This window comes from Duganella sp. 3397, assembly GCF_031456625.1.
Taxonomy (GTDB): Bacteria; Pseudomonadota; Gammaproteobacteria; order Burkholderiales; family Burkholderiaceae_D; genus Rugamonas; species Rugamonas phyllosphaerae.
This window is the reverse complement of sequence record NZ_JAVDVB010000010.1, coordinates 1-114,312: the sequence shown is the minus strand read 5'-3', so window position 1 is coordinate 114,312 and position 114,312 is coordinate 1. Positions and strand designations below refer to the sequence as shown.

100 protein-coding genes and 1 pseudogene (1 of these 101 only partly in view) are annotated in these 114,312 nt (G+C 64.5%); 42 read left to right on the top strand and 59 right to left on the bottom strand.

The genetic code is table 11. The features are described from left to right. A protein-coding gene (locus tag J2X54_RS24355) for a DUF5695 domain-containing protein (RefSeq protein WP_310184375.1) crosses the window boundary here: on the top strand, window positions 1-2,326 show its 3' portion. 335 nt of this gene lie to the left of the window's left edge; the window shows 2,326 of its 2,661 coding nt (coding positions 336-2,661); the start codon falls outside the window, past its left edge; it ends in the stop codon at window positions 2,324-2,326. A 116-nt stretch (window positions 2,327-2,442) separates the two neighbouring features. Beyond that, window positions 2,443-3,081, top strand: a complete 639-nt coding sequence (gene lexA / locus J2X54_RS24350; protein WP_070247827.1) for a transcriptional repressor LexA — start codon at window positions 2,443-2,445, stop codon at window positions 3,079-3,081. 34 nt (window positions 3,082-3,115) lie between these two features. On the opposite strand, the gene J2X54_RS24345 is transcribed toward lexA, so the two are convergent. From J2X54_RS24345 to J2X54_RS24265, 17 genes are all read right to left on the bottom strand, one after another. Further along, window positions 3,116-4,360, bottom strand: coding sequence for a cystathionine gamma-synthase family protein (locus J2X54_RS24345; RefSeq protein ID WP_310184374.1), 1,245 nt, complete (start codon window positions 4,358-4,360; stop codon window positions 3,116-3,118). Window positions 4,361-4,452: 92 nt separating this feature from the next. Next, window positions 4,453-5,976: an amidophosphoribosyltransferase gene (gene purF, locus J2X54_RS24340; RefSeq protein ID WP_070247831.1), complete on the bottom strand. Its 1,524-nt coding sequence runs from the start codon at window positions 5,974-5,976 to the stop codon at window positions 4,453-4,455. A gap of 57 nt (window positions 5,977-6,033) precedes the next feature. Further along, complete coding sequence (locus J2X54_RS24335; protein WP_070247832.1) at window positions 6,034-6,522, bottom strand: CvpA family protein; 489 nt, start codon at window positions 6,520-6,522, stop codon at window positions 6,034-6,036. Between the two features lie 34 nt (window positions 6,523-6,556). Further along, complete coding sequence (locus J2X54_RS24330) at window positions 6,557-7,678, bottom strand: SPOR domain-containing protein (protein WP_310184373.1); 1,122 nt, start codon at window positions 7,676-7,678, stop codon at window positions 6,557-6,559. A gap of 22 nt (window positions 7,679-7,700) precedes the next feature. Then, window positions 7,701-8,990, bottom strand: coding sequence for a bifunctional tetrahydrofolate synthase/dihydrofolate synthase (folC, locus tag J2X54_RS24325; protein WP_310184372.1), 1,290 nt, complete (start codon window positions 8,988-8,990; stop codon window positions 7,701-7,703). Between the two features lie 178 nt (window positions 8,991-9,168). Then, entirely contained in the window at window positions 9,169-10,041 is an 873-nt protein-coding gene (accD, locus tag J2X54_RS24320; RefSeq protein ID WP_070247838.1) for an acetyl-CoA carboxylase, carboxyltransferase subunit beta, read from the bottom strand. 167 nt (window positions 10,042-10,208) lie between these two features. Continuing rightward, window positions 10,209-11,006 (bottom strand): tryptophan synthase subunit alpha, encoded by a 798-nt coding sequence (gene trpA, locus J2X54_RS24315; protein WP_310184371.1) that lies wholly within the window; start codon window positions 11,004-11,006, stop codon window positions 10,209-10,211. A 46-nt stretch (window positions 11,007-11,052) separates the two neighbouring features. After that, window positions 11,053-12,300: a tryptophan synthase subunit beta gene (gene trpB, locus J2X54_RS24310; protein WP_310184370.1), complete on the bottom strand. Its 1,248-nt coding sequence runs from the start codon at window positions 12,298-12,300 to the stop codon at window positions 11,053-11,055. After that, complete coding sequence (locus J2X54_RS24305) at window positions 12,284-12,988, bottom strand: phosphoribosylanthranilate isomerase (protein ID WP_310184369.1); 705 nt, start codon at window positions 12,986-12,988, stop codon at window positions 12,284-12,286. Before J2X54_RS24305 ends, trpB begins: the two co-directional genes overlap by 17 nt. 10 nt (window positions 12,989-12,998) lie before the next feature. Next, entirely contained in the window at window positions 12,999-13,802 is an 804-nt protein-coding gene (truA, locus tag J2X54_RS24300) for a tRNA pseudouridine(38-40) synthase TruA (RefSeq protein WP_310184368.1), read from the bottom strand. 41 nt (window positions 13,803-13,843) lie between these two features. Next, a complete protein-coding gene (locus J2X54_RS24295) occupies window positions 13,844-16,648 on the bottom strand; it encodes a FimV/HubP family polar landmark protein (RefSeq protein WP_310184367.1) in 2,805 nt (934 codons plus the stop codon). Between the two features lie 237 nt (window positions 16,649-16,885). Next, a complete protein-coding gene (asd, locus tag J2X54_RS24290) occupies window positions 16,886-18,013 on the bottom strand; it encodes an aspartate-semialdehyde dehydrogenase (protein WP_040377917.1) in 1,128 nt (375 codons plus the stop codon). 56 nt (window positions 18,014-18,069) lie between these two features. After that, window positions 18,070-19,143: a 3-isopropylmalate dehydrogenase gene (gene leuB, locus J2X54_RS24285; RefSeq protein ID WP_310184366.1), complete on the bottom strand. Its 1,074-nt coding sequence runs from the start codon at window positions 19,141-19,143 to the stop codon at window positions 18,070-18,072. 23 nt (window positions 19,144-19,166) lie between these two features. Then, complete coding sequence (leuD, locus tag J2X54_RS24280; RefSeq protein ID WP_019922670.1) at window positions 19,167-19,814, bottom strand: 3-isopropylmalate dehydratase small subunit; 648 nt, start codon at window positions 19,812-19,814, stop codon at window positions 19,167-19,169. Window positions 19,815-19,834: 20 nt separating this feature from the next. Beyond that, window positions 19,835-21,238 carry a 3-isopropylmalate dehydratase large subunit gene (leuC, locus tag J2X54_RS24275; protein ID WP_070246003.1) on the bottom strand — a complete coding sequence of 468 codons (1,404 nt, stop codon included), beginning with the start codon at window positions 21,236-21,238 and terminating at the stop codon, window positions 19,835-19,837. Window positions 21,239-21,451: 213 nt separating this feature from the next. After that, window positions 21,452-23,365, bottom strand: coding sequence for a chemotaxis protein CheA (locus J2X54_RS24270; protein ID WP_310184365.1), 1,914 nt, complete (start codon window positions 23,363-23,365; stop codon window positions 21,452-21,454). Further along, window positions 23,365-24,210 carry a protein phosphatase CheZ gene (locus J2X54_RS24265; protein ID WP_310184364.1) on the bottom strand — a complete coding sequence of 282 codons (846 nt, stop codon included), beginning with the start codon at window positions 24,208-24,210 and terminating at the stop codon, window positions 23,365-23,367. The genes J2X54_RS24270 and J2X54_RS24265 overlap by 1 nt, the downstream gene beginning before the upstream one ends. Window positions 24,211-24,562: 352 nt before the next feature. On the opposite strand from J2X54_RS24265, the gene J2X54_RS24260 reads away from it, so the two are divergent. The 6 genes from J2X54_RS24260 to J2X54_RS24235 all read left to right on the top strand — a co-directional run bounded on the left by J2X54_RS24260 (window position 24,563) and on the right by J2X54_RS24235 (window position 29,054). Next, window positions 24,563-25,033, top strand: a complete 471-nt coding sequence (locus J2X54_RS24260; protein ID WP_070248919.1) for a universal stress protein — start codon at window positions 24,563-24,565, stop codon at window positions 25,031-25,033. An 89-nt stretch (window positions 25,034-25,122) separates the two neighbouring features. Continuing rightward, on the top strand, window positions 25,123-25,767 hold the full coding sequence (locus tag J2X54_RS24255) for a response regulator transcription factor (RefSeq protein WP_070248918.1): 645 nt from the start codon (window positions 25,123-25,125) through the stop codon (window positions 25,765-25,767). A 253-nt stretch (window positions 25,768-26,020) separates the two neighbouring features. Beyond that, window positions 26,021-26,815, top strand: coding sequence for a helix-turn-helix domain-containing protein (locus tag J2X54_RS24250; protein ID WP_310184388.1), 795 nt, complete (start codon window positions 26,021-26,023; stop codon window positions 26,813-26,815). Window positions 26,816-27,056: 241 nt separating this feature from the next. Next, window positions 27,057-27,230: a hemin uptake protein HemP gene (gene hemP, locus J2X54_RS24245; RefSeq protein WP_229255361.1), complete on the top strand. Its 174-nt coding sequence runs from the start codon at window positions 27,057-27,059 to the stop codon at window positions 27,228-27,230. Between the two features lie 114 nt (window positions 27,231-27,344). Further along, window positions 27,345-27,683, top strand: coding sequence for a hypothetical protein (locus tag J2X54_RS24240; RefSeq protein ID WP_404990957.1), 339 nt, complete (start codon window positions 27,345-27,347; stop codon window positions 27,681-27,683). A gap of 15 nt (window positions 27,684-27,698) precedes the next feature. Next, complete coding sequence (locus J2X54_RS24235) at window positions 27,699-29,054, top strand: DUF2325 domain-containing protein (RefSeq protein ID WP_310184363.1); 1,356 nt, start codon at window positions 27,699-27,701, stop codon at window positions 29,052-29,054. Between the two features lie 75 nt (window positions 29,055-29,129). On the opposite strand, the gene J2X54_RS24230 is transcribed toward J2X54_RS24235, so the two are convergent. The 5 genes from J2X54_RS24230 to J2X54_RS24210 are packed head-to-tail and all read right to left on the bottom strand — an operon-like array spanning window position 29,130 to window position 33,558. Continuing rightward, on the bottom strand, window positions 29,130-30,494 hold the full coding sequence (locus J2X54_RS24230; RefSeq protein WP_310184362.1) for a sulfite reductase subunit alpha: 1,365 nt from the start codon (window positions 30,492-30,494) through the stop codon (window positions 29,130-29,132). Further along, window positions 30,491-31,519 carry an FAD:protein FMN transferase gene (locus J2X54_RS24225; protein ID WP_310184361.1) on the bottom strand — a complete coding sequence of 343 codons (1,029 nt, stop codon included), beginning with the start codon at window positions 31,517-31,519 and terminating at the stop codon, window positions 30,491-30,493. The genes J2X54_RS24230 and J2X54_RS24225 overlap by 4 nt, the downstream gene beginning before the upstream one ends. Window positions 31,520-31,524: 5 nt before the next feature. After that, window positions 31,525-32,349 (bottom strand): DUF4198 domain-containing protein, encoded by an 825-nt coding sequence (locus J2X54_RS24220; RefSeq protein ID WP_310184360.1) that lies wholly within the window; start codon window positions 32,347-32,349, stop codon window positions 31,525-31,527. 12 nt (window positions 32,350-32,361) lie between these two features. Further along, window positions 32,362-32,877 (bottom strand): DUF2271 domain-containing protein, encoded by a 516-nt coding sequence (locus J2X54_RS24215; protein ID WP_310184359.1) that lies wholly within the window; start codon window positions 32,875-32,877, stop codon window positions 32,362-32,364. A gap of 24 nt (window positions 32,878-32,901) precedes the next feature. Next, window positions 32,902-33,558, bottom strand: coding sequence for a PepSY-associated TM helix domain-containing protein (locus tag J2X54_RS24210; protein WP_310184358.1), 657 nt, complete (start codon window positions 33,556-33,558; stop codon window positions 32,902-32,904). Between the two features lie 186 nt (window positions 33,559-33,744). Here J2X54_RS24210 and J2X54_RS24205 point away from each other — a divergent pair, with 186 nt between their 5' ends. Further along, complete coding sequence (locus J2X54_RS24205; RefSeq protein ID WP_310184357.1) at window positions 33,745-34,242, top strand: pyridoxamine 5'-phosphate oxidase family protein; 498 nt, start codon at window positions 33,745-33,747, stop codon at window positions 34,240-34,242. A 29-nt stretch (window positions 34,243-34,271) separates the two neighbouring features. Here the strand turns inward: J2X54_RS24205 and pdeM are convergent, their stop codons facing one another. The 5 genes from pdeM to J2X54_RS24180 all read right to left on the bottom strand — a co-directional run bounded on the left by pdeM (window position 34,272) and on the right by J2X54_RS24180 (window position 40,896). Further along, entirely contained in the window at window positions 34,272-34,967 is a 696-nt protein-coding gene (gene pdeM / locus J2X54_RS24200; protein WP_310184356.1) for a ligase-associated DNA damage response endonuclease PdeM, read from the bottom strand. After that, a complete protein-coding gene (locus tag J2X54_RS24195) occupies window positions 34,964-37,684 on the bottom strand; it encodes a ligase-associated DNA damage response DEXH box helicase (protein WP_310184355.1) in 2,721 nt (906 codons plus the stop codon). Before J2X54_RS24195 ends, pdeM begins: the two co-directional genes overlap by 4 nt. After that, the gene (locus J2X54_RS24190) at window positions 37,681-39,321 is read right to left on the bottom strand and encodes an ATP-dependent DNA ligase (protein WP_070248898.1); all 1,641 of its coding nucleotides are present in this window, start codon (window positions 39,319-39,321) and stop codon (window positions 37,681-37,683) included. Before J2X54_RS24190 ends, J2X54_RS24195 begins: the two co-directional genes overlap by 4 nt. Then, a complete protein-coding gene (locus J2X54_RS24185) occupies window positions 39,314-40,438 on the bottom strand; it encodes a ligase-associated DNA damage response exonuclease (RefSeq protein ID WP_310184354.1) in 1,125 nt (374 codons plus the stop codon). Before J2X54_RS24185 ends, J2X54_RS24190 begins: the two co-directional genes overlap by 8 nt. A gap of 146 nt (window positions 40,439-40,584) precedes the next feature. After that, window positions 40,585-40,896, bottom strand: a complete 312-nt coding sequence (locus J2X54_RS24180; protein WP_310184353.1) for a hypothetical protein — start codon at window positions 40,894-40,896, stop codon at window positions 40,585-40,587. 162 nt (window positions 40,897-41,058) lie between these two features. On the opposite strand from J2X54_RS24180, the gene J2X54_RS24175 reads away from it, so the two are divergent. Next, window positions 41,059-41,565 carry a GAF domain-containing protein gene (locus J2X54_RS24175; RefSeq protein WP_310184352.1) on the top strand — a complete coding sequence of 169 codons (507 nt, stop codon included), beginning with the start codon at window positions 41,059-41,061 and terminating at the stop codon, window positions 41,563-41,565. A gap of 75 nt (window positions 41,566-41,640) precedes the next feature. Here the strand turns inward: J2X54_RS24175 and J2X54_RS24170 are convergent, their stop codons facing one another. The 5 genes from J2X54_RS24170 to J2X54_RS24150 all read right to left on the bottom strand — a co-directional run bounded on the left by J2X54_RS24170 (window position 41,641) and on the right by J2X54_RS24150 (window position 49,467). Then, window positions 41,641-42,438, bottom strand: a complete 798-nt coding sequence (locus tag J2X54_RS24170; protein WP_310184351.1) for a YciI family protein — start codon at window positions 42,436-42,438, stop codon at window positions 41,641-41,643. Window positions 42,439-42,583: 145 nt separating this feature from the next. Then, a complete protein-coding gene (locus J2X54_RS24165) occupies window positions 42,584-43,087 on the bottom strand; it encodes a VOC family protein (RefSeq protein WP_310184350.1) in 504 nt (167 codons plus the stop codon). A gap of 89 nt (window positions 43,088-43,176) precedes the next feature. Further along, on the bottom strand, window positions 43,177-43,776 hold the full coding sequence (locus tag J2X54_RS24160; protein WP_310184349.1) for a cohesin domain-containing protein: 600 nt from the start codon (window positions 43,774-43,776) through the stop codon (window positions 43,177-43,179). A 46-nt stretch (window positions 43,777-43,822) separates the two neighbouring features. Further along, on the bottom strand, window positions 43,823-46,798 hold the full coding sequence (locus tag J2X54_RS24155) for a M12 family metallo-peptidase (RefSeq protein ID WP_310184348.1): 2,976 nt from the start codon (window positions 46,796-46,798) through the stop codon (window positions 43,823-43,825). A 149-nt stretch (window positions 46,799-46,947) separates the two neighbouring features. After that, window positions 46,948-49,467, bottom strand: a complete 2,520-nt coding sequence (locus J2X54_RS24150) for a TonB-dependent receptor (protein ID WP_310184347.1) — start codon at window positions 49,465-49,467, stop codon at window positions 46,948-46,950. 234 nt (window positions 49,468-49,701) lie between these two features. Between J2X54_RS24150 and J2X54_RS24145 the strand changes: the two genes are divergently transcribed. The 3 genes from J2X54_RS24145 to J2X54_RS24135 are packed head-to-tail and all read left to right on the top strand — an operon-like array spanning window position 49,702 to window position 53,461. Beyond that, a complete protein-coding gene (locus J2X54_RS24145; protein WP_070248885.1) occupies window positions 49,702-50,415 on the top strand; it encodes a gluconate 2-dehydrogenase subunit 3 family protein in 714 nt (237 codons plus the stop codon). Window positions 50,416-50,429: 14 nt separating this feature from the next. Beyond that, window positions 50,430-52,202, top strand: a complete 1,773-nt coding sequence (locus J2X54_RS24140; protein WP_310184346.1) for a GMC family oxidoreductase — start codon at window positions 50,430-50,432, stop codon at window positions 52,200-52,202. After that, window positions 52,199-53,461 carry a cytochrome c gene (locus J2X54_RS24135; protein WP_310184345.1) on the top strand — a complete coding sequence of 421 codons (1,263 nt, stop codon included), beginning with the start codon at window positions 52,199-52,201 and terminating at the stop codon, window positions 53,459-53,461. Before J2X54_RS24140 ends, J2X54_RS24135 begins: the two co-directional genes overlap by 4 nt. A gap of 73 nt (window positions 53,462-53,534) precedes the next feature. Here J2X54_RS24135 and J2X54_RS24130 read toward each other — a convergent pair whose 3' ends face one another. Together J2X54_RS24130 and J2X54_RS24125 are read right to left on the bottom strand one after the other, a co-directional pair. Continuing rightward, window positions 53,535-53,777 (bottom strand): AEC family transporter, encoded by a 243-nt coding sequence (locus tag J2X54_RS24130; protein ID WP_070248879.1) that lies wholly within the window; start codon window positions 53,775-53,777, stop codon window positions 53,535-53,537. Continuing rightward, on the bottom strand, window positions 53,778-54,650 hold the full coding sequence (locus J2X54_RS24125; protein ID WP_310184344.1) for an alpha/beta hydrolase: 873 nt from the start codon (window positions 54,648-54,650) through the stop codon (window positions 53,778-53,780). It lies immediately after the preceding gene. Between the two features lie 206 nt (window positions 54,651-54,856). Here J2X54_RS24125 and J2X54_RS24120 point away from each other — a divergent pair, with 206 nt between their 5' ends. Continuing rightward, on the top strand, window positions 54,857-55,042 hold the full coding sequence (locus J2X54_RS24120; RefSeq protein WP_310184343.1) for a hypothetical protein: 186 nt from the start codon (window positions 54,857-54,859) through the stop codon (window positions 55,040-55,042). 234 nt (window positions 55,043-55,276) lie between these two features. Here J2X54_RS24120 and J2X54_RS24115 read toward each other — a convergent pair whose 3' ends face one another. Then, on the bottom strand, window positions 55,277-56,149 hold the full coding sequence (locus tag J2X54_RS24115) for an oxidoreductase (protein WP_310184342.1): 873 nt from the start codon (window positions 56,147-56,149) through the stop codon (window positions 55,277-55,279). A gap of 269 nt (window positions 56,150-56,418) precedes the next feature. On the opposite strand from J2X54_RS24115, the gene J2X54_RS24110 reads away from it, so the two are divergent. Together J2X54_RS24110 and J2X54_RS24105 are read left to right on the top strand one after the other, a co-directional pair. Then, window positions 56,419-57,324 (top strand): manganese catalase family protein, encoded by a 906-nt coding sequence (locus J2X54_RS24110; protein WP_310184341.1) that lies wholly within the window; start codon window positions 56,419-56,421, stop codon window positions 57,322-57,324. 11 nt (window positions 57,325-57,335) lie between these two features. Next, window positions 57,336-57,848 carry a ferritin-like domain-containing protein gene (locus tag J2X54_RS24105; RefSeq protein ID WP_310184340.1) on the top strand — a complete coding sequence of 171 codons (513 nt, stop codon included), beginning with the start codon at window positions 57,336-57,338 and terminating at the stop codon, window positions 57,846-57,848. Between the two features lie 42 nt (window positions 57,849-57,890). Here J2X54_RS24105 and J2X54_RS24100 read toward each other — a convergent pair whose 3' ends face one another. Together J2X54_RS24100 and J2X54_RS24095 are read right to left on the bottom strand one after the other, a co-directional pair. Then, the gene (locus J2X54_RS24100) at window positions 57,891-58,244 is read right to left on the bottom strand and encodes a hypothetical protein (protein ID WP_070248865.1); all 354 of its coding nucleotides are present in this window, start codon (window positions 58,242-58,244) and stop codon (window positions 57,891-57,893) included. Window positions 58,245-58,519: 275 nt separating this feature from the next. Further along, a pseudogene (locus tag J2X54_RS24095) lies at window positions 58,520-58,849 on the bottom strand (KGG domain-containing protein); the annotation flags it as partial. A gap of 304 nt (window positions 58,850-59,153) precedes the next feature. Between J2X54_RS24095 and J2X54_RS24090 the strand changes: the two are divergent. The 6 genes from J2X54_RS24090 to J2X54_RS24065 all read left to right on the top strand — a co-directional run bounded on the left by J2X54_RS24090 (window position 59,154) and on the right by J2X54_RS24065 (window position 66,698). Further along, window positions 59,154-61,142, top strand: coding sequence for a glycoside hydrolase family 97 protein (locus J2X54_RS24090; protein WP_310184339.1), 1,989 nt, complete (start codon window positions 59,154-59,156; stop codon window positions 61,140-61,142). A 102-nt stretch (window positions 61,143-61,244) separates the two neighbouring features. Continuing rightward, a complete protein-coding gene (locus tag J2X54_RS24085) occupies window positions 61,245-61,730 on the top strand; it encodes a Dps family protein (protein WP_070248859.1) in 486 nt (161 codons plus the stop codon). Window positions 61,731-61,975: 245 nt separating this feature from the next. Beyond that, the gene (locus tag J2X54_RS24080) at window positions 61,976-63,145 is read left to right on the top strand and encodes a sialidase family protein (protein ID WP_310184338.1); all 1,170 of its coding nucleotides are present in this window, start codon (window positions 61,976-61,978) and stop codon (window positions 63,143-63,145) included. Beyond that, window positions 63,142-63,819 (top strand): hypothetical protein, encoded by a 678-nt coding sequence (locus J2X54_RS24075; RefSeq protein ID WP_310184337.1) that lies wholly within the window; start codon window positions 63,142-63,144, stop codon window positions 63,817-63,819. Before J2X54_RS24080 ends, J2X54_RS24075 begins: the two co-directional genes overlap by 4 nt. A 57-nt stretch (window positions 63,820-63,876) precedes the next feature. Next, the gene (locus tag J2X54_RS24070) at window positions 63,877-64,710 is read left to right on the top strand and encodes a hypothetical protein (protein WP_310184336.1); all 834 of its coding nucleotides are present in this window, start codon (window positions 63,877-63,879) and stop codon (window positions 64,708-64,710) included. Then, window positions 64,707-66,698 carry an LTA synthase family protein gene (locus J2X54_RS24065; RefSeq protein ID WP_310184335.1) on the top strand — a complete coding sequence of 664 codons (1,992 nt, stop codon included), beginning with the start codon at window positions 64,707-64,709 and terminating at the stop codon, window positions 66,696-66,698. The genes J2X54_RS24070 and J2X54_RS24065 overlap by 4 nt, the downstream gene beginning before the upstream one ends. Window positions 66,699-66,764: 66 nt before the next feature. Here J2X54_RS24065 and J2X54_RS24060 read toward each other — a convergent pair whose 3' ends face one another. Continuing rightward, window positions 66,765-67,187: a hypothetical protein gene (locus J2X54_RS24060; RefSeq protein WP_310184334.1), complete on the bottom strand. Its 423-nt coding sequence runs from the start codon at window positions 67,185-67,187 to the stop codon at window positions 66,765-66,767. 729 nt (window positions 67,188-67,916) lie between these two features. Between J2X54_RS24060 and mutS the strand changes: the two genes are divergently transcribed. Together mutS and J2X54_RS24050 are read left to right on the top strand one after the other, a co-directional pair. Next, on the top strand, window positions 67,917-70,595 hold the full coding sequence (gene mutS, locus J2X54_RS24055) for a DNA mismatch repair protein MutS (RefSeq protein WP_310184333.1): 2,679 nt from the start codon (window positions 67,917-67,919) through the stop codon (window positions 70,593-70,595). After that, on the top strand, window positions 70,592-71,617 hold the full coding sequence (locus J2X54_RS24050) for a hypothetical protein (protein ID WP_310184332.1): 1,026 nt from the start codon (window positions 70,592-70,594) through the stop codon (window positions 71,615-71,617). The genes mutS and J2X54_RS24050 overlap by 4 nt, the downstream gene beginning before the upstream one ends. A gap of 126 nt (window positions 71,618-71,743) precedes the next feature. Here the strand turns inward: J2X54_RS24050 and J2X54_RS24045 are convergent, their stop codons facing one another. Further along, window positions 71,744-72,286: a peptidylprolyl isomerase gene (locus J2X54_RS24045; RefSeq protein ID WP_070248844.1), complete on the bottom strand. Its 543-nt coding sequence runs from the start codon at window positions 72,284-72,286 to the stop codon at window positions 71,744-71,746. 171 nt (window positions 72,287-72,457) lie between these two features. Here J2X54_RS24045 and J2X54_RS24040 point away from each other — a divergent pair, with 171 nt between their 5' ends. The 9 genes from J2X54_RS24040 (at window position 72,458) to J2X54_RS24000 (ending at window position 80,717) form a co-directional block, all read left to right on the top strand. Beyond that, window positions 72,458-73,381 carry an AraC family transcriptional regulator gene (locus J2X54_RS24040; protein ID WP_310184331.1) on the top strand — a complete coding sequence of 308 codons (924 nt, stop codon included), beginning with the start codon at window positions 72,458-72,460 and terminating at the stop codon, window positions 73,379-73,381. Window positions 73,382-73,456: 75 nt separating this feature from the next. Continuing rightward, window positions 73,457-74,011, top strand: coding sequence for a carboxymuconolactone decarboxylase family protein (locus J2X54_RS24035; protein ID WP_070248842.1), 555 nt, complete (start codon window positions 73,457-73,459; stop codon window positions 74,009-74,011). A gap of 2 nt (window positions 74,012-74,013) precedes the next feature. Beyond that, window positions 74,014-75,081, top strand: a complete 1,068-nt coding sequence (locus J2X54_RS24030; protein WP_310184330.1) for an acyl-CoA dehydrogenase family protein — start codon at window positions 74,014-74,016, stop codon at window positions 75,079-75,081. After that, complete coding sequence (locus J2X54_RS24025; RefSeq protein WP_310184329.1) at window positions 75,078-75,869, top strand: ABC transporter ATP-binding protein; 792 nt, start codon at window positions 75,078-75,080, stop codon at window positions 75,867-75,869. Before J2X54_RS24030 ends, J2X54_RS24025 begins: the two co-directional genes overlap by 4 nt. A 30-nt stretch (window positions 75,870-75,899) precedes the next feature. Next, entirely contained in the window at window positions 75,900-77,138 is a 1,239-nt protein-coding gene (locus J2X54_RS24020) for an ABC transporter substrate-binding protein (RefSeq protein WP_310184328.1), read from the top strand. A gap of 15 nt (window positions 77,139-77,153) precedes the next feature. Then, window positions 77,154-77,921 (top strand): ABC transporter permease, encoded by a 768-nt coding sequence (locus J2X54_RS24015; protein ID WP_310184327.1) that lies wholly within the window; start codon window positions 77,154-77,156, stop codon window positions 77,919-77,921. 54 nt (window positions 77,922-77,975) lie between these two features. After that, window positions 77,976-79,097 carry a cupin domain-containing protein gene (locus tag J2X54_RS24010; protein ID WP_070248834.1) on the top strand — a complete coding sequence of 374 codons (1,122 nt, stop codon included), beginning with the start codon at window positions 77,976-77,978 and terminating at the stop codon, window positions 79,095-79,097. Further along, the gene (locus J2X54_RS24005) at window positions 79,097-80,083 is read left to right on the top strand and encodes a proline dehydrogenase family protein (protein WP_310184326.1); all 987 of its coding nucleotides are present in this window, start codon (window positions 79,097-79,099) and stop codon (window positions 80,081-80,083) included. Before J2X54_RS24010 ends, J2X54_RS24005 begins: the two co-directional genes overlap by 1 nt. Window positions 80,084-80,462: 379 nt before the next feature. Continuing rightward, a complete protein-coding gene (locus J2X54_RS24000) occupies window positions 80,463-80,717 on the top strand; it encodes a hypothetical protein (protein WP_071651632.1) in 255 nt (84 codons plus the stop codon). Window positions 80,718-80,848: 131 nt separating this feature from the next. Here the strand turns inward: J2X54_RS24000 and bamC are convergent, their stop codons facing one another. From bamC to J2X54_RS23960, 8 genes are all read right to left on the bottom strand, one after another. Next, window positions 80,849-82,039 (bottom strand): outer membrane protein assembly factor BamC, encoded by a 1,191-nt coding sequence (gene bamC / locus J2X54_RS23995; protein ID WP_310184325.1) that lies wholly within the window; start codon window positions 82,037-82,039, stop codon window positions 80,849-80,851. Window positions 82,040-82,106: 67 nt separating this feature from the next. Beyond that, window positions 82,107-82,982 (bottom strand): 4-hydroxy-tetrahydrodipicolinate synthase, encoded by an 876-nt coding sequence (dapA, locus tag J2X54_RS23990; protein ID WP_070248828.1) that lies wholly within the window; start codon window positions 82,980-82,982, stop codon window positions 82,107-82,109. A gap of 106 nt (window positions 82,983-83,088) precedes the next feature. Continuing rightward, window positions 83,089-83,637 (bottom strand): bifunctional 2-polyprenyl-6-hydroxyphenol methylase/3-demethylubiquinol 3-O-methyltransferase UbiG, encoded by a 549-nt coding sequence (locus tag J2X54_RS23985; protein WP_070248826.1) that lies wholly within the window; start codon window positions 83,635-83,637, stop codon window positions 83,089-83,091. A gap of 33 nt (window positions 83,638-83,670) precedes the next feature. Then, window positions 83,671-84,345 carry a site-2 protease family protein gene (locus tag J2X54_RS23980; RefSeq protein ID WP_310184324.1) on the bottom strand — a complete coding sequence of 225 codons (675 nt, stop codon included), beginning with the start codon at window positions 84,343-84,345 and terminating at the stop codon, window positions 83,671-83,673. A gap of 90 nt (window positions 84,346-84,435) precedes the next feature. Then, window positions 84,436-85,059 (bottom strand): L-threonylcarbamoyladenylate synthase, encoded by a 624-nt coding sequence (locus J2X54_RS23975; protein ID WP_070248822.1) that lies wholly within the window; start codon window positions 85,057-85,059, stop codon window positions 84,436-84,438. Between the two features lie 14 nt (window positions 85,060-85,073). Beyond that, window positions 85,074-85,952, bottom strand: a complete 879-nt coding sequence (gene htpX, locus J2X54_RS23970; RefSeq protein ID WP_310184323.1) for a protease HtpX — start codon at window positions 85,950-85,952, stop codon at window positions 85,074-85,076. Between the two features lie 87 nt (window positions 85,953-86,039). Then, complete coding sequence (locus J2X54_RS23965; protein WP_310184322.1) at window positions 86,040-86,873, bottom strand: 3',5'-nucleoside bisphosphate phosphatase; 834 nt, start codon at window positions 86,871-86,873, stop codon at window positions 86,040-86,042. A gap of 46 nt (window positions 86,874-86,919) precedes the next feature. Then, on the bottom strand, window positions 86,920-87,804 hold the full coding sequence (locus tag J2X54_RS23960; protein ID WP_310184386.1) for an alpha/beta hydrolase: 885 nt from the start codon (window positions 87,802-87,804) through the stop codon (window positions 86,920-86,922). Between the two features lie 178 nt (window positions 87,805-87,982). Between J2X54_RS23960 and hslO the strand changes: the two genes are divergently transcribed. Further along, a complete protein-coding gene (hslO, locus tag J2X54_RS23955; RefSeq protein ID WP_310184321.1) occupies window positions 87,983-88,936 on the top strand; it encodes an Hsp33 family molecular chaperone HslO in 954 nt (317 codons plus the stop codon). Between the two features lie 3 nt (window positions 88,937-88,939). Here the strand turns inward: hslO and J2X54_RS23950 are convergent, their stop codons facing one another. Continuing rightward, window positions 88,940-89,959: a bile acid:sodium symporter family protein gene (locus J2X54_RS23950; RefSeq protein ID WP_310184320.1), complete on the bottom strand. Its 1,020-nt coding sequence runs from the start codon at window positions 89,957-89,959 to the stop codon at window positions 88,940-88,942. After that, window positions 89,956-90,279: a hypothetical protein gene (locus J2X54_RS23945; RefSeq protein ID WP_310184319.1), complete on the bottom strand. Its 324-nt coding sequence runs from the start codon at window positions 90,277-90,279 to the stop codon at window positions 89,956-89,958. The genes J2X54_RS23950 and J2X54_RS23945 overlap by 4 nt, the downstream gene beginning before the upstream one ends. A 163-nt stretch (window positions 90,280-90,442) precedes the next feature. Between J2X54_RS23945 and J2X54_RS23940 the strand changes: the two genes are divergently transcribed. Together J2X54_RS23940 and J2X54_RS23935 are read left to right on the top strand one after the other, a co-directional pair. Beyond that, on the top strand, window positions 90,443-92,869 hold the full coding sequence (locus J2X54_RS23940) for a TonB-dependent receptor plug domain-containing protein (protein ID WP_310184318.1): 2,427 nt from the start codon (window positions 90,443-90,445) through the stop codon (window positions 92,867-92,869). A 134-nt stretch (window positions 92,870-93,003) separates the two neighbouring features. Then, window positions 93,004-94,224 (top strand): glycerophosphodiester phosphodiesterase, encoded by a 1,221-nt coding sequence (locus J2X54_RS23935; protein ID WP_310184317.1) that lies wholly within the window; start codon window positions 93,004-93,006, stop codon window positions 94,222-94,224. 114 nt (window positions 94,225-94,338) lie between these two features. Here the strand turns inward: J2X54_RS23935 and J2X54_RS23930 are convergent, their stop codons facing one another. The 10 genes from J2X54_RS23930 to J2X54_RS23885 form a co-directional block, all read right to left on the bottom strand. Beyond that, window positions 94,339-95,517, bottom strand: a complete 1,179-nt coding sequence (locus J2X54_RS23930) for a ChuX/HutX family heme-like substrate-binding protein (protein WP_310184316.1) — start codon at window positions 95,515-95,517, stop codon at window positions 94,339-94,341. Between the two features lie 20 nt (window positions 95,518-95,537). After that, window positions 95,538-97,904: a TonB-dependent receptor domain-containing protein gene (locus J2X54_RS23925; RefSeq protein ID WP_310184315.1), complete on the bottom strand. Its 2,367-nt coding sequence runs from the start codon at window positions 97,902-97,904 to the stop codon at window positions 95,538-95,540. Between the two features lie 165 nt (window positions 97,905-98,069). After that, window positions 98,070-98,600, bottom strand: a complete 531-nt coding sequence (locus J2X54_RS23920; RefSeq protein ID WP_310184314.1) for a gamma carbonic anhydrase family protein — start codon at window positions 98,598-98,600, stop codon at window positions 98,070-98,072. Between the two features lie 17 nt (window positions 98,601-98,617). Continuing rightward, window positions 98,618-99,235 (bottom strand): DUF1349 domain-containing protein, encoded by a 618-nt coding sequence (locus J2X54_RS23915; protein ID WP_310184313.1) that lies wholly within the window; start codon window positions 99,233-99,235, stop codon window positions 98,618-98,620. 39 nt (window positions 99,236-99,274) lie between these two features. Next, window positions 99,275-100,195 carry a L,D-transpeptidase gene (locus J2X54_RS23910; protein ID WP_070248800.1) on the bottom strand — a complete coding sequence of 307 codons (921 nt, stop codon included), beginning with the start codon at window positions 100,193-100,195 and terminating at the stop codon, window positions 99,275-99,277. A gap of 81 nt (window positions 100,196-100,276) precedes the next feature. Beyond that, complete coding sequence (locus J2X54_RS23905) at window positions 100,277-101,161, bottom strand: transporter substrate-binding domain-containing protein (RefSeq protein ID WP_310184312.1); 885 nt, start codon at window positions 101,159-101,161, stop codon at window positions 100,277-100,279. A 2-nt stretch (window positions 101,162-101,163) separates the two neighbouring features. Continuing rightward, a complete protein-coding gene (gene ftsB / locus J2X54_RS23900) occupies window positions 101,164-101,508 on the bottom strand; it encodes a cell division protein FtsB (RefSeq protein WP_070248797.1) in 345 nt (114 codons plus the stop codon). 59 nt (window positions 101,509-101,567) lie between these two features. Beyond that, window positions 101,568-102,851: a phosphopyruvate hydratase gene (gene eno, locus J2X54_RS23895; protein ID WP_070248795.1), complete on the bottom strand. Its 1,284-nt coding sequence runs from the start codon at window positions 102,849-102,851 to the stop codon at window positions 101,568-101,570. Window positions 102,852-102,994: 143 nt separating this feature from the next. Further along, the gene (gene kdsA / locus J2X54_RS23890; RefSeq protein ID WP_070248793.1) at window positions 102,995-103,849 is read right to left on the bottom strand and encodes a 3-deoxy-8-phosphooctulonate synthase; all 855 of its coding nucleotides are present in this window, start codon (window positions 103,847-103,849) and stop codon (window positions 102,995-102,997) included. Further along, the gene (locus J2X54_RS23885) at window positions 103,846-105,528 is read right to left on the bottom strand and encodes a CTP synthase (RefSeq protein ID WP_070248791.1); all 1,683 of its coding nucleotides are present in this window, start codon (window positions 105,526-105,528) and stop codon (window positions 103,846-103,848) included. Before J2X54_RS23885 ends, kdsA begins: the two co-directional genes overlap by 4 nt. A 179-nt stretch (window positions 105,529-105,707) precedes the next feature. Here J2X54_RS23885 and J2X54_RS23880 point away from each other — a divergent pair, with 179 nt between their 5' ends. From J2X54_RS23880 to J2X54_RS23855, 6 genes are all read left to right on the top strand, one after another. Continuing rightward, complete coding sequence (locus J2X54_RS23880) at window positions 105,708-106,133, top strand: PRC-barrel domain-containing protein (protein WP_070248789.1); 426 nt, start codon at window positions 105,708-105,710, stop codon at window positions 106,131-106,133. A 225-nt stretch (window positions 106,134-106,358) separates the two neighbouring features. Beyond that, window positions 106,359-108,761 carry a TonB-dependent siderophore receptor gene (locus J2X54_RS23875; protein ID WP_070248787.1) on the top strand — a complete coding sequence of 801 codons (2,403 nt, stop codon included), beginning with the start codon at window positions 106,359-106,361 and terminating at the stop codon, window positions 108,759-108,761. Window positions 108,762-108,924: 163 nt separating this feature from the next. Further along, window positions 108,925-109,392 carry a DUF2844 domain-containing protein gene (locus tag J2X54_RS23870; protein WP_070248785.1) on the top strand — a complete coding sequence of 156 codons (468 nt, stop codon included), beginning with the start codon at window positions 108,925-108,927 and terminating at the stop codon, window positions 109,390-109,392. Window positions 109,393-109,403: 11 nt separating this feature from the next. Beyond that, complete coding sequence (locus tag J2X54_RS23865; protein ID WP_310184311.1) at window positions 109,404-111,191, top strand: DUF3443 family protein; 1,788 nt, start codon at window positions 109,404-109,406, stop codon at window positions 111,189-111,191. Window positions 111,192-111,264: 73 nt separating this feature from the next. Continuing rightward, window positions 111,265-113,361, top strand: a complete 2,097-nt coding sequence (locus tag J2X54_RS23860) for a bifunctional 2',3'-cyclic-nucleotide 2'-phosphodiesterase/3'-nucleotidase (RefSeq protein WP_310184310.1) — start codon at window positions 111,265-111,267, stop codon at window positions 113,359-113,361. 57 nt (window positions 113,362-113,418) lie between these two features. Continuing rightward, entirely contained in the window at window positions 113,419-114,156 is a 738-nt protein-coding gene (locus J2X54_RS23855; RefSeq protein WP_070248780.1) for a tetratricopeptide repeat protein, read from the top strand. The last annotated feature ends 156 nt before the right edge of the window (window positions 114,157-114,312 follow it).

Sequence of the window (114,312 nt, the reverse complement as noted above, 5' to 3'; positions counted from 1 at the left end):
CGACATCACCGCCACCATGGGCGCCGGCCTGCCGCTGCGCATCGAGCGGCGCTGGCGCGACCAGGGCGGCGTGCTGGTGCTGCGTTTTACCCTGGTCAACCCGACTGCTGCGGCGATCGAGATCGGCGGCCTCGGCATGCCGATGGTGTTCGACAATATCATCACCGACCGCACGCTGGAACAAGCCCACGCCAGCGCCAGTTTCGTCGATCCGTACATCGGCCGCGATGCCGGCTACCTGCAGGTAACGCGCCTGAACGGCAAGGGCCCGGCGCTGCTGGTCATGCCTGAGGGCCACACGCCGCTCGAAGCATGGCGTCCGCTCACCGACCGCACGCCCCGCGCGCAAACGGCCGAGGGTTTCTACGACTGGACCGTCGCCAGCCGCGCCTACGCCGAACAGGAATGGAAAAACGCCGGCGAACAGTGGAATACGCCCACCAGCATCACGCTGGCGCCGGGCGAACGGCGCGACATCGGCGTGCGCTTCACCCTGGCGCCGTCGATCTGCGCGATCGAGGCCAGCCTGATCGCGCAGAAGCGGCCAGTGGCGGTCGGCATCCCCGGTTACGTCGTGCCCACCGACCTCGACGCCACGCTGTTTCTCAACAGCCCGCTGCGCGTGACCGGCATCGTTAGCGCGCCGGCCGCAGCGCTGGTGGTGACACCGGCAGCAGCTGGCACTGTGGAAGCCAAGGGCTGGCGCCGCTACACGGTGCAGGGCCGCGCGTGGGGCCCTGCGCGCCTCAGCATCAGCTACGCCGACGGCAGCGTGCAAACCGTCAGCTATTTCGTCACCAAGCCGCTCGACCAGGTGGTCGCCGACCTCGGGCGCTTTACCACCACGCGCCAGTGGTTCGATGACAAGAACGATCCGTTCGGCCGCACGCCTGCCATTCTCACCTACGACCGCGAGGTCAACCGCGTGGTCACCGACGATCCGCGCGTGTGGATCTCGGGCATGAGCGACGAAGGCGGCGCCGGCAGCTGGGTGGCGGCCATGGCCAAGCAGCTCGACAATCCCGATGCAGCCGAGGTCGCCAAGCTCGAGCGCCTGGTCAATGAAACCGTGGTCGGCAAGCTGCAAGTGGCCGACGGCCCGCAAGCGGGCGCCGTGCGCAAGAGCCTGTTCTACTACGACCCCGCTGCTTTCCCCGGCTACTACGCTGCCGCGACCAACTGGAAAACCTGGACCTCGTGGTCGAAAAAGGACGCGGGCGACCTGGGCCGCGCCTACAACTATCCGCACGTGGCCATCGGCCACTGGGTGCTGTACCGGCTGGCGCGCAATCACGTGGGCCTGGTCACGGCGCACGACTGGCGCTGGTATCTGCAGCACGCCTACCAGACCACGGTGGCGATGATGCGCGACGCCCCCGAATACACGCGGTTCGGCCTGATGGAAGGCGACGTCTTCCTCGACATCCTGACCGACCTGCAACACGAGGGCATGACGGTCGAAGCGGCCGACATGCGGCGCATGATGCAGCAACGCGCCGACCACTGGCGTACCCTCGCCTTCCCGTTCGGCAGCGAAATGGCGTGGGACTCCACCGGCCAGGCCGAGGTGTACGCCTGGATGCGCCATTTCGGCTACCAGCGGCAAGCCGACATTACGCGCGAAGTGATACTCGGCTACGATCCGGCCATGCCCAGCTGGGCCTACAACGGCAATGCCCGCCGCTACTGGGACTTCCTGTACGGCGGCAAGACCGCGCGCATCGAGCGCCAGGTGCACCACTACGGCTCGACCTTGAACGCGGTGCCGCTGTTCGACGCCTACCGCGCCAATCCGGCCGACTTGCACTTGCTGCGCGTGGCCTACGGCGGCCTGCTGGGCGGCATCACCAATATCGACCGCGACGGCTTCGGCTCGGCCGCCTTCCACGCCTGGCCCGACATGATGCGCTGGGATGCCTACAGCGGCGACTACGGCATGGGCTTCTACGGCCACGCCATTGCCAGCGCCAGTTACGTGCTCAAGGATCCGACCTTCGGCTGGCTGGCGTTTGGCGCCAACCTCGACGAGCAGGCCGACGGCCTGATTCGCATCGTGCCGCGCGACAGCGCCCGCACCCGCCTGTTCGTGGCGCCGGCGCGCGCCTGGATCACGCTCGAAGCCGGCAAGATCGACAGCGCCACCTACGATCCGCGCAGCGGCGCCATCACACTGGAGCTGGCGGCGGCAAGCGTGCAAACGCCCGCTGCGCGGCTGCGGGTGGAAAGTCCCAGGCAGTTGAAGGCCGGTGAATTGTTAATTGAGCGCGGCAGTTACGTGGTGCCATTGGCCAAAACTGCCCGGCGCGTCGTGCTGGAGCCGCTCTGAGACGGGCCTGTAACAACTTTTTTCACATTATTTCGCCTGATGCAAGAAATTCTCTTGCATTGGCGCGCATACTGTACAAAAATACAGACTGTCTATATACACAGCCTACTGACCCCATGATCAAGCTCACCGCACGCCAGGAACAAATTCTCAATCTGATCAAGGACGCCATCGAAAACACCGGCTTCCCGCCCACGCGCGCCGAGATCGCCAACGAGCTGGGCTTCAAGTCGGCCAACGCCGCCGAAGAGCACTTGCAGGCGCTGGCGCGCAAGGGCGCGATCGAAATCGCGGCCGGCACGTCGCGCGGCATCCGCCTGCTCGGTGTGCATGCGGAGCCGGCCGCCGCCAGGATTCCACCTTCGTTGATGATGTCGCTGCCGCTGATCGGCCGCGTGGCTGCCGGTTCGCCCATCCTGGCGCAGGAAAACCTGGAGGCGAGCTACAGCGTGGATCCGGCCATGTTCTCGGCCAAGCCCGACTACCTGCTCAAGGTGCGCGGCGAATCGATGCGCGACGCCGGCATCATGGACGGCGACCTGCTGGCGGTGAAAAAGATCGACAGCGCCAAGAATGGCCAGATCGTGGTGGCGCGCATCGGCAACGAAGTGACGGTCAAGCGCTACCGCAAGACCGGCTCGCTGGTGGAGCTGCTGCCGGAAAACCCGGAGTTCAAGATCATCAAGGTCGATCCGGAGGCGGACGAGTTTGCGCTCGAAGGCCTGGCAGTAGGCTTGATGCGTACCTGGCACTAAAAAACAAGGACCGCCGCGGCGGTCCTTTTTGTTTTCAGCATCCTTCCAGGGCGCAGCTGAAGTCTTCCAGCAGGTCGTCCTCATCCTCGATGCCGACCGACACCCGTATCAGCGACTCCGCAATCCCCATCGACGCGCGCCGCTCGGCGCCCATCTCGTAGAAGATCGTGTGCGCCACCGGGATGATCAGGGTGCGCGTGTCGCCGAGGTTCGATGCCGGAATCGCCAGTTTCAGGCGATTGAGGAAATCGAAGCAGTCGATGCCGTCCTTCAGTTCAAAACTCAGCAGCGAACCATGCTTGCGGAACAGCTCGGAGCTGATGCCATGCTGCGGATGCGAGGCCAGGCCCGGGTAGTACACCGCCGCCACGCGCTCGTCCGATTCCAGCAGCCTGGCCAGCGCCAGCGCGTTGCTGCTGGTGCGCTCCATGCGCAGCGCCAGGGTTTCGGCGCCCACCGCGATATGGTGCGCGGCCTCTGGCGCCAATGACGCACCGAAGTCGCGCAGCGCCTTGGCGCGGATTTGCGCCAGGCCCCATTGCAGCGGCTGCGCCTTTTTATAGTTCTCGTAGATGTTCGGGAACCGGGTCCAGTCATAGGCGCCGGTATCGGTGATGCTGCCACCCAAAGCGTTGCCGTGGCCGCCGATCGACTTGGTCAGTGCATTGACCACCAGGCCGGCGCCGACCGACTTGGGCCGGAACAAATACGGCGTGGTCATGGTGTTATCGACCACGTACAGGATGCCGCGCGCCTGGCACAGTTCGCCAATACGCTTGAGGTCGGCCACCTGCGTGCGCGGGTTGGCGATGGTTTCCACGAACACCACGCGGGTGTTGTCGGTGATGGCCGCCGCCACGTTGGCGACGTCGGTGGCATCGACGAACGACACGCCCACGCCCTGCGCCATGGTGGTTTGCCACAGGCTGTTGGTATTACCGAACAAGAACGACGACGACACCACGTGGTCGCCGGTACGCAGCAGCGCCTGGAACACGGCGCCGATCGCGCCCATGCCGGTGGCGAAGCAGATCGTGCCCACGCCCTGCTCCATCTGGTTGACCTTGTCTTCCAGCGCGGCGATGGTCGGGTTGCCCTGGCGGCCGTAGCGAAAGCCCGGCTCCTTGCCCTGGAATACCGATGCTAGCTGGCGCGCATCGGCGTAGCCGAAAGCCACCGAGGTGTGGATCGGCTTGTGCAGCGATCCGTGCTCGATGCCCTTCTGGCGGTCGTTGTGCAGGATGGTGGTGGTGAAGCCGTAGTTTTTCTTGTCGGTCATGGTCTGCCCAATTCAAACCCGCACCGCCACAACCGGGGTCGGACCCCTGCTGGGTCAGACCCCATGACGTGGGTGTGCGGGGTAAAACGTCATCAGCCTTCGTTGGCCAGGTTCAGGTTCAGCTGCGAGCGGCCTGCGTCTTCCGGCTTGGCGGCCTTGGTCGGGTTGTTGCGCTCGTTTTCCAGCTTGTCCAGGTACTCGCGGCTGACGTCGCCGGTGATGTAGACGCCGTCGAAGCACGACGCCTCGAAGCTGGTCAGCTCCGGGTTGACGTCGGAAATGGCCTGCTTGAGCGCTTCGATGTCCTGGTACACCAGGGCGTCGGCGGTGATCTCGCGGCACACTTCTTCCACCGTGCGGCCGTGGGCGATCAGCTCGTCGCGGGTCGGCATGTCGATGCCGTACACGTTCGGGTAGATCACCGGTGGCGCAGCCGAAGCGAAGATCACTTTCTTGGCGCCGGAGTCGCGCGCCATTTGCACAATCTCGCGGCTGGTGGTGCCGCGCACGATGGAGTCGTCCACCAGCAGCACCACTTTGTCCTTGAACTCGTCCGGAATCGCGTTGAGCTTCTGGCGCACCGATTTTTTACGTGCAGCCTGGCCGGGCATGATGAAGGTACGGCCGATGTAGCGGTTCTTGATGAAGCCTTCGCGGTATTCCTTGCCCAGCGCCAGCGCCAGCTGGATCGCTGCCGGACGCGACGAATCAGGAATCGGCATGACCACGTCGATATCGTCAGCCAGGCCTTCGCGCTGGATTTTCTTGGCCAGGTATTCGCCCATTTTCAGGCGCGTGCTGTACACCGAAGCGCCGTCGATGACCGAGTCGGGGCGGGCCAGGTACACGAATTCGAACACGCACGGGTTGAGCGACGGGTTGTCGGCGCACTGGCGCGTGTGCAGCTGCTTGTCGTTGTCGATGAACACGGTTTCGCCCGGCGCGATATCGCGCACGAAGCGGAAGCCCATGCCTTCGAGCGCCACCGATTCGGACGCGATCAGGTATTCGTTGCCTTGCTCGGTTTCATTGATGCCCAGGCACAGCGGACGAATGCCGTACGGATCGCGGAAGGCCAGCAAACCAACGCCAGCGATTTGCGCCACGGCCGCATAGCCGCCGCGGACGCGGCGCATCAAGACGGTCACTGCCTGGAAAATGGTTTCGGCGTCGATCGAGATATCGACCGTGGCCTTCTGGATTTCGTGGGCCAGCACGTTGAGCAACACTTCCGAGTCGGAATCGGTGTTGATGTGGCGGCGGTCGTTCTTGAACATCTCTTCCTTGAGCTGTTCCCAGTTGGTCAGGTTGCCGTTGTGGGCCAAGGTGATGCCGAACGGTGCGTTGACGTAGAACGGCTGCGCTTCTTCCTCGCTCGACGAACCGGCGGTCGGATAGCGGCAGTGGCCGATGCCCGAGTTGCCCTGCAGCGTACGCATATTGCGGGTGCGGAAGACGTCGCGCACCAGGCCGTTGGCCTTGTGCATGGCGAACATGCTGCTGTGATTGGTAGCGATACCTGCCGCATCCTGGCCGCGGTGCTGCAACAGCAGCAGTGCGTCATACAGCAGTTGGTTGACAGGTTGATGGGAGACGACGCCGACGATGCCACACATGTTGATGCTCCTGGACTGGACTGCAGATTAAAAACGGTATCTCAAAAATTGTAAACTTCAAAAATTCACGTGCTGCGCCATGGCGGCGGGAAGGTAGTCCTTGACCACGCGCGCGCCCAGCTCGCAATACGGGCTGAGCAACGCATCCTTCCAGAGTGCCTCTTGCGGCAATGCGGTCATGCCACCCAAGATGACGGCGGCCAGCACAATTACAAGGCCACGGCCGAGACCGAACACGGCGCCGAGCAGCCGGTCGAACAGGCTCAGGCCGCCAGCGTCGATCAAGACGCCCAGCACCATGGAAAGCAAGCCCATCAGAATCCGCGCGCCGATAAACAGGGCGATGAACGCCACGATCAGCCGCAGCACCTCGCCCGGCACCACCTCCGGCAGCAGTACCGCCAGGTGCGCAGCGTAGGCATTGGCCACCACGAAGGCCACGATCCAGCTCAACAGCGACAGCACTTCCTTGACCAGTCCGCGCACCATGCTGATGACAACCGAAGCCGCCAGCACGAAGATCACGATGTAATCGAAGATGGTCACGACAAGCTCGCGCTGATCAGGCGTACCGTGCCGGTCAGACGGTTTCCAGGCGGCCGGCCAGGCCCATGCTCTGCAGCTTGGCACGAACTTTTTCCGCCTCTTCCTTGCTGCTGAACGGACCCACGCGCACGCGCGTGACCTCGCCCGACGGCGCTTTTTGCGTGTACGAACTGATACCGGCCTGCTTGAGGCGTTCGCGCAATTCGCTGACCTTGGCCTGGTCGCTCAGCGCGGCCACCTGCAGCACGAATTTCTGGCCGGCGTCCGCTGCAGGGGCCGCCGATGCAGGCTTGGCGGTCTTGCCTTCGAGGATGGCCAGTGCGCGCGCATCTTGCGACTGCTTGCTGTCGGCGGCCGGCTTGGCGGCGGCAAGCTTGGCCGCTTTGGCCTCGGCCGCGCGCGACTCGGCCAGCTTGCGGTCGGCCTCGGCCCTGGCGTCCGCCTTGGCTTTGGCTTCATCCCTGGCTTTTGCCTTGGCGTCGGCATCCGCCTTGGCGTCGGCCCTGGCATCGGTTTTGGCGGCGGCCTTGGCTTCGGCCAGCTTGCGCTCGGCCTCGCGGCGGCGCTCCTGCTCGGCGCGGCGGTCGGCTTCCTGCTTGTTGCGGGCGTCGGCCTCGGCCTTGGCGCGCGCTTCGCTGGCGGCTACCGAGCGGTCCAGTTCGTCGGAATGCGCCTGGGCTTGCGCCGACAGGCCGGTTTCGGGTTTGGCAGCGGGCTTGTTCGCCGAAGCTGCGGCCGGCTTGGCATCGGGCTTGGCGTCGTCGACGATTTCCTCGCGGCTGTCGAGTGTGTCGCGGTCGGCAATCGGCGCGGGTGCGCGGGCAGGCGCGTCGGTCGTGCGCTCCTTGGAAGGGATCTTGATGTCGATATCGGAGGCCAGCGGCTTGGGCTCGGAATCGAGCACCATCGGCAAACCGACGGCAACCGCCAGCGCCAGCGCGATGGCGCCAACCAGGCGGCGGCGTGCGCGTTTCTTTTCGGGCAAGACCGGATCGTCGGCTTCGCGGTCGCGCGTTCGGCGGCGCGGACCGTCGTCGGCGGTGGCGCGCTTGGAACGGGCGCGCTCGAGCGCGGCCTGGTCATCGGCACTGGTGTAATAGCCGCTGTCCCGGGCCGATTCTTGCTTGTTTTTGCCGAATTTCGAGAACAAGCCCATGCGTGATTTCAGTCCTGTGTGTTCAATGGAATGAGGATTTTCGCGCCGCCATGACGCCGGCAACGGTGAGGAAAGATCCAAAGACCACAATTCTATCATTCTCCCCGGCCCGGCTGACCGCATTTGCGTACGCCGCAGCCGGATCGTCGAAGATATTGATGGTCCGTTCGGCCTTGTCTTCCTGCACCAGCTGCACCTTGGCGGCCAGTTCCGACGCCGTGGCCGAGCGCGGCGATGGCAAGGTGGCCAGGCACCAGTGATCGACATGCTCGGACATGGCGGCGATCACGCCGTCGATATCCTTGTCCTGCATGGAGCCGAACACGGCAAAGGTGTAAGGATGAAAACCCATGTTGCCGAGGTTCTGGTTCAGCGCCGAGGCCGCATGCGGATTGTGGGCCACATCGAGGATCACGGTCGGCCGGCCCGGCAGCACCTGGAAGCGGCCCGGCAGTTCCACCGTCACCAGGCCGGTACGCACTTCCTGCGCGCCCACCGGCAACTCGATGCGCAGCGCCTCGAGCGCGGCCAGCGCGGCGCAGGCGTTGAGGATCTGGTTGGCGCCGCGCAGGCTCGGGTACGCCAGCGAATTGCGGCGCTGCGAGCGGCCGCCGTAGTTCCATTGCTGCTTGTCGCCCGAGTAATTGAAGTCGCGGCCCATCAGCCACAGGTCGGCGCCGATGGCTGCGGCGTGGTCGATCAGGGTTTGCGGCGGCACCGGGTCGGAGCAGATCGCCACCTTGCCAGCGCGGAAGATGCCGGCTTTTTCGAAACCGATGGCCTCGCGCGTGTCGCCCAGGTAGTCGGTATGGTCGATATCGATGCTGGTGACGATCGCCACGTCGGCGTCGACGATGTTGACCGCATCGAGACGGCCGCCGAGGCCCACTTCCAGGATCACCACGTCCATGCCGGCGCCGGCCAGCAGGCCCATGATGGCCAGGGTGGTGAACTCGAAGTACGTCAGCGTGGTATCGCCACGGGCCGCCTCGACCGCGTTGAACGCTGCCACCAGTTGCGCGTCGGTGGCCAGCTCGCCATTGACGCGGGCGCGCTCGTTAAAGTCGAGGAAGTGCGGCTTGATGTACAGGCCCACCTTGTAGCCGGCGCGCAGCAGGATCGACTCGAGCATGGCGCAGGTGGAACCCTTGCCGTTGGTGCCGGCCACCATGATCACGGGGCAAGTGAATGCCAGTTGCAGGCGCTCCTTGACGGCAAGCACGCGGTCAAGGCCCATGTTGATGACGGTTTCGGCATGACGCGCTTCGAGCAGCGCAAGCCAGGCAGGCAAGGTGGTGGGGAGATTGGACATGATGTGGCTCTAAAATAAGAAACGGCGCGCAGGATCATATCCGATTGCGCGCCGCGTGGTGGGAACCTCGCAAACCTACTGCGCGATCCGCTATCGCCGCTGCGTTGCTCAGCGTACCTGCGTACGCTTGCGCTACTCCCGACGATAACGAACCGCTCGCTACGGTTTGCGAGGTCCCTTAGGCTATTACTTCAGCTGGTTGGTTCTGTAACAAGGCGAGCAGACGGGCGATTTCTTCGCGCATCTTGCGGCGGTCGACGATCATGTCGATCGCGCCCTTGGTGACCAGGAACTCGGAGCGCTGGAAGCCTTCCGGCAGCTTCTCGCGCACGGTGTTCTCGATCACGCGCGGGCCGGCGAAGCCGATCAGCGCTTTCGGCTCGGCCATCACCACGTCGCCCATGAAGGCGAACGAGGCGGACACGCCGCCCATGGTCGGATCGGTCAGCACGCTGATGAACGGCAGCTTTTTCTCGGCCAGCTTGGTCAGCATCGAGGTGGTCTTGGCCATCTGCATCAGCGACAGCAGGCCTTCCTGCATGCGCGCGCCGCCGGTGGCGGTAATGCAAATGAACGGCACTTTCTGTTCCAGCGCCGCCTGCGCGCCGCGCACGAAGCGCTCGCCCACCACGGAGCCCATCGAGCCGCCCATGAATTCGAACTCGAAGCACGCCACCACCACCGGCATGCTGAGGATGGCGCCGCCCATGACGATCATGGCGTCGGTTTCACCGGTGGCTTCCATGGCCTGCTTGAGGCGGTCAGGATATTTCTTGCTGTCCTTGAATTTCAGGGTATCGACCGGCAGGGTATCCATGCCGATTTCATAACGGCCGCCGGCGTCGAGCAGGCTGTCGAGCCGCTCGCGCGCGCGGATGCGCATGTGGTGGTCGCACTTGGGGCACACGTGCAGGTTCGACTCCAGGTCAGTGCGATACAGGACCGATTCGCACGACGGGCATTTGACCCACAGGCCTTCGGGCATGGTCTTGCGCGCGGCAACGTCGGTGCGCTGTATGCGCGGGGGCAGCAGTTTCTCTAACCAACTCATCATTTCTCCTTGCAGCTTACTCGTGGCCGAAGTGTAGCCGTTTCTGGCGACCCTGTCGAACATTGCAATACATTAATTTTAGACTTTCGTCATGGGTGCAATGCGGCTTTAGAGGGAAATACCCACGAGATTGGCCGCCATACTGAATGGCGGCCAATCGTGCTCCTTCAGGCGTCCAGCGCGCTGCGGATGCCGGCCACGAAGGTTTGTACCGCCGCCACGGCACCCTCGGCGCCGTGCTGTTCGATTTCCTGGATGATGCGGCTGCCGATCACCACGGCGTCGGCCACTTCGGCCACGGCGCGCGCGGTGGCGCCGTCGCGGATGCCGAAACCGACGCCGATCGGCAGCGAGACGTGTGCGCGGATCGCCGCCAGGCGGTTGGCCACGTCCACCGTGTCGATATTGCCGGCGCCGGTCACGCCCTTGAGCGAGACGTAATAGCTGAAGCCGCCGCCAACGCGCGCCACCTGCTTGATGCGTGCCTCGGTCGAGGTGGGCGCCAGCAGGAAGATCAGGTCCAGGTCGGCGGCGCGCATGGCGGCGGCGAAGTCTTCGCACTCTTCCGGCGGGTAATCGACCACGATGGCGCCGTCGGCGCCCACCGCCTGCGAGCTGGCGATGAAGGCCGCAGGGCCGATGCGTTCGATCGGGTTGGCGTAGCCCATCAGCACCACCGGGGTGGCCTGGTTGGTCTTGCGGAACTCGGCCACGTAAGCAAAAACGTCGCGGATGCCAACGCCGTGCGCCAGCGCGCGTTCGCAGGCGCGCTGGATGACCGGGCCTTCGGCCATCGGGTCGGAAAACGGCACGCCCAGCTCGATGATGTCGGCGCCGCCGGCCACCAGCGCGTGCATCAGCGGCACGGTGAGCGTGGGGCCGGGGTCGCCGGCGGTAATGAAGGTGACCAGGGCGGTCTTGTTCTGTTCTTTTAAGGCGGCAAAGGTGGCGGCGATACGGGACATGGTGTGCTTTCTGTAAAGTGAATGGGAGAATTGTTCCAGCTTGAGATCAGCTGAAATTGAGCCCCATCCGCTCCGCCACCGTATGCATGTCCTTGTCGCCGCGGCCCGACAGGTTGGCCAGGATGATCTTGTCCTTCGGCATGGTCGCAGCCAGTTTCACCGCGAACGCCAGCGCGTGCGCCGATTCCAGCGCCGGGATGATGCCCTCGATATGGCAGCAATCGTGGAACGCCTGCAAGGCTTCGTCATCGGTGATCGACACGTACTCGGCGCGGCCGATGTCTTTCAGGTGTGCATGCTCGGGGCCGACGCCCGGGTAGTCGAGGCCGGCCGACACCGAATGGGTCTCGATGATCTGGCCGTTCTCGTCCTGCAGCAAGTACGTCCGGTTGCCGTGCAGTACGCCCGGATAACCCTTGCTCAGCGAGGCCGAATGCTTGTTGCCGTCGAGTCCCTCGCCGGCCGCTTCTACGCCGATCAGGCGCACCTGTTTCTGGTCGATATACGGGTAGAAAATGCCCATGGCGTTGGAACCGCCGCCGATGCAGGCAGTCACCACGTCCGGCTGGCGGCCGGTCATTTCCGGCATCTGCACCAGGCATTCCTCGCCGATCACCGACTGGAAGTCGCGCACCAGCATCGGGTACGGGTGCGGGCCGGCCACGGTGCCGATGATATAAAAGGTGTTTTCGATGTTGGTGACCCAGTCGCGCATCGCTTCATTGAGCGCGTCCTTGAGGGTTTTCGAGCCCGACTCCACCGGCACCACGGTCGCCCCCAGCAGCTTCATGCGATAGACGTTTTGCGCCTGGCGCTTGACGTCCTCGCTGCCCATGTACACCACGCACTCGAGGCCGAAGCGGGCGCAAATGGTGGCTGTGGCCACGCCGTGCTGGCCAGCGCCGGTCTCGGCGATGATACGTTTCTTGCCCATGCGACGGGCCAGCAAGGCCTGGCCGATCACGTTGTTGATCTTGTGGGCGCCAGTGTGGTTCAGGTCTTCGCGCTTGAAGTAGATTTGCGCGCCGCCGGCGATTTCGGACCAGCGCTTGGCGTAGTAGATCGGCGAAGGACGGCCGACGAAGTGCTTGAGTTCATAACGGAATTCTTCGAGGAATTCCTGGTCGTGGCTGTAACGTTCGTAGGCGGCGTTCAGTTCCGCCAGTGCGTACGTGAGCGTTTCGGCCACGAAGGCGCCGCCGTAGGGGCCGAAGTGGCCGGTGGCGCTGGGGAAGTCGTAGTCGGCGGCGTGGAACAGGGGCGCGGCTGCGCCGATTTCAGGCAAGGCTTTCATGGTGGTGTTCTTTCAGGGTTGCTCTGTCGAGCTGGTCGTCTCCGGCCCGCACTGCCGCGATAAAGTCGGCAATCTTGCGGGCGTCCTTGATGCCCTTCGCTGCTTCGACACCGCTGCTGATGTCGACCGCGTAGGGACGTACGCTCACCACCGCGTCAGTGGCGTTGTGTACGCTCAAGCCACCACTCAAAACGACCCGAGGCGCGAGCTCTTTTGGAACGAGAGACCAATCAAAACCCTTTCCTGCGCCACCATAAGCATCCACATATGTATCCAGCAACAGGCTGGTGAACAAGGGACTGGCGGCACGGCATAGCTGTTCGTATTCTAGCAAATCATCGGGCGCGGTGTCGGGTTTCACCCGGAACACGCGCAGGAACTGTCTCCCGCAGGCCGCTGCAATCGCGGCCGACTCCTCGATGCTCTCGTCGCCGTGCAACTGCACCAGCGCCAACGGCGCCACTTTCACCACTGCCGCCACCTCTTCCGGCGTGGCGTTGACGAACAGGCCGGTGCAGGTAACGAAAGGCGGCACGGCCGCGATCAGGGCGGCGGCCTGTTCCGGCGTGACGTAGCGCGGACTTTTAGGGTAGAACACGAAGCCGATGGCGTCGGCGCCCAGGGCGACCGCCGCCTGCACGTCTTCCACGCGGGTCAGGCCGCAGATCTTGATACGGGTGCGCTTCACATTATTTCCTTTAGAACCAGGGCAGCGGCGACGTGGTCTCCAGCGGCAGCTCCCACTTGGGGTCGTAATCGATCTTGGCCAAGTACAGCCCGTCCGGCATGAAGGTGGGCGCGGCGGCATGGCGGTCTTTCGATACCAGCAGTTCGCCGAGCCACTCGGGCCGCTGGCGACCGGTACCGATATACACGAGCGAGCCGACCAGGTTGCGCACCATGTGGTGCAGGAAGGCGTTGGCGGTGATGGTAAACAACACCAGCTCGCCGTGACGCCTGATCTGGATATCGTGCATCAGCTTGACCGGCGACTTGGCCTGGCACTGGGCCGCGCGAAACGCCGTGAAGTCGTGCCAGCCCAGCAGCGGCGCCACGGCCTGCTGCATCAGTTCGACGTCGAGCGGCCGGAAATAAAAGCCGGCGCGGCCTTCGAGCAGCGGCGAGCGGGTGGGATTGTTGTACAGCACGTAGTGGTAGGTACGGGCGCGGGCGCTGAAGCGGGCGTGGAAAAAATCGTTGACACTGGGGTCGCCCGGCAGTTCCCTGGCCCAGCGCACGGCGATCGACGGCGGCAAAAAGGCGTTGACGCCGCGCAGCCAGGCATTCGGATCGCGGGAAAGGTCGGTATCGAAGTGAACGACTTGTTCGAGCGCATGGACGCCGGTATCGGTGCGGCCAGCGCAGGTGGTGGCCAGCGGCACCCTGGCGAACTTCTCCAGGGCCCGTTCGAGCTGATCCTGCACGGTGAGGCCGCTTTCCTGCTTCTGGTAGCCGTGCCAGGCGGTGCCGTCGTACTGCAGGCCGATTGCGATCCGTTTCAATTGCTGCCCAATCTGAATTTACGAATCGGCCATTATAGCGTCTAGCCCAGTTGCTCCTTCATCGTCGTAGCTTTTGCTACTTGCTCGTCGCTGCCGCCGCGCAGCACTTCATCGAGCAGTTCGCGGGCGCCTTCCTTGTCGCCGATTTCCTGGTAGGCGACGGCGAGGTCGAGCTTGGTGTCCATTTCCATGTGCAATGCGGACATTGGTTCGGCACGGCCAGTCTCGGCACGGCCAGTGTCGGCACGGCCAGTCTCGGCACGGTCAGCCTCTGCAGCTTCCACCGGTTCAGGCTCGCTGTTCAGGTCGAAGTCGATGCCGGAGAGGTCGAACTCGGGTGCTGCGTCTTTGTCGGCCACGGCGGGCGCCGATGCCGGCGCAGCTGCTGGCTCCGGTTCGGCTGGCGGCACGGCCAGGGCCGGCAAGTCGGGAATGGTGAAGTCGGCGGCGTCGAAGTCCAGCGGCACGCGGGTGGCGTCGGGGTCGGCTGCCGGGGCGGCCTTGGTCAACCCGACCGGCTCTGCCGCCGCCGTCGGTTCGCCCGGCAGGTCGAGGCTGAAGTCCATGCTCGGATCGTACGCTGGCTCTGCGGCAGGTGCCGGCGCCGGTTTATCGTACGACAGGTTGAAGTCGTCATCCTGCAGGAACGGCGCGGTGTCGGCCGGCACTTTGCCGAGCGGATCCTGCGCATACGGGTCCGGTGCGGCGAAGTCCAGGTCGCCCAGGCCGAAGTCGGCGGCGTTTGCCTGTGCGGCCACCGAGGCCGGCGACACGGCGGCGTCCGCCGCTTGCGGCAAGGCGGTTTCCAGGTCGTCATTCAAGCCGGTGCCGTAGGCCGCTGGCGCAGGTTCGGCCGCAGCCGCCGTGGCAGCGGCTGCCGCAGCGTCGGCATCGGCGTCGGCGTCGGCGTCCGTATCGGTGTCATGATCGTAAGCGGCGTACGCGGCGGCAGCGGTGGCGGCTGCCACCACGCCGGCAGTGGCGGCCAGCGGCGCGGCGCCGAAGCCGTCGGCGCTGTCGGCGTCAGGGCTGGCGTACAGCGGGTTGCCCGGCTCGAGCTCGCGGCCCATGTGCGCCGCCTGTGTCCATTCGTCGCCCTGCCCGCGCGTGAGCGAATACAGTTCCGATGCCTGGCTCTCGAAGGACCGGGCGTCGTGGCGGTTGGCGTAAATTTCCAGCAGCTTCAGGCGCACGGCATGGCGCTCGGGGTGGTTACGCAGCGCTTCCTTGAGGATTTCCTCGGCTTGCGCGTCGCGACCGTAAGCGATGTACACATCGGCTTCGGCCACGGGATCGACTTCGTTATTGTCGAGCTGACTGGCGGACGGGGCAAACTGGTTATCCGCGCGGGTGTCGAAGACGCTGTGGTCGTCGCCCGCCACCGGCTCGACTGCACCGGCAGCGAAAGCGGTACCGGCGGCAGCGGCTGGCGCTGCCGGCGCCGGATCCCAGGCCGGCGCAGCAGCGAGGCCGTCGGGGCCCGACTCGTCGCGCGGCACCACGAATTTGCGGCGGCGCGCGGCCATGACGGCCAGCGCAGCCACCACGGCGACCAGCAAGGCGGCCACCAGCAACCCCACCATTTGCGAATTTGCCATCAGCTTGTCGAGCAGTCCAGGCTCCTCGAGCTTACGCGGCGGAATCACCGGCGCCATCTTGGTCGGGGCCGGGGCAGCAGCCACTGCTGCAGCCGGTGCAGCGGGCACGGCAGGTGCAACCGGCGCGGTGGCGGCCGACTTGCTCTTGACCTCCATCAGCTTCTCGAGGTCGTTGACGTTCTTTTCCAGTTCCTTGACCCGCGACGAGGCGTCGTCGACCTGCTTCTTCTGGGCGATCTTGTCTTCGACGGCGGCGCCGGTCTTACCTTCGCCCGGCTTGTCGGCCGTGGCCTTGGACAGGGTGAGCTTGTCGCGCGCGGCGTTGATTGCGTTCGGCTTTTCCTCGACTTTGGCGGTGATCTTGCCCGACGAGTTCTGGCCGGTGCCGGCATCCTTCGACGGCGTGCTGTTGGCGACCTGCCCGGCCAGGCGGGCGCGGTAGGCGTTGAAGTCGCGCGCATGCGCCACCACCACGCCGCGCGCTTCGGACCGGGCGGCGGCATTGGCGTCAGCGGAACGGACGGCGCCGGCATCGGGCACGGCCAGCACCTGGCCCGACTTGAGGCGGTTCATATTGTTGCCCATGAACGCTTCCGGGTTGGCGCGGTATAGCGCCACCAGCATCACGTCGAGCGACACATCGACTGGCTTGACCTGGTTGGCGATGCCGGTCAGGGTGTCGCCGCGCTTGACGGTGACTTCCTCGACAACAGCCTTGGCCGCCGGCCTGGCGCCAGGCGCCTTGGCAGCAGCAGCCTCCCTGACCGCGACCGGCGCGGTGGTGCCAGTGGTGCCAGTGGTGCTGGTGGGCGTGCGAGCCGGGCCCAGGTCCACCGGCGCGGCCACCTGCGGCGACTGCGCGTTGCGCATTTCGGGCGGGTCGAGCAGGAAGGTGTATTCGCGCACCATGCGCCCGCCATTCCAGTTGAGCTCCAGCAGCAGGTCGACAAACGGTTCGTTGAGCGGCTGGCTCGACGACACCCGCACCACCTGGCGGCCGTTGCGCCGCTCGACCTCGAAGCGCAGCGCGGACAGCGCTGGGTTGAAGTCGATATTGGCAGTGCGGAAGGCCTCGGCCGGGGCCAGCCGCACCGACAGGCCGCTGGCTTCCTCGGGGGTGACGGCGCTCAGTTCGATTTCGGCGCGCAGTGGCTGGCCCAGCGCGGACAGCACGGTGAGCTTGCCCAGTCCAGCAGCGTGAGCCGATATCAATACTGCGCTGGCAACGGCGCCGACAAGGGTTTTCAACGCGAATGAGACGATGCTGGAGCGATTGTTTACGGACATAGTGGGCGGCAGTGGTAACGACAAATGGTTAGCAGAGGGAAAATGTTACTTTCCCAGATATATCAACATAACATCATGGCCCTACCGAGGCAAGCGTTGTACGTCCGCAGGCCACAACCCTGCATACTTTATACGTCAAAAAGGGGGTTTTCCTATCAGAATACATAGGAAAACCCCCTTCTGTTCAGAGCGATGGGGTTACGCGTCGAGCACGATGCGCAGCATGCGGCGCAGTGGTTCGGCCGCGCCCCACAGCAGCTGGTCGCCCACCGTGAAGGCCGACAGGTAGTCCGGCCCCATGCTCATCTTGCGCAGGCGACCCACCGGAATGGTCAGGCTGCCGGTCACCGCTGCCGGCGACAGGTCTTTCACCGAGGCTTCACGGGTGTTGGGCACCACCTTGGCCCACTGGTTGGCAGACGCGATGATGTCGGTGATTTCGTCGAGCGGCACGTCGCGTTTCAGCTTGATGGTCAGCGCCTGCGAGTGACAACGCATGGCGCCGATGCGCACGCACAGGCCATCGACCGGAATCGGCGTGGAACCGAAGTCCGCGCCCAGGCCCAGGATCTTGTTGGTCTCGGCGCCGGCTTTCCACTCTTCCTTCGACTGGCCGTTGCCCAGGTCCTTGTCGATCCACGGGATCAGGTTGCCGGCCAGCGGCGCGCCGAACTGCTTGATCTCGTCAGCCGACAGGCCGTGCTGGGTGGCCAGCACCTGGCGGTCGATTTCCAGGATGGCCGAGGCCGGATCGTCGAGCAGCGGTTTGACCGCGCCGTTGATGGTGCCGAACTGGGTGAGCAGTTCGCGCATGTGCTGGGCGCCGCCGCCCGAGGCCGCCTGGTAGGTCATCGAGGTCATCCAGTCGACCAGGCCATGCTGGAACAGGCCGCCTAGGCCGATCAGCATGCACGACACCGTGCAATTGCCGCCGATGTAGTTTTTCACGCCCTTGCCCAGCGCGTCCTTGATCACGTGCATATTGACCGGATCGAGCACGATGACCGCGTCTTTTTCCATGCGCAGGGTCGATGCCGCATCGATCCAGTAGCCGTTCCAGCCGGCCGCGCGCAATTTCGGGAACACGTCGCTGGTGTAATCGCCGCCCTGGCACGAGATGATGATCTCGCACTTTTTCAGTTCGTCGATATCGGTGGCGCTTTTCAGTTTGGTTTCATTTTTTGCCATCGCCGGGGCATTGCCGCCCGGGTTCGATGTCGTGAAGAACACCGGTTCGATATGGGCGAAATCGCCCTCTTCCTGCATGCGCTGCATCAGGACCGAACCGACCATACCGCGCCAACCTACGAGACCTACGAGTTTCATTTTTAATCCTTGAATATTATTTATACGATACGCCACCTGCATGACACCACCGCGTCTCAGGCTGCCAGCGCTTTCACCACCGCGTTGCCCATCTCTGCCGTACCCACTTTCGTGGTGCCCGGCTCGAAGATGTCGGCGGTGCGCAGGCCCTGGGCCAGCACCGACTTGACGGCGGTTTCGATGCGATCGGCCTGCTCGTTCTTGTTGAACGTATAGCGCAGCATCATGGCGGCCGACAAAATCGTCGCCAGCGGATTGGCGATCCCCTTGCCGGCGATGTCGGGCGCCGAGCCGTGCGACGGCTCGTACAGGCCCTTGTTGTTGGCGTCGAGCGAGGCCGATGGCAACATGCCGATCGAACCGGTGAGCATCGCTGCGCAGTCGCTCAGGATGTCGCCGAACATATTGCCGGTGACGATTACGTCGAATTTCTTCGGCGCGCGCACCAGCTGCATGGCGGCGTTATCGACATACATGTGGTCGAGCGCGACGTCCGGGTATTCTTTGTGCACGTCGGTGACGATGTCCTTCCAGAACTGGAACGTCTCGAGCACGTTGGCTTTATCGACGCTGGTGAGGCGCTTGCCGCGCTTTTGCGCGGCCTGGAACGCCACGTGGGCGATGCGGCGAATTTCGCCTTCGGCGTAGCGCATGGTGTCGAAACCTTCGCGCTGGCCCTTGAACGGACCGTCCGGGCACTCGCGCACGCCGCGCGGCTGGCCGAAATAAATGTCGCCGGTCAGTTCGCGCACGATCAGGATGTCCAGGCCCGACACCACTTCAGGTTTTAACGTGGACGCGCCGGCCAGTTCCGGGTACAGGATGGCCGGACGCAGGTTGCCGAACAGGCCCAGCTGCTTGCGCAGGCCGAGAATGGCTTGCTCGGGGCGCAGTGCACGCTCGAGATTGTCGTACTGGTAGTCGCCCACCGCGCCGAACAGCACGGCGTCGGCGGCCTTGGCCAGCGTCAGCGTGCCTTCTGGCAGCGGGTGGCCGTGGGCCGCGTAGCCGGCGCCGCCGACGGGGGCGGTTTCGAGTTCGAACGATTCGCCGAGCACGTTGAGGACTTTGACGGCCTGTTCAATGATTTCCGGGCCGATGCCGTCGCCCGGGAGGATTGCGATTTTCATGTGTTCTGTCTCAAGGTTCTGTCTCAGATAACGTTGGCCAACCAGGGTTGGGTTGCCAGATGGCGCTCTTCGAAGCCGCGGATAACGTCGGCATGACGCAGTGTCAGGCCGATATCGTCGAGCCCGTTCATCAGGCAATATTTGCGGAAGGCGTCGATCTCGAAGGGATACGAGACGCTGCCGTTGCTGGTGGAAATGCGTTGCTGTTCAAGGTCCACCACCAGGCGGTAACCGGGGAAGGCCTTGACTTCATTGAACAGATGATCGATCTGCGCTTCGGGTAAAACGATCGGCAGCAAGCCGCTCTTGTAGCAATTATTAAAGAAGATGTCGGCAAACGACGAGGCGATGATCGCGCGGAAGCCGTACTGGTCCAGCGCCCACGGCGCGTGCTCGCGCGACGAACCGCAGCCGAAGTTTTTACGGGTGAGCAAAATCGACGCACCCTGGTAACGCGCTTCGTTCAGCACGAAGTCAGGGTTCAGCGGGCGGTTGCTGTTGTCCATGCCCGGTTCGCCGTGGTCGAGGTAGCGCCACTCGTCGAACAGGTTGGGGCCGAAACCGGTGCGGTGGATCGACTTCAAAAACTGCTTGGGAATGATGGCGTCGGTGTCGACATTGGCGCGGTCCAGCGGCGCGACCAGGCCTTCATAAATGGTAAATTTTTCCATGATCTCGTTCGGTAGGTTGGTCAGCGCACGCCGCGCACGTCGACAAAGTGGCCGGCAATGCCGGCAGCGGCGGCCATCGCCGGCGACACCAGGTGGGTGCGTCCGCCCTGGCCCTGGCGGCCTTCGAAATTGCGGTTCGACGTGGAAGCGCAGCGCTCGCCCGGTTCCAGGCGGTCGGCGTTCATCGCCAGGCACATCGAGCAGCCGGGCTCGCGCCATTCGAAGCCGGCATCCTTGAAGATGCGATCGAGGCCTTCGCGCTCGGCCTGCTCCTTGACCAGGCCCGAACCCGGCACCACCATCGCCAGCTTGACGTTGGACGCGCGCTGCTTGCCGCGCACGACAGCAGCGGCCGCGCGCAAGTCTTCGATGCGCGAGTTGGTGCAGGAACCGATGAACACCTTGTCGATGCGGATGTCCTCGATCGCCGTGTTGGGCTTGAGGTTCATGTACACCAGCGCCTTTTCCATGGCGTCGCGCTTGACGCTGTCTTTTTCCTGGTCGGGATCCGGTACCCGGCCGTCGATCGCCACGACCATCTCGGGCGAGGTGCCCCAGGTGACCTGCGGCTTGATCTGGGCGGCGTCGAGCGTGACCACCAGGTCGAATTTCGCGCCAGGGTCCGAGTGCAGCGTGCGCCAGTAGTTGACGGCCAGGTCCCAGTGCGGACCGGCGGGCGAGAACGGCCGGCCCTTGACGTAATCGATGGTGGTGTCGTCCACGCCGATGATGCCGGCGCGCGCGCCCGCTTCGATCGCCATATTGCAGACCGTCATGCGCCCTTCCATCGACAGCGCACGAATGGTGGAACCGCCGAACTCGATACAGTAACCGGTGCCGCCGGCCGTGCCGATCTTGCCGATAATGGCCAGCACGATGTCCTTGGCGGTGACGCCGGCCGGCAGCGCGCCGTCCACCTGCACCAGCATGGCTTTCGATTTCTTTTGCAGCAGCGTTTGCGTGGCCAGCACGTGCTCGACTTCGGACGTGCCGATGCCGTGCGCCAGCGCGCCGAACGCGCCGTGGGTGGACGTGTGCGAGTCGCCGCAGACCACCGTCATGCCCGGCAAGGTAGCGCCCTGCTCCGGGCCGATCACGTGGACGATGCCCTGGCGCTTGTCGTTCATGTTGAAGTACGTGAGGCCGAAGGCCTTGGCGTTCTTGTCGAGCGTTTCCACTTGCAGGCGCGAGACCGGATCGGCGATGCCGTCCACGCGCGCGGTGGTCGGCACGTTGTGGTCGGCCACGGCCAGGTTGGCCGAGACGCGCCACGGTGTGCGGCCCGCCTCGCGCAAGCCGTCGAAGGCTTGCGGACTGGTCACTTCGTGCACCAGGTGGCGGTCGATGTAGAGGATCGTGGTGCCGTCTTCTTCGGCCTTGACCACGTGCGAGTCCCAGAGTTTGTCGTAAAGCGTCTTCATCATGATGTGTGCAGCTACAGCCTGTGTGAGTGATGCTGTTTGATTATGCCATAGTGTGCAAATGGAAAGCAGCCGCCGGAGGCTGGCCTCGTGAGCCCGCGCGGTTCCGCATTTTCCTGCACTGCCTATAACGCCTAAAGAAAATCTGTAAAAAAACTGCAAAAAAAAAGCCTGCATATTCGCAGGCTTTTGATGTTGCTGGCTCGGTCTACCGACTCAAGCCGCCATGCGTACACTACCTCGACAACCATCCATTAGGAACGATAGGCCGACTACCAGTACCAGTTCGCCTTCGGCCGAACGCGCGGTACCGGTAATGCCCTCGACGGTAATCGCGGTCATCGGTTTAATTACCAGGTCGGCAGTGCCATCGACCGCTTCCACGGCCAGGATGTATGGCTGTGGTGCAGAGACAACAATACCGACCTTCTCGCGGCAGCTCTCGTAGCCGAGCGAGTCGGCCAGCGAGCGCACCGGCAGCGGACGGCCCTGGTCCTTGAGGACCGGAGCACCGCCCACTTCCATGAACACTTCCGGCAATTCCACCACGCGTTGCACCACCGCCATCGGCAGCGCCAGCGCCGCGCCGGAGGTGGACACCAGCATGGTCGGCACGATCGACAGCTCGATCGGCAGGCGGATCGAGAACTTGGTGCCCTTGCCGAGGCCGGACTCGATATTGATCGCGCCACGGTTTTTCTCGACAGCGGTTTTCACCACGTCCATGCCCACGCCACGGCCCGACACGCTCGACGCCACTTCCTTGGTCGAGAAGCCCGGCAGGAACACCAGCTGGTAGCACTCCTCGGTGGTCAGGTTGGCCGATTCGCTGATCAGCCCCTTTTGCTGCGCCTTGGCGCGCAACATCACCGGGTCCATGCCCTTGCCGTCATCCTGCAGCACGATCATCACGCTGTTGGCTTCCTGCCACGCCTTGAGCGAAATATACGACTTGGCGGGCTTGCCGGCAGCTAAGCGATCGGCCGGCGACTCGACGCCGTGGTCCAGCGAATTGCGCAACATGTGCACCAGCGGATCATACAGGCTGTCCACGACCACGCGATCGACTTCGGTCTCCGCGCCTTCGATGGTCAGTTCCACTTCCTTGCCCAAATCCTTGGCCAGCTCACGCACCAGGCGCGGGAATTTCTGGAACAGGCGGCCCACCGGTTGCATGCGGGTGGCCAGCGTGGCGCGCTGCAACTCGGTCGAGTAGCGCGACGCCCGTTCCAGTGTTTCTGCCAGCGTGGCCATCAGGGTCTGTGCCTGGCCCTCGAATTTGAACTGCATCAGGCGTTCGAGCAGCACAGCTGCCTGGTTGGCGGCCTGCACCGATTCGCCCGCCACTTCGAGCAAGGCATCCAGTTTAACAGCATCGATGCGAATCGACTCTTCTTTGGCGGGGGCGCTTTGCGGACGTTCGTCACGTTTTTCCGGCGCTTCGCGGCGCGCGGCCACGACTGGTACCACCTCGGCAGCGGCGGCGACCGGCGCAGCAGCGGCAGAGGCAGCGGCAGCAGGCGCGGCCACGGCGGCGGCCGGTGCGGCTGCCACAGCGGCGGTAGCCGGACGGGTATAACTACCGGCCGGCATCACTGCTTCGTACATGGCTTCCCAGTTCAGGCCGTCGGGCGAGGTGGTGGCAGTGGTGGCGGCGGCAACTGCGGCCACGGCCACCGGGGCGGCAGCGACAGGGGCTGGCGCCGGAGCCGGTGCAGCGACAGGCGCGGCAGCAGGCGTGCTGGCCTTGCCGGCGATGGCGTCATTGAGCAGGCTTTCCAGGTCCTGCGGCAGGGCCGGCAGGCTGTCCGGCTGGGCGCCGTTGTTCAGTTCGGCCAGCTGGTCGGCCACGAAGCCGGACGCTTGCAGCGCCGCTTCGATCGCCAGCGGCGTCACCGGCGCGGCGCCGGTGCGCAGCGCGTCGAACAGGTTTTCGGTCAGGTGACAGGCCGTCACCATCGCCGGCAGGCCCATGAAACCGGCGCCACCTTTAATGGTGTGGAAGGAACGGAACACCGCGTTGAGGGTTTCCTTGTTGTCAGGATCGCGTTCGAGCGCCAGCAGGTGCTCTTCCACGTTGACCGCAAGATCCATCGCCTCGACGACGAAATCCTTGAGCATATCGTCCATTAGAACCCCAGATCGGCAAGCAGATCGTCCACGCTGTCCTGGCTCAGCGCCACGGTAGGCGTCGATGGACCGGTCATCAAGTTTACTTCCTTCTGGGCGATTTTCTCGCGCACATCAGGCGGTGCGTTGTCGCGCAGCAGTTGCGCCAGTTCGGCCTCGACGGTCTTGGTGATAATCACCACTTTCTTGATCAGCTGGCCGGTGATGTCCTGGAAGTCCTGGGCCATCATGATCTCGAGCAGGCGGGCCTTCTCGGTTTCGGTGGCGGCCGAGACGGCAGCGGCGAAGGCCTGCGAGTCGCCGGCCAGCTGCTTGAACTGGTCCAGGCTCAGCTTGCCTGCGAACAGGTCGGCCCAGCGGTTTTCCATGTCCTTCGATTGCTTCGACAGCGTGTCCTGGTCGGGCATGGCTTCGTCGAGCGTATTGAGCACCTTGTTGGCGGCCTGCTCGGTCAGCGAGGCGACGTATTCGAGGCGGTCCTGGGCGTCGTTGATCTGCGACGACGCTTCGGTCAGCGCCTTGTCGTAGCCCAGTTCGCGCAGCGAGTCGTGCAGCAGGCGCACAATGCCGCCCAGGCGTTCGAACATCGGCTTGTCGGTGCCATCGCCTTCGGCGCCCTCTCCGCCTTCGGCAGCGGCAGCAGGTCCGGCGGCCACAGCGGCAGGAGCCGGGGACGGAGCGCTCACTGCAGCACCAGAGGACACCTGGTCGAACAGGCTTTCCAGGTCGTCTTCGGCTGCTGCCGGTGCTGGGGCGGGGGCCGGCGCTGGAGCTGGCGCGGCATTCTTGCTTTGGGCGGACACTTCTTCAAATAAGGCGTCGAAATCGTCAGCGGCGTTGGTCATAATCCGTGCTTCTCCATAATTTGTAAAATTGCTGCCCCACGATGATGATGCACGGCAATAAAACACTATCGCGAGTGTAGCAGGGCCGCGCCGGATGTGCCAAACAAGCCACCGATCATTACCGGCACGGCGTCACATTCCGTTGTATTTGGAGATACTATCACCGGATGTCAGCCCAACGTACAGCTTGGGACACAAAACTAATGCTCGTGTGCAAAAAAAGCAGCGACAGCCAACACGTTTGTGCCCGGCAAAGTGGATGTGTTTGACAAACATCAACTCTTTGCATACTAGCAATAATGTAAATCGCGTCTACAATGAAACGCGTGCCTTATCTTTCCGGGAGTTCCCCATGTACCGAAAAATCCTGATCACGACCGACGGTTCTTCCGTCTCCAGCAAGACCGCCTGCGCCGGCGTGACGTTTGCCGAGCAGCTTGGCGCGGAGGTATTGGTCCTGTTCGTGGCGCCCGCCTACCAGTACCCGATCTACGTTGAAATCATTCCGCCCAGCTATCCCAGTGAGGAGGAATACCGCGCCGCCCTGCTGCGTGCTGGCGACGAGCACACGCGCGACGTGGTGCAAGCGTGTTTGCAACGCAACATCCGCTGTACCGCCCTCACCACGTTTGCCGAAAGCGCAGCCACCGAGATCGTCGCCGCCGGTGTCAAGCACGGTTGCGACCTGATCTTTATCGGTTCGCACGGGCGCAGCGGCTGGGGCCAGTTACTGCTCGGTAGTGTGACCAACAAGGTGTTGTCGCAATCACGCATTCCCGTACTCGTGCACCGCCTGATCGCCGAACCCGAGTACAAAAATTAGGCCGTACGGTAACTATTTGTAGTAGCATCACAAGATTAATTCAATCGCAATACTGTTACTCTATTCACCTTCGCACGCAAGCGACCCCGATGATCAGAATAGTTATCGCAGACGACCACACCATCATGCGCGAAGGGCTCAAGCGCATCCTCGACGGCGCGCCCGACATCGACATCGTCGGCGAGGCCATCGATGGCTTCGAAGTGCTGAGCCACGTGCGCCAGGGCGGCTTCGACCTGCTGATGCTCGATCTGTCGATGCCAGGGCGCAGCGGGGTCGACCTGATACGCCAGATCAAGGCCGAGGCGCCCAAGCTGGCCATTCTCATACTGACCATGCACGAGGAAGAGCAATACGCGGTGCGGGCGATCCGCGCCGGCGCCCAGGGCTATCTGACCAAGGAAAGCGCCGGCACCCAGCTGGTCGGCGCGATCCGCAAGGTGGCCTCGGGCCGGCCCTACATCAGCACCGAGGTGGCCGAGCAACTGGCGCTCAATATCATGATGCCCAACGAAAGCCTGTTGCATAAACAGCTGTCCGACCGCGAATTCGAGGTCTTTTCGCTGCTCGTCGCTGGCAAGTCGATCACCGAAATCGCCAACGGCCTGCACCTGAGCGTGAAGACTGTCAGCACCCATAAAACCCGCATCATGCAAAAAATGGGGATGAGCTCGCTGTCCGAAATGGTTCAATATGCCGTAGCGCATCGCCTGCTGTCGCCGTTCAAAACCTGAATCCCCCTCCTCCAGTAGGATTTCTCCTACAAACCTGCGTGCGCTCCTACGGTCAGATTCAGCCATTGCTGATATCCAGCCCCGGCCCCTGTTGGCATACTGAAATCACTGTTCATGTTGCACGGCACCAAGTAAGGCACCGGGCGGCATCCCTCCATTGATTCGAACTGTAACGTGCACACAGGAGCTCACCATGCTGTCAACGCAAGCGTCTGAAATTCGCCCGGTCACGACGACCCTGCAATCGTCGTCGATGGAAGCCGGCCGCCAGCGTCAGGGGCGCCTTTGGTCCAACCTCAAGGAAGTGTGCGATTTGCTGCACATTCCGTCGGCAGTGTCGGTCACCACCGAGGAGTTGCTGTTCCAGCACGTGCAGTTCAAAACCGGCCAGCGCATCCACACCATCGGCCAACCGTTCGACACCCTGTACATCGTCAATTCCGGTTTCCTGAAAACCGTGCTCATCGACGAATTCGGCAACGAGCAGGTGCTGAGCTTTCCGATGAAGGGCGACATGCTCGGCGTCGATGGCATCCACACCCGCCATTACTCGTCGGAAGCGGTGGCGCTGTCCGATTGCGACCTGATCCTGCTGCCGTTCAAAAAACTCACGGCGCTGGGCCGCGTGCACCTGGAACTGGAAAACATGATGTACGGCGTCATGAGCCGCGAACTGGTCCGCGAGCAGGCCATGATCGGCATGCTGGGCGCGCTGTCTGCCGAGGCCCGCGTGGCGCGCTTCCTGGTCACGCTGGCCGACCGCTTCGCCCAGATGGGTTATTCGGCCAAGCTGTTCAACCTGCGCATGACCCGCCACGAGATCGGCAGCTACCTGGGCCTTACGCTGGAAACCGTCAGCCGCACGCTGTCGGCCTTCAACGAAATCGGCCTGATCAGCGTAGATCAGCGCACCATCGGCATCAAGGATGCCGAAGCACTGAAAACCCTGCGTCGCCTGCCACCCTCGCGCACCCGCGCCAAGCAACTGGCGGCAGCCAGGAGCAAGAACGAAGCAGCCACCCCGGCGCAATTGCTGGCGGCGCTGTAAATTTTCGGGGCATCGATAAACCGTAGCGAGCGGTCCGCGCAGTAGGTTTATCGATGTCCTATCACCTAGCTCTAACCCAGCCTTGTGCCCGGCCTTCAGTGCCGGGCTTTTTTTTGCCTTTCCGCTAAAAAAACCGCTTGCATTCCATCGCGCCTTCCACAATAATGAATGCAAATACGAATCATTCTTATTTAAAGGAGAAATGACGATGCCTACCGCCCTGCCTATGACCCAACCTGTCATGAATGTCCGTCCCGCTCCCGCCGTCGTGTCGGTGGTTTCGGCTGTCTCGCCAATCAAGCGCATCAGCAGCGCCGGGCTGATGGAGGGCGGCCGCGAACTCGAAATCGAACATGCGGGCCGCGTCTACCGCCTGCGCGTCACCCAGCTCAACAAGCTGATCCTGACTGCTTAAACTTCACTGTGCGTGAAACCGGGCGCGCTGCCCCGCGCGCCCACTCTCCCCTTCGAGTTTGCCAGCCAACCTGCATAGCCAGCTGAACTCTCTTTTTCGACCCAGGAGCGTTTGATGGCCATCCACCTAGACCGTAGCAACCCGATTTTCCTCGCGCCGTCGCAAGGCGGCCATCACCCCGAGCTGATGCTTTCGGCAGTGCTGCACCTGATGTCGCACTACACGGCCGGCAACGACCATGACGGCGGTTGCATCAAGCTGGCGTCGGTGATCGAGCGCCACCTGAAGGCGCTGGCCAGCCTGCCCGACCTGGCGCCGGTGCTGCGCGCCACCTGCCAGCAACTGCAAGAGCAGTGGGCCACGGTGGTGGAGCGCAACCTGCAGGAGCAGGACAAGACCAATTTCCTCAGCCGCATCATGGCGCGTGCCCGCAACACGCCCGCCACGGCCTGACGCGGAGCTCATCACATGTGCGAGAAACACGATCCCCTGGCGGCGATCATCGCCGCCGCCATGCCGCAAATGGCTGGCCGCGCGGTTACTGCCACCGCTAACGCGACGCCAGCAGTCGGGCCGGTATCAAGCCGGCCCGGTCCGCAGTCCGAGCCGACGCAGCAAGCACAGCAGGTGCTGCACCCGGTAAGACCGGTGATCCACAACGTCGCCAGCGCCAACGCCGAGGCGCACGAGGCCCAGGCCTCGCGCCGCCGGCGCCTGTGGGAACTGGGCCACGCCTGCCATTGCCCGCTGGTCGGAGTCGGTTTCCCGCTCGGCGTGCTGCGCAAGCTGGTCGATAAGGTCACCAACGGCAAGGTGCTGGCCGACGATTACGAAGTGCACGTCGGCGCGGTCACCGAGTGCGCCACCCGCAACCGCCTGTCCGAGGCGCTGCAAAAGGAACTGGAACGCCGTTACGCCCCGGTGCTGCTGCGCTTCCGCGCCGCCAAGACCACCGAACAGGTGGCCGACCTGTGGCGCGCCGCCGTCGCAGCCGGCGATGTCGCTGGCGCTTTCTGGGCTGGCCTCACCCACCCGCGTTGCAGCCCCGAGGTGGAAGAACAGATGTGCCGCGACCTGCACATGGTGCAGCACCAGGCCGGCGCCTGCGTGCGCGCCGACATCACCAGGTTCAACGCCGCCTTGCAGGACAACACCCGCCTGGCGCAGGAACTGGCCAAGTCGCAGCAGCGCGCCGCCGCCCTGCTGGCGGAAAAGAGCGCCGATGCCGAGAAACACGCAGCACAGCTGATGCAGCTGCGCGCGCAAGTGGTGGGCAAGGACAGCCTGGTCGATTCGCTGCGCACCGAGCTCGAACAACTGCGCGAGTCGATCCCCGGACTGGAAACGCGCGCCAAGCTGGCCGAGCGCCTGCAGCAGATGGACGAGCGCGAACGCGCCATGCGCCAGCAGATCGCCGAGCTGAAACTGGAACTGGCGCGCGCGGTGGAAGCGCCGGCCATGCCGATCCAGGAAGAAACCCGGCAAGTGGTCGAACACGTCATGAAGATGCCGCTGCGCCTGAGCGAACGCGCGGTGTTGTGCGTGGGTGGGCGCAGCGGCAACGTCGCCACCTACCGCGAGCTGATCGAGCGCGAAGGCGCGCAGTTCTCGCACCACGACGGCGGCCTGGAAGACAATGCCAACCGGCTCGACGCCAGCCTGGCCGCCGCCGACCTGGTGATCTGCCAGACCGGCTGCATCAGCCACAGCGCTTACTGGCGGGTCAAGGACTATTGCAAGCGCAACGGCAAACGGTGCGTATTCATCGACAACCCCAGCATCTCGAGCCTGGCGCGCGGGCTGGAACAGGCTGGGGCGGACTGATCCATAACATGGAAAAAAGCCACCGGCGTTTGTGCGCCGGTGGCTTTTCTGCGTTGCGCGAATTGCGGTACGCAGTCAGTACACGTCGCGCCGGTAACGGCCCGCCGCGGCCAGGGCATCGAGCGCGGCGTGGCCCAGGACGTTGGCCAGCGCGGCATCGACGCCGGCGGCCATGCCGTCGAGGCTGCCGCACACATAGATCGCCGCGCCATCGGCCACCCAGCTGCGCAGCTTGTCGGCGTGCGCCGGCAGCAGGTCTTGCACGTAGCGCGCGGCGCCACCGTCGCGCGACCAGGCCATGTCGAACTCGAGCAGGCCGGCCTGGCGCAGCGCCTGCAGTTCTTCACGATAGTGGAAGTCATGCGCGCTATTGCGCTCGCCAAACAACAGCCAGTTGCCGCCCTGCCCGGCCTGGGCGCGCGCACGCAGATGGCCACGCAGACCGGCGATGCCGCTGCCGTTGCCGACCAGGATCAGGCGGCGGCCAGCGTTGTCTTCCAGGCGGAAGCGGCGGTGCGCGCGCAGCCGCAGCGACACCATCTGGCCCACTTGCGCCTGCTGCGTGAGCCAGCCCGACGCCACGCCGTGGCTGCCGTCGGCATGGCTGTGCAGGCGCACCAGCAAATGCGCACGGCCATCGGCCGGGATCGAAGCGATCGAGTATTCGCGCGGGCGGTCGGCTTCGGACGGGGCCGATATCTGCACCAGGTCGCCCGACTGCCAGTCTGGCAACGGCCCGGGCGGCGCCAGTTCCAGGTGGTACACCGGGGCGCCGGCGCTGCCCGGGTTGAGCAGGCGGCGCGCCGACAGGGTCCACGGCTGGTACGCTGGCGCGCTCCAGTCGGGCGCATCGCTGGTGCCGGCCAGGTGGCTCAGTTGCTGGCGCCACTGGCCGATGGCCGCATCGGCGCTACGATCGACATCGATGCGCGGAAACAGGCTGTGCGCGCCCTGCGCCTGCAGCCAGCCGTCGAGCGCGCGGCCAAATCCGCAAAACTGCTGGTAGGCGCTGTCGCCCAGTGCCAGCACCGCGTAGTGCAGTTGCGGCAATGGCAGCTGCGTGGTCATCAGCCGCCCGGCAAAGGCGGCGCCTGCGTCGGGCGCATCGCCCTCGCCGTAGGTGCTGACCAAAAACAGCACGCGCTCGGCGCGCTGCAAATCTTCGGCATGCAGGTCGGACAATTCGCTCAGTTGCGCCGGAATGCCGGCCAGGCGCAAGGTCGCCACGGTCTGGCTGGCCAGTTCCTCGGCGTTGCCGGTCTGGCTGGCGTAGGCCACGATCCAGCCGGGAGAAGTTGCGGCTTCGGCCTCGGCCTTGCTGCGGACGGCGGCCAGGCGCTTGCGGCGCGCGCGCAAGTACGGCAGCAGGCACACCAGGCCATAGGCGGCGGCCGAGGCGGCCACCAGCATCAATCGGTTGGGGTCGTTGGTCCAGATCATTCGTCCAGCATGCCGCGTAAATGGGTGCTCAGGTATTCGTTGTAAGTGACATGGCCGTGGTCCACCGTGCGTTCGACGAAGCGCGCGGCCAGCCCCTGGCGTTCGGCCAGCGCCAGCCCGTCCACCCGGCCCAGCACCGTCAGCGCGGTGGACCAGGCGTCAGCTGCCATGCATTGCGCGTGGATCACCGTCACCGAGGCCAGCCCGTTGGCGATCGGCATGCCGCTGCGCGGATCGATGGTGTGGGCGTAGCGCACGCCATCGCGCTCGAAGTAGCGGCGGTAGTCGCCAGATGTGGCCACGGCCAGGCCGTGCAGCGCCAGCACCAGTTGGTCGTCGCTGCCGGGGTCTACCTGTTCGAGCGCCACCCACCACGGCTGGCCGTCGGGCTTGACGCCGGCGCCGCGCAACTCGCCGCCCACTTCCACCACGAAGTGCGCAATGCCCTGGCTTTTCAGGTAGTAGGCCAGCCGATCGACGCCATAGCCCTTGGCCACGGCCGAGAGGTCGAGCTCGATGCCGCCTGGCTGCAAGGCGCGCCGCGCTGGCGCCGGTTCGAGCACCATGTGCTGGCGCGCGGCGGCCAGGTCGGCGCGCGCGGCGGCAATCGCGCCGGGCGTCGGTGCAGTAAAGTCGGGTTGGTCGAACCTGCCGTGCGGGCCGAAGCCCCACAGGTTGACCAGCGTGCCGGCACACGGGTCGCAGGCGCCGCCGCTGGCGCGCGCCACGTCCAGTGCGAACGACAGCACGTCGAAAAAGGCGGGCGGCAACGCTTGCCAGCTGCCCGCCGGGGCGCGGTTGTAGCGCCCGAGATCGGAATCGGTTTCCCAGTGGCTCATTTCAGCCACCACGGCATCGAGCTGCTGTTGCAGCCCCTGTTGCAGATGGGACGTGACCAGGGCCGGCGCGGCCACCAGTCGCACCGACCAGCTGGTGCCCATGCTCAACCCCGCGAAATCGCGGAGCACGCCACCAGCAGGCGCCGGATCCTCGGAAATATGATGAGGCAGGATAACCCGGCGCATCACCCTTATTCCGGCAGGATTTCGATGGTGGCGGCGTAGCTGGCGCGACGCGCAGCCATTTGCGGCGGCTGCCCCGGCTTGGACGGCGTGGCTGCCGGCCAGCTGCTGCTCACCATGTACATGCCGGCGGCCGGCAGCTCAAACGACAGCTCGCCGTTGGCGTCGGTGTTCTTGCGGATTTCGCCCAGCGTGCCGCGATAGCGCACGCCGCCCGGGATCAGGCTCACGCCCTGGTTGGCGGCCGGTTTGCCGTCGAGCAGGAAGCGCCAGGTGGCTTTTTCACCTGCGCGCAGGTCGTTCGGGTGAGTGACCGGCACCAGTTCCAGGCCCACGCCGGTCGGCTTGAACACCGCCATGTCGGGTTCGCCTGTGGTGACAAACGTTTCCAGGCGGCTCTGGGTGCGCGATACCTTGAGGTCGGCAGCGTCGGCCGGCACGTCCTTGGCGAAGGTCTCTTCGTTGCCACGGAAGCGTTTCATTTCGCCGGCCTTGTCCTTGTAGCTGGCGAAGACGTTTTGCGACACCAGGGCAATCTTGTAGGTACCCGGCTTTGGCAGCTTGAGATCGAAGCTGTTGCGCAGCTTGCCGTTGGCGACGTTCTGCATGTCCACCTTGCCGCCGTCCGGGCCGGTGATGGTGATGCCGTCGAGCTTGAGCGGCACGTGATCGACATCGAACAGGCCTTCGGAAATGGCGGCGTCGATGGTGACCCAGTTGTCGCGGCTCTCGACGATGGTGGACGTGGGCAGCAGCCACGGCTTGTGGGCGTGGGCGGAGAACGTTGCGCCGGCCAGTGCCAGTGCAATCAGGGTCTTGTTGAATTTGTTCATGAAATTATCCGCTTATGGTTTCAGTTGGACGACGACCGCGCCCAGTTCTTCCTTGCCCTGGCCGGTGGCCTTTTGCGCCGACTTCGGCGGCCATTGCAGCGGCACTTTGACCACTTCGCGGCCACCCGCTTCGCGCGCGGCTTCCACGAACAGCGTGTACTGGCCGGCCGGCAGCTTGTCCAGGCCCGCCTTGGCAGCCGGGAAGGTCAACGCAATTTCGCCGGGCGCCTTGGTGGCGCCGCTGACGCCGTCGAGCGGCATGGTGATATCGCGGCCGGTCTTGCGCCACCACTGGCGCATGTCCTTGAGCCACTTGGTGCCGGCGTTGTCTTTCTTGCCGGTGTCGTACAGGACGGCCAGGTTGGTGACCACTTTCTGGTCGGCGTTTTCCAGCCAGGCGGCGATATACGGGCGATGGTATTCGGCGACGTTGAGTTGCGGCACATCGATTTTCAGGGCCAGCTCGGCGCCCATGGCCGAAGCGCTGGCCAGTGGCAGACTCAGGGCGATGGAATAACGTAATTTCATGGAAGTCCTGGAGGTTAACTACGGTTAGTGGATAAACAGCAAAGCAATGACGACAGGAATCAGGACACCGAGGCCCACCATCGGCCAGGTGAACGGCCGCTTGGCCGCGTGGAACTTCAAAATCAGCAAACCGGTCATGCAGAACACCAGGCACATGACGGCAAAAATGTCGATGAACCAGTTCCAGGCCGTGCCCGTGTTGCGGCCCTTGTGGACGTCGTTGAGCCAGGAAATCCAGCCACGGTCGGTCTTTTCGTACTCGGCCGCGCCACCTTCGAGCTCAATGCGCACCCAGGCGTCGCCGCCGGCGCGCGGCATGGCGAGATAGATCTCGTCGGCCGACCACTCGGCCACGCGGCCACCGGCCTGCACCTTCCAGGTGTCCTTGAGCCACGCTTCGGCGGCGGCAGGCAGCGGTTCCTTGGCGCCATCATGCTGCTCGGCATAGGTACGCAGCTGCGTCACCAGCGCGGCGGGCGCGGTGGCCTCGAGCCGGGTGATGGTGGGCTTGGCTTCAATCTGCGAGGCGTGGTTGAGGGTGATGCCGGTGATGGAAAACAGGAACATGCCCAGCAGGCACAACGCCGAACTGATCCAGTGCCACTGGTGCAGGTGCTTGAGCCAGACAGCGCGGCTGGCTTGGGCAGCATGGGCAACATTGCTGTTGGGCGGTGCACTCAACGGTAATCCTTCAGGAAAATTAACGTGCCAAGATGGACACAAACAGAAATGATAATAATTATCATTTAGGATGTCAATCAACCCGATGTAACTACTATGTAAAGTTGCGTGTGTACGCTAACGGAAATGCCGGGCAATACCGCCTAAGCTTGGGCATAAACCCTGTATTTTCTGTGGAGGCGCACCATGCCGCTGTACTCGCAAGACCAGATCCAAACCATCGCTGCCAAGATCAAGGACGTGCGCTTTGGCATGTTTACCACCTGTGACGCCGACCAGATGCTCACCAGTCGGCCATTGACCACGCAGCAGATCGATAGCGAAGGCAATCTCTGGTTCTTCGCCAGCGACGAAGCCGCATTTACGCTGGACCTGCCTGCGCATCCCGACGTCAATATCAGCTTCTCCGATCCCGAGCGCCAGCTCTATTTGTCGATTGCCGGCCAGGCCTTCCTGGTCAAGGACCAGGCCAAGGCGCGCGAACTGTGGACGCCGGCCGCGCGCAGCTGGTTCCCCAAGGGCGTGGATGATCCGCACCTGGCCCTGATCCGGGTGCGCATCCAGTCGGCCGAGTACTGGGATGCGGGATCGAGCAAGATGAAGCAGCTGGTGCAGCTGGCCAGGACCGCGCTGACCGGCCGGTCGGCGATCCACATGGGACGCTCGACCACCATCTGTCTTTAATCAACACTGGTCTTTAATAACTTGCCGGCCTAGCGGCCGTCCCGGCGCGACGCCGCCGGCACCTCCACCACGGCGTCGCCGCTGGTGACGAACAGCCGTTCGTCCGCTGCGGGCACCACCGCGTGGCCGCCGGTAAAGGCACCAAAGGCCGGCAGCACGATGCGCTGAGCGTCGGCCATGAAGCACGGCAACAGCACAGACTCCCACCCCGAACGCAACCGATATACAGGATGGACGTGGCCGGCCATCAGGTAGCCAGTGGCCAGCAGGTCCGGGTGATGACAAAAGGCGAACGGGCCCAGGCGCATCGGCTCGTCCGCCATGGCGATCGCCAGCCACCGCGGCGGATCGCCCGCGTGCAGGTCGTGGTTGCCGCGCACCAGCGTGAGCGCCAGCGACGGCTGCTGCGCGCGCCAGCGCTGCATTGCCGCCATGGTCGATACCGCGTGCGCCGCCTTGGCATGCAAAAAGTCTCCGAGAAACAACACCTGGCGCGCACCGTGGCGCGCCACCAGGAGGTCCAGCGCAGCCAGGTTGGCGGACGTGGTACCAGCCGGCACCGGCACCCCCAGCGCGCGGAACGACGCCGCCTTGCCGAAGTGGATGTCGGCAATCACCAGCATTTTTTCGCGCGGCCAGAACAAGGCCTTTTCGGGCAGCAGCCATACCAGCTCACCAGCCAGTTCGATCGCCAGGGCGCCGTGGTTGTGGGGCAGCGCGTTCATGGTCCGGCCGCCTTTTCCAGTTCGCGCACCATGCGCGCCACCCGGTCCGACAGTTTTTCGGTGGTGAGCTTTTCGCGAAAGCGCTCCACCATCAGCGCGAAGCCGAATGGCGTGGCCCGCTTGGTCGCATGAAAACTGATGTGGCGCGCCTGCAACTCTTGCAGCGTGGCGCGCAGGCGCGTCAGCTCCAGCTCCTGCTCCAGCACTTCGCGCTGCGCCTGGGTCAGCAGCAAATTGCCGGCGTCGTGCTGGCGAAACACGGAAAAGAACAGCGCCGACGACGCCTGCAACTGCCGTGCGCTCTTGGGCTGGCCGGGAAAGCCCTGGAAGATCAGGCCGGCAATGCGGGCGATCTCGCGAAAACGCCGCTGCGACAATTCGGTGGCATTCAGGCTGGCCAGCACGTCTTCGAGCAAATTGTCGGTGCCGAACAGGCCGGCCTTCGAACCATGGCCCACATCAAGCACCGCCGCCCAGTCCAGTTCCTGCGCGGCCAGCAATTCGAAACCGTAATCGTTGACGGCGATCGAAAACGTCACCGGCGTCACCCGCGCCACGCGCCAGGCGATCAGCGAAGCCAAGCCGATGTGCACCGAACGGCCGGCAAACGGAAACATGAACAGGTGCCGGCCTTCGCGGCTGTGCATGGTTTCGATCACGGTGGTGTCGGGCGTGGGCAGCGCCGACCATTTCTGCTGGGTGGCCAGCAACGGCGCAATCGCCTGCATTTCCGGGCCAAGCTTCTCGGCGCCGTCGATGGTGGCCAGGCGCAGCTGTTCGAGCGCGGCGTGGGCCAGCTCGGACGACATCGGCATCTTGCCGCCCTGCCAGCGCGGCACCGCGCCACGGGCACCGGTGGCGCGGCGCACGTAGGCGGTCATCTCGTGCAGGCGCACGAATTCGAGGATGCGGCCGGCGAACAGGAAGTGGTCGCCCTGTTTCAGGCGCGAAATAAACGATTCCTCCACGCTGCCCAGCCGGCCGCCACTGACGTACTTCACTTGCAGGCTCGAGTCGGACACAATGGTACCGATGCCCATGCGGTGGCGGCGACCGATGGCAGCGTCCGGCACGCGGTACACGCCGTGGTCGTCGGGCAGCACGCGCCGGTATTCGGGATACACGGCCAGGGTCTGGCCGCCACGTGCGACAAAATCGAGCGCCCACTGCCACTCTTCGTCGGTGAGGTCGCGGTATGACCAGGCGGTGCGCACCTCGGCCAGCAGTTCTTCCGAGCGGAAGCCGCCACCCAAGGCAATAGTGACCAGGTGCTGCACCAGCACGTCGAGCGGCTTGTACGGCACCGGCCGCGCTTCGATATCGCGCGCGGCGACGGCCTGGCGCGCGCCAGCCGCTTCCAGCAGTTCCATGCTCTGGGTGGGCACCAGCGTCAGGCGCGAGACGCGGCCCGGCGCATGGCCGCTGCGCCCGGCCCGTTGCAGCAGCCGGGCAATGCCCTTGGCGCTGCCGATTTGCAGTACCCGCTCCACCGGCAGGAAGTCCACGCCCAGGTCCAGGCTCGAGGTGCAAATTACGGCCTTCAATTGCCCGCTTTTCAGGCCCAGCTCCACCCAGTCGCGTACTTCCTTGTCCAGCGAGCCGTGATGCAGCGCGATCAGGCCGGCCCAGTCGGGCCGGGCGTCAAGCATGTTCTGGTACCACAGCTCGGCCTGCGAGCGGGTATTGGTAAACACCAGCGTGGTGGCGTGGCGCTCGATTTCCTCGACCACGCGCGGCAGCATTTGCAGGCCCAGGTGGCCGCCCCACGGAAACCGCGACGGATGCTCGGGGATCAGGGTATCGACCACGATATCCTTGGCGACATGACCCTCGACCGCCACGCCGCCGGGCATCAGGGCCTGCCGCGCCTGCTCCAGGTTGCCCAGCGTGGCCGACAGGCCCCACACTACCAGTTGCGGATTCCAGCGGCGCAATCGCGCCAGCGCCAGCTGGGTCTGCACACCGCGCTTGTTACCCATCAGTTCGTGCCATTCGTCGATGATCACCATGTCCAGCTGCGCGAACTGGGCGATGGCATCGGCCTTGCTCAGCATCAGGGTCAGGCTCTCGGGTGTCGTCACCAGAGTGTCGGGCAGGCGCTTGTTCTGGCGCGCGCGCTGGGCCGAGCCGGTGTCGCCGGTGCGCGCTTCGATCTGCCACGACGGCAGCAAATCGGTGGCCGACTCCTGCAAGGCGCGCAGGGTGTCGGCGGCCAGCGCGCGCATCGGCGTCAGCCACACTACTTTGAGGCCCACGCGCGGGCGCTTGTGCAAAGCCGCGCGCTGCAAGGCGGCAAACCACACCGCGTAGGTTTTGCCGGCGCCGGTGCTGGCGTGCAGCAGGCCCGACTCGCCGGCCATGGCGGCCTTCCAGACGTCGCGCTGGAAGGGGAAGACTTTCCAGCCGCGCTGGGCGAACCAGGCTTTGGCCTGGGTTGGCGAGGGGCCGGAAGTTTTGCCAACGGAAGTGGCAGACGCCTTGGGTGCCGGTCCGGTTCCAGCATTGCCGGCGACATCGACGGCAGGCGCGCCGGGCGGCGTGCCCGCTTGACCGGCGCCGGCAGCGACTAACGCTCCCGCGGCCTTCCAGTCCGCTGCCGCAGCCACGGCCCCGGCGCCCGTCAAGGCGTTTCGACTGTCGAGCGCTGCGTCGACCGCTTTGGGGCGCGGCCTGGCGAGCTGGGCCCGCAAGCTGGTGGAACGGGCGCGCGCGGTCATGGGGCAACCAGCAGGCTTTTCAGCGCATCGAGCGTATCGGCCTGGTCCACGGTCTTGTCGGTGCGCTGGCGCAGGATGCGCGGGAAGCGCACGGCGATGCCGGACTTGTGGCGCGGCGAGCTGGCGATGCCTTCGAAACCGATTTCGAACACCATGCTTGGCGTGACGCTGCGCACCGGGCCGAATTTTTCGATGGTGGTGCGGCGGATCGCGTGATCCACCTTGGCGATCTCGGCATCGGTCAGGCCCGAATACGCCTTGGCGAACGGCACCAGCTTGCGTCCGCCCTCCCCGGCTTCATCCCACACGGCAAACGTGTAATCGGTGTACAGCGAGGCGCGGCGGCCGTGGCCGGCCTGGGCGTAGATCAGCACGGCGTCGATGCTGTACGGGTCGATCTTCCACTTCCACCAGGTGCCGACGTTCTTGGTGCGTCCCACGCCGTACTCGGCATTGGCGGCCTTGAGCATCATGCCCTCCACGCCGCGCTGGCGCGATTCGGTACGGATTTCAGCCAGTTGCTCCCAGCTGTCGGCGCGGATCACCGGCGCCAGGCGCAGCTGCGGCGCGCCCTGCTGCACTTGCAGCGTGGCCACCAGTTCTTCCAGCATGGTGCGGCGCTGCGCCTGCGGCAAGGTGCGCAGGTCGCGCCCTTCGACTTCGAGCAGGTCGTACGCCACCAGCACGGCCGGCAACTCGCCCAACAGGCGCGCCGAGACCTGCTTGCGGCCCATGCGTTTTTGCAGATCGGCAAAAGGCGCCGGGGCATCGCCGCCGTGCCAGACCAGGATTTCGCCGTCGATCACCACGCCATCGGGCAGGCGCAGCACGGCCAGCTCGGGGAAACGTTCGGTGATCAGGTCTTCTCCGCGCGACCACAGCCAGTTCTGGCCGTCGCGGCTGACCAGCTGGGCGCGCATGCCATCGTACTTCCACTCGACCTGCCACTGCGCCAGGTCGCCCAGCGCCTCCGGCTCGCGGTCGAGCTGGTGGGCCAGGAAGAACGGATACGGCTGGCCGCCGCGCTGGGCATGTTCCTCTTCGGTATGCTCGGCGATCAGCTGCTGGAAGCCGGCCGCCGTGGGCTTGACGCTGCCGTCGGTCCAGCCCATCAGGCGCTGGGCGATCAGTTTGCTGTCCAGGCCGGCGATCGCGCTGAGCGCGCGCGTGACCAGCAGGCGCGACACGCCGACGCGGAAGCCGCCGCCAATCAGCTTGGTCAGCAGGAAGCGTTCGCGCGTGTCGAGCTGGTCCCAGTACAGCAGCAGCGCGCTGCGCACGGTGCCGGGATCGGCGCCACGCAGCGGTGCAATGCCCAGTTCGATCCAGTCGGCCAGGCCGATTTCGCTCGGTTGCGTGGGTGGCGGCAGGATGTGGGCGATGGTTTCGGCCAGGTCGCCCACGGCGTGGTAGCACTCGTCGAACAGCCAGTCGTCCAGTCCCGAGTATTCGATGGCGAACTGGCGCAGCAGCTTGGTGGGCACGGCCTGGCGCGGCTTGCCGCCGGCAAGAAAGTACACGGCCCAGGCGGCATCCGCAGGCGCGGCGGTGCGAAAATACTGTTGCAGCGCATTGAGCTTGCGCGTGGTGGACGTGGTTTCGTCCAGCTCCGCGTACAGCAGGGCGAAGTCACGCATGGGGCGCTCCCGCCGGTGCCGCTGGCGCAGGCACGTCTCCGCCTGGCGCCGCGTTTGCGGTTGCCACGCTCATCTCGGCTGCGGCTTCAGTTGCGGCTGCGGCGCCGCCAGCGATGGCGACACCGTCGTCGGCCTCATCGTCGCCGTATTCGGTATCGAAGCCGCTGGCCTGCAGTCCTTGCTGCTGCAACCAGCGCACCAGCACCGCGATCGAGCCATGGGTGACGATCACCCGTTCGGCGCCGGTGGCGGTAATGGCCTGCATCAGGCCCGGCCAGTCGGCGTGGTCGGACAGCACGAAGCCGCGATCGACGCCGCGCCGGCGACGGGCGCCGCGCAACTGCATCCAGCCGCTGGCAAACGCGTCGGAAAAATCGCCGAAGCGCTTGATCCAAGGCGAGCCGGCCGCCGCCGGCGGCGCGATGACCAGGCAGCGCTTGAGGTCTTCCTTGTCGACGTCGCCGACCATCACCGTCGGCGGCAGCCACACGCCGCTATCGCGATAAACGGTATTGAGGGTTTGCACGGCGCCATGGCAGACGATGGGCCCGATATCGGATTCCAGCCCGCTCAGGATGCGCTGGGCCTTGCCGAAGCTGTAGCACTGCATCACGCTGGCGCGGCCCTGGGCGGCGTTGGCGCGCCACCAGTCGTTGATGTCGTCGTACACCTCCTGCTGCGGCTGCCAGCGGTAGATCGGCAGGCCGAACGTCGATTCGGTGATGAAGGTGTCGCAGCGCACCGGCTCGAATGGCGTGCAGGTGCTATCGGCCTCGACCTTGTAGTCGCCCGACGCCACCCACACTTCGCCCCGGTACGCCATGCGCACTTGTGCCGAACCCAGCACGTGACCGGCCGGATGCAGCGAGATGGTGACGCCGTTGTGCACCACGGTCTCGCCATAGGCCAGGCCGTCGATATGGATGTCGCCCAGGCGCGACTTGAGCACGCCCACCCCGGGCGTGGCGGCCAGGTAGTGGCGGTGACCGCCGCGCGCATGGTCGCCATGGGCGTGCGTGATCACGGCGCGCTCGACCGGCCGCCAGGGATCGATATAGAACTGGCCCGGCACGCAGTACAGGCCTTCCTTGCGCACCACCACCATGTCGGACGTCATTGCACACATACGCGGCTTTCAGAACAGGAAGACCCGATTCTGTCGCCGCCCGCCGTTGCTGTCTGTCAGGCACCGCACCCAGTCCTGCGGCCGCGGCCGCTACTAAGGCAGGGGCTGCTCAGGCAGAGCCGCTCAGGCCGGATCGCTCACGCGGGATCGATGTATTCGGCCATGAAGTGCAGGTCGTCGTCTTCCGCTGGGTCGATGATCACGCGGTCGGCGCCGATCATCAGCAAGGTGGACAGCGAAATGGCGCCGGCGGGCGGCGTTGTTCGCTGCATTGTTGGCTGCGCTGGTGGCTGCATTGTTGGCTGCGCTGTTGGTTGCAACGTTGGCGACGACGTCCGTGCTGGCGCAGCGAGCGGCGGGAGCGGTTTGCCGCCGTAGGCGGTGGCGGTGAAGGGCACGGGGGGCTTGCCCGTGGGCGACGGGTTGGCGCTGCGTTTGCTGGTTGCCATGCGATTTCTCCAAAAACGCCGGTGCGGCGTGGTGAAACCAGAGTACCGCGCACGATAGCGCAGCGCCATCGGACACGGCTTAGTATGCTGTAGGAGGAACTGACGGCAAACGCTTGCTTGCGCTAACATATGCGTTTTCTCCAGCCCCGACAGCCGACCATCATGACTTTTACCCTCAACGACACCGCCTACGGCACCGACACGCCAGCAGCCAAGCACGCCATGTTCGACGACCTGCGTTCGCAACTGACCGGCCTGGTACACGGCGAATCCGACCTGATCGCCAACTCAGCCAACTTCAGCTCGCTCGTCTTCAACGCCATGCCGGGCCTGAACTGGGCCGGCTTCTATTTCCTGCAGGGCGATGAGCTGGTGCTGGGACCGTTCCAGGGCAAGCCGGCCTGCATCCGCATCAAGAAGGGCCGTGGCGTGTGCGGCACCACGGTGGTGGAAGGCAAATCGATCGTGGTGCCCGACGTGCACGCATTCCCGGGCCATATCGCCTGCGACGTCAATTCGCGGTCGGAACTGGTGGTGCCGGTGCGCCGTCCGAACGGCGAGATCATGGGCGTGTTCGACCTCGACAGTCCGCTGCCCAACCGTTTCGACCAGGATGACGCCGACGGCATCGAAGCGCTGGTGGCGATCCTGGAAAAAACCCTGGTATAACAGCAACAGTAACAGCAGCGCAGCACCGCGCAGCAGCAGAGCACGCCGGCAGATGCCGGCACACGCCAGAACCTGCTAAAAGCCGCGCCGGCGCTTTTCGGTCGCTTCGCGCAGCAATCCTTCCAGCAACTCGGCGCGCAGCCGCTCCTCGGCAGCGCGCATCTCCGGCGTGAACTCGCGCTGTTCGCGCCGTTCGCACACTTCGCGGATTTCCACCGTCACATCGCCCGCTTGCGGGTATGGACAGCCGCCAGCCCAGGCGATGGCCGCGTCCAGCGTGGCGGCCTGGATGATCCAGTAGCCCGCCACCAGTTCCTTCACATCGGTAAACGGTCCCGCCGCCAGCGACGTGCTGGCGTTGGCAAAACGTACCCGCGTGGCGGTGCGGGTGGCGCCCAGGGTGCTGCCGGCCAGCAACACGCTGGCGCGCACGCTGCGCTCTTCGTGGGCGCGCATCGGCTCGAGCGCTTCCGCCGGTGGCGCAATGCCGGCCTCGGCGTCGGCGTCCGACCGCAGGAACACCACGTAGCGGCTCCAGGCGGGGTTGCGCTCCAGGGCGACCGCAGGCGCGCTGTCCGCGACCATCACCGATGGGCCCTGGTCGCGAATTTCGTAGACGGCGCCGGCATCGAACAGCGGCCACCAGCGCACCTGGTCGATCACGTCGGCGCGCGATGGCGCCTGCACCAGCGTAAAGCCGGCCACGACCTCGCGCGGCGCATACGGTCCGTGCAATCGGCCCCAGGCGCCGTCGCGGCGCACCAGGCGCAGCGCGCTGTCGCTGGGGCGCAGGAAGATGCCCGGCTCCAGCGCCGGCGGCTGGTCGCCACGCTCGGTACTCTGGTTGGCGCGGCGCAGTACCACGAATTCCATGCATCACTCCCGGATAATTTCTTAAAAGCATTATCCAAGGTGACTGCCCATGCCGGCAAGCTTTCTCGGCCAGCCAGAGGCTGGCTGCCGCTTTAACGTTGCTGGCGCGGTACGTGCGCCAGGCATTGGCCCTGCGCGGCAGGCCTCAGGCCGTGCCCGGCTCGCCGCAGCCACCGGGCCCCTGCTGCGCCATGGCGCGGGTGATTTCCTCCATGCTCAAATCCTGCTGGCGGGTGGCGATGGCCCAATGGTGGCCGAAGGGATCGACCAGCATGCCGTAGCGGTCGCCCCAGAACATGTCCTGCGGCGGCATTTTGGCCGTACCGCCAGCTTCGACCGCCCGGGCGTAGGCGGCATCGACATCTTCCACGTACAGGTGCAGCGTGACCGGGCTGCCGTTGAGCGCCTTGGGGCCGAGGCTGCCGTATTCGGGAAAGTCGTCAACCAGCATGATGGTGGAGTCGCCGATGCGCATGTGCGCGTGCATGATCTTGCCGCCGGGCCCGGCGAGGCGCCCGATTTCCTCGGCATTGAATGCTTGTTGATAGTAGGCCATCGCGGCTGCCGCGCCCTCGCAGACGAGGTGGGGCGTGATGGTGTGCATGCCTGCGGGAACGGGACGAACGGCAGGCTGGACTGAATCAGTCATGATGAGCTCCTTGTCGAGAGACCGCAACCCGTTAGTTTACGCTGAAGCCCGCGCGCACGAATGAAATCGACGTGCGCGTGGGCTTTTCGCTACACCTGCACCGCTACCCTCCCCCGCTGGCGACGCCGTAGCGCGGCCAGCATGGTCAGGCCGGCGCCGAAGCTCAGATACGCCGACGGCTCGGGCACTGCCGCCAGCACCTGCGGCCCGTACTGCACCGCGATGTCGTTCAGACCGGAGTCCAGGAACACCACGTCAGTGAAGTCGAGCGTGCTGCTGCCCGCGCCCACCACGTTGAACATGTAGCGCGCCAGGGTGCCGCTGCCGGTCACGCCCGGCACCGCGCCGATCCGCGCCCCATACGTGAACGACACCATGCCGGCGATGTTGTCGAGTAAGCCACCGGCGATGAGGCCATTGCCGTCAGATTCCAGGAAGCCACCGTTGCCGTACCCAGTGACCTGCAACACGGTCGGGTCGAACCGGAACGAGTACTGGTATGCGTACAGGTCGGCAATGTCATCGATGCGGAAGTCGATGACGACCGTGCCGCCCGCCGCCAGCGGCGCGGACGGCACCGCGCTGAAGGTGGCGGCTAGAGCCGGCGCTGAAACTAACGCTGTCAATGCTGTCACCGCTACCGGCAATGCGGCACGGCCCAGGATTTTCTTCAAGTTCTGCAGCTGCATAATGGTTCCTTGTCGGTTATAAAACGAAGCTCAATGCCTGGAGCGATCAAAAGCATGCGATATCGCTCGGCAACGCCCGGGTGATCAACGCCAGGTCGCGTACATCGATCACGTTGTCGCGGTTGACGTCGGCATTGGCCACCCAGCCGCCCTGTCCACTGCGGCGGCCCATGGCGCTGCGGGTGGCCAGCATGTCGGCGCAATCGACGACACCGTCGCGGTTGACATCGCCCGCCAGGGTAATCGCGAAGTCGGCGTGCGAGATGTCGAAGAACACGTTGCCGACCGCCTCGACCTTGATGCGGGCGCGGGTGGTGGCTACCGGCGGCAGCACCACGGCGCGACTGCCGTTGTTGGCGACACTGGCGGCCAGCACCGTCGGGAAGGTCACGCCGCCATCGGTCGACAGCGAAATCTTCACGTTGGACGCGGCCACCGGCGCGGCGCTGGTGTTGGCCACGTTCCACGTCACGGTCAGCGATGAACCACCGGCAGCGCTGACGCCGGCCGCTGGCGCGGTGACCAGGAACGGACCGGCATTGGCGGCGAGCACCAGTTGCGTGGTGGCGTTGCCCACGCCGCCACGGCCGTCGCGCGCGGTGAGCTTGAAATTCAGCGACGCCGGGCTGGCGTTCACACCGGCCAGGCCCACGTAGCTGGCGGTTGGCAGGAACTCGGCGAAGCACTCGATCTGCGCCACGGTCGGCGTTGCCGACGCGGTCGGGCAGGCGCCGGTACCGGCGTTGGTGTTATTGGCGACGATTTGCGCCAGGTCCGGGAACACCCGCAGCGGATTGGTGGTGGCCTGGTTTTCGCCCGCCGAGTTGTACTCGCCGCTGTCGCTGGCGCTGACCACGGCGCGCACGCCGAACTGGCGGAACAGCGGACCGTTGACCTTGTTGTTGTCGACCAGGCCGATGCCGGCGCTGCCGCCGCGGTCGTTCTGTTCCCACAGGTATGTGACGGCGTCGCCGTCGGCATCCTGGGCGCTGCCGGTCAGGGCGAACGGCGTGCGCAGCGGAATCGTGTAGCTCGGGGCCACGGTCACCACCGGCGCGCTGTTGCCGGTACCGGCTGCAGCGCCGCCGCGCCTGGTGGGGCCGCCGGACGTGATCTCGCCAACATAACCCGCTACGCCGGCGCTGAAGCCAACCAGGCCCAGGTTTGACACATTGGTGCCCGCCAGCGCGCCGCCAAAGCTCAGCGTGAAGGCGCTGTCGCTCAGTGCGCTCACGGTCACGGTACCGCTCGCTGGCCAGCCGGCAATGGCCTGGATCGCAGCCTTGATACCGGCAACGGTATAGTTTGAACCGCGCACGATGGGTGCCGAGTCCGCGCCGTTGTACCGCACGCGGAAACTGGCGCCGTTGGCGCTGTAGCCGGTCAGCACACCCATCTGTACTTCGCTGAGCGGCGATTCGGACGACGACGTGTACGCGACGATTTCATCGAAGCTGCGCTGCGACCAATACGGGTCGCTGTGGGTCTGGGTATTGTCGGTGCCGCAAATGCCGGCATAGGCCATGATCGACGAGCCGCTGCCCGGTTCGACCGACGTGCCCGGGTTGCGGTTGCCGCCGGAACAATTGCTGATCACGCCGTTAAAGGTGTGGTTGCCGGCAAACTGGTGACCGAGTTCGTGGGCGACGTAATCGACCGCGTAAGCGTCGCCTACCGGGCTCGGCAGGCCGGTGCAACCCTGCGCCTTGGCGGTGCCACCCACCACGCCCAGGCCGGCGATGCCGCCGCCGTTGAGGCCCAGCGCGATATGGCCCACGTCGAAGTTGCTGGCGCCGGCCAACAGGCCGGCCACCACGCGGTTGCGGCTGAGCGTGCTGCTGCTGCAACCGGTCGCCTGCGCCGCCGTAAAGCATGCCGCGCCGCCGCACGGGCCGTTGGCGCCCGTCATCTGCGCTGCCGTATTGAGGTTGAGTGCGTCGGTCTGATTGATCAGCACCAGGCGGATCGAGGTTTCATCCTCGTACACCTGGGTCACGCGGTTGATCAGCGTAACCTTGGCGGCCGTCACGTTGGCGGCGCCGAAAAAGCTGGCATACGACGGGTCGGTCACCAGCGCCAGGCGGTAGGTGCGCAGCACATTGCCGGTGGCGGCAGCGGGCGCGGCATCGTCTTCCACCACCCGGTACTGCACCGTGCTGATGGCGCGGCCGTCGCTGGCGGTCACCTCGTAGGAACCGGCCTCGCCGGACGGATCGGCCACCAGCGTGGCCTTGACCACGCCGTCGGCATCGGCGTTGACCACCACGTTCTGGCGCGCGCCGGTATCGGACTGCGGATTGCGTACCGAAATGCTGACCGATGCGCCCGGCGCAAAGCCGGCGCCGCGCACTTGCAGCGCGTCGCCGGCATGGTAAAAGCCGCGTTCGAGCGCCAATTGCGGCTCAGTCAGCGGCGCTTCGCGCAGCGGTCCGCGGCGGTTGGGCAAATCGCGTGCATGGTAGCTGTGGTACACGCTATCGTCGCGCACCGCGCGCGGATCGACAAACCAGCGGCCCTGCGGCGAGCGCACCGACGCGTGCAGGCCCAGCGGCGTGATGTCCATGCGCACGGTGGCACTCGGGTCATCCACGCCACGGCCGGCGTAGGTGCGGATGTCAGGATGTTTGGCCGCCAGCTCCGGCTCCATGATCGGCGAATCGACGATGGCAAAGCGCTGGTAGCCGCCGTCGGGATGCGGCAGCGAAATGATCAGCGGTGAAACTTCGGCATCGCTCGATCGCTCCCGCGGCGCGCGCGCCATGAAACCTTCGATGCCTTTGCGGTTGAGAGTGGCGGCGTGGTAGCGCAGCGGGCCTTCAGCGGGAGTGGCGGTGGCGCGCTGGACGCTGGCGGTGGCCCCCTCGTCCTGCCAGAAGTCGCCGCTTGCCTGCACGGCCGGGACATTTGGCGTGGCCGGCTGCACTGCTGCCGCCGGCCCTTGTACGACATAGATGGAGCAGCCAAGCGCTGCAGTTAGCAGCGCGCGCCGCGCGGTGGTCCATGGGAGATGTGATCGCTTCATTTCTACAATGCCCTTTCGGTGAATGTGAACGTCGAAGACTTCAGATTATTGTTTTTATAATTGATTATTCTTCAATTATTTATTAACAACAAGTTCCGATTCACATTTTTTGCATTGTCACCACACAACGACCACAAGTCCCCTATCGATCAAAACGTATAGTTTACGCGGGCATACACGAAGCGCCCGCCCCGGCCGAACGGCGCCCGGTTGGAGAACGGCGCCGCCGCGTTCGAGGTGAGCGCAGCAGGCAACGCATCCGGGTAGATATCGAACAGGTTGTCGGCGCCCAGCGCCAGCTGGGTTTGCTTAGTTAAAGCGTAGCGGCCTTCGGCATTGACGATGGTTTTCGCCGATACCGTGACGTCGGTGGCGGCCGTGGTGCCGGCCGAGACGATCTCGCCATAGCGCGTGGCGCTGGCGCTCACGCCCCACGCTGCCTGCTCCCAGTTGACCGATGCCGTGATCTTGTTCTTCGGCTGGCCTTGCTCCAGGCTGATCACGTTGGCGCGGCCGAACAGCACCGGCGCCGGGTTCAACGCCGCCAGTTCGGCCGTTTGCGGCACGCGTTTGACGTCGGTCTTGTTGTAGTTGCCGGCCAGGGTGAAATCGAACTTGCCGTAGCCTGGCGAGCGCCACGGATAGTTGGCCACGATGTCGATGCCGTCGGTGCGGGTATCGACGCCGTTGATAAAGAAGCGCGCGCCGCCGATGCCGGCATAACCGCGCGCGGCCAGGTAGTTGCGCACGTTGACCGCGTTCAGGTTTTCCGACAGCACGATGCGGTTGTCGATATTGATGCGGTAGGCGTCGGCCGTGATGCTCAGCGCGCCGAAGCGCATCACAGCGCCCAGCGAGAAGTTGACCGATTTCTCGGCGTCGAGCGGCTTGGCGCCCAGCGCCACGGCAGCGGCGTCGGTCGGACGCAGGGTGACGATGTCGAACGGCACACCGTCGATGAAGTTGGTGGACGTGGACGTGTACAGCTGCTGCTGCGGCGACGGTGCGCGGAAGCCGTTCTGGACCGAACCGCGCAGGGCGAATTCCGGCGTGAAGTCGTAGCGGGCGGCCAGCTTGCCGGTGACGTTGCTGCCGAAGTCGGAATAGTGTTCGGCGCGCGCCGCCAGCGAGGTCAGCAGCTTGTCGGTGAGATTGGTTTCCAGGTCGATGAAGGCGCCGCTGGAATGGCGGCCCTTGTCCACCGCGTTTTCCGGACGGTAGCCGGGGAAGCCCTGGGCGCCGGCGGCCGACGGCGTGCCGTTGGCCAGCAAGGCGCCGCCGTAGCGATACGAGTCCGCTTCGCCGGCCCACAATTCGTAATTTTCCCAGCGCGCCTCGGCGCCCACGGCCACGTTGAGCGGCTTGGGCAGGAAGGCCGCGGCCACCGGACGGACGGCCGAGAAGTTGGCGGACAGCTGCTCGTAGGCGAAGCCGCCGGCGTCGAAGTCGGTTTTGCTGGCCGGGCCGATCGAGCGGTTGAGCGTGTTGGTGACGTCGAACGCCATCTTGTTCTTGCCGTAGGTAAGCGAGGTGTCGTAGTCCCAGCCCTGTCCGCTCCAGGTGGTGCCCAGTGCGGCGCTGAAGTCGGTGACGGTCGGTTCGATCACGGGCAGGTAGCCGTCCGGGTAGATCGCCGCGATGTTTTCATCTTGCAGCGGACGGCGGAAGAACGCCGCCGATTCCGACTCGCGCCGCTGGTAGCTGGCCCAGCCGTAGATTTTCTGGCCGCTGGCCAGGGTCTGGCCGGCGTTGGCAAACAGGGTGGCCTGCTTGAGGTTGGGGTCGCCGGACCAGGTGTCGTAGCGGTTGGCGGTCAGTTCGCGCGGGTCGAACGCGGCAGTGGCGGCATTGCCCACGCGCGGGTAGAACTGGCGCGTGTCGTAGGCGCTGCGTTCGCTGTGCTGTTGCTGTTTCAGCTCGGCTGCCACGGTCAGGAAGCCGTCGTCACCGAGTTCAAAACCTTTCCAGCCGCCCACGGTGTAGGTCTGGCCGTCGGTGCGCTTGCGTTCGGTGGGCACGGACAGGCCCAGGCCGGTCGGCTGCGCCACCGGGTTGAAACTGTATTCGGTCTTGCGCACCCCGCCGGTGGCGCTGAGCGCCCCGCCACTGCGGTTTTCGCGCAGGCGGAAGTTGATCACGCCGGCAATCGCATCGGAGCCGTACTGGGCAGCGGCGCCGTCGCGCAGCACTTCCACCGTGTTGATGATGCCGGCTGGCAGGGTGTTGATGTCGGTCGAGGCCGAGCCACGGCCGATGGTGCCGTTCACATTGACCAGCGACGACGCGTGGCGGCGCTTGGAATTGACCAGCACCAGCACCTGGTCGGGCGCCAGCCCGCGCAGGGTGACCGGGCGCACGGTATCGGTGCCGTCGGTCAGGCCCGGACGCGGGAAGTTCAGGGCCGGCAGCACTTTCGACAGCGATTCACTCACTTCGGTCACGCCGTTGTTGTTCAGTGTTTTGGCCGAAATCACGTCCACCGCCGAGGCGGTGTCGAGCACGGAACGGTTCGAGACGCGGGTGCCGGTGACTACGACCGTAGCTTCCGGGGCGGCGACGGGCGCGTCAGCGGACTGCGCCCAGGCGGTGCCGGTGGTGACGAACAGCGTGCCGACGGCAGCACTCAGAAGGCGGCGCTGCAGCTGCGGTTGGGCAAGAAACTTTTCCATATGTGACCAATCATCGTTGCGGGTTGTTTTTATATGAAAACAATATAAGGCTTGCACATGTTTAAAGGAACGAATGAATAGGCATAAGCTTTATATAAAAAAAGTAGTTGCGTGAGTTTCAAGGAACGGGCTCTCCTATCCCATCGGTAAGTATCGCAGCGCAGCATCTTGGCGTACCATTCTCCTTTGGCAACTCATCACACATCGTACAACGATGTCTTTCCTAAGCCACCTATGTCCAAAGATAACGTCAATCTTTCACGCCGCACCATCCTGATGGCGACTGCGGCAGCCGTTCCCCTCGTCACCGCGCCGGTCTACCGGGCCCAGGCCGAGGGCCTGGAAGGCACCGACCTGCAACGCTACCAGCCGGTGTTTTTCACCGCGCCCGAGTGGCAATTCCTGGTCGCCGCCTGCGACCGCCTGATCCCGGCCGAGGGCCGGGGCCCGGGCGCGCTGGAAACCAATGTGCCGGTCTTTATCGACCAGCAACTGAAAAACGGCCTCGGCGACGACGTCTACATGCAGGGCCCGCACAAGGCGGACGCCCCGGCCACCCTGGGCTTCCAGCAAACCCACAGCCCGCAGCAGATGTACCGGATCGGCATCAAGCTGGCGCAGCAGGCCAGCCAAGCCGCGCACGGCAAGCCGTTCCAGCAACTGGCGCCGGCCGACAAGGATGCGCTGTTGACCCGTTTGCAGAAAAACGACATCGACTTCGCCGCGCTCGGCGACGCTACCTTGAAAGCCTCGCAGTTCTTCGGCCAGATGCTGGACGACGCCAAGAACGGCTACCTGGCCGATCCCATGTACGGCGGCAACAAGGACATGAAGGCCTGGGTTGCGATCGGCTTCCCTGGCGCGCGCGCCGCCTTCACCGAATGGGTCGATACCCACAATGTCAAATATCCGCTCGGTCCGGTGAGTCTCTCCGGCAAGCGCGCCTGACCAATAGGAACCTTATGCAAAAGATTACTAACGACGACGTCGATGTCGTCATCGTCGGACTCGGCTGGGCCGGCTCCATCATGGCCATCGAACTGGCGCAAGCCGGCCTGAAAGTGCGTGCGCTCGAGCGCGGCCCGGACCGCCCGCCGGAAGACTTCGCCTATCCGAAGCCGGCCGACCAGTACGCCTACGCGATCCGCAACAAGGTGTTTGCGACCCCGCGCGACGCCGCGCTCACGGTGCGCTACAACACTGGCGAAACCGCGCTGCCCACCCGCAAATGGGGGGCGTTTGCACCGGGCACCGGCGTCGGCGGCTCCGGCCTGCACTGGACCGGCGTACTGATCCGCCCTACCCCCACCGATCTCAAGCTCAAGACCTATGCCGACCAGGCGTACCCGCGTGGCACGCTCGACCCCGACATGCGCGTGAAAGACTTTCCGTTTACGTGGAGCGAGATCGAACCGCACTTCGACAAATTCGACAAGATTTGCGGGCTGTCCGGCAACACCGGCAACCTGAAAGGCCAGATCCAGCCCGGCGGCGACCCGTTCGAGGGTCCGCGTTCAAGCCCGTATCCATTGCCAGCGCTACACGACACCTACAACAGTTCGCTGTTCGCGGCCACGGCAAAAAACATGGGTTACCACCCGTTCCCCAATCCGTCGGCCAACGTCTCGAGCGCGTGGACCAATCCCTACGGCTCGCAACTGGCGCCGTGCAACTACTGCGGCTATTGCAGCAAGTACCCGTGCCTGAACTATTCGAAGGCGTCGCCGCAAACCACCATCCTCGACGTGGTCAAGCGCATGCCCAACTTCGACTACAAGGCCAATGCAATGGTGATCCGCGTCGATCTGCATGCCGATAAGAAGACCGCGAAGGGCGTCACCTACATCGACGAGCAGCAGCGCGAAGTGTTCCAGCCAGCGAAAATCGTCATCCTGTCGAGTTTCCAGTTCGCCAACGTACGCCTGATGCTGCTCTCCGGCATCGGCAAGCCATACGACCCGATCACCGAGACCGGCACCATCGGCCGCAACTACGCCTTCCTGTCCAACGGCGCAGCCACCCTGTTCTTCAAGGACAAGCATTTCAATTCGTTTGCCACGGCCGGCGCCACCGGCGAGATGTTCAACGACATCTCGCCCGGCAACTACGACGATGGCATCAAGCTCGGCTTCCTCGGCGGCGCCAAGATCCACAGCTCGCAGTCGAGCGGCGCGCCGATCGGCACTGCGCTGCCGCCGGGCACCCCCAGCTGGGGCCAGGGCTGGAAGGAAGGCATGGTGGACTGGTACGACCGTTCGATGAAGATCGGCATCACGACCACCTGCATGTCGTATCGCGGCCACTTCCTCGACCTCGACCCGACCTATAAAGATCCATGGGGCCAGCCGCTGCTGCGCATGACGTTCGACTGGCGCCAGAACGAACTGAAACTGCAACGCTACCTGCGCGAGATCGTCGGCAAGATCGCCAGGGAAATGAAGCCGGACTTCATGTCGGAAAGTTTCCTCGGCCTCGATTCGCACTGGGATATCACCAAGTACGTCTCCACCCACAACGTGGGCGGCGCCATCATGGGCGACTCGCCGCGCGACTCGGCCCTGAACCGCTACCTGCAATCGTGGGACGTGCATAACGTGTTCGTCCCGGGCGGCAATGCGTTCCCGCAGAACTTCCAGGCCAACCCGACCGCCACCATCGGCGCCATCACGCTGTTCGCAGCCGAGGCGATCAAGAACCACTATTTGAAGAACCCAGGCCCGCTGGTGCAAGCATGATGAAAAAATTCGCCCATTTCCTCACTATTGCGGCCGGACTGGCTGCCAGCACGGCGTTTGCCGCCCCGGCCAACACCCTGGTCCAGCGCGGCGCATACCTGGCCCGCGCCGGCGACTGCATCGCCTGCCACAGCGCACCGGGCAAACCGGCGTTTGCCGGCGGCCTGGCGATCGACAGCGGCCACGGCATCATCTACTCCACCAATATCACGCCCGACAAGCAGCACGGTATCGGCGCCTACACCGAGCAGCAGTTTGCCGACGCGGTGCGCAAGGGCGTGAAAGCCGACGGCACCCACCTGTACCCGGCCATGCCGTACACCAGTTACGCCAAGGTCAACGATGCCGATATCAAGGCGTTGTATGCCTACTTCCAGGCGGGCGTCAAACCGTCGGCCTACACGCCACCGGCCACCAGCATGAACTTCCCGTTCAATATGCGCTGGGGCATGGCGGTGTGGAACTATATGTTCGCGTCCGACCAGCCATTCAAGGCGCAGCCGGGCTGGAGCCCACAAGTGCGCAACGGCGCCTACCTGGTCGAAGGCCTGGGCCATTGCAGCAGCTGTCACACGCCGCGCGGTTTTGCCATGAACGAAAAAGCCGGCGACAGCTCGGAAGCGAAATTCCTCGCCGGCGGCGACTTGAACGGCTGGCCGGTCCCTTCGCTGCGCGGCCTGCCACGCTGGAACCAGGCGGCCATCGTCGATTACCTGCAAACCGGGCGTAACACCACGTCCGCCGTGGCTGGTGAAATGACCGCCGTGGTCGAGCACAGCACCGCGCACCTCGACGATGCCGACCTGAAATCGATCGCCGCGTACCTGAAAAGCCTGCCGCCAGCCGCCCCGCGCACCGCCGCCGTCACGGCCCAGGGCGTGGAGGCAACGGCTAAAAAGCTGACGTCAGCCATCAACCTGACGCTGGGCGAACGCCTTTACCTCGACAATTGCGCTGCCTGCCACTTCGTCAACGGCAAGGGCGCAGCGCGCGTGTTCCCGGTGCTCGACGGCGCCACGGTGGCCAACGCCGAAAGCCCGGCCGGACTGATCCACGTGATCATGCAAGGCGCGCGCACGCCATCGACCGACAAGGCGCCGTCGATCCTGGTGATGCCGGGCTTCGGCAAGCGCCTCGACGACAGGGAGGTGGCAGCGCTGGCCTCGTTTGTGCGCCAGGGCTGGAGCAATACCGGTTCGCCGGTGACCGAGCGCGAGGTCGGGAAAGTGCGGGCGAAGGTGCAGGAAAAGCAGGAGTAATACTGAAAACGGGCTGGCGACCAGCCCGTTTGTTGTGCGGCAGTGCGCAGCAAGGTAATCAACACCGAAATCGTCAGCACCGACACCACCGTCGAAACCTGCCGATGCCGAAGGCGGCGATGAAGCCAGGCTGCGCAAGGTCGCGGAAGCTGGCCTTGGCCATGATCTGGAACAGCAGCGCCGGCATGCCGAGGTACACCACGAAGCGGTTCAGTTCCAGCGCGCCTTCGGGCCCCATCCAGGCGGCGCGGCGCGCCACCCAGCCGACGCCGATCAGGGCGAAGATCGGCAACACGATGGAAAACAGTACGTCCATCTAGGCCTTCCAGCCGGCCAAAAAGTCGAGCAGCGCGGCGTTGACCAGCTCGGGCTGCTCTTCCTGCGGCAGGTGGCCTGCCTGCGGGATCGCTACCGTGCGCAGGTTCGACGCCATCTCGGCCCACACGGCCGCCATGTCGAACATCTTGCCCACCGCATGGAAGTCCGCACCCCACAGCGACAGCGTGGGACAGGCGATCTTGATGTCGGCATCGACCTTGTCCTGCGCCACATCTTCCGCAATGGCCCGGTAGTCGGACATGGCGCCGCGCACGGCGCCGGGGCGGCGGTAGGCTTCCACGTAGGTGTCGAAGGCGGCGCCGGAAATGGCCAGCGGGTTGTAGCACCAGTCCGAGAACAGGTGGCGCAGCCACAGGTCCTCGCGCCCGGCGATCAACGCCTCGGGCAGGTCGGGTACCTGGTTGAAGATGAAGAACCAGTACGAGTTGGCCAGTTGCGGCGAAAATTCGCGCGCTACGATGCGGGTGGGGACGTTGTCCATGACCACCAGCCGGTCCAGCAGTTCCGGATGGTCCTTGGCAAAGCGCGTGGCCACGCGGGCGCCGCGGTCGTGGCCCACCAGCGCGATCTTCGGAATATCGAGCACGCGCAGCAGCTCCACCAGGTCGCGCGCCATGGTGCGCTTGTCGTAACCGGCAGCCGGCTTGTCGGTTTCGCCGTAGCCGCGCAGGTCGGGCGCAATCACGCGATAGTGCTTGGCCAGTTCCGGCATCTGGAACCGCCAGGCGAAGCTGGTCTCGGGAAAGCCGTGCAGCAGCACGACCGGCGCGCCTGTGGTGTCTCCCGCTTCCAGGTAATGCTGGCGGATGCCGTTCGCTTGCACGGTATGGTGTTTGATCTCGATGGTCATGGTTTTCCTTGGCTGTAAAAGTTCCCCGAATCGACGTGCGGGGGCTTGCGGCCGATTACAGCATGCAGATGACGGCCACGCCCCCGCCTTTCGGCCAGGACTTATGGCATAGCCGGAAAGAGGGACCGCCACCGTGCCTTCCCGGAGGCGGCAAGAACACCAACGGCCCGTAGACTGGTTGCCATTACCGAGCCAGGAGCCCCGCCATGACCGACCCCAGCCAACGCCGCAGCTTCCTGCGCGGCGCCGCCCAGATCGCACTGACCTCGGCGCTGGCGCCGGCGGCGGCGCTGGCGGTGCAACCGGCAGCGGCGACGGCGGCGGCCAGGGACGCCAAAGCCGCCGGCCGGCGTACTTCACCGATTCCCATTGCGGCGGCAACCGGGGCATGACGGCATGGAAGGCGATCGGCTTCACCGGCGCCTACACCGACCCGTATGGGGTGCGCATGGGGACCTGAAACCTGTGCGGTTTTTGCGAGGGGTTCGGCTGTCGTGCATTTCAAGGCGTCGCCGCAAACGACGATACTGCCGATCCTGCGCGGGCGGGCCAACCCCGCTGCGGCCACCGCCACCGGCCAGCCCTGACTTGCGGTGCGCAGCTTCGTCTCGACCACTGCGCCGCCGTCAAGGCGCTGCGGCCGCCCCTTCAAGCAGCGCCAGCGACTGCGCATCGAGCCGCAGGCTGGCGGCGGCAGCATTTTCGCGCAGGTGGGCCACCGATGACGTGCCGGGAATGACCAGCATGTTCGGCGCACGTTGCAGCAGCCAGGCCAGCGCCACCTGCATCGGCGTAGCTTCCAGCGCAACCGCCACCTGGGTCAGGGTATCGGTCTGCAACGGCGTAAATCCACCGAGCGGGAAGAACGGCACGTAGGCGATGCCTTGTGCGGCCAGGCTGTCGATCAGGGCGTCGTCCGCGCGGTGCACCAGGTTGTAGTGGTTCTGCACGCAGACGATCGGCGTGACCGCCTGGGCTTCGGCCACCTGCGTTGCGGTAACGTTGCTCAGGCCGATATGGCGCACCAATCCCTCCTGTTTCAAGCGCAACAAAGTGTCGAGCGATTGCGCCAGCGACGAGCCATCCGGGCCGTTGACCCCGGGGGCGCGCAGGTTGACCACGTCGAGTACAGCGAGGCCCAGGTGGCGCAGGTTGGCGTGCACCGCGTCGCGCAATTGCTGCGGTTCGGCGGCAACGTTCCAGGCGCCGTCGGCGCCGCGCAAAAACCCGATCTTGGTGACGATGGTCAGGTCGTCGCGGTACGGGTGCAGCGCCTCGCGGATGATCTGGTTGGTGACGTGGGGGCCGTAGAAGTCGGCCGTGTCGAGATGGTTGATGCCCAGCTCCACCGCCGCGCGCAGCACGGCGATGGCAGCGGCGCGGTCTTTCGGTGGGCCGAACACGTGTGGGCCGGCAAGTTGCATGGCGCCGTAGCCGAAGCGGTTGAAAGCGATGTCGCAATGGGCCGGTGTAAAGCGGTCGTCTGTCAGGTGGGTCATGGCTGCTCCAGTAAAGGTAAGTGAACGATGCGTCGCGACGATGCCCAGGCATGGTAGCGCGGCCGACGGCGCCTGATAACCGGTCGATCGCGCACAGGCCGTCCGCCATGGCGAACAGTGGCCAGCGGCCAGCTGCCAGCTGCCGCAAATACTCCTACAGATCCCCCCAACCTGTTCCTACACGTGATGGCGCCGGTTGCACGCATCATGGGTTTTCGCCCGGCAGACTCTGCCGACTTCGCCTCCCTTTTTCAACTCAAGGAGTACCCATGTTTGCCCACACCAAGCGTTTGCAATACACCGTGCGTGTCAGTCAACCCAATCCTGGCCTGGCCAACCTGATGCTGGAACAGTTTGGCGGTCCCCAGGGAGAACTGGCGGCCGCCTGCCGCTACTTCACCCAGGCCCTGTCGGAAGACGATCCCGGTCGCAAGGACATGTTGTTCGACATCGCCACCGAAGAACTGAGCCACCTGGAAGTGATCGGCAATATCGTCGTCATGCTCAACAAGGGCGCCAAGGGCCGCCTGGCCGAAGGCGTGGACCAGGAAGGCGAGCTGTATCGCAAGATCACCGGCGCCGGCAACGACAGCCATATCACGCAGGTGCTGTACGGCGCCGGCGCGCCGCTGACCAATTCGGCCGGGGTGCCGTGGACCGCCGCCTACATCGACACCATCGGCGAGCCGACCGCCGACCTGCGCTCCAATATCGCTGCAGAAGCGCGCGCCAAGATCGTCTACGAGCGCCTGATCAACCTCACCGACGATCCCGGCGTGAAAGAGGCGCTGGGCTTCCTGATGACACGCGAAATCGCGCACCAGAAATCGTTCGAGAAAGCGCTGTACACCATCGCGCCAAACTTCCCGCCGGGAAAAATGCCGGGCGACCCGCGCTTTACCAGCGTGTACTTCAATATGTCGCAAGGCGGCGCCGACATGCTGGGCCCCTGGAACGACGGCCCGGAATGGCAGCGCGTGGATGAGCGCGACGCCCAGGTGGTAGTCGATGGCGGCGACGGCAGCGCCAGCGTACAGGTGCAGCAGGACGACGCCGACCAGCTTGACCGCATGGCCACGCGCACCATGTCCGATACCAGTGTCGATCCAGTGACCGGCGCCGAAATGGGCATGGCGCCCGAGGGCGACGCCGCTGCCAAAGCCCCGCTGGCCTGAAGGAGACCACCATGACCACCACCCCACAAGAACACCTGGTCGACTGGCTGCGCGATGCGCACGCGATGGAGCAGCAGGCCGAAGCCATGCTGGAAGCCCAGGCCGAGCGGCTCGACAACTACCCGCAGCTGCGCGAGCGCATCCGCCAGCACATCGACGAAACCCGCTGGCAGCGCGCCCAGCTCGAATCGTGCCTGGAGCGCCATGGCGCCAGTCCGTCCACCATGAAGGATCTGACCGGCAAGCTGATGGCTTTCGGCCAGGGCCTGGGCGGCATGCTGGCCACCGACGAAGTGGTGAAAGGCGCGATGGCCGGCTACGTGTTCGAAAACCTGGAGATCGCCAGTTACACGGCGCTGATGGTGGCCGCCGAAGCGGCAGGCGACGACCTCACGCTCGACGCCTGCCGCAAGATCCTGGCGCAGGAACACGCGATGGCGGCCTGGCTGCTCGAGCACTTGCCGGAAACCACGGGCGCCTTCCTGTCGCGCTCCGCCACCCCGGGCGTGACTGCCAGCCACTGACACCGAAGTCAAACGCGGGCGCCGGCTGCACGGCTGAGAAAGTCAGCCGTGCAGCACTCGCACGTACTCGGCCAGCGCCGCGCGTACTTCGGCTGCGCAGCGGTCAACCTCGGGATGATGGACCTTGCCGGCCAGGCGGTCGGCGGCGGCGACGATGATATTGGGCGAGACCTTGCCGCCACGCTGGAGGGCGTCGGAATATTCACGGATATCGACCAGGAACTGCCGGATGGAGGGATGGGTGCGCTGGTCCCAGGCGGCTGGCGTGGTGAGCCACGCCCCCACCGCTTGTTCGAGATCGTCGATCGCGCGGAACAGGCTCTCACGCGCCTCGCCGGACGCCTGGTGGCCAGCGGGCGCGGAGGTGGAAACGCCACGAGCGGAATGGTTTTGCATGATCGGTAACAGGTACTGGCAACAACGACTGACTGAGGCTGCAGCCAGGGCTGCAGGCAAGAATGCACGTCACGGCAAACGAACAGCCGCCGCTGCGTCAGGCCGGATGGCATGGCGCAGCGGCAGGCTCACTACACGTAATACGCGATCACGCCGCGTCAACGGTTCTTGTGGCTCTGGCGGCCGGCTTCCGCATGCTGCTCCGGCGTACCGCCACGGGTACCGGAACCGGAGCTGCTGCGGCTGCCGGAACCGGAACCGCTTTGCTGGTTGCCGTCGTTCTTGTGGCTCTGGCGTCCGGCTGCAGCATGCTGTTCCGGCGTGCCGCCACGGGTGCCGCCCGAGGAACCGCCCGACGAGCCACCAGACGAGCCGCCCGAACCACCCGATGCGCTTTGCTGGTTGGTGTTCTTGTGGCTTTGGCTACCGGCGATGCGTGCCTCTTCCGAATCGAACTCGTGGGCGTTGCCGGAGGCGTGCGCAGCACGTCCGCCTTCGGCAGCGATCTCGCGTTGACGTTCCGGGTCCATCGATGCAAAGCCACGACCGCCGCCCTGGTTGCCCGACTGCTGATTGCCTTTGTTACCTTGGTTCGAGTTTGCCATGATAAGTCTCCTGAGATTCGCCGCGCCCGCCTATCGGCCGCGACAGGGTTCCTATGATGCGCAGCCGTAGTCGAGGCGAATATCGGCTGTCGGCTTGGGACTGGGTAGGAACACTCCGACGTGAAATAACCACCGGATCGATCTGTATCGGGATGGAAACCGAGCTCTCTCACGAGTGTCCTGGAACGGAAAAAAAACATGCGCCTGCTTGGTCATTTTCGCAATTGCTCGCAGGGCACTGCGCTTGCAAAATGCCAAGCTACCCCGCAAGCGCACACAATAGCGCCCACCCACCGGAGACTCCATGCCTGCACCCGTTCGCCCCCTATTCCTCATCCTTTCTGCCCTGCTATCGGTGTCCGCCGCAGCGGCAAGCCGCACCAACATCACCGTTACCTCGCCCGATGGCCGCAACGCCGTCACCATCGACAGCGCCCAGCTGACCTGGTCGCTGGCCCGCGACGGCAAGCGCATCATCGAACCGTCGCCGCTGGGCCTGAAACTCGACCTCGGCACCATCGGCCGTGGTGCACGCCTGGTGGACCAGCGCCAGACCACGGTGAACGACACCTGGCAGATCGTACTGGGCAAGGCCAGCAGCGCGCCCGACCACTACCAGCAACTGGCCCTGACGTTTGACGCCAGCGCCACCTTAAAGTTCCAGCTGATCGTGCGCGCGTACGACAACGGCGTGGCGCTGCGCTACGTGGTGCCGGAACAGCAGGGCGTCAAGGCGCTGAGCGTGAAGTCGGAAGACACCCAATTCAACTTCGCGAAAGACTACGACTGCTGGGGCGCCAACATGGGCCGCTTCGACACCAGTTTCGAGGCCGAGTACGACCAGGTAAAAGCGTCGAAGATCCGCAACTTCCACAACCTCATGGCGCCGCTGGTGTGCAAGACCGGCACGGGCGGCACCACGTTCGCGCTGGCCGAGTCGGACGTGAAAGACTACCCGGGCTTCTTCCTGTCGGGCAGGGGCGACGCCGGCCTGGGCGTGGCGGTGACGCTGCCGCCGCGCTTCGACAACGACCGCGATTTCCGCTCGCGCAAGACGGTATCGGCCAGCGTGACGTTCAAGGGCGAAGGTTTTAAAACGCCGTGGCGGGTGGTGATGCTGGGCGACGCGCCCGGCGACCTGGCCGCCTCCACGCTGATCCCCACGCTGGCGGCGCCGTCGCGCATTGCCGACACCAGCTGGATCAAGCCGGGCAAGACGTCATGGGACTGGTGGAACGACTGGGACGTGAACATTCCCGATGCGGGCGTGAACACCGCCACCTACCGCGCCTTTGTCGATTTTTCAAAAGAGATGAAGCTCGACGACATCCTGATCGACGAGGGCTGGTCGGTGGGCAGCGATATCGAACCGAACCCGCAGGCCGACGTCACCCGCGCCAGGCCGGAGCTGGACATGCCGGCATTGATGGCCTATGCGCGAGAACGCAACGTGGGCGTGTGGCTGTGGGTGCAGTGGCACCAGCTCGACCGCCAGATGGAGGCGGCGTTCAGGCAATACGCGGCCTGGGGCGTCAAGGGCATCAAGGTGGACTTCATGAACCGCAACGACCAGGAAATGGTGGACTGGTACCACAAGGTGCTGGCCAAGGCCGCCGAGTACAAGCTGATGGTCAACCTGCATGGCGCCTATCCGCCCGATGGACTCAACCGCACCTGGCCCAACTACATCACGCAGGAGGGCGTGCTGGGCGCGGAAAACAACAAGTGGAGCGCACGCATCACCGCCACCCACAACGTCACCCTGCCCTTCACGCGCATGATCCTGGGGCCGATGGACTACACGCCCGGCGGCTTTCGCAACACCACCCCGGGCGGCTTCGTGGCCCGCAACCACGCGCCGATGGTGCTGACCACGCGCGGCCAGGCGGTGGCCATGTTCGTGGTCTACGACAGCCCGCTGCAAATGGTGGCCGACGCGCCGGCTGCCTATAAAAACGCCGACGGCAGCTGGGCCGATGGCGCCGAATTCATTCAGCAGGTGCCAACCACCTGGGACGAGACCCGCATCGTGGCCGGCGACATCGGCCAGTACATCGTCTCGGCCCGCCGCAAGGGCGACACCTGGTACCTGGGTGCGATGACCAACGAGGCCGCGCGCACGGTCGAGGTGCCGCTGGCCTTCCTGGGCCAAGGGAACTTCAAGGCGCAGGTGCTGGAAGACGGCAAGGACGCCAGCCACCTGCGCACCAGCACGCGCCGGGTCGCCAGCGGCCAGAGCCTGACCCTGAAGCTGGCGCCCTCGGGCGGTGCGGTCGCTGTCATCGCGCCTTGATTGCGTCCTGGTTGCGCCTTGATCCGCCTGGCCGCGACACGTTTTGCGCCGGGCGGCTACAATGGTTGTCACAAGTTCGCCAACCGATAAGGAGATGTAACCATGAGTGATAACAGCGTCAAGATCGACATCGGCCTGTCCGAGAAAAGCCGTTCCGAGATCGCCGCCGGCCTGTCCGGCCTGCTGGCCGACAGCTACACCCTGTACCTGATGACCCATAACTTCCACTGGAACGTCAAGGGTCCCATGTTCAACTCGCTGCACCAGATGTTCATGGCCCAGTACACCGAGCAGTGGACTGCGCTCGACCTGATCGCCGAACGGATCCGCGCGCTGGGCTACCCGGCGCCGGGCACCTACGCCCAGTTCGTGCAACTGGCCACGATCAAGGAAGTGGAAGGCGTGCCAAAAGCGATGGAGATGGTGCGCCACCTGGTCAACGCCCAGGAAGCCACCGCCCGCACCGCGCGCAAGCTGCTGCCGCTGGTAGGCGAGGCCGACGACCAGCCAACCGCCGACCTGCTCACCCAGCGCCTCGACGTGCACGAAAAAACCGCGTGGATGCTGCGCAGCCTGCTGGAAGAATAAAACTTACCAGCACACCTTGCCGCAGGGGCAATCGCCCCCTGCGGCCTCAATTTTTAATTCCCTCCCGACATTTCCCCCTACTTTTGCTGTACGATACCTGACTCATCCGTCAATTAGCATGATTGACAACGTCGGATGCAAGGTTGTTTTTGCCACCCCGTTTCCAGGTGCTGCGAAAATCGTATATTTAGGGCAAGAGGATCAAGGCGTCTGCTTCCTTCGTGTCCCGATCTCTTGGAGACGGAATGGGAGCTTTGCCCCTACCAGTACAACGGCCTGCGGGCAAACTATTGGCAGTGCTGTGCATTGCCGCCGCAGTGGTTGCGGTCGGCGCCGAAACCTGGCGCTGGTCGCGCGCCGCGCTGCACCATGAACGCCCCGCCACCATCGTCCACACCGGCGCGCCAGTCACCGGCGTGACCGAACTGTCGCACGCCATCATTCCCATGCCCGAGGGGGTCCCGTCCGCCCATGCCAGCTCGCTCACCAGCCTGCCCGGCGGCGGCCTGGTGGCGTTCTGGTGGGCCGGCAGCCGCGAAAGCGGTCCCGATGTCAAGGTCTATGCCTCGCGCTGGGCCAACGGCAAGTGGAGCAAGAACTGGGAAGTGGCCAGCCGCGAATCGCTGGGCCGCGCGCTGGGCTTCGGCGTGCGCCGCATCGGCAACCCGGTCGCCTGGACCGCCGCAGACGGCACCCTGCACCTGTACGTGGTGGCCACGGGCCTGGGCGGCTGGGCCGCCGCGCGCGTGGTGCAAATGACATCGCACGACCAGGGCGCCACCTTTGCGGTCAAGCGGGTGCTGCCAATGTCGCCACTGTTCAATACCAGCACGCTGGTGCGCGCGGCGCCGGTGGCGCTGGCCGACGGCAGCTGGTGGCTGCCCGCGTATTTCGAGATCGGCTACAAGTATCCGATGCTGCTGTCGTTTAACGCCGACGGCGAGCCGCAGCGGATGACTCGTATCGGCACCCGCACCCAGTCGCTGCAACCGAGCCTGGTGTCGATCTCGCCGACCGAAGTGCGGGCCTGGATGCGCGACGACGGCGTCTCGCGCCGGGTGCAGCAGGCGGTCAGCCGCGACGGCGGCCAGACCTGGAGCGACCTCGATGCGACCGCGCTGTTCAACGACAGCACCGCGCTGTCGGTGCTGCGCCTGCCCAATGGCAGCCTGCTCATGCTGCACAACCGCGAAGACATCGACGGCAGCGCACGCAGCGCGCTCACCATTTCGCTGTCCACCGACGCGCGCACCTGGCGCCCGCTCATCGATGTCGTCGATGGCGAGGCCGGCGACGAATTCTCGTATCCCGCCATGTCCCTGGTGGGCGACCAGCTGCACATCACCTACACGTACCAGCGACGCGCCATCGCCCACCACCAGTACCGGATCAATCTGCAAGAGGAACCGAAATGAATTTGCCCGATCTCGCGCTGCAGATCGTCTATGGACGCCTGGCCTGGGGCCTGGTGATTGCCGCGCTGCTGCTGGCGGTGCTGCCAGCCGCCCGGCCACGCACCAAGCTGCTGATCATGGGCGCCTGCGTGGCGCTGACGGCGCTGCCCGGTGCGGCCTCGCCGGCCTACTGGCTCGCGCTGGCGTTCCAGTACCCGAGTGGCTTGCTGACCGGTTTCTGCATCATGGCGCTGCGCGCGCGCTGGCAGGGGCGCCCCGCGCGCTTTGCCATGCGCCGCAGCCTGGCGCTGGGCGTGGCGGCGGTGGGCCTGGTGCTGTATCTCGACACCTTCGGCGTGCTGGCACTGGGACTGTATTATGGCGGCTTCAGCCCAGTGGCCGCACCGCTGCTGGCCTGCGCGGCTGCCATCGGCTTCGCCATCAACGTGTGGCGTGGCCATGCCAACGCCGCCTCGGCGGCGATGCTGATCGCGGTGCTGCTGTTTTCGCTGCTGCGCCTGCCAACCGGCAACCTGTGGGACGCGCTGCTCGATCCGCTGCTGTGGTCCTGGTCGCTCGGCTCGGTGCTGGTGGCCGCCATGCGCATGCTGGCCGCGCGCCGGCGCCAGGCGCAGGCTGCGCCCGAGCTGGCGCCGGCAGCAGTAGCAGCCGCCGCCACCGCCACCGCCGAATGATGATTACGCTATAAAAATCGATATAAACAGTATAAATAACCGAAGTTAGGAGCAGGTATGGTAAACAACAAGTGGTACGGTCACCCGGTCATCGTGGTGGGCATGCTGATCAACGTATTCGTGATGATCCTGGCGCTGGTGTGGGCCAATGATCCACCGGCGCTGTGGCGCCTAGTGGTGGAAGACGGCATCGTCGAATGGATGCAGTTCCTGTGCTTTGCCCTGCTGGCCGGCCTGCTGGGCTTCCTGGCGGTGGAACAGTGGCAGCGCACCCCGAAAGTGAACCTGCAACTGCTGGCCTTCGTCGGCCTGACGGCGCTGGTGGCGCTGGCCGCCCTGGAGGAAATCAGCTGGTTCCAGCGCATCCTCAATATCGCCTCGCCCGAGTTTTTCCTCGAAAATAACAAGCAGGCCGAAACCAACATCCACAACCTGGCCATGGGCAGTGGCAGCCTGCACAAGGTGCTGCTGCTGAAGATCATCGCCATCGTCGGCCTGACCCACAACATCATCCTGCCGATCGTGGCGCGCAAGCGTCCGGGCGTGCAGCGCTGGGTGGAGAGCATGGGCCTGTACCTGCCGCCGCTGTGGCCATCGGTCATCTATATCGTGCTGGTGGCCATTTCGCACCTGACCATCGACCACCCGCGCAAAGGTGAACTGGGCGAGATGTTCGGCGCCGTGCACTACCTGGTCACCGTGTTCGCCGCCTACTACCTGGGCGCCAACTATGGCCGCCCGGCCGTGTTCCAGGACCAGCCCGATGCGCGCCGCGTCTCCACCCTGTTCTGCATGCTGCTGGTGTTCCTGCTCATGACCGGCTGGATGCTGTCGGCCGGCGCCGGCGCCGGCGCCTACATCGCCACCCATCCAGGCTTCGGAGCCGAATGATGCAGCGGCGTGAAGACACTTTCCTCCAGCGCAGCGGCGCCCGGCTTGCCCGCGTGACCAGCTGGGCCGGCCCGTACGCGGTGCTGGTACAGTTGCTGCTGCTCGGCGCCGCGCTGCTCACGCTCTCGCGCATCGGCCTCATGGCCTGGCAGTGGGACCGCGTGGCCGCCACCGGCATCGTCGGGCGCATCCTGGTGCAAGGCGTGCGCGCCGACCTGATTTTGCTCGGTTATCTGATCGCGCTGCCGCTGATGCTGGCACCGCTGCTGGCCTATCAGAAAACGCTGCGCATCTGGAAAGCGGTGTCGGTCACCTGGGTGACCTTTGCCCTGATCTTCATCGTCTTCATGGAAGTGTCCACGCCGCAGTTCATCATGCAGTTCGACGTGCGTCCGAACCGGCTGTTCATCGAGTACCTGTCCTATCCGAGCGAAGTGATCGCCACGCTGTGGAACGGCTTCCGCATTGCGCTGGTGCTGGGCGTGCTGGCCACGATCGCTTTCACCATCGGTATCTACAAGCTGCTAAAGGCGGCATCGATCAACGTCACCACCTGGCGCGCCTGGAAGGTGCTGGCGGCGTGGCCGGTGCTGGTCGTGCTGGTGTTCGTGCAGATCCGCTCGACCACGGCCCACCGGCCCGCCAACCCGGCGCTGTTCGCGCTGTCCGGCGACTCGATGGTCAATTCCATCATCATCAATTCGCCGTGGTCGGTGCTCGACGCCATCTACTCGATGAGCAAGGAAGCCAATTCGTCGGAGATCTACGGCGAGTACCCGCGCGACAAAGTGTTCGCCACCGTAAAAAGCGCGCCGTGGCTGCGTGACCTGAAGTTCACCAATCCCGAGCTGCCCACGCTGCACCAGCAGACCGCGTTTGTGCAACGCGAGCGCCCGCTGAACCTGGTGATCGTGCTCGAGGAAAGCCTGGGCGCAACGTTCGTGCAATCGCTGGGCGGCCTGCCGGTCACGCCGGAGCTGGAAAAACTCAAGGGCGAAGGCTGGTGGTTCGATCAGCTGTACGCCACCGGTACCCGCTCGGTGCGCGGTATCGAGGCCGTGGTGGCAGGTTATGCGCCAACGCCGGCGCGCAGCGTGGTCAAGCTGTCGCTGGCCCAGCAAAACTTCTACACGCTGGCGCTGGGCCTGGGCCAGAAGGGTTACCACACCGAATTCGTGTACGGCGGCGAAGCGCACTTCGACAATATGCGCGGCTTCTTCACCGGTAACGGCTTCCAGAGCGTGGTCGATCGCAAGTCGATGAAGCCGGTGTTCGAAGGCAGCTGGGGCGCCTCGGACGAAGACCTGTTCGACAAGTCGCTCGAACGGCTGAAAATCCTGCATGCGGACGGCAAGCCGTTCTTCAGCCTGATCTTCACGTCGTCGAACCACGAGCCGTTCGAGTTCCCGGACGGCCGTATCAAGCTGCACGATCCGGAAAAACAGACGGTCAACAACGCCGTGCTCTACGCCGACTACGCGCTGGGCCGCTTCATCGCCCAAGCGAAAAAAGAGGCGTACTGGAAGGACACCGTGTTCCTGATCGTGGCCGACCACGACAATCGCGTGTACGGCGACAGCCTGGTGCCGATCAAGAAGTTCCACATCCCCGGCCTGATCCTGGGCGCCGATGTGCAGCCGAAGCGCATCAAGACCATTGCCAGCCAGGTCGACCTGGCGCCGACCTTGCTGTCCTTGATTGGCGTGTCGAGCGAGCACCCGATGATCGGCCGCGACCTGGCCCGCGACAGCGAGACCCCGGGCCGCGCCCTGATCCAGTTCGACAATTACTTTGCCTGGCTCGACGACAGCTCCGCCACCATCCTGCGCCCGGGCCAGGCGCCGCTACTGGGCGCCTACGACTTCGGCACCGGCGTGATGACACCGCAAACCACGGCGCCCGATCCGGCCAAGGTGGACCAGGCAATGTCGCACGTGATTTTGCCGTCGATTTTGTACCGGGAGCAGAAGTACAGGTTGGCGAAGTAACGCGCAGCCGCCACCACGCAAAAGCCCGCATCGCTGCGGGCTTTTTACGTTAATGCTCGAGGTGAGTCAGACAACGGCTGATTTGCGCGGCCGTCCGCCCTTGGCGCCATTGGCCCTGGACGACTCCGCCTTCTTGTTGCTGCGCACCGTGCCCAGGACCGCAGCGACTTTTCTTCGTGCGAGATCGGCAGGGAGCGCGGCAGCGACCACACTGGGCAAGGCGAACGACAAGCTGGCGCGATCGAACAGCAAGCCGTCGCCGCCGGGCGTCACATAGGGTTCGCAAAGATCGGCGTCGGCGTGACTGGCAAGAATGCTGTTTTGCCTCACGTCGAAGGTGATCGACAGGCCGTTCGTGTAGCCGATCGAGAGCATTTTATGCACGGCATCGAAGTGGGCATGCACGGCGCAGGGGATGGCCAAGGCTTCCTTGCCGCGAGCAAGGGCTGCCTGATACTCGGCTTCGGAAATCAGGTTATCGTTCGTCATGATTGAATCTCCTCAACGGTAAAACTTCCATCAGTCCAGCAAAGACGCGCTACGACCGCAGCATTCTCGTACCGCGCCACTCCGGCACAAATCATGCCGTGCGCCGCACCGGGTCAGGCACCCAGGTACACTTTTCCGTTTGGCGCCCGGAACACCATGTGATTATCGAGGCACACAGTCTGCTGGGTACGCCACCACTCGGCGCGACACACATCGAGTTGAGCATGTAATTGCGAAGCTAATTCATTGAGCAACTTGATACTCGGTGCTTGACTCAATGGCTTCACATCCCACAGCGCAACGGCTGGCATCACCATCGAAAAACGCATGCGCGCAGTCCAATGATCGGCTCGGCAAACGAATGTGACATGCGGTGGACGATGATCGTTGGGCCAGATCCTGGCGCCAATATTTTTATGACTCCAGAGCATATTAACCTATCTTGTTAGGTTTTTCAACTTCTTTTGACCGGGTTTTCTTGATATGCATCAACACAGCAACGCCAGGCGGGCAAATGCAGAGTTGAAGGCGCGGTTGCGAGGGTACAGGCGAATAACCGCGATGACCTTGATGCTCATCCAACCGATGAAAGTTGAAGGCGCTAACCGCCTGGCTGCGCCAACTTGGGAGCGTCGGCAGAACGCGGTAAAATGGCAAGTCGCACGCGACGGACATTTCCCCCTCGCAAAACCAGCACCTCCGCCCCACCGTACCACCGAAAACGAAACAATGACCACCGTTCCCGCCGAAATCAACGCAGCCGCCATCAAGAAAAGTCCGACCGAGAAGATCACGCCAATGATGGCCCAGTACCTGGGCATCAAGGAACAGCATCCGGACATGCTGGTGTTCTATCGCATGGGCGATTTCTACGAGCTGTTCCACGAGGATGCGGAAAAGGCGGCGCGCATGTTGGGCATTACGCTGACCGCGCGCGGGTCGTCGGGCGGGCAGCCGATCAAGATGTGCGGCGTGCCGTTCCACTCGCTCGAAGGCTACCTGGCCAAGCTGGTGAAAATTGGCGAGTCGTGCGCGATCTGCGAGCAGATCGGCGACCCGGCCACCAGCAAGGGACCGGTCGAGCGCAAGGTGATGCGCGTGGTCACGCCGGGCACCTTGACCGACGCCGACCTGCTGCCGGAAAAAGCCGAGCGGCCACTGCTGGCGATGTGCATCATCACCCAGCGCAAGGTGGCTACCGCCGGCCTGGCCTGGCTGTCGCTGGCCAGCGGCGCGCTGCGACTGATGGAGTTCTCGGGCGATGTCTCCACCGTCAACACGCGCATGCTGCAGGAGCTCGAGCGCATCGCCCCGGCCGAGGTGCTGCGCGGCGATAACGCCGACCTGTTCGAGGAAGCGCTCACGTGCCACGTCAACCGGGTGCCGGATTGGCATTTCGACGTGGTGAGCGGCCACAAGTCGCTGCTCGACCAGTTGTCGGTAGCAACCCTCACCGGCTTCGGCGCCGACAACCTGGGCGCCGCCTTTGGCGCGGCCGGCGCACTGCTGCGCTATGCGCAATCGACCCAGGGCCGTGGCCTGCAGCACGTGCGCACGCTCACCACCGAAACCGAGAATGAATTCATCGGCCTTGATGCCGCCACCCGCCGCAACCTCGAACTGACCGAGACCATCCGCGGCCAGGAATCGCCTACCCTGTTCTCGCTGCTCGATCACTGCCGCACGTCGATGGGTTCGCGCCTGCTGCGCCACTGGCTGCACCACGCGCGCCGCGACCAGGGCATCGCCCGTGCGCGCCACGCGGCCATTGCCGCGCTGGGCCAGGCCGATGTCACCGGCGCGCTGTCGCACACGCTGGCGCAGGTACCCGACATCGAACGCATCACCACGCGCATTGCGCTGTTGTCGGCGCGCCCGCGCGACCTGGCCAGCCTGCGCGACGGCTTGAAGCAGCTGCCGGCGCTGCGCCACGCGATGCAGCGCGCGCTCGCCGACGACGGCCTGCTGGCGGCAATCCACCTTGATACCGCCACGCCCGAGGCCTGCCTCGACCTGCTGCACCGCGCCGTGGCGCTGGAACCGGCAGCGATGGTGCGCGACGGCGGCGTGTTCGCCCGTGGTTTCGACGCCGAACTCGATGAACTGCGCGCACTGTCGGAAAATGCCGGCCAGTTCCTCGTCGACCTGGAAACGCGCGAGCGCGCCCGCACCGGCATCGCCAACCTGCGCGTGGAATACAACAAGGTCCACGGGTTCTATATCGAAGTGACCAACGGCCAGGCCACCAAGGTGCCGGACGACTACCGCCGCCGCCAGACCCTGAAAAACTGCGAACGCTACATCACGCCCGAACTCAAGGCGTTCGAGGACAAGGCCCTGTCCGCACAGGACCGCGCGCTGGCGCGCGAGAAGATGCTGTACGACGTGCTGCTGGGCGACCTGGCGCCGTACATTGGCGAGCTGCAAACCATCGCCCGGGCGCTGGCGCAGCTGGACGTACTGGTCTCGCTCACCGACCACGCATTGCGCAATAACTGGTGCGCGCCGCAGCTGGTCGACACCAGCTGCGTCAATATCGTCGAGGGCCGCCACCCGGTGGTGGAAAACCAGATCGAGCGCTTCATCGCCAACGACTGCCGCTTCGTTGACGAGCGCCGCCTGCTGCTGATCACCGGCCCCAACATGGGCGGTAAATCGACCTTCATGCGCCAGGTGGCGCTGATCGTGCTGCTGGCCTATGTGGGCAGCTATGTGCCGGCGGCCAGCGCGGCGATCGGCCCGATCGACCGCATCTTCACCCGCATCGGCGCGACCGACGACCTGGCCGGCGGCCGCTCCACCTTCATGGTCGAGATGACCGAAGCGGCGGCCATCCTCAACGGCGCCACCGCCAATTCGCTGGTGCTGATGGATGAAATCGGTCGGGGCACGTCCACCTTCGACGGCCTGGCGCTGGCGTGGGCCATCGCGCGCCACCTGATCGATACCAGCCGCAGCTTCACGCTGTTTGCCACCCATTATTTCGAACTGACGCAGCTGCCCGACAGCCACCCCACCGCCGCCAACGTCCACCTGTCGGCCGTGGAACACAAGGACAGCATCGTATTCCTGCACGCGGTGCAGGACGGCCCGGCCTCGCAAAGCTACGGCTTGCAGGTGGCGCAGCTGGCCGGCGTGCCGCAGCCGGTGATCAAGGCCGCGCGCAAGCACCTGGCGCGCCTCGAAGCGCAGGCGCTCGACGCCACGCCGCAACTGGACCTGTTTGCCATGCCTACCGCCGACGCCAACGACGACGCAGTGGCAGCGCCGGCAGCGGCGACCGTATCGCCCGCCATGCGCGAGCTGTTCGATGCGCTGGACGATCTCGATCCCGATGCATTGACCCCGCGCGAAGCGCTCGAGCAGCTGTACCAGCTCAAGCGCCTGACGGAGACGGCCCAGGCATGAAACACGCGGCGCGCGCAGCGGCAGGACATACAGCCCGGATCAGCCTTGCGCGGACCGTGCTGGCGCTGTCGCTCGCTGCCTGCGCCTTGTGGCTGTCACCTGTGCACGCCGAGAGCAAGCCGGGCTCGAAGTCCGAGGCCAGAGGCGAGGCCAAGGCGGGCAGCTTCCAGTTCGGCGTCGTCGGCCACTCGTTCAAAACCGGCGCCGACGAAACCGTGCTCAAGCGCGCCATTGCCGGCGCTACGCAGGGCAATCCCGCCTTCGTGGTGGCCACGGGCGTCAAAGCCGGCAGCGAGCCATGCAGCGACAAGCTGTACGCCAGCCGCTATGCCCTGCTCGATGCGTCGAGCGCACCGATGGTGGTGTCGCTGGCCGGCAGCGACTGGAGCGCCTGCCTCAATTCCGCTGGCCGCTCGAACGCCATCGACCGTCTGAACCGCCTGCGCGAACTGTTCTACCGCGACAGCGAAACGCTGGGCGCCAGGCGGCTGCCGGTCACCCGGCTGTCAAGCAGCGTCAAGTTCCGCAGCTATGCCGAGAACGCCCACTGGCAGGTGGGCAAGGTGCTGTTCGCCACCATCAACCTGCCGGCCAATAACAACCATTACCGCGCGGAAGCGGGCCGCAACAGCGAATACGAAGACCGCCTGGTGGCCAACCGCGCGTGGCTGCACCGGCTATTCAATCTGGCAGTGCGGCAGCAAATGGAAGGGCTGGTGCTGTTCTCCGATGGCGACGTGGGGCTGGAAGCGGAGCCGGGCTTTTCCCTGCTGGCGCGCTTCGAATCGAAACGCGACGGCTTTGCCGAACCGCGCAAGCAGATCAAGACGCTGGCGTCAAAATTCAAGGGGAAGGTGCTGCTGGTCGATACGCAGATCGTCGAGGCGGCTGCAAAAGAGCCGTCGATCCACTGGCAGAACAACGTGGGGCATCTGAACCTGGCCGCCGACTGGACCGAGGTACGCGTGGCGCCCGCAAGCGCCACGCTGTTCATGCTCAAGGGTGCCGACACGGCACCCTGATCCTACCGGCACTCGGAAAACCGTAGCGAGCGGCCCGATATCGTCTCGAGTAGCGCAAGCGTACCGAGGTACGCTGAGCAACGCAGAGGCGATAGCGGGACGCGCAGTAGGTTTAACGAGTGCCGGTTAATGGATAGGGTGAATGGCGACGTGATCGCCTTCTTCACCTTCATCATCGTCATGGCCGTGGTGGTGGCCATGTGCGCCGTGCACGTGGCCGTGGGCGATTTCTTCTTCGGTCGCTTCGCGCACTTCCGCCACTTCCAGCGAGAAACGCAGGGCCATGCCGGCCAGCGGGTGATTGCCGTCGAGAACAACCTTGTCGTCGGCGATGTCGGTGACGGTGAAGATCAGGGCTTCTTCGTCGCTGTCGCTATCGGGCGTGCCTTCGAATTGCATGCCGACTTCGAGCGGCTCCGGCAGGCGATTGCGTGGCTCGACCTTGACCAGGGCGGCGTCGTACTCGCCGAAAGCGTCTTCCGGTTCGATCTGGATGATGGAGGAGTAGCCGACTTCCTTGCCGTCGAGTTCTTCTTCGATTTTAGGCAGCGTGTTCTCGTAACCGCCGTGCAGGTAAACCATCGGCTGGCGGCCGTCTTCGATCAGATTGTCCTGGGCATCGGACAGTTTGTAATTCACAGTCACGACCGTGTTCTTGGCAATCTTCATTTTGCATTCCTTTCAGTTATTTACCCCTAAATTATACCTTGTCTCGCCAGCCGCCCACGCTGCGCCATTGGGAGGCGACATGACAATAAGCGCATCACATCACCACGCATCACATAACCATATAACGAATCATTCCAAGGCCGGCGCGCCCCACGTCCTACAATGACGGGCATGACACCCGCCTGCTCCGACAAACTCGCCCAGTGGCTCTTGAACAGCATCGAGCTCGACGCCGCCGCCCTGCACGTGGGACGGTATTGCGGCCCGTGGCGCGCCTCCACTGCCGGCAAGGCGCTGGCCAGCTTCCACCTGGTACTGGCAGGCGACTGCTACCTGCACATCGCCGGTGAGCCGCCCGTGCGTTTGCGCGCGCGCGACGGCGTATTCCTTACGCGCGATGTCGCCCACTTCCTCAGTCCCTCGCCCGATCCGGCGGCACTGACCGAACGCCAGACCATGCATACGCTGTCGGTACCCGCCGCGCCGCAGGACACGGGCAGCGCCGGCCTGGCCTGCGGCCTGCTCCGCTTCAGCGGCGCGCTCGGGCCACTGGTAATCGGCTCTTTCCCCGACGTGCTGGTGTGCCGCAGCGACGAGCCGTCGCTGGCCCATACCGCCGCGCTGTTCGACCTGATCCTGGCGGAAGCGGGCGACCCGGAACGGCCTTCCCCCCTGATCGCGCGCCTGGTCGAGCTGCTGTTCTTTTACCTGATTCGCCATGCGGCGCGCCAGGAGACGCTGGGCGCCGGCATGCTGGCGCTGGCCCAGCGCAGCGAGTTTACGATCCTGCTCGACCGCATGCTGGCCAATCCCGGCGCCGACTGGAGCATCGCGCGCATGGCGCAGGCCGCACACATGTCGCGCGCAGCTTTTTGCAAGCACTTCACCGAGGCCGGCGGCATTCCGCCCGCGCAGTTCCTGCTGCGCCTGCGCATGCGCCTGGCCACCCAGCGCCTGGGCGCTGGCGATTCGGTCGAGCAGGCGGCCGGCCACGTGGGCTACCAGTCGTACGCCGCCTTCACTCGCGCCTTCAAGCGTGTGGTGGGCGAGCAGCCTGGGGCCTACCGCAAGCACGGTCGAGACGTTCGAGCATAAAAGCCAGCCATTTGGATATGGTGCGCGCGCGCGTGACGGCTGATAATATGGCTTCATCCTCACGGAAAGGTCATCATGTCCCGTCTTACACTGCACACACTCGACAGCGCACCGGCCGACAGCCGCCCCTTTGTCGAAAAAGCGATTGCCAACAACGGCTACCTGCCCAACCTGATCGGCGTGCTGGCCAATGCGCCGCAGGCGCTGGAAACCTACCTGACCGTCTCGGGCATCAACGCTCGCACCAGCCTCACGCTCGACGAGCGCGAAGTGGTGCAACTGACGGCCGCCAACATCCACGGCTGCGACTTCTGCACCGCCGGCCACTCCGCCATCGCCCTCAAGAAAGCCAACCTGGCGCCGGAGGTAGTGCGCGCGCTGCAAACCAACGTCCCCACCGGCGTGGCCAGGCTGGACGCCGTGCAGCGCTTCGCCACCGCCGTCATCGCCCGCCGTGGCGCCGTGGACGACGCCGAGCTGCAAGCCTTTATCGACGCCGGCTACAACCAGCAGCAGGCGCTGGAAGTGGTGCTGGGCGTGAGCCTGGCCACGCTGTGCAATTTCGCCAACAGCCTGGCCGGCACCCCGGTCAATCCGCAGCTGCAACCCTATTTGCCCGGCGCGGTCTAAGCATGGCGGCGGTCCACGACTGGCTGGCCCGCCATGCGGACACACTCGACCAAGCCGAAGCGCTGGCCGATGAAGTGATGCCGGCGCTGGCCGCGCACGGCTGCTTCCGCGCCGGCGTGCCCGAGGCCATGGGCGGCTCTGGTGGAGATGTGCGCGACGCCATCCTCGGCATCGCCGACATCGCCCGCCATTCGCTGACGGCCGCTTTCGTGTACTGGGGCCAGCGCAGCTTCATCGAATACCTGCTGCAAAGCCCGAACGCGGCGTTGCGCGAAAAGCTGCTGCCAGCCCTGCTCGATGGCGCCCTGGCCGGCGCCACCGGCCTGTCGAACGCGATGAAGTTCCTGTCGGGGATGGAGCCGCTGCAAATCAGCGCCGTGCCCGACCACGATGGCTGGACCCTCGATGGCAAGCTGGCCTGGATCACCAACCTGCGGCCGCAGCGCTTCGTGGCGGCGGCCGCTGTCGCTCCCGTCAACGATGCGCCGCCGGCGATCGTCATGTTCGACAGCAGCGCGGCAGGCGTGCACCGCAGCGACAACCTGCAGCTGATCGCCCTGCGCGGCAGCCATACCGCCGCCGTGCGGCTCGAACAAGTCGCGGTGCCGGCCTCGAACATCATCAGCGCCGACGCGCCGAACTGGCTGCCGCGCGTGCGCCCGGCCTTCCTGGGCATGCAATGCGGCATGTCGATCGGCCTGGCGCAAGCGAGCCTGGAAGCGGCAGCCAGGGCGGCAGGCGCCGCCACCGGGCGCGGCCAGCTGGCCGACGATATCGCCACCGCACAGGAAGCGCTGGCGCAGCACACCGCGCAATTGCTGGACGGCGTGGCCAGCGGCCGTTTTGTGGCCGAAGCTCCGGCCATGTTCAGGCTGCGCATCGGCCTGGCCGGCATCGTGCGCGACGCCGTCACACTGGAACTGCACGCCAAGGGCGGCCACGCCTACCTCGAAGCGCAGCAGGACGGCTTTGCGCGCCGCCTGCGCGAGTCGGCCTTCATTCCCGTGATCACGCCGAGCATCACGCAGTTGCAGGCGGCGCTGGCCAAGCACGCGGGCGGCAGCCGATGAGCATTCTGCACGCAAAGGGCGATATTGGCGGCTGGGCCCTGCAAGGGCAAGTTTTGGGCTTTGCTTATCCGGGCGCCGCGCCCACGTTCGAGCACATCGACATCGGCGTGCGTCCGCGCGAGATCGTCGCCCTGCTGGGCGGCAGTGGCTGCGGCAAATCGACGCTGCTGCGGGTACTGGCCGGCCTGCAGGCGCCGTCCAGCGGCACGCTGACCTTCCTCGATGCGCCGCTCACGGCGCCGAGCCCGCACAGCGCGCTGGTGTTCCAGCAGGCCAGCCTGCTGCCCTGGCTGAACGTGACCGCCAACGTGGGCTTCGGCCTCGATTTCTCGCGCCAGCCCAAGATTGCGCGTATCGCGCATGACCAGCGCGTGCAGGCTGCCATCGAGGCCGTGGGCCTGGCCGGCAGCGAACACCGGTATCCTGCTGCGCTGTCGGGCGGCATGGCGCAGCGCGTGGCGCTGGCCCGCGCCCTGGCCCGCCAGCCGGCGCTGCTGTTTGCCGATGAACCGTTTTCCGCGCTCGACGCGATCACCCGCGCCGACATGCAAACCCTGCTGGTGGATGTGGTGCACCGCTGGCACAGCGCCGTGCTGCTGGTCACGCACGACATCGACGAAGCGATCCTGGTGGCCGACCGCATTGTCCTCATGGGCGGCCAGCCAGGGCGCATCATGCACGAGTGGCAGGTCGAGCTGCCGCGCCCACGGCTGGCCGAGGCGCAGGCGATCGGCGCGCTGCGGCTCGAGATCCTGGCGGCGCTGCACGGCGTGCGCGCCGCCGCATAATAAAATCAAAATTCTTTTCGAAAGTCTTCCATGACCGATACCAGCAAATCCATCCACCTGTGCGCTTCCTCCGACTGCGATTGCGGCATGACCCGCCGCGATTTCCTGCGCATGTCAGCGCTCGGCACCGCCGCCGGCGCGGCGCCGCTGCTGTTTGCCGGCGACGCCCTGGCGCGGCAGGCGCCCAAGGGCGACGACCAGCCGGTCAAGATCGGCTACCTGCCGATCACCGACGCCACGCCGCTGCTGGTGGCGCACGGGCGCAAGCTGTTCGAAGCCGAAGGCTTGCAGGCCGAGACGCCGCGGCTGTTCCGCAGTTGGGCGCAGATCGTCGAAGCGTTCGTCTCGGGCCAGGTCAACGTGATCCATTTGCTGTCGCCGGCCACCATGTCGGTACGCTATGGCGCCAAGTTCCCGGCCAAGGTGGTGGCGTGGAACCACGTCAACGGCTCGGCGCTGACGGTGGCCAAGGAGATCAACCAGGTCACCGACCTCGGTGGCAATACGGTGGCGATTCCGTTCTGGTACTCGATCCACAACATCCTGCTGCAGCAAATCCTCAGCAGCGCCGGGCTGTCGGTGGTCAGCAAGGGCCGCGAAGGCGGCATCGGCCCGAAGGAAGTCAACCTGGTCGTGCTGCCGCCAGCCGAGATGGTCTCCGCCCTGGCCAGCAAATCGATTGCCGGCTTCATCGTGGCCGAGCCGTTCAACGCGCTGGCCGAAACCAATGGCGTGGGCAAGATCTTGCGCTTCTCGGGCGACGTCTGGAAAAACCATGCGTGCTGCGTGACGTTCCTGTCCGAGCGCGACATCAACACCCGCCCTGAATGGGCGCAGCGCGTGACCAATGCCATCGTCAAGGCCCAGCTGTGGACCCGCACCAACCAGCTCGACACCGCGCGCCTGCTGTCGAATACCGACTCGCACCGCTACACGCCGCACGCGCTGCAGGTGCTGTCGAAGGTGCTCACCGTGACCGACTATGCCGACTACGAGAAGCGCGGCATCATCGTCCACAAGAACTGGAACCAGCGCCGCATCGACTTCCAGCCGTACCCGTTCGCGTCGTACACCGAGCAGATGGTCCGCGCGCTCAAGACCACGCGCCTGGAAGGCGACACCGGCTTCCTCGCCAAGCTCGATCCGGCCTTTGTCGCGCGCGACCTGGTGGACGACCGCTTCGTGCGCAAGGCGATCACCGCCGTCGGCGGCCCGGGCGCATTCGGCCTGCCGGCCAACCTGCTGCGCACCGAAACGCTGGCGGTCTAAGGGATGGCGACAGGCATGGCAAAACCGTTGAACCGTCCCGCGCGCGCGGCCTTGGCGCTGGCCGGCTTCGGCGTGGCGCTGGCGCTGTGGCAGCTGGGCGTGACGGCGCTGGAAAAGGAGACGCCGATTGCGGCCTCGTTTGCGCCGCTGGAAGCATTGCGTGCGCTGGTCCAGCTACTTGCTGGCGCCTACATCTGGCAGGACATTGGCCTCAGTTTGCTGCGGGTGGCATACGGGCTGGCGGCGGCGGTGGCCATCGGCGTGCCGCTGGGCGTGCTGGTGGGCAGTTCGCGCCGGGTGGCGGCCGCCTTGATGCCGCTGTTCCAGCTGCTGCGCATGGTCTCGCCGCTGTCGTGGATGCCGCTGGCGGTGATGACGCTCGGCGTGGGCGACGCGCCCGTGTACTTCCTGCTGGCGTTTGCGGCCGTGTGGCCGATCCTGCTCAATACCGCCACCGGCGTGGCGCGGCTCGATCCCAACTGGCTGCTGCTGGCGCGCAGCCTGTCGGCCACGCCGACGGAAACCGTGCTGCGCGTGGTCCTGCCAGGCATTACCGCCGACATCCTGACCGGCGTGCGGCTGGCGATCGGCATCATCTGGATCGTGCTGGTGCCGGCCGAGATGCTGGGGGTGTCGGCGGGCCTCGGTTACTTCATCCTCGATGCGCGCGACCGACTGGCGTACAACGAGCTGATGGCGGCGATCGTGCTGATCGGCCTGTTGGGCTTTGCGCTCGACTGGCTGGCGCGGTGGGCGCACGCGCGCTGGCTGCACACCAGATAGGCCGTTGACCGGGCCCGGGGTGAAGTTCAAGCCCTGGGCTGGTTATAATGGCGTATGCAAAAACTACCTCTCCTCGGCAATATCACGCCGGCGCAGTTCCTGCGCGACTACTGGCACAAAAAGCCCCTGCTGATCCGTAACGCCATCCCCGGCTTCAAGCCGCTGCTGACGCTCGACGCACTGGCCAAGCTGGCCTCCACCAACCATGCCGAATCGCGCCTGATCACGGCCGTCGACGGCCAGTGGGACATGCAGCACGGCCCGCTGGAAACCCTGCCGGCCCGCACCGAGCGCGAATGGACCATGCTGGTCCAGGGCGTGAACCTGTTCGACGCAAAGGCCGACGCCCTGCTGCGCCAGTTCCGTTTCCTGCCCGATGCGCGCCTCGACGACCTGATGGTCAGCTTCGCTACCGATGGCGGCGGCGTCGGTCCCCACTTCGATTCGTACGACGTGTTCCTGTTGCAGGCGCAAGGCCAGCGCCGCTGGCGCATCGGCCCGCAAAAAGACCTGACCCTGATCGAAGGCCTGCCGCTGAAAATCCTCGCCAACTTCACGCCCGACGAAGAATTCGTGCTCGAACCGGGCGACATGTTGTACCTGCCACCCCACTACGCCCACGACGGTGTGGCCATTGGCGACTGCCAGACCTATTCGATCGGCTTCCGCGCGCCGTCGTACCAGGAACTGGGCGAAGGCTTCCTGCAATTCATGGCCGACTCGATCGACCTGCCGGGCCGCTACGCCGATCCGGAACTGGAACCGACCAGCAAGCCGGCCGAGATTCCGCGCGATATGTTAGAGACCATCATCGAAGAGATGAACAAGGTGCGCTTCACCGAAGACGACATCACCATCTTCCTGGGCGAGTACATGTCGGAGCCCAAGCACAATGTGTTCTTCACCGGCCCGGCCAAGCCGCTCACGTTCGGCAAGTTCGGCGATGCGGTGGCCAAGAAGGGCCTGGTCCTGTCGCGCAAGACCCAGATGCTCTATCGCGGCAAGAACGTGTTCATCAACGGCGAATCGTTCGGCGTGGGCCGGGCCGACAAGCTTACCCTCGAACTGCTGGCCAACGAACGCGCCTTGACCGGCGAACAGTTCGCCAAGGCGTCCGATGACGTGCTCGAAGCGCTGTACACCTGGTACCAGGACGGCTGGGTGGAGCTGGGCTGATGTCGGCCCCGCCCAACTTCCCGGCCCAGTGGCAACCGCTGGTGGACCAGGCGGCGGCCGCCTTGCGGGCGCTGGCCCTCGACGAGCAGGCCAAGGATAAATTCTGCAACGACCCGCTGCTGCAACCGCTGATGCACAAGGTGTCGCAGCGCTACGTGGCCGGCCAGACCGTGGCGCAGGCGCTGGCGCGGGTGGAGTCCATCATCGCCCGCGGCCATGCGGCGTCGGCCGACTACATGGGCGAGAGCGTACGCGATGAAGCGCTGGCCATGGCCGAGACCGGGGTCTTCATGGACCTGGTGGCCGGCATCGGCCAGCGCAACCTCAATTGTTCGATCTCGCTCGACCTCTCGCACGTGGGTTCGCTGGTGGACGTGGAGCTCGGCTACCGCAACTTGCGCCGCATTGCGCTCGCTGCTGCCGCCATCAACCGCGAGGTAATGATCTCGATGGAAGGCGTGGACCGCGCCGACGACATCTACGCGGTCTACACGCGCCTGCACCAGCAGGACGGCTTGCACAACGTGGGCATCACGGTGCCGGCGCGGCGCCATCGCACCGCTACCGACCTTGTGGCGATGCTGAAGCTGCCGGGCCGCATCCGGCTGGTCAAGGGCGCCTACCTCGACCCCGACGAGCAGTCATGGCAGCGCAACAGCGACGAGCTGGCAGCCGCCTACCGGGCCTTTGCGCGCACCTTGCTGGAAAGCGGCCACAAGTGCTCGATTGCCACCCACGACCGCGCCATCCAGGCCGAACTGGTGACCCTGATCCAGCAGGAACGGATCGACCCACGCTGGTACGAATTCGAATCGCTGATCGGCCTGGGTACCGGACAAATCGATGATCTGAGCGCGCGCGGCTACCCTACCCGCGAATACGCGGTGTTCGGCGCCGAGCACTTTTTATATGTGCTCAACCGCATCGCCGAAGAGCCGATCCGGGTGTACCAGGCCGTCATCGACGTCATGCAAACCGGGGAATAAGACGTGGCTATGTGCGTTGGCTACGAATTATTACAATTTGTCCTGCATTAAGTGCGTAATTGCTAACGAACTGGGCTGGACTATGGCCCGGTTCCGGGTAAAATGCGCATGTTCGGGCGAAAGCTGGTAACGTCACGATCCAGGCGTTTTGCGGATCTAAAACGAAATGTTGCGATATCGCAAAATTGTTCTGCGAACAGGATGTTGTCCTATTGCGACGCACTAAAAATCGCTATAATATTCGGTTAGGAAGTTTCCGTTGTCTGGCAGGCACCATTTCAGGTACGAAAAGCCTTCGAAGACGACCTAATGAGCGATAATTACCGGTAATTATTCATCGCAACACTGTGTTTAAATTTGAATTAACTAAGGAAAACAAATGAAAAAATCCCTGCTGATCGCTTCCCTGCTGGCCGTAGCTGCTCTGACCGCTTGCTCGAAAAAAGAAGAAGCTCCTGTTGCTCCAGCTCCAGTAGCTGCTCCAGAAGCCGCTCCAGTTGTGACCCCAGCTCCAGCTGACGCTGCTGCTCCAGCTGCTGCTGACGCTGCTGCTGCCGCTTCGCAAGCTGCTTCGGCCGCTGCTGACGCAGCTGCTGCTGCTTCGACCGCCGCTTCGGCTGCTGCTTCGAAGTAATTCGACAGCATTCTAAAAACCGGCCTGCGGGCCGGTTTTTTTTCGCCCGCGTTTTAATACCTGCGAACTTGACGATGATCCGAGACGTAAAAAAACCGGCGCGAGGCCGGTTTTTTTGCACTGCACCAGGATTACTTGAGCTGGTCGTATAGCACGCTCATGATCTTGTCGCCGACCTGGGTGGCTTCCGGTGCGCCGGCATTGGTGAGCACGGTGACCGCGCTGGTATTGCCGTCGGCAGCCTTGACCTGGATGCGGTAGCGCTGGGCTTCCTTGTCGGCTTCGGAGGACGAGCCCCAGCTGAACAACTTGCCGAAGAAGCCCTTGCTCTCGACCGTATCGTCGATGTAGCGCACAAAATAGGTGCCGGTGGTGCGGTCGCGGTCTTCCACAGTGAAGCCGGCGCGGTCCAGCGCCAGGCCCACGCGGCGCCAGGCGCGGTCGAAACCTTCATCGACCTGCACGTAGCGGGCGGCGCCGGTGCCGACCAGGGATGCGTGCTGAGGTTGCACCACGGCCGAATCGACGGCAGTCTTGACGCTCGGCGCATCTTTCTTGTCGTCGCCGTTGCCCAGGCGGGTCATCAGCTTGGCCAGGAATTCCGCCTCGAGGCCCGGATCGTTCGGACGCGAGGTCCAGATCGCGGTGTCCTTTTGCGCGCCTTGCAGCACTTCCTGCACGCCGCGGTGGCTGATGTAGATCTCGCTCGAGCCATCGGCGCGGCGTTCGATGCGGGTGCGGAACTTGTCGCGCTCACCGGTCGAATAGGCCGAATCGAATACTTTGCCGATGGTGTTACGGATGAAGTCCTGCGGAATCTTGGCGCGGTTTTCGGTCCAGTCGGTTTCCATGATGCCTGCCGCCGGCACTTCCTGCGACAGCTTGAAGCCCGCATCTTCCCAGAACTGGGTCAGTTGCGGCCACAGCTGCTCCGGAGTCTGCTTGATTACCAGCCAGCGCTGGTTGCCATCGCGTTCCACCTTGATGTCGTTGATCGAGGTGGGCACCACGGTGCCCACGGCCGGCTGGCCAGGCACCACGGCCGGGCCACCGGCCGCGGCAGCAGCCGAACGCGCGGCGTTGTAGCCCGAAGCGGTAGCCACGCCGTTGGTCGAATCGGGCTGGGCGTAACGGCTGTCTTTTTGCAGTTGCGTCAGATCGGGCGGTACGTCGAGCGGCACGGCCTTCTTGGCGCCCTTGTAATCGACCTTGTCGTTGCCGATGACCGAGTTGATCATGCCGCAACCGGTCAGGCTGGCCACCAAGGCACCCGTTACCAGGGCGCGCTGCGAAGTAATAAAAGCTGTCTTGCGAATAGTCATGTATTTATATGCAGCAAAAGTTAATCCCAGCGATTCGGGACGGGATGCTTTTTTTGAACCAGGGTAATTACAGGACGCCGGCTTCGTGCAGGGCCGCGCGGACGGCTTCGTGGCAATCGTCGGCCAGCGGCACCAGCGGCAGGCGGATGCCGGCAGGCATTTTGCCCATCTCGGCAAGCGCCCACTTGACCGGCACCGGATTCGGTTCGATGAACAGCTTCTGGTGCAGCGGGAACATCAGGTTATTCAGTGGGACGGCCTTGGCGACATCGCCGGCGATGGCGGCAGCACACATCTGCGCCATGGCTTTGGGCATGACGTTGGCGGTGACCGAGATGTTGCCGGCGCCACCAGCGAGCATCAGTGCCATGGCGGTGGGGTCGTCGCCCGAGTACACGGCAAAGTCGGCCGGGGCCAGGCGCAGCAGGTCGAAACCGCGCGCGATATTGCCGGTGGCGTCTTTCACGCCGACGATGTTCGAGATTTTTGCCAAGCGCAGGATAGTGTCGTTGCTCATGTCGGCCACAGTACGGCCCGGCACGTTGTACAGGATCACCGGCAGGTCCACCGCTTCGGCAATCGCCTTGAAGTGCTGGTACATGCCCTCTTGCGTAGGACGGTTGTAGTAAGGCACCACTTGCAGGGTGGCATCGGCGCCGGCTTCCTTGGCAAAGCGGGACAGCTTGATCGCTTCGGCGGTGGAGTTGCCACCGGCGCCGGCGATGATCGGGATGCGGCCCCTGGCATGGGCAACCGTCGCCTTGATCAGCGCGCAGTGCTCTTCCACGCTGACGGTGGCCGATTCGCCGGTGGTGCCGGCGATGACGATGCTGTTCGTGCCTTCGGCAATGTGCCAGTCGATCAGCTTGTTCAAACCCTCGAAGTCCAGACTGCCGTCCGCGTGCATCGGGGTGACGATTGCTACTATGCTGCCCTTGATCATAGGAATAACTGCATAAAGTATTAAAACAACGATTGTAGACGATGACTCGGATGTATGGTGCTTTTCACGGCGATTACAAACATAAATTCGAGTGAACGCCCAGGTCTCAGAATGGCGGCAACAGCGCCGCAGACCGCGGAAACTCGGGCTTGACGGCGCAGATGCGCTGCACCATGGCCTGCTTGGGCTGCTGGGTGACGCCGTCTTCGAAAGCGACCACGCGCAGGCCGTTTTCAAGCGCCAGCGCCAGCAATTCGCCCGGTTGCAGCAGGAAATCGGGGTTCGACGGCTTGCCGAACTGGGCATTGCCGTCGGCAAAGGTTTCGTAGATCAGCACGCCGTTCGGCGCCAGGCTGCCCAGCATGTCCGCCAGCAGCGGACGGTGCAGGTAGTTGGTCACCACGATGCCGGCAAAGCGCTCGGGACCGAATGGCCAGACCGCGCCCGCCTCTTCCAGGTCGATCGGCGTGGTGGTGATGCCGGGACCGGCGGCCTCGAGCAGCGCCTCGGGATTGCCGTCGAGCGCCAGCACCGCGTGGCCAAGCGTGACCATGTGGCGCGAATGGCGGCCCTTGCCGCACGCGAGGTCCAGCACTTCGCCGCCGGGCACCAGTGGGGCGTAGCGTTGTACCCAGGGAGAGATGTTTTCGCTCATGATGTCTTTACAGGGTGGGACTTCAAATCAGGTTCAACGCAGGATGGCGACCAGGGGCATCACCATGACCTTGAACATTTGCTGTATAAAAAGAATGCCTTCCATCAGCACACCGGTTAGCAGGCCGAACTGCAGCATGACGATCAGCGCGATAAACACCACCACGCCATACCGCTCGATCTTGGCGTAATGATACGCATACGGCATGGGCAGGATGCCGGTGACAATGCGGCCGCCGTCCAGCGGTGGTAATGGAATCAGGTTGAACACGCACATGGCGGCATTGACCAGCACACCCGCCTCGGCCATCTTGACAAAGAAATCTTCCCGGCCCTGGCCAAACCCAAGCATCAGCACCACCCACAGCACGGTCCAGCCGAACCCCATGACAAAATTGGCGCCCGGTCCGGCGGCGGCCACGAAGGCCATTTGCTTCTTGGGATTGCGCAGTCGCTCGTAATCGACCGGTACCGGCCTGGCGTAGCCCAGCGGTGGAAGTCCGAGAAAAGCCAGTACCAGCGGCAACAAAATCGTGCCAAATGGGTGGATGTGGCGCGCGGGATTCAAGCTCAGGCGCCCCATGTCGGCTGCCGTGGAGTCGCCGAAGTAACGGGCCACGTAGCCGTGGGCCGCTTCGTGCAGGGAGATCGCAAAGAGGACCGGAATGGCGTAGACCGTGGCGGTCTGGATGATGCTGTCAATGTCCATGGGGCATGATTCTACCAGAGGCGGCGTGAAGGATCGGTACGCCGGCCGGGGCCGGCGCGCGGTGAACAGTACAGCCCGGGGCAGCGGCGATCAGATCCCGAACACGGAAGCATCGCCCCGGCCCTGGCGCACCAGTTCGGGCTCAGCGCCGGTCAGGTCGATCACGGTGGTCGGTTCCATGCTGCAGGCGCCGCCGTCGATCACCAGTTCCAGCTGCTTGCCGAGGCGCTCGCAAATGGTGTCGGCGTCGTTGAGCGCCTCGGTCTCGCCCGGCATGATCAGGGTGGTGCCCAGCAGCGGCTGGCCCAGCTCGGCCAGCAAGGCGTTGATGATGGCGTCTTCCGGCACGCGCAAGCCGATGGTCTTGCGCGACGGATGGCTCAAGCGGCGCGGCACCACCTTGGTGGCTTCGAGAATGAAGGTAAACGGGCCGGGCGTGGCGGCTTTCAGCAGGCGGAACTGGCGGTTATCGACGCGCGCATACACGCCCAGCTCGCTCAAATCGCGGCACAGCAAAGTGAGATGGTGTTTCTCGTCGATGCCGCGCAGGCGGCGCAACCGTTCGACCGCGCCCTTGTCGTCCAGGTGGCATACCAGCGCATAGCAGGAATCGGTCGGCACCGCGACGATGCCGCCGCCGTGGATGATTTGCGCCGCCTGCTTGATCAGGCGGACCTGCGGGTTGTCGGGATGGATCTGGAAAAATTGGCTCATAAGTGATCAGCAGTTCAGGCGCGCAGATTTTGCAGCGCGGCAATACGTTGTTCGAAGGGCGGGTGGGTGGAGAACAGCGCGCTCCAGCCACGGCCACTGGTAATGCCGGCCGCCGCGATCGATTGCGGCAAGGCGCCGGGCGGCACGCCGTTCAGCCGGGCCAGCGCGTGCTGCATCGGCATGGTGCTGCCCAGCAGCTTGGCCGAGCCGGCATCGGCGCGGAATTCGCGCTGGCGCGAGAACCAGGCCACGATCAGCGAAGCGGCCAGGCCGAAAATCAGCTCGCACACGAACACGGTGGCCATGTAGCCGATGCCCACGCCCTGGCGCTCGGTGTTTTTCAGCAGCACCTTGTCGACAAAGAAGCCGACGATGCGCGCCAGGAACACCACGAAGGTGTTGACCACGCCCTGGATCAGCGTCATGGTCACCATGTCGCCGTTGGCGATGTGGGCCACCTCGTGGCCCAGCACGGCCTCCACTTCCTGCTGGTTCATGTTTTCGAGCAGGCCTGTGGAAACGGCCACCAGCGCCGAGTTTTTAAAGGCGCCGGTCGCGAACGCGTTCGGCTCGCCCGGATAGACGGCTACTTGCGGCATGCCGATACCGGCGCGCTCGGACAATTGGCGCACGGTATTGACCAGCCATGCCTCGGTGGCGTTAGCCGGCTGGTCGATCACGCGCGCGCCGGTGGACCACTTGGCCATCGGTTTGCTGATCAACAGCGAAAAGATCGCGCCGGTAAAGCCCACCACCAGCGAAAACGCCAGCAGGCTGCCCAGTTCCAGCGTGTTGCCCGCGCCGGGACGGCCGATGCCCAGCAACGACAGGACAATGGACAGCACCAGCAGCACAGCGAGGTTGGTGGCGATAAACAGGACGATGCGTTTCATGGGATAGTTCTCCGTGCGGACAAGATTGCCCAGATCATAATGTATGACCGGAGTATCGCAAATTCAAGAGGCTGAAGCTTAAAGCTGTCAGAACCAGTCATGCCAGACCGGTGTGACATTGGCCGGCAACGGCGGCAATGCCGCGAAATCCACGCGCGACTCGCCCGGCGCATGGAAATCGGACCCGCGCGAGGCCAGGAAGCCATAATAATTGGCCAGTTGCGCGTACTCGGGATACTGGTCCGGCGTGTGGCTGCCGGTGACCACTTCGATGGCGACGCCACCGAGCTGCTTGAATTCGTCAAACAACTGGCCCTGGGCCAGCTGGCTGAACTTGTAGCGGCCCGGGTGGGCGATCACGGCCACGCCGCCAGCCGCGCGGATCCAGCCCACGCTTTCGGCCAAGGTGCCCCACGAATGCGGCACATAGCCGGGCCGGCCTTCCGATAAATACTTGCGGAACACTTCCGGGATATTCGCGCAGGCGCCGGTCTCGACCAGGTAACGGGCAAAATGGGTGCGCGACATCAGGTCCGGGTTGCCAACGAATTTCAACGCGCCCTCGTAAGCGCCGTCGATGCCGGCCAACGCCAGCTGGCGCGAAATTTCGCGGGCGCGGTTGTCGCGCCCGGAACGGGTGCGGGCCAGGCCGGCGGTGAGCTCGGGATGGTGCTCGTCGATATTGAGGCCGACGATGTGCACGGTTTCCTTGGCCCAGGTGATCGAGATTTCCACGCCGGTGATAAAGCGCATGCCCTGCTCTTCTGCCGCCACGCGCGCGGCGGCAATGCCGCCCACTTCGTCGTGGTCGGTCAGCGCCCACACGTCCACGCCGGCCTGGCGCGCGTACGCAGCCACGGCCTCGGGCGTCATGACGCCGTCGGAAACGTTGGAATGGCAGTGCAGGTCAACTTTGAGCATGATATTTTCGGGGTCGATTAAGCCTCCATTGTACGCTGCCTGCGATTTAATCTTGGAGGAAATCCTCGATCAGGCGCGCCAGCGCCACCGGCTGGTCATGGTGCAACATGTGGCCGGCGCCGACGATGGTCTCGCGGCGCAGATTGCGCAAGTGGCCCAGGCGGCGGTCGAGCTCCACCCGCCCCTTCGGCTGCGCGCCCAGCCAGTCCCACATATTGGTCTGGTCGGCCTCCACCCACAGCACCGGCGCGGTGATCGCGTCCCAGCACGCCAGGATATCTTCCACGTGGTACGGCAAGGGACCGGCCTGCTTGTGAACGGGGTCGCCAAGAATTTCCCACTGGCCCACGTCGTTTTGCGCCGACCAGTGCTGCGCCAGGAAGGCGGCGCGCTCGTCCGAGAGGCGCGGGTTGGTCTTTTGCAAGCGTGCTGCCACGGCTGACTGGGTAGCATAGCTGCGCAACTCCGGTTTTTCCAGCAGGCCGTCGAGCCACTGGGCGTAGCGGCCCGGGGTTTGCTCCGGGCGCGGCGCGCGCAGGCCCGCGCCCTCGAGGTTGATCAGCTTGCGGATGCGCTCGGGCCGCGCACCGGCGTACAGGCCGACGACATTGCCGCCCATGCTGTGGCCCAGCAGGTTGACGGCCTGGCCCGGCGCATAATGGCGCAGAATGGCGTCGAGGTCGGCCAGGTAGTCGGGGAACCAGTAGGTATCGGCGCCACTGCGCGCCGACAGGCCAAAGCCGCGCCAGTCAGGGGCGATCACGTGCCAGTCGCCCTGCAAGGCATCGACCACGAACTGGAACGACGCGCCTACGTCCATCCAGCCATGCATCATGAAGATCTTCGGCGCCCCGCCCCTGCCCCAGTGGCGCACATGGCAGCGCAGGCCGCGGATGGTAAGCATTTCGGAGCGCGACGGCGTGAGGATCATGATGTATGCCTTGAAATTAGCGAACACGGCGCAACATCAGGTGATTGCTGGCCGCAGACAGTTGAACAAACAAAATAATAGCACGACCGTTCGCCGCACGTGCAGGCCCCGTGCAGGCGTAAAATAGCGGGTTATCGTGGCCATGCCTATACACCGCCAAAACAGATTGGAACCCCATATGAGCACTACCCTGTCCCAGGACACCCTGCAGAAATTCATTTTCGACAACGCTGCCGTGCGCGGCCAGTTCATCGACATCTCGGCCACGTGGCGCGAGGTGCTGGCGCGCCACGACTACCCGGCGCCAGTGAAAAAGCTGCTGGGCCAGATGGTCAGTGCGGCGGCGCTGCTGTCGGCCAATCTCAAGTTCAACGGTTCGATCATCATGCAGATCCATGGTGACGGCCCGGTGCGCCTGCTGGTGGTCGAGTGCGACTCCGACCTGCGCCTGCGCGCCACCGCCAAGCTGGCGCCCGACGCCGTGATCGCCGCCGACGCCTCGCTGGCCTCGCTGCTCAACGCTACCGGCAACGGCCGCTTCATCATCACCCTCGACCCGGCCGACAAGGTGCCGGGCCAGCAGCCGTACCAGGGCATCGTGCCACTGGACGGCGAGGACGTGGCGACTGTCATCGAAAACTATATGTTGCGCTCCGAACAGCTCGATACCAAGCTGTGGCTGGCCACCGACGACACCACCTCGCGCGGGCTGCTGCTGCAAAAGCTGCCTGACCACGGCGGCAAGGCCGGCGTGGAACCGCTGTCGGCCGACGAAGCGCTGGAGACCTGGAACCGCGCCGTCATGCTCGGTGGCACGCTGAAGGAACAGGAAATGCTCGAGACCACGGTGGACGTGCTGATGCAGCGCCTGTTCTGGGAAGAAACGATCCGCGTGTTCGAACCACTCACGCCAACCTTCCACTGCAACTGCACCCGCGAAAAAGTGGGCAATATGCTCAAGATGCTGGGCCAGGCCGAAATCGACAGCGTGGTGGAAGAGCAAGGCCACGTGGGCGTGAACTGCGACTTCTGCGGCCAGCACTACGACTACGACAAGGTGGACGTGGCCCAGCTGTTCGCCACCGACGCGCCGGTGGAAGCCTTGCTGCCACCGGCCGACCTCAAGCAATAAACCCTAAGGCTTGGGGTCGGACCCCGCATGGGGTCCGACCCCGGTTGGCTCTACGGGGTTGGCCGACGAGCTGGCATACCGCTGCGCCAGCACCGCGCACACCATCAACTGCAGCTGATGGAACAGCATCAGCGGCAACACCACCGCCCCCAGCGTTCCTCCCGCGAACAGCACCTTGGCCATCGGCACCCCGCTGGCCAGGCTCTTTTTCGACCCGCAGAACACGATTGCAATCCGGTCCTCGCGGCTGAAGCCCAGCTTGCGGCTCAGTTTGGCGGCCGTGAACATCACCAGCCCCAGCAGGATCACGTCGATCAGCAGCAACCCGGCCAGCGACAGGCCGGAGACCTGGTGCCACAAGCCCTGCCCCACCGCTTCGCTGAACGCCGTGTACACCACCAGCAAAATCGAACCCTGGTCCACCAGCCGGGTGATGGCCTTGTTGCGCTCGACCCAGGCGCCGATCCAGCGCCGCGCCACCTGGCCGGCAATGAACGGCAGCAGCAGCTGGGTGGCGATCTGGACGAACGATTCGAGCGACGAACCGCCCTGCATCTGGGCACTGGTCAACAGGCCGACCAGCAGCGGCGTCATGAATATCCCCAGCAGGTTGGAAGCTGAAGCGCTGCAAATGGCAGCCGGCACATTGCCGCGCGCAGCCGCCGTGAAGGCGATCGACGACTGCACCGTGGACGGCAGCATGCACAGGAACAAAATCCCCAGGTACAGGTCGGGCGTGACCAGCGGTTCGAGCAGCGGCCGCAAGCCCAGGCCCAGCAGCGGGAACAGCGCGAACGTGCACAGCAGCACCAGCAGGTGCAGGCGCCAGTGCGTGATGCCGGCCACCACCGCCTCGCGCGAGAGCTTGGCGCCGTGCAGGAAGAACAGCAGGCACACGGCCGCGTGGGTGACGTTGTCGAACACCACGGCGGCCTGGCCGGTACAGGGAAACAGGCTGGCGGCGGCGACCGTGACGAGCATGGCCAGCGTGAAGCTATCGGGGAGGTATTTCGGACGACTCATTTTCTCGAACATTTGATGGCAAGGATGTCGATGCCGCCGACGATGCGTACCGACGACGGGCTGCGCACCAGGTCCACCCGCTCCAGGCACTCGCCGCGCGTGAGGCTGTACTGGGTGCGGGTGCACGCGGTGAGCGTGCCGGCGCTGCTGCTCTGGCAGTCGAACTGCTCGGCGCGCATGCGCACCAGCGCCTCGTCGAGGGTCATGCCCGGCGCGATGGTGGACGTGACGAAGTTGCCCAGCTTGCCCTGGTTGGCGGTGTAGCAGCCTCCGAGTGACAACGCCAGCGCCAGGACGGCAAGAACGGCGGGGATACGCATGGTGTGATTCCTGGTTATTTCCGTTGAGCACAGTGTACCAGTCCCGCCATCTTAGCGGTCACTGGGCGGTCACTGAGCCGTCACCGAGCGGTCATCACGCGGTCACACTTGAAACCTATGATGCGCCACGTTGCGATTCACTTAAACTGGCTACAAGGTAAACATGAACAAGAAATTATCCGCAGTGCGCTCGGTGTGTTTTATTGCGTTGAGTCTCCCGATGCTGGCCATGGCCGCCAACGTTGCCGCCGCCGTCGCCGAGATGGCCGATGCGCCTGCTGCAGCTGCTGCAGCTGCTGCTAACGCTGCTGCTGAAGCCGACGCTGTCACCGTAGGCGCCGCCGGCGCGCCGATCGCCACGGTGGAAGTAGCGAGCCGCAAAACCCGCTCCTCGGTCGAGATGACCAAGAGTGATATGCAGAAAATCCTGCCAGGCATCAACCCGCTGAAGGCGCTGCAAACCCTGCCCGGCGTCAGCTTCCAGACCGCCGATCCGTGGGGTAACAACGAACAGAACCTGTCGCTGTTCATCCACGGTTTTTCCGGCCCGCAGCTTGGCTACACCATGGACGGCGTGCCGCTCGGCGACCAGCAATACGGCAACTACAACGGCCTGTCGCCACAGCGCGCCGTGATCAGCGAAAACGTCGGCAGCGTGATCCTGTCGTCGGGCGCCGGCGACCTGGCCACCGCGTCCACCAGCAACCTGGGCGGCACCATCGAGACCTTCTCGAGCGACCCCACCCAGGCGCGCAACCTGGCCGTCCAGCAAACCGTGGGCAGCCACACCACGTCGCGCACCTTCGTGCGTTACGACACCGGCGCCTTCGGCGACGGCAGCAGCGCGTATATTTCGGCGGTGCACCACGAACAGAGAGCGTGGGACTTCGACGCGCGCCAGGGCGGCGACCAGTTCAACGCCAAGTACGTCAACCAGGGCAGCCTGGGCAAGCTGACCCTGTTCCTCAACTACTCGGACAAGATCGAGCCGAACGAGGACAGCACCGTGCGCTCGGCTACCGAGAAATACCAGCCTTACACGCGCCCGTTCATGTACCCGAACTTCCAGCAGGCGCTGAACTACCTGTCGCCCACCGGCGCCACGCCGACGGCCGACGGCAACAACTACCGCAACTACTACGGCGACGCCCAGCGCACCGACTACCTGACCTACGCCAAGTTCGACATGAACGTGAGCGACAACACCACCTGGTCCAACCAGGTGTACTACCACAATGACGATGGCGTGGGCGTGGTGGCCGGCCCGATCGGCGTGGCCGGCTTGCCGGGCCTGTTCTCGGTGTACTTCCCGGGCCAGGACTTGAAACAGGTGTTCGGCGGCTCCGGTTACGCCACCCGCACCACCGAGTACAAGATCAACCGCGCCGGCTGGCTGTCCACCGTGCGCAGCGAGATCGGCAACCACAAGCTGCAAGCGGGCCTCTGGTTCGAGCGCAACCGCTCGGAAGCCTACCGCCGCTGGTATGCGTTCGACGTGAACAACCCGAGCTCGCCATACGACCGTCCGAGCAATCCGTTGATCACCCAGTACGGCAGCGAGATCGACAACAAGGTCGTGCAACTGCACCTGCAAGACGAATGGCGCGTGCGCGACGATATCGCGCTGCAGGCCGGCTTCAAGTCGAGCCTGCAGTTTGCCGACGGCCAGTTCCCGGTGCAGCCGAAACTGGGCGCCATCGCCAACGGTTCCACCGCCCTGCCAGTGGGCAAGATCGAGACCAAGAAATGGTTCCTGCCGCAACTGGGCGCGCGCTGGGACATCACCGCGCACGACCAGATGTTCTTCAACGTGCAGAAAAATATGCGCCAGTTCGTCACCTACGGTGGCGGTGGCGCGTCGCCGTGGAGCCTGGCCAGCCAGCCCGCGTTCGACCTGTTCCGCGACACGGCCAAGCCGGAAACCTCGGTCACCTATGAAGCGGGCCTGCGCACCAACCGCCAGCTGAACTGGGGCGCGATCACGGGCTTCGACGGCCAGGTCAACCTGTACCACGTCAACTTCAAGGACCGCCTGCTGACCATCAGCCCGACGCCGGTGATCACGTCCATCATCGGCGGCAACCCGGTGCTGGCCAACGTCGGCAGCGTCAAGACCGACGGTGTCGACCTGTCGGGCACGCTGCACTTCGGCCGCGGCTTCTCGTTCTACAACGCGCTGTCGTACAACCGCTCCGAGTACCAGGACAACTACAGCAACGGTGCCGCCGTGGTACCGACCGCCGGCAAGAGCATCCCCGGCAGCCCGGAATGGATGAACAAGTTCGTTGCGACCGCCACCGTGGCCGACACCGAGTTCCAGCTGATCGGCGACTACGTGGGCAAGCGCTACGCCACCTACACCAACGACCTGGCGGTGAAGAGCTACTTCCTGATGAGCCTGGGCGTGTCGGGCAAGCTGCCCTTCCTGAACAGCAGCTGGATCAAGAATGCGCGCTACCGTCTGAACGTCAGCAACCTGGCTGACAAAAAGGGCGACCTCAACGTTGTAGTCGGCGCGGCCAGCGGCACGTACAATACCTTTCCGATCGCACCGCGCCAGGGCTTCCTGACGTTGATGGCAGACTTCTGATTTTTACCATGCCGCTGCCGGGCAGTTGTGCCGGCGCGGCTTACTCCGGACAGGCTCCTGATGTCCAAAACAATTTTCGCATCACCGCCGCCGGGCACTTTGTCCCGGCGCGGTTTTATCCGGACAGACTCCTGATGACCAAATTGATCTCCGCATCGCCGCTGCCGGGCAGCTTGTCACGGCGCGATTTTATCCAGGTGGCAGCCGCTGCCGGCGCTTCGCTGCTGCTGCCTGCCTCGGTGCTGGCGGCATCGGCGCCCGCTGCTGCTGGCGCCGCGGGCGCCGGTGTTGACCAGTCCGGCATGCCCGGCATTGCACCGCTGGGTGCGGACGGCATCGCCGGTGGCAAGCGGCCTCTGGTGTTCGGCCACCGCGGCGCCAGTGCGCTGCGCCCCGAACATACGCTGGCGTCGTACGCCAAGGCCATCGTCGATGGCGCCGACTACATCGAGCCGGACCTGTGCGCCACCAAGGACGGCGTGCTGGTGGCGCGCCACGAAGCCTACCTGAGCGAGACCACCGACGTGGCCAGCCGCAAGGAATTTGCCAGCCGCAAAACCCGCAAGACCATCGACGGCGAAGCGCATGACGGCTGGTTCGTCGACGACTTCACGCTGGCCGAATTGAAGACGCTGCGCGCGGTCGAGCGCATTCCGCAATTTCGTCCCGGCAGCGCCGAGTACAACGGCATGTTCCAGGTGGCCACGTTCGAGGAAATCATCGACTTCGTCGCCGCTGAAGCGGCCGCCCACGGGCGCATCATCGGCATCGTGCCGGAACTGAAGCACTCGACGTATTTCGCCAGCGTGGGATTGCCGCTCGAAGAGCGCTTCCTGTCCATCATCGCCGCCCACGACTACACGCGCCGCAACCCGCTGCAGATCCAGTCTTTCGAAGTGGCCAACCTGAAGTACCTGCGCAGCAAGCTCGGCAGCCGCGCCAACCTGCGCCTGATGCAGCTGGTCATTAGCGAAGACGTGCGGCCGATGGACGTGGCAGCAGCCGGCGGCAAGCTGACCTTCGCGCAAATGTGTACCCCGGCCGGCCTGCGCGACATCGCCCAGTACGCCGACGTGGTGGCGCCCCCCACCCGCGCCATCATCCCGCTCAAAAAAGACGGCAGCCTGGCAGCGCCATCGTCGATGGTGGACGATGCCCACCGGGCGGGACTGCGCATCGAACCGTGGACCTTCCGCCCCGAGAACCGCTTCCTGGCCGCCGACTTCCGCAGCGGCGCCGACACGGCCCGCCACGAAGCCGGCTCCATCGCCGAGATGAAACGCTACATCGCCACCGGCATCGACGGCTTCTTCACCGACGACCCCGCCCTCGGCCGCGCGGCCATCGCCGGCTGACCCTTCCCACTTCGGGGTCAGTGCCGACATTCGGACATTTTTGAACTTATTTGTTGAATTACGCTTCAACGAAAAAGTTCCTTGATGTCCGAATGTCGGCACTGACCCCGAAGCTTAGCGGCTGGCTTGGCGTGCAGTGTCGGCGCGTGGCAGGGCGGCGGCCAGGTCTATCCACGGTTGTGGCGCCGGTTTGTTGCGTTCGCGTACGGCAAAGAAGCTCACTACCTGCTCGCTGTTCTGATCAAAAAACTCTATCGATGTCACCCCGGCCCGCTTGACCACCCAGCCGCTGGCAAAGGCGCTGTCGCGCAGGTGCAGGTTGAATTCGGGATCGAGTACGTTGAAGTAGCCGCCCGCTTCCGCCACCTTGCTTACCGTGCCGCTATAGATCTGGATGGTGGCGCCGTTGCCCAGGAAGGTCATGAACTTGATCTGGTTTTTCGCCACGCCTTCGAGCAAGGTGCGCACCGCTTGCGGCGTGATGCGTTGGGCGGCGCCCGGTGGCGCCAGTCGCATCGCCTGCTCGCGCGAGACGCCAAATTCGGTCAGCAAGCGGTTGAACTGGTGCACGTCGTTGATCTCGTTCCACGCCAGCTGGAATTCCTTGACGTCGATTTCGCTGTCCGGCTTTTCCCTGGCCTTGACCGGCGCTGCGGCCACTTTCAGGTCCGGCACCTGGTTGGTATTGCGAAAGTCGGCCACCAGCTTGTCGAACACCGGGGCGCCGGCGTCGCTGCGCACGTACAGCTTGTGCACGGCGTTGCCGCTGGCATCAAAAAATTGCAGGCTGCGCGCGACCACGCCATCCTTGCCCGGCTGGGCCACGGCAAACGCGTACTTCCACTTGTCGAACCAGAAGCGCAGGTCGATCTCGCCGCCCAGGTAGCCGCCGGCGATGTTACGCATGCGCACTTCGCGCTCCTTTTCCTTGTCTTCGTCCAGCGTCTGCACGTCCTCGTCCGCTTTCAGACGGGTGGCAACACCGGTGCGTTCGATCACGCCATTGTCGTTGCGCGTCAAGGCCATGACCTTGCCCAGGTCCAGCGCGCGGCGCATGATCTCGCGCGGTGCTGTACCGTCATCCTGCAGGCGGGTGACGGTCTTGCCCAGGCCGGTTGCCAGCAGGTCGGCTTCGGACACGCCCAGCTGTTTGGCCGCGTCTCTGGCAGGCAGGCGTGGCTGCTCGGCGCGCAGCTTGTCCCACCGTTCGACCAGGGTGGCGGCGCTGCCGGTTACCGAGGTCAGCAGCAAGGCGCCGGCCAGCGCCAGTGCATATCGATGGTGGTGTTTCATGGGTGGCTCCGTAAAAAAGATTAGTAAATGACGTTGAGGTTGAAAGCGTAATTGCGTCCGGGACGCGCCATGCGTTCGATATCGTCACGCGTGGCCACCGTGGTGCCGCCCGGCATGCCGCGCGACGAGGCGAAGTCCCAGTACTTCTTGTCGCCGAGGTTGTAAGCGCCAGCGCTCAGACCGATGTGCTTGCTGATGTTCCAGTAAGCGGTAAAATCCATCACGCCGTAGCCAGGCGTGAGGAAACGTTCGGTGGTCACGCCACCGATGACGTCGTTGCCGGCGCGCTGGCTGCGCACGCCGCTGACGGTCAACGCCGCGCCGCCGCGTTTGGCCGGATCGTCCCAGGCAAAGGTGGCGTTGGCCTTGTACGGCTGCACCGACACCAGGCTGCCCTTCTGCCCGGTCAACTGGTTTTCCGCATTGCCACGCGACAGGCCGGCAGCCAGGTTCACGCTATAGCCTTTCATCGCTGGCGACCACTGGCCCAGCTGGAAGCGGCTGGAGATTTCGCCGCCCCAGGTGCGGGCCTTGCCGATGTTCTCCGGACGGAACAAGCCGAACGTGATGGTCGGGAAGTTGACCGGATCGGCCGGCTGGGTCGCGTACTCGATGAAGTTGTTGTACCGCGTGTAAAACACCGACGCATTGAACTCCACGCCCGGCGTCGGCGCGCCCTTGAGGCCCAGCTCGAAGGCGTTGCTGGTTTCCCTTTGCAAGTCCGGGTTGCCCAGCACCGCGTAACCGACGCCGGCGCCGGTGTAGCTGAACGAATCGTAGGTGCCGGTGCGCTCGGCGGAACTGGGCAAGCGGGTGCCGCGCGAATACTGGGCGTAGGTGGTCAACGTCGGTGTGAGCTCCACCGACAGGTTCAGGCTCGGCGTGAAATACGAATCGCTTTCTTCCTTTACTTCGCCGGCCGCGTTGGGAATTGCAATTGCATAGTTCTGCAGATTTTTCGGCGTGAGCTTGCGGTGTTCGCCGCGCAGGCCCGGCGTGAGCGTGGCCTGGTAGCCGCCGAGCGCGAAGCCGAATTCACCGCGCACGTAAGCGGCCGCCTTGTCGGTGTCCATGTCGGCCATGCGATTCTTGCGGGTGAACTGGTGTGCGCCGGTGCGCACCACGGTGCGGTCCTCGTACCACGGCCGGCGCGACGCCAGGGCTTCGTAGCTGGCGCCGTAGAACAGCGAGGACGCCGACCCCAGCCGCTTGCTGGCATCGATCGCCAGGCCACGGCTGTCGTTGTAGTAGCCGGTCTCGATCAAGCGCAGGTAGGGCTGGCCGCCGCTCACGTAGGCGGCGTTGGTCTGGTCCACCACCGAGGCATCCTGCTTGTACAAATGGGTCTTGAGCGTGTCGAACAGCGCCAGGCCGGCATCGGTCCAGTTGTGCTCGATGCTGTAGCGGTTACGCCTGGTGGTCGAGTCCTGGACCGCGCCTTGCGGATACAGGGCACCGGTCTTGTTGTTGTAGACCCGGTGGTGGTCGGCCTTGTAGCTGTCGATGGTAAAGCCGAGCTTGTGGCCGGGCGCCACTTGCCAGTTCAGCTTGGCCAGGATGGCGTTGCTTTCCCAGTCGTCCGGGTTGACCGGCACGCTGCTCTTGCTCTCGATCTCATCGCCCTGGCGGTGCACGCCCACGACCAGCGCCTGGACGCTGGGACTGATCTCGGTGGCGGCGGTAAATGCATGCATGCGCGCGTTCTGTTCGCCCGAGTAGCCGAACTTGTATTCGCCGTACACCTTGCGCGGGTTTTCGTGATGACCGTCCAGGTACTGTTCCGGCGACTTGGTCACGAACGACACCGAGCCACCGAGGCCCGGCGTGCCGCTGCCGGCCGGGCTGGCGCCCGAACCGATGCTCACGTAGTGAAACGTTTCGGGATCGAAGTAATCGCGGCCGATACCGAAGGCGTTCATGGTGTTGCCGTCCGGCTTGGGTGCAGCGTCCGGCAGGGCAATCCCGTCGAGCTCCATGCTCACGCGGTTGCCTTCCACGCCACGGATATTGAAACCGGTATTGCCGGCGCCGTCCCAGACACTGCCATTGCCGCTGGCGGCGACCGGCACGCTGATCAGCGGCGAGTAGCGGGCGATATTGGCCATGTCCACCGCGTTGTTGCGCTCGATCTGTTCGGCGCCGATGACGGTGGTGGTGCCCTTGCGGGTGGAGGCCAGGTCGTCACGCTTGGCCTGCACCAGGATTTCGCCCAGCGCCGGGGCGGCAGCAGCGGCAGAGGCAGCAGCGACCTGCGCCTCCTGCGCCTGCGCCGGCAGCAGCGCCATACCCAGCAAGGTCAACAAGGCAGATTGCACGGCGACGCCCATCGAGCGTGGACGCGGGGATTGAAGCGGGCCGGCACGGTGCCGGGCAGGAGTAGCAGCCATAAAATATCCAGAGAGAGTATGTGAACGGCTGGCTCTCGGACGCTTGACGATTGCTGGCAAAAACCCAGTTTAACAATAATGATTCTCATTTACAAGCATTGCTTGATGCCTGTTGGTCATTATTTTTTGCACACGTCCCCCGTGGCGCTGCTGGTAGCTGGTCCGCTAGCCCGCCAGGTAGTTGTTCTTCACCCGCACATAATGCTCGGCCGAATATTTCAGGTAGGCGATTTCCTCTGCGGAGAGCGCACGCGCCTTGACTGCCGGGCGGCCGATGTACAGGTGACCACTCTCCAGCACCTTGCCGGGGGAAACCAGGCTGCCGGCGCCGACCATCACATGGTCCTGCACCACCACGTCGTCCATGATGATCGAGCCCATGCCGATCAGGCATTCGTTGCCGATGGTGCAGCCGTGCAGGATCACCGAGTGGCCGATGGTGACGTAGTCGCCGATCGTCAGTGGCGAACCATCCGGTTTCGAGGCGCTCTTGTGCGATACGTGGCCCATGGCGAAGTCCTGCACATTGCTGCATTCGCCGATGACGATACGGTTGACGTCGCCGCGCAGCACGGTGTTGCACCAGACCGAGCTGTCGCGGCCGATCTGCACGTCGCCGATCACTTGCGCCGATTCGTGGACATAGATGTTTTCACCGAGCACCGGGCTGGCGCCGAGATAGGAAGTAAATGGCATACACGCTTTCTGTAAGGTTAAAGACGGCCGGGAACGAACGACAGCGATGCAAACTCGGCCTGGTAGCCGGCCGCCTTCGGGCTGCAGGCGTACAGGCCGCAGGCCACGCTGGCGGCGCCGCCGCGTTCGCACAGGTGGGCGATGCGGATCTGGGTCCAGGCTTCGCCATCGAATGACGACTCGACGATGCAGTCCTCGGCCTCGGCACGGATGCGGAACCACACGGTGTCGATATGCTTGGGCAGCGGCTGGGTGGACCAGTCCGAGTAATGGCTGTTGGTGACCACGGCGCCCAGGCGGTTGTCGCCGTCCGGTTCGAACTCCACCGATGTCTTGAGCCAGCAGCCATCGGACAGCCGCACCATCAGCCCGGCCTGGTCGTACTGGTGCACCGGCTTCGAAGTGACCTTGGTGGTGAGCACGAAGTCGCCGTGCGCCTGCAGGTAAAGAAAGTGGCCGTTATCGACCTGGAAGCCGTAGTGCGTGCGCTGCCAGAAGTCGGTGCTGGCATCGGGTTCGATGCGCAGGCACCGCGCGGCAGCGTCGATCTGCCAGTTGGCCGGCGCGCAGTGCCATTGCAGGCGCGCGTCGAGCTCGGGGCGGTCGAAGGTCAGGTCCATCGCAGTATCGGTCATGCATCCATCCTCGTCACGGAAAACGCCAGTGTAACCCGCTCAGGCCTGCAGCAACACCGTCGCGCCGCGCGCGATCGCCTTGACCACCTTCATCACGTCCCAGTTGGTCAGACGGATGCAGCCGTGCGACTGGGTCTTGCCGATATTGGCCGGCTCGGGCGTGCCGTGGATGCCGTAGTGATCCTTGCTGAGGTCAATCCAGGCCACACCGACCGGGTTGTTCGGTCCCGGGGCGATGCGGGCCTTGACGTCGCCGGGCTTGGCGTCCCAGAACAGCTTGGGGTTGTAGCGATAGTCGGGATTGACCGCCACGCCCAGCACGGTCCAGCGCCCTTCCGGCAACGGGTCGTGCTTGCTGCCGGTGCTGGCCGGAAATTGGGCAATCGGCATGCCGGTAGCGTCGAGCAAGGTCAAGGTGCCTTCGGTGGCGTCGACCAGGATGGTAGCGGCCTTGGGCAACGGCGGCGCGTTGGCAACATTGGGCACCAGCAGTTGCTCGCCGGCGCGCTTGAAGGTCCTGCCGGGATTGAGTTTGCGCAGCAGCGCCGGGCTGCTGTGAAATTTTTCACCGAGTGCTTCGAGCAGGTTGGCGTAGCCGAGACGGGGCAGCCTGGCCTTGTCGCCCATGGCGGCCGGCACGGGCGCATACGGACCGGCGATATCCTCGGCCGTGAGCGTGTACACGTCCAGCGTGGGCGACGGGTCGGCCTTGAGCACGGCCCAGGTGGCGTCGTCGAGCTTGCCGGTCACGGGCAACTGGCGCAGCTTCTGGAAGCCGGTCACGGCGCGGCGCAAGTTGCTGCCGACCGAACCATCGATTTCACCCGACGAAAAATGGGCGCGGTCGAGCAGCACCTGGGCGCGCAGTATGTTGTTGACGACAGGTGGTGCGATGGTGGCGGTGGCAGCGCCGGCATGGACAGCGACCGACAGGAGCAGTGCAGGAATCAGGGATTTCAAATCGAACTCGGTGCTTGAAGCGGACCGATATTGTAGCCGTTCGATGCCGTGGCAGCAGGCACGTTACGCCTTTGTTACGCGCTACGGTTTCTTGCGGTATTTCTCCAGTGTGTAGCCCAACCGGCCGCGATTGACGTCGAGCCAGGTCCACAGCGCCTCGACCTGCGCACGGTGCGCGCGGTAGTAGGTCTCGTTGAACGCCAGCCACACGCGGGTGTTGATCAGCGGCTGCGGCAGTTGCACGATCGCGCCCTGGTAACGGTCCAGCATGCGCTGGAGATGACTGGGCGCCACGGCAGCGGCCACCACGCCATCGACGCGGCCGAGCCGCAGTTTTTCGATATTGCGGTCGAGGTCGCGGCCGCCGTCATCGATGTGCAAGCCGGCCTCGCGCAGGCGCGCGGTGTAGCTTTGGCCGAGCGCCACGCCCAGCGTTTTGCTCTTGAAAAACTGCATGGGATCGGTATTCGCGGACAGCTTGTCCTTCGCGCGCACCAGTACCACCAGGGTGTTGTGCATGGCGCGGTCGAGGTCGATATTGCCCTGTTTGTCGCGCGGCAGTGCGATGCCGGCCGGATACGTCGGCATTTCACCGAGCGGCGACATGTCGATGTCGCCGTTGGCTAGCGCCACGCGCAGGCGCGCCGGTGGCAGCCGCACCAGCGTGGGCGCGCAGCCGAAACCGGCGGCCCGGGCGGCGTCGCGCATCAGGTCCACGGCAGCACCGGGCGGTTCAGGCACCTGTTCGCCCTCGCCCATCCAGTATGGCGGGCGGTGCTGATCGATGTAGCCGATGCGCAGAGGAATGCATACCACCGAGGCAGCGGCCGTGACAGCGGGGGTGACAGCTGGTGTGACAGGATAGGCGGCAACAGGATTGGCAGCCACAGCGGCGGCAGCAGGCACCTGGCCAACCACCGCGCCGAGCGCGAGCAGCACCCACAGCATGATAGCGCGGTACACCATGTTCAATGCCGGGTATTGGACGGCGGCGACTCGGCCGACGGCGGCGCTGCCAGCGGCACGTTCGGCGCGGAATGGCCCTTGCCGACGATTTGCACGAAAATCTCGTTTTCCTTGATCATGCTGAGCTCGTATCGGGCGCGCTCTTCGACGGAACCGGTGCCGTCCTTGAGGTCGCGCACTTCGGAATCGAGCTTGGCGTTGCGGGCCAGCAGTTCGGCATTTTTCTTGTGGGCCGCATCGACCTGGGCCTCGAAATCGGCCACGCGCACCCAGCCGCCTTTACCCAGCCAGAGCGGGTACTGTATCAACAGCAGCAGGACTGCCAGGCCAAGTGTAATCAGACGCATGGGGATGGGAATAGGGTCATAAAAAAGCGGCCGGAGAGTTCCGGCCGCTCGGTACAGAATTACTTCAGGTTGTAGAAGGCGTCACGGCCAGGGTACGACGCGATGTCGCCCAGGTCTTCTTCGATGCGCAGCAGCTGGTTGTACTTGGCCATGCGGTCCGAACGCGACATCGAGCCGGTCTTGATCTGCAGGGCGTTGAGGCCAACGGCGATATCGGCGATGGTCGAATCTTCGGTTTCGCCCGAACGGTGCGAGATCACGGCGGTGTAGCCGGCGCGCTTGGCCATTTCGATGGCGGCGAAGGTTTCGGTCAGGGTGCCGATCTGGTTGATCTTGATCAGGATCGAATTGGCGATGCCCTTCTGGATGCCTTCTTTGAGGATCTTGGTGTTGGTGACGTACAGGTCGTCGCCGACGAGCTGGATCTTTTTACCGAGTTCCTTAGTCAGAATCGCCCAGCCGTCCCAGTCGCCTTCGTGCATCGCGTCTTCGATCGAGATGATCGGGTACTTGTCGCACCAGGTGGCCAGCAGGTTGGTGAACTCGGTGGCGGTGAGCGACAGGCCCTCGCCTTCCAGTTCGTACTTGCCGTTCTTGTAGAACTCGGACGCGGCGCAGTCCAGGCCCAGCGCGATCTGGGTGCCTGGCTCGTAGCCGGCTTCTTCGATGGCCTGGATGATCAGCTTGATCGCTTCCTCGTGGTTGGCCAGCGATGGGGCGAAACCGCCTTCGTCGCCCACGGCGGTGCTCAGACCCTTCTTGTGCAGGATCTTTTTCAGGGTGTGGAACACTTCCGCGCCGTAACGCACGGCTTCCTTGAACGATGGAGCACCGACCGGGATGATCATGAATTCCTGGATATCCAGGTTGTTGTCGGCGTGCGCGCCGCCGTTGATCACGTTCATCATCGGCACTGGCAGTTGCATCGCGCCCGAACCGCCGAAGTAGCGGTACAGTGGCAGGCCGGCTTCTTCAGCGGCAGCCTTGGCCACAGCCATCGACACGGCCAGCATGGCGTTGGCGCCCAGGCGGCTCTTGTTTTCGGTACCGTCCAGGTCGATCAGAGTGCGGTCCAGGAAAGCCTGTTCATTGGCGTCGAGACCCATGATCGCTTCCGAGATTTCGGTGTTGATGTTTTCGCAGGCTTGCAGCACGCCCTTGCCGAAGTAACGCTTCGGGTCGCCGTCACGCAGTTCGATCGCTTCGCGCGAACCGGTGGAAGCACCCGACGGCACCGCCGCACGGCCCATCACGCCGGATTCCAGCAGCACGTCGCATTCGACGGTAGGATTGCCGCGCGAGTCGATGATTTCACGACCGATAATATCAACAATAGCACTCATTTAATTCTCCAAAGTTAGACGAAACTGTGTCCGCGCCATGCGTCTTGCGCGCATGTGCGACAGGAATAATAACGGGAATATAACCCGGCGCGCACCTTTGTGGCTACACGCGCGCGCCGGGCAGGCTGATTTAGTTGAAGCTGCTAGTTAAAACTGTTTTCGAGGAAACCAGCTTTTTTGGTGATGCGATCGAGTTCGATCAGGGTGGACAACAGTTCCTTCATGCGGCCCAGTGGCACCGCGTTGGGACCGTCGGACAGCGCTTCGGCCGGGTTCGGGTGGGTTTCCATGAACAGGCCATCAACACCGACCGCCACTGCCGCACGCGAGAGCACCGGCACCATTTCGCGCATGCCGCCCGACGACGTCCCGTTACCGCCCGGCAGTTGCACCGAGTGGGTGGCGTCGAACACGACCGGGCAGTTCGACTCGCGCATGATGGCCAGCGACCGCATGTCGGACACCAGGTTGTTGTAGCCGAACGAGGCGCCGCGCTCGCACGCCATGAAGTTGTCTTCGGACAGGCCGGCTGCCTTGGCGGCGGCCCGGGCCTTGTCGATGACGTTTTTCATGTCGTGCGGGGCGAGGAACTGGCCCTTCTTGATATTGACCGGCAGGCCCGACTGCGCGCAGGCGACGATGAAGTCGGTCTGGCGGCACAGGAAGGCTGGCGTTTGCAGCACGTCAACGACGCTGGCCACTTCGGCGATTTCGTCGATCGAGTGCACGTCGGTAAGCACCGGTACGCCCAGCTCGCGCTTGACGTCGCCGAGGATCTCGAGGCCCTTTTCGCGGCCGGGGCCGCGATAGGTGGCGCCCGACGAACGGTTGGCCTTGTCGAACGAGGATTTGTAGATGAACGGGATGCCCAGTTCAGCGGTCATTTCCTTGAGGATGCCGGCCGTGTCGAACGCCATCTGGCGCGATTCGATCACGCAGGTACCGGCGATCAGGAAGAACGGTTTATCCAGGCCTACGTCGAATCCGCACAGTTTCATGCCGCTTCTCCTTGCAGTGGTTGCAGTGGTTGCACACCGGCGCCAGCTGCCTTGTGGGCCAGCGCCGCCTTGATGTACGAGGTGAACAGCGGGTGGCCGTCACGTGGCGTCGATTTGAATTCCGGGTGGTACTGCACGCCCATGTACCACGGGTGGGCGTTGTCGCCGGTGCGTGGCAGTTCCATGATTTCGCACAGGTCTTCGGTCGGCGTGCGGGCCGCCACCACCAGGCCGGCAGCTTCCACGCGCGGCAGGTAATGGTTGTTGGCTTCGTAGCGGTGACGGTGACGTTCGGTCACGACCGCGCCGTAGATTTCGGCGGCCAGCGTGCCGGGCTTGATCTCGCAGGTTTGCGCGCCCAGGCGCATGGTGCCGCCCAGGTCGGAATTCTCGTCGCGCTTTTCGACCTTGCCGTCCTGGCCTTGCCACTCGTCGATCAGGGCCACGACCGGTTGCGCGGTGTCGAGGTCGAACTCGGTGGAGTTGGCGGTGGTCAGGCCGGCTTTATGGCGCGCGTATTCGATCAGCGCGACCTGCATGCCCAGGCAGATGCCCAGATAAGGAATCTTGTTTTCACGGGCGAACTGCGCCGCCATGATCTTGCCTTCCACGCCGCGCTTGCCGAAGCCGCCCGGTACCAGGATGGCGTCGAACCTGGCCAGCTCGGCGCAACCGGTGGTCTCGATCTCTTCCGAGTCGATGTACTCGATGTTGACCTTCGATTCGTTGTGAATGCCGGCGTGGCGCAGCGCTTCGGTCAGCGACTTGTACGACTCGGTCAGCTCGACGTATTTGCCGACCATGCCGATCGACACTTCCGACTTCGGATGCTCGAGCGTGTAGATCAGCTTGCTCCAGACCGACAGGTCGGCCGGCGCCGGGTTGATGTCGAGCGCTTCGCAGATGATCGCGTCCAGGCCCTGGTCGTGCAGCATTTGCGGAACTTTGTAGATGGTATCGACGTCCCACACCGAGATGACAGCCTGCTCTTCGATGTTGGAGAACAGCGAAATCTTGGCGCGCTCGTCGTCGGGAATCGGACGGTCGGCGCGGCACAGCAGCGCGTTGGGCGAAATACCGATCTCGCGCAGCTTTTGCACCGAGTGCTGGGTAGGCTTGGTTTTCAGTTCGCCAGCCGAGGCGATGTACGGCACCAGGGTCAGGTGCACGAAGGCGGTGTTCTTGCGGCCGGCGCGCAGGCTCAGCTGGCGCGCGGCTTCGAGGAACGGCAGCGATTCGATGTCGCCCACGGTACCGCCGATTTCGCACAGGGCCACGTCATAGCCTTCGGCGCCGCGCCGGATGTAGTCCTGGATTTCGTTGGTGATGTGCGGAATCACCTGCACGGTTTTACCGAGGTACTCGCCACGGCGTTCCTTGCGGATCACTGACTCGTAGATCTGGCCGGTGGTGAAGTTGTTCACCTTGCGCATGCGGGTGGAAATGAAGCGCTCGTAGTGACCGAGGTCGAGGTCGGTTTCAGCGCCGTCGTCGGTAACGAACACTTCACCGTGTTGCATGGGGCTCATGGTGCCAGGATCGACGTTGATATACGGGTCGAGCTTGAGCATGGTGACTTTGAGGCCGCGCGATTCGAGGATCGCGGCGAGAGAGGCGGCGGCAATCCCTTTACCAAGGGAAGACACAACGCCACCGGTGACGAAGACAAATTTGGTCATTGCAGATGGTGCCGAACGGCACGTGCGGGAAATTGAAATTATATCCTAAAACGCGTAAATCAGCAGCATTACCCCCGGAAAATTCGGCTTTGGCCGTAGTCCGCGACTGTGACGAACCGTACAGACAAGACGCAACAACAAGATCAAAATGACAACTCACAAATGCACAGGAGATCACCATGAGCTATACCGAACGCGATCCATACGGCATGTACGTGGACAACGGCCGCAAAGGCCCGGGTCCTGAATTGATGGGTGCCGACACCCTGATTGGCGACCACGTGCACAACCTGAAAAACGAGCACCTGGGCGAGATCAAGGAGATCATGCTCGACATGCGCACCGGCAAAATCGCCTATGCAGTGATGGCCCACGGCGGCGTGCTGACCATCGGCGAAAAACTGTTTGCCGTGCCTTGGGAAGCACTGACGCTCGACACCGTCAACAAGCGTTTCACCCTCAATATCGAGAAAGAGCGCATCGAAAACGCTCCCGGCTTCGACAAGAACGACTGGCCTAACATGGCCAACCAGACCTGGGCGTCGCAGATCGACAACTACTATGGCACCACCCGCCAGAGCAGCCTGAACTCGCCGATCGATTAACCATCGATTAATCTTTAATTGAGTTGGCATGACCCAGCGCGCCCGCTATACGGGGCGCGCTGAAACTACTTTATTTCAAGCCTCAAGCACCGCCATACGTAGGACTACGTAGGCTTGAAACCTTAAAACAACAGTAATAATGTTTGGTCTGCAAAACCGTGAGAAATCCTCATGTTGTTATGAGTAATTTGACTAGAATCAAATTTTTACTCATGGGAGCGCCACGTGTTTGCAGTCACCAATTGTCGTAAAGCCGTCTTGCTCAGCCTGTACGGCGCTTCCGCGCTGGCACTGGCGCCCGCCACCTACGCGCAGACCACCGCCACGCAAGAAACAGCCGCGCCGATGCAATCGGTGACCGTGGTCGGCTCGCGCCGCGCCACTTCGTCCTCCACCGACACTGTGGTGCCGGTCGACCTGATTCCCATGAATAAGCTGGCGGAACAGGGCGGCCAGTTCGACCTGTCGCAGACCCTGACCTACATCTCGCCCTCGTTCAACTCCACGCGCCAGAGCGGCGCCGATGGCGCCGACCTGGTCGACTCCGCCGCCCTGCGCGGCCTCGGTTCGGACCAGACCCTGGTGCTGGTCAACGGCAAGCGCCGCCACACCACCGCGCTGGTCAACCTGTTCGGTGCGCGCAACCGCGGCAACACCGGTACCGACCTCAATGCAATCCCGATGCTGGCAATCAAGGACGTGCAAATCCTGCGTGACGGCGCTGCCGCCCAGTACGGCTCGGACGCGATCGCCGGCGTGATGGACATCAGCCTCAAGAAGAGCAAGGGCTGCGAAGCGATTGCCGGCTACAGCCAGTACTCGGCCGGCGACGGCGAGAACTGGATGGGCTCGGCCTACTGCGGCTTCGACCTGGGCAATGGCGGCGTGCTGGCCCTGACCGGCGAATACCTCGACCGTGGCCGCTCCAACCGTGCCGAACCGGACAATCCGCGCATCATCGGCGACACCAAGACCGAGAGCGAGACCATCTACGCCAACGGCGAACTGCCTACCACCGGTAATGGCCGCCTGTACTTCACGGCCGGGGCGCAAAAGCGCGATGGCTCGAGCGCGGCGTTCGCACGCGGCGGCGTCGGTTCGGACGACATTCCTAGCCGTAATTCGGCTGCCATGTACCCGAACGGCTTCGTGCCGTTCATCAATGCCAAGATCGAGGACCGCACCGCGATTCTCGGCCACCGCATCATGCTGGGCGAGTGGAATACCGACATCTCGCAGACGTACGGCTACAACAAGATGAAGTACGACATCAGCAACACCATCAACGCGTCGATCGCCAACCTCGACCTGCAAAACGGTGGCCGTGGCGTCAGCGCCAGCCAGTTCAACGCCGGTGGCTTCTCGTTCCAGCAACTGACCACCAACCTCGACCTGAGCCGCTACTACGACGGCATCATGGGTAAAGGCATGAACGTGGCCTTCGGCGGCGAATACCGCCGCGAGGAATTCAAGATCTTCGCCGGCGAAGCCGGTTCGTACATCGACGCCGACGGCGTGGGCAATGGCGGCAACGCCGGCAGCCAGGGCTTCCCCGGCTTCCAGCCAGGCGATATCACCAACGCCAAGCGCCACAGCAACGCCGCCTACCTCGACCTGGAAGCGGACTTCACCGACCTCGTCAAAGGCCAGGCTGCCGTGCGTTACGAAAAATTCAGCGACTTCGGCTCCACCGTGACCGGCAAGCTGGCCGGCAGCGTCCGTGTTGCCGATAGCGTGCTGCTGCGCGGCTCGGCCAGCACCGGCTTCCGCGCGCCATCGCTGCAGCAAAGCCATTTATCAACCACCTTCACCGACTTCATCGGCGGCGTGCCGAAGGAAGTGGTGCTGGCGCCGAACGGCGGCGTGGTGGCCAACGCGGCCGGCATTCCGAAGCTGAAAGAAGAAAAATCGACCAGCTTCACCTTGGGCACCACCTGGACGCCAACCCAGGCGATCTCGCTGACGGCCGACCTGTACCACATCAAGATCAAGGACCGCATCGTGCTGTCGGGCCGCTTTACCGCCGACAACTACCCGGACCTGTCGGCGCGCCTGGCTGCGCTGGGCGTGGGCGAGGCGCAGTTCTTCGTCAACTCGGCCGACACCAAGACCCAGGGTATCGACCTGACCGCGTCGCACAAGGCCACCGTGATGGGCGGCCGCCTGAATACCTTCCTGGCCATGAACGTCAGCAAGACCGAGGTGACCGACGTCCACGCACCGGCGTCGCTGCGCGGTTTCGAGGACGTGCTGCTGTCGGAAAAGGAACGCCTGTACATCGAACAAGGCGCGCCGCGCTCGAAATTCACGCTGGGCTTCAACTACGGCCTGGGCGCGTGGGACACCGATTTGAAGATCATCCACTTCGGCCCGCAAACCCTGGGCACCTTCAGCGGCACCGCCGAGGGCGTACCGAACCAGCGCTACAAGTCGAAAACCTCGGCCGACCTGGCGTTTACGTACAACATCAACAAGGACATGAAGCTGACGTTTGGCGGCAACAACCTGTTCGGCGCACGGCCTACGGCGCAGGACGCCGACCAGACCGACAATGGCTTCAAGTACGAGAGCGTGCAGTTCGGTCTGAACGGCACGTCGTACTTCAGCCGCCTGTGGGTGAAATTCTAACTTCGTCATCTTTTCCTGATTTAAAAAGCCGCCATCCCTGCAAAGGAATGGCGGCTTTTCAGTTTCCGGGCAAACGTAACGTTTGCTTACATGGCATTAACGCTATCCAACTTCCCTCCGCAATACACTATACTCATCTTTACTCCAAGCAACGGAAGCTTCCATGCGCCCCGCTCTCCCCTTGATTTTTTTCGCTGCCCTGCTGCAAAACCTTCCCGCCGTGGCGGCGCTCGGTGGCGCGCCGTCAGATTTCGGCGGCACGCCGGTACGCGCCGCCCGCAGCCTGGCTCAAGCATCGGCTGGCAACAATACCGCCAACGCGGTCTACACGGTCAGCCAGAGCACGCTCGACAGCGGCACCATCGTCCGTGAATATACGGATGCCGCTGGCAAGGTGTTTGCCGTCAGCTGGTCAGGCCCCACCCTGCCCGACCTGCGCACCCTGCTGGGTACCAAGTTCAGCGCGCTGACCGACGCTACCGGCAGGCGCACCCAGGCCGGCCATTCGCAACTGGCGCTGAACCAGTCCGACGTGGTGATCGTCTCGAACGGCCACATGCGCTCGTTCGCCGGCCACGCCTTCATCCCGTCGGCGGTGCCGGCCGGTTTCGACACCAACACGATAGAGTGAGGAAGTTCCGCATGATCAGCCTGCTGCAACGCGCTTGCGCGATCTTCCTGCCTGCGCGCGCAAAATTAGCGTCCGCCGCTTCTACCACCGGCTCCGCCACGACGGCGGCCACTGCGCTGCTTTGCCTGGCGCTCAGCGCCTGCGGCGGCGGCGGTAACAGTGGTTCGTCCACCTCGACTGCGACAACACCGTCGGTAACGGCGCCCACGCCCGTGGTCAGCATCAGCGCCACGCCCACCGCCACCACCGTGGGCCAGGTGGTGACCCTGACCTGGAGCGTGAGCAATGCCACCGCCACCGGTTGCACCGCGTCCGACGGCTGGAGCGGCGCCGTGGCCAACAGCGGCTCGCAAACCGTCACCGCCGGCGCGGCCGGCACGGCGCGCTACGCACTGACGTGCAGCGGCGTCACCAACAGCACCACGGTGGCGATCAGCTCGCCGCCACCGGCGCCCACCGTCAGCCTGACGCTGGCGCCGGCCGCCATCACCACCAGCCAGACGTCGGTGCTGAGCTGGTCGTCGGCCAATGCCAGCAGTTGCACCGCCAGCGGCGCCTGGATCGGCAGCCGCGCCACGTCCGGCTCGGTCACCGTGTCGTCGGCGATTGCCGGCAATATCACTTACAGCCTCAGCTGTACCGGCAGCGGTGGCGAGGCCAGTGCCAGTGCGCAGCTGGGCGTGACCGCCGCCGCCAGCAACAGCGTGCCGATCACGGTGGACAACGGCCCGGCCGGCGCCAGCGGCGTGATCAACGTGCCGTACGTGAACGTCACCATCTGCCGTCCCGGCACCAGCACCTGCCAGACCATCGACCACGTGCTGCTCGACACCGGCTCCTACGGCCTGCGCGTGCTCGCTTCCGCGCTCGACAGCGGCATGGCCCTGCCGGCGGTCAAAACCGCCAGCGGCGCCGATGCCGGCGCATGCGGCAAGTTCATCAGCGGCTACACCTGGGGTTCGGTGCGCCAGGCCGACGTCAAAATGGCCGACGAAACGGCAGCCGGTATCTCGCTGCAGGTGATCGGCGACACCGATGCCAATGTTGCCAACACGCCGTCCAGTTGCAGCAGCGCCGGCAACAACCTCGGTTCGATGAGCGCCATCGGCGCCAAGGGCATCCTCGGCGTGGGCCTGTTCAAGCAAGACTGCGGCAATGCGTGCGCGCAGTCGGCCATCAGCGGCGTGTACTACGCCTGCACCGCCGGCACCTGCACGGCCAGCGCCATGCCGCTGGCGGCGCAAATCACCAACCCGGTGGCGGCGTTTGCGGTCAATAACAACGGTGTGCTGGTGAGCTTGCCGACCGTCGGTCCGAACGGGCTGACGTCGGTGAGCGGCACGCTGGTGTTTGGCGTGAACACGCAAAGCAATAACACGATTGCCGGCGAGACCCTCTACAAGACCAACGGCAGCGGCAACTTCACCACCACGTACAACGGCAAGGCATATAACGCCAGCTTCCTCGACACTGGCTCGAACGGTTACTTCTTCACCGATCCCGACATTCGCACCTGCTCGGGCGGCGACTTCTTCTGCCCGGCCGCCACGCTGGCGCTGTCGGCCACCAACACGGCGTCGGACGGCAGCGCTACCGGCGTGGTCAACTTCAACATCGTCAACCTGGTGCAACTGCCCTCGACCGTGCGCGCGGCGCAGGTGGGCGGCACGCTGGGCAGCTCGGCGTCGTCGGGCACGGCGTTCAACTGGGGCTTGCCGTTCTTTTACGGGCGCCGGGTGTTCGTGGTGATGGAGGGCGCGAACGTGGGTGGCCGGGCCGGGCCGTTGTGGGCGTACTAGAAATCTGTCACGGGGCCGTCATGTAATCTGGTTAAAATCGTTATCTTGAAATTTGATCACTTCGGGATACGCAATGAAAACGAATCTGGTGCTGCTGGCAGCGATGATGGCAGCCGGCCTGGTTGCTTGTGGTGGTGAAGCGAACCCGGTGCCGCCGGTGCAGGAAGGCACCACCGTCAACCTGGCGCTGATGGAGACCACCGACCTCCACGCCAACGTAATGAGCTACAACTACTACTCGCTGGCCGAGGACACCAGCCTCGGCATGGAGCGCACCGCCACCCTGGTGGCCGCCGCCCGCGCAGAAAACCCCAATAACGTCCTGCTCGACAACGGCGACACCATCCAGGGCACGCTGCTCGGCGACCTGCAAGCGGTGACCAAGCCGGTAGCGTGCTCCGAGACCATGGCCATCCACAAGGTGATGAACGCCATGAAGTTCGACGGCGGCGGCTTCGGCAACCACGAATTCAATTACGGCCTGCCGCTGCTGAGCCAGATCACCAATACCGACTTCGGCATTCCCGGCGTGACCAAGCCGGCCGGCAATTGCGGCGCACCGGTGTTCCCGCTGGCGCTGACCAATGTGACCGGCGTGGCCAGCGGCAAGCCGATCGTGCAGCCGACCGCCCTGCTGCCGCGCACCTTCCGCGCGACCGCCCCGGATGGTAGCGCGCTCGACGTCAAGATCAATATCGGCATCATGAGCTTCGTGCCGCCGCAAATCCTCGAGTGGGACCAGAAGAACCTGGCCGGCAAGGTGGCCGTGACCGGCGCCGTGGAAGCGGCCAGGCAGTACGTACCCGAGCTGCGCGGCAAGGGCGCCGACCTGGTGGTGGCGCTGTCGCACGGCGGCCTCGACCCGAGCGCCTACAGCCCCAAGATGGAGAACCCCAGCTACCACCTGACCGGCACCGGCATCGACGCGCTCTTGATCGGTCACTCGCACCTGATCTTCCCCAAAGGTAAAGAAACCGGCGCGGCCGCGCTGGATGCCTCGTTTGCCGCCTTCCCGGCCAGCGCCAGGATCGACGCCGTCAACGGCTTCGTCAATGGCGTGCCGACCGTGATGGCGCAAAGCTGGGGCCGCCGCCTGGGCATCATCAGGATGACCTTGATCTACCAGGGCGGCAAGTGGGTGGTGCAGCCGGCCAAAACCAGCGTGGAGTCGCGCGGCTTCAAGTACACCGACGGCACCACCAACGTTGCTGCCGATCCGACCATTGCACCGCTGGTGGCCACCGAGCACGCGGCCACCATCGCCTACGCCAAGCAGCCGCTGGGCGTGGCGACCGACTTCGAGATGTCGTCGTACTTTGCGCTGGCCGGTGACGTCACCGCGATCCAGCTGGTGAACCAGGCCCAGCTCGACTACGTGAAGAACTTCATCGCCACCAGCACCGACGCCACCATCGCCAGTTACAAGAACATCCCGGTGCTGTCGTGCAGCGCGCCGTTCAAGGCCGGCCGCAACGGGCCGTCGGACTTCACCGACGTGGCGCCGGGCGCCACGCCGGCGGCGCCGGCGGGCCTGCAAGTGCGCAACCCGGGCGACCTCTACCTGTACAGCAATAACAACCTGCAGGCGGTCAAGATCAAGGGCTCGGACCTCAAAGCCTGGCTGGAAACCTCGGCCAAACAGTTCGGCGCCATCAATCCTGCCTTGACCACCGAGCAGGACCTGGTGCCGAGCTATTCGACCATCTTCAACTACGACGTGTTCTATGCCGAGGGCAATGCGCTGACGTACCAGATCGACGTCACCAAGCCGGCGGGCAGCCGCATCGTCAACCTGGCGTACCAGGGCAAGCCGGTGGCCGACAACGCCGACTTCATCGTCGCCACCAACGACTACCGCGCCGGCGGTGGCGGCGCCGTGCCCGGCATCGACGGCAGCAAGACCATCATCAAGTCGCCCGACGCCAACCAGGCCGTGGTGAGCAACTACCTGGCGGCGCGTGGCAAGGCCACGGGCAAGGTCAGCCTGGTGGACAACGGCAGCGCGCGCAGCTGGAGCTTCGTCAAGGTAGCCACGGCCGGCCCGGTGATCCTGCGCTCGGCGCCGGGCCACCTGGGCCTGGCGAAAAGCGCCGGCATCACGGCGGTGACGGCCGAGGGCGGCCTCGACGGCAGCGGCTTTGCCAAGTACACCATCGATCTGAGCAAGTGATCAGTTGTTGAAGCCGGGCCGGCCTTGCGCCGGCTTTTTAACTTTGCGAGGTGCAAGATGAAAACTTATCGAGGTGCAGTATTGATGGCGGTGCTAGCTTGCGCGTGGCTGTCCGGCTGCCAGATGCAGCGCGACAAACCCACCGATGCCCAGATCGAAGTGGTGGGCATGAAAGCGATCCAGGAAGCGGATGCCAGCGCCGAGCGCAAGCTGATGTCGTGGTCGCAGCAAAACCTGCCGGTGGCCCAGCGCGAGCTGGCCTTGGTGTACCAGCAGCGTCCCCAGCAGCGCAAGGACGCGCTACGGCTGTTCGAGCAGGCCGCGCGCGGCGGCGACATCGAGGCGGCGTACGAACTGGGCGAGATGCTGCGTACCGGCGTGGTCAGCGTACCGCCGCAACCGCTGGCCGCCTCGAGCTGGTACACGCAAGCGGCGCAACAGGGTCACGCGCGCGCCGCGCTGGCCCTGGCGCTGCTGTACAAGAACGGCAATGGCGTGGCCCGCAACGACCTGCAGGCGGCGCACTGGCTGCAAACGTCCAGCGCCGGCGGCAATCCGCACGCGATGTTCCTGCTGTCGTACTTTTACCGCGACGGCCAGGGCGTGCCACAGGATGCCGCCAAGGCCCGCGCCTTGCTGGAAGAATCGGCCGAACACGAATACCCGCCGGCGATCCAGGAACTGGCGATGACGGTGGAACTCGGCGACGAGCACAGCCCCAAAGACCTGCACCGCGCCAGCCACCTGCTCAAGGAAGCCACCGAGCACCGCCACAACAACTGGAACCGTTTCTAAACTTCCGGGTCAGCGTTTCTAGACTTCGGGGTCAGTGCCGACATTCGGACATTTTTGTCCAAATGTCGGCACTGACCCTAATGCCGCTAAGTTAAGCTCTTAGCGGCATTTTTCTTGTAAACGACTGCCGGAAGTGTTAACTTTCTGCACGATGCT

Excerpts from the sequence above, each read along its gene's own strand:
- lexA (WP_070247827.1), top strand. The coding sequence starts at position 2,443 with ATGATCAAGCTCACCGCACGCCAGGAACAAATTCTCAATCTGATCAAG.
- J2X54_RS24345 (WP_310184374.1), bottom strand. The coding sequence starts at position 4,360 with ATGACCGACAAGAAAAACTACGGCTTCACCACCACCATCCTGCACAAC.
- purF (WP_070247831.1), bottom strand. The coding sequence starts at position 5,976 with ATGTGTGGCATCGTCGGCGTCGTCTCCCATCAACCTGTCAACCAACTG.
- J2X54_RS24330 (WP_310184373.1), bottom strand. The coding sequence starts at position 7,678 with ATGGGCTTGTTCTCGAAATTCGGCAAAAACAAGCAAGAATCGGCCCGG.
- folC (WP_310184372.1), bottom strand. The coding sequence starts at position 8,990 with ATGTCCAATCTCCCCACCACCTTGCCTGCCTGGCTTGCGCTGCTCGAA.
- accD (WP_070247838.1), bottom strand. The coding sequence starts at position 10,041 with ATGAGTTGGTTAGAGAAACTGCTGCCCCCGCGCATACAGCGCACCGAC.
- trpA (WP_310184371.1), bottom strand. The coding sequence starts at position 11,006 with ATGTCCCGTATCGCCGCCACCTTTGCCGCCTTAAAAGAACAGAACAAG.
- trpB (WP_310184370.1), bottom strand. The coding sequence starts at position 12,300 with ATGAAAGCCTTGCCTGAAATCGGCGCAGCCGCGCCCCTGTTCCACGCC.
- asd (WP_040377917.1), bottom strand. The coding sequence starts at position 18,013 with ATGAAACTCGTAGGTCTCGTAGGTTGGCGCGGTATGGTCGGTTCGGTC.
- leuB (WP_310184366.1), bottom strand. The coding sequence starts at position 19,143 with ATGAAAATCGCAATCCTCCCGGGCGACGGCATCGGCCCGGAAATCATT.
- leuD (WP_019922670.1), bottom strand. The coding sequence starts at position 19,814 with ATGGAAAAATTTACCATTTATGAAGGCCTGGTCGCGCCGCTGGACCGC.
- leuC (WP_070246003.1), bottom strand. The coding sequence starts at position 21,238 with ATGATGAAGACGCTTTACGACAAACTCTGGGACTCGCACGTGGTCAAG.
- J2X54_RS24270 (WP_310184365.1), bottom strand. The coding sequence starts at position 23,365 with ATGGACGATATGCTCAAGGATTTCGTCGTCGAGGCGATGGATCTTGCG.
- J2X54_RS24265 (WP_310184364.1), bottom strand. The coding sequence starts at position 24,210 with ATGACCAACGCCGCTGACGATTTCGACGCCTTATTTGAAGAAGTGTCC.
- J2X54_RS24260 (WP_070248919.1), top strand. The coding sequence starts at position 24,563 with ATGTACCGAAAAATCCTGATCACGACCGACGGTTCTTCCGTCTCCAGC.
- J2X54_RS24255 (WP_070248918.1), top strand. The coding sequence starts at position 25,123 with ATGATCAGAATAGTTATCGCAGACGACCACACCATCATGCGCGAAGGG.
- J2X54_RS24250 (WP_310184388.1), top strand. The coding sequence starts at position 26,021 with ATGGAAGCCGGCCGCCAGCGTCAGGGGCGCCTTTGGTCCAACCTCAAG.
- hemP (WP_229255361.1), top strand. The coding sequence starts at position 27,057 with ATGAATGTCCGTCCCGCTCCCGCCGTCGTGTCGGTGGTTTCGGCTGTC.
- J2X54_RS24240 (WP_404990957.1), top strand. The coding sequence starts at position 27,345 with ATGGCCATCCACCTAGACCGTAGCAACCCGATTTTCCTCGCGCCGTCG.
- J2X54_RS24235 (WP_310184363.1), top strand. The coding sequence starts at position 27,699 with ATGTGCGAGAAACACGATCCCCTGGCGGCGATCATCGCCGCCGCCATG.
- J2X54_RS24230 (WP_310184362.1), bottom strand. The coding sequence starts at position 30,494 with ATGATCTGGACCAACGACCCCAACCGATTGATGCTGGTGGCCGCCTCG.
- J2X54_RS24225 (WP_310184361.1), bottom strand. The coding sequence starts at position 31,519 with ATGCGCCGGGTTATCCTGCCTCATCATATTTCCGAGGATCCGGCGCCT.
- J2X54_RS24220 (WP_310184360.1), bottom strand. The coding sequence starts at position 32,349 with ATGAACAAATTCAACAAGACCCTGATTGCACTGGCACTGGCCGGCGCA.
- J2X54_RS24215 (WP_310184359.1), bottom strand. The coding sequence starts at position 32,877 with ATGAAATTACGTTATTCCATCGCCCTGAGTCTGCCACTGGCCAGCGCT.
- J2X54_RS24205 (WP_310184357.1), top strand. The coding sequence starts at position 33,745 with ATGCCGCTGTACTCGCAAGACCAGATCCAAACCATCGCTGCCAAGATC.
- pdeM (WP_310184356.1), bottom strand. The coding sequence starts at position 34,967 with ATGAACGCGCTGCCCCACAACCACGGCGCCCTGGCGATCGAACTGGCT.
- J2X54_RS24195 (WP_310184355.1), bottom strand. The coding sequence starts at position 37,684 with ATGACCGCGCGCGCCCGTTCCACCAGCTTGCGGGCCCAGCTCGCCAGG.
- J2X54_RS24190 (WP_070248898.1), bottom strand. The coding sequence starts at position 39,321 with ATGCGTGACTTCGCCCTGCTGTACGCGGAGCTGGACGAAACCACGTCC.
- J2X54_RS24185 (WP_310184354.1), bottom strand. The coding sequence starts at position 40,438 with ATGACGTCCGACATGGTGGTGGTGCGCAAGGAAGGCCTGTACTGCGTG.
- J2X54_RS24180 (WP_310184353.1), bottom strand. The coding sequence starts at position 40,896 with ATGGCAACCAGCAAACGCAGCGCCAACCCGTCGCCCACGGGCAAGCCC.
- J2X54_RS24175 (WP_310184352.1), top strand. The coding sequence starts at position 41,059 with ATGACTTTTACCCTCAACGACACCGCCTACGGCACCGACACGCCAGCA.
- J2X54_RS24170 (WP_310184351.1), bottom strand. The coding sequence starts at position 42,438 with ATGGAATTCGTGGTACTGCGCCGCGCCAACCAGAGTACCGAGCGTGGC.
- J2X54_RS24165 (WP_310184350.1), bottom strand. The coding sequence starts at position 43,087 with ATGACTGATTCAGTCCAGCCTGCCGTTCGTCCCGTTCCCGCAGGCATG.
- J2X54_RS24160 (WP_310184349.1), bottom strand. The coding sequence starts at position 43,776 with ATGCAGCTGCAGAACTTGAAGAAAATCCTGGGCCGTGCCGCATTGCCG.
- J2X54_RS24155 (WP_310184348.1), bottom strand. The coding sequence starts at position 46,798 with ATGAAGCGATCACATCTCCCATGGACCACCGCGCGGCGCGCGCTGCTA.
- J2X54_RS24150 (WP_310184347.1), bottom strand. The coding sequence starts at position 49,467 with ATGGAAAAGTTTCTTGCCCAACCGCAGCTGCAGCGCCGCCTTCTGAGT.
- J2X54_RS24145 (WP_070248885.1), top strand. The coding sequence starts at position 49,702 with ATGTCCAAAGATAACGTCAATCTTTCACGCCGCACCATCCTGATGGCG.
- J2X54_RS24140 (WP_310184346.1), top strand. The coding sequence starts at position 50,430 with ATGCAAAAGATTACTAACGACGACGTCGATGTCGTCATCGTCGGACTC.
- J2X54_RS24135 (WP_310184345.1), top strand. The coding sequence starts at position 52,199 with ATGATGAAAAAATTCGCCCATTTCCTCACTATTGCGGCCGGACTGGCT.
- J2X54_RS24130 (WP_070248879.1), bottom strand. The coding sequence starts at position 53,777 with ATGGACGTACTGTTTTCCATCGTGTTGCCGATCTTCGCCCTGATCGGC.
- J2X54_RS24125 (WP_310184344.1), bottom strand. The coding sequence starts at position 54,650 with ATGACCATCGAGATCAAACACCATACCGTGCAAGCGAACGGCATCCGC.
- J2X54_RS24120 (WP_310184343.1), top strand. The coding sequence starts at position 54,857 with ATGACCGACCCCAGCCAACGCCGCAGCTTCCTGCGCGGCGCCGCCCAG.
- J2X54_RS24115 (WP_310184342.1), bottom strand. The coding sequence starts at position 56,149 with ATGACCCACCTGACAGACGACCGCTTTACACCGGCCCATTGCGACATC.
- J2X54_RS24110 (WP_310184341.1), top strand. The coding sequence starts at position 56,419 with ATGTTTGCCCACACCAAGCGTTTGCAATACACCGTGCGTGTCAGTCAA.
- J2X54_RS24105 (WP_310184340.1), top strand. The coding sequence starts at position 57,336 with ATGACCACCACCCCACAAGAACACCTGGTCGACTGGCTGCGCGATGCG.
- J2X54_RS24100 (WP_070248865.1), bottom strand. The coding sequence starts at position 58,244 with ATGCAAAACCATTCCGCTCGTGGCGTTTCCACCTCCGCGCCCGCTGGC.
- J2X54_RS24090 (WP_310184339.1), top strand. The coding sequence starts at position 59,154 with ATGCCTGCACCCGTTCGCCCCCTATTCCTCATCCTTTCTGCCCTGCTA.
- J2X54_RS24085 (WP_070248859.1), top strand. The coding sequence starts at position 61,245 with ATGAGTGATAACAGCGTCAAGATCGACATCGGCCTGTCCGAGAAAAGC.
- J2X54_RS24080 (WP_310184338.1), top strand. The coding sequence starts at position 61,976 with ATGGGAGCTTTGCCCCTACCAGTACAACGGCCTGCGGGCAAACTATTG.
- J2X54_RS24075 (WP_310184337.1), top strand. The coding sequence starts at position 63,142 with ATGAATTTGCCCGATCTCGCGCTGCAGATCGTCTATGGACGCCTGGCC.
- J2X54_RS24070 (WP_310184336.1), top strand. The coding sequence starts at position 63,877 with ATGGTAAACAACAAGTGGTACGGTCACCCGGTCATCGTGGTGGGCATG.
- J2X54_RS24065 (WP_310184335.1), top strand. The coding sequence starts at position 64,707 with ATGATGCAGCGGCGTGAAGACACTTTCCTCCAGCGCAGCGGCGCCCGG.
- J2X54_RS24060 (WP_310184334.1), bottom strand. The coding sequence starts at position 67,187 with ATGACGAACGATAACCTGATTTCCGAAGCCGAGTATCAGGCAGCCCTT.
- mutS (WP_310184333.1), top strand. The coding sequence starts at position 67,917 with ATGACCACCGTTCCCGCCGAAATCAACGCAGCCGCCATCAAGAAAAGT.
- J2X54_RS24050 (WP_310184332.1), top strand. The coding sequence starts at position 70,592 with ATGAAACACGCGGCGCGCGCAGCGGCAGGACATACAGCCCGGATCAGC.
- J2X54_RS24045 (WP_070248844.1), bottom strand. The coding sequence starts at position 72,286 with ATGAAGATTGCCAAGAACACGGTCGTGACTGTGAATTACAAACTGTCC.
- J2X54_RS24040 (WP_310184331.1), top strand. The coding sequence starts at position 72,458 with ATGACACCCGCCTGCTCCGACAAACTCGCCCAGTGGCTCTTGAACAGC.
- J2X54_RS24035 (WP_070248842.1), top strand. The coding sequence starts at position 73,457 with ATGTCCCGTCTTACACTGCACACACTCGACAGCGCACCGGCCGACAGC.
- J2X54_RS24030 (WP_310184330.1), top strand. The coding sequence starts at position 74,014 with ATGGCGGCGGTCCACGACTGGCTGGCCCGCCATGCGGACACACTCGAC.
- J2X54_RS24025 (WP_310184329.1), top strand. The coding sequence starts at position 75,078 with ATGAGCATTCTGCACGCAAAGGGCGATATTGGCGGCTGGGCCCTGCAA.
- J2X54_RS24020 (WP_310184328.1), top strand. The coding sequence starts at position 75,900 with ATGACCGATACCAGCAAATCCATCCACCTGTGCGCTTCCTCCGACTGC.
- J2X54_RS24015 (WP_310184327.1), top strand. The coding sequence starts at position 77,154 with ATGGCAAAACCGTTGAACCGTCCCGCGCGCGCGGCCTTGGCGCTGGCC.
- J2X54_RS24010 (WP_070248834.1), top strand. The coding sequence starts at position 77,976 with ATGCAAAAACTACCTCTCCTCGGCAATATCACGCCGGCGCAGTTCCTG.
- J2X54_RS24005 (WP_310184326.1), top strand. The coding sequence starts at position 79,097 with ATGTCGGCCCCGCCCAACTTCCCGGCCCAGTGGCAACCGCTGGTGGAC.
- J2X54_RS24000 (WP_071651632.1), top strand. The coding sequence starts at position 80,463 with ATGAAAAAATCCCTGCTGATCGCTTCCCTGCTGGCCGTAGCTGCTCTG.
- bamC (WP_310184325.1), bottom strand. The coding sequence starts at position 82,039 with ATGACTATTCGCAAGACAGCTTTTATTACTTCGCAGCGCGCCCTGGTA.
- dapA (WP_070248828.1), bottom strand. The coding sequence starts at position 82,982 with ATGATCAAGGGCAGCATAGTAGCAATCGTCACCCCGATGCACGCGGAC.
- J2X54_RS23985 (WP_070248826.1), bottom strand. The coding sequence starts at position 83,637 with ATGAGCGAAAACATCTCTCCCTGGGTACAACGCTACGCCCCACTGGTG.
- J2X54_RS23980 (WP_310184324.1), bottom strand. The coding sequence starts at position 84,345 with ATGGACATTGACAGCATCATCCAGACCGCCACGGTCTACGCCATTCCG.
- J2X54_RS23975 (WP_070248822.1), bottom strand. The coding sequence starts at position 85,059 with ATGAGCCAATTTTTCCAGATCCATCCCGACAACCCGCAGGTCCGCCTG.
- htpX (WP_310184323.1), bottom strand. The coding sequence starts at position 85,952 with ATGAAACGCATCGTCCTGTTTATCGCCACCAACCTCGCTGTGCTGCTG.
- J2X54_RS23965 (WP_310184322.1), bottom strand. The coding sequence starts at position 86,873 with ATGCTCAAAGTTGACCTGCACTGCCATTCCAACGTTTCCGACGGCGTC.
- J2X54_RS23960 (WP_310184386.1), bottom strand. The coding sequence starts at position 87,804 with ATGATCCTCACGCCGTCGCGCTCCGAAATGCTTACCATCCGCGGCCTG.
- hslO (WP_310184321.1), top strand. The coding sequence starts at position 87,983 with ATGAGCACTACCCTGTCCCAGGACACCCTGCAGAAATTCATTTTCGAC.
- J2X54_RS23950 (WP_310184320.1), bottom strand. The coding sequence starts at position 89,959 with ATGAGTCGTCCGAAATACCTCCCCGATAGCTTCACGCTGGCCATGCTC.
- J2X54_RS23945 (WP_310184319.1), bottom strand. The coding sequence starts at position 90,279 with ATGCGTATCCCCGCCGTTCTTGCCGTCCTGGCGCTGGCGTTGTCACTC.
- J2X54_RS23940 (WP_310184318.1), top strand. The coding sequence starts at position 90,443 with ATGAACAAGAAATTATCCGCAGTGCGCTCGGTGTGTTTTATTGCGTTG.
- J2X54_RS23935 (WP_310184317.1), top strand. The coding sequence starts at position 93,004 with ATGACCAAATTGATCTCCGCATCGCCGCTGCCGGGCAGCTTGTCACGG.
- J2X54_RS23930 (WP_310184316.1), bottom strand. The coding sequence starts at position 95,517 with ATGAAACACCACCATCGATATGCACTGGCGCTGGCCGGCGCCTTGCTG.
- J2X54_RS23925 (WP_310184315.1), bottom strand. The coding sequence starts at position 97,904 with ATGGCTGCTACTCCTGCCCGGCACCGTGCCGGCCCGCTTCAATCCCCG.
- J2X54_RS23920 (WP_310184314.1), bottom strand. The coding sequence starts at position 98,600 with ATGCCATTTACTTCCTATCTCGGCGCCAGCCCGGTGCTCGGTGAAAAC.
- J2X54_RS23915 (WP_310184313.1), bottom strand. The coding sequence starts at position 99,235 with ATGACCGATACTGCGATGGACCTGACCTTCGACCGCCCCGAGCTCGAC.
- J2X54_RS23905 (WP_310184312.1), bottom strand. The coding sequence starts at position 101,161 with ATGGTGTACCGCGCTATCATGCTGTGGGTGCTGCTCGCGCTCGGCGCG.
- ftsB (WP_070248797.1), bottom strand. The coding sequence starts at position 101,508 with ATGCGTCTGATTACACTTGGCCTGGCAGTCCTGCTGCTGTTGATACAG.
- eno (WP_070248795.1), bottom strand. The coding sequence starts at position 102,851 with ATGAGTGCTATTGTTGATATTATCGGTCGTGAAATCATCGACTCGCGC.
- kdsA (WP_070248793.1), bottom strand. The coding sequence starts at position 103,849 with ATGAAACTGTGCGGATTCGACGTAGGCCTGGATAAACCGTTCTTCCTG.
- J2X54_RS23885 (WP_070248791.1), bottom strand. The coding sequence starts at position 105,528 with ATGACCAAATTTGTCTTCGTCACCGGTGGCGTTGTGTCTTCCCTTGGT.
- J2X54_RS23880 (WP_070248789.1), top strand. The coding sequence starts at position 105,708 with ATGAGCTATACCGAACGCGATCCATACGGCATGTACGTGGACAACGGC.
- J2X54_RS23870 (WP_070248785.1), top strand. The coding sequence starts at position 108,925 with ATGCGCCCCGCTCTCCCCTTGATTTTTTTCGCTGCCCTGCTGCAAAAC.
- J2X54_RS23865 (WP_310184311.1), top strand. The coding sequence starts at position 109,404 with ATGATCAGCCTGCTGCAACGCGCTTGCGCGATCTTCCTGCCTGCGCGC.
- J2X54_RS23860 (WP_310184310.1), top strand. The coding sequence starts at position 111,265 with ATGAAAACGAATCTGGTGCTGCTGGCAGCGATGATGGCAGCCGGCCTG.
- J2X54_RS23855 (WP_070248780.1), top strand. The coding sequence starts at position 113,419 with ATGAAAACTTATCGAGGTGCAGTATTGATGGCGGTGCTAGCTTGCGCG.